This is a genomic window from Pseudoalteromonas sp. SR43-3, assembly GCF_014163875.1.
GTDB lineage: Bacteria > Pseudomonadota > Gammaproteobacteria > Enterobacterales > Alteromonadaceae > Pseudoalteromonas > Pseudoalteromonas distincta.
This window is the reverse complement of the sequence record NZ_JACJEC010000007.1, coordinates 1-115,343: the sequence shown is the minus strand read 5'-3', so window position 1 is coordinate 115,343 and position 115,343 is coordinate 1. Positions and strand designations below refer to the sequence as shown.

Below are 115,343 nucleotides of genomic sequence, written 5' to 3'. Positions count from 1 at the left end.
AAGTAAAATGGGATTAAAAATCAGTTACGACATTAAACTTGAGCAAAGTAAGTTAACCCTTTCAACTGGCATATTTACCTCACAAGATGATGGTGATTTATTTGTAACAGGCGCAGAGGGCGGTGATTTAGATGATGAGGATGCACCTGATGCTTTAACAGGTTTAACTAAAAGTGAAAACGATGGATTTGCCTATTACTTAGATGCTGATTGGAAAAAAGATATTTGGAGTGTAGGTGCGGCATTTACTAAGGTAAGTGATGCTTGGATTGAAGATAACTTTAGTGGCGATCATGGTACAAACCCATTTCCAACTCGCTCATTGATTGGTGCCGATTTAACAAATCAAAACGAGGCAACGTGGCAGGCACGTTTTGGCATTGATTTAAAAGCAGTATCGCCAGGTTTAACAACAAAGTTTTACTACACAAGCGGTAGCGATGCTGAAAACTCTGCGCTGGGTAAGTTAGCTGGCACAGCTGATGAAAAATATTGGGCTGTAGATACGCGCTATAAAGTTGAGAAAATAAAAGGCTTAAGTTTGCGCTGGTTATTTGTAGATTATACAACCGAAAAATCAGGCAGCGTTGATGGTGTTAAAGGCGACAGAGCCGACCACCGAGTTTATGTAGATTACACTATCAAATTTTAAAATAACGTTTAATAAGCCAATGCAAATTTATACATTGGTTTTATTTCCTTTATTAATTACCACTATGATAAAACTAACAAATAGATAATAAAAATAAAGCTAATATATGTTTTCTCTTCAACAGTGGCAATCGCAGGGCCAATTCACTCATATTTCTGGCCATCAAATATTTACAAAAATAGCTGGTGATATAACTAAGCCTGCGCTGCTTTTAATACATGGCTTTCCAAGTGCTAGCTGGGATTGGGAAGGTATGTGGCAAACACTTAGTGAACATTATTTTGTAATTACGCTCGATATGCTAGGTTTTGGTTTGTCAGATAAACCAATAAACGCTACTTATAAAATTACCGAACAAGCCGACTTATATACCCAATTTTTAAAAACGTTAAATATTAATGACGTACATATTTTAGCTCATGACTATGGCGATACAGTGGCTCAAGAGTTATTAGCAAGGCAAGTAGTTAGCCAAAGTGACTTTAAGATAAACAGCGTGTGTTTTTTAAATGGTGGGTTATTTCCTGAGGTGCATAAACCATTATTTATACAAAAGCTTTTACTTTCAAAGCTAGGTTGGATAGTGCCAAAATTAATGAATAAACAAAAATTTGCCAATAATTTAGTGACTATTTTTAGTAAAAGTACACCGCCCTCAAAACAAGTGGTAGACACACTTTGGGAGTTGCTAATTTATAAAGATGGTTTAGCCGTTATGCCTAAACTCATTAGCTATATAAAGCAGAGGCAGCAAAACCGAGAACGCTGGGTGGGTGCCATCATAAATAGCAATATACCACTTACGTTTATAGCAGGCGCAGAAGATCCTATCTCTGGTAAGCACATGATTGAACATTATAAAAAGCTTATTCCCAATGCGCGCGTACAAGAGTTTGTAGAGCTTGGGCATTATCCGCAAGTAGAAAGTCCAGATGCTATTACGCAGGCTTATTTGGATTTTAGAAATTGCCAATAAAAACGCGGCACTAAATTAAGTGCCGCGTTTATAAATTAATAACTCTGAGTATTTAGGCTTTGAACCTTAATATTTTTTCTTCGGTGCTCTTAATTGTTTTTCAAACTCGTCTGAAAACAATATCGTGCCGTCGTCTTCCTCAGTAGGAAAGGCAGCAATAAGTAAATCATCCTCTTCAAGGCCTGGTGTCCAGCGACTAAACCAATCAGCAAGTGGAATTGCTTTAGCGCTGCAGCCAGCCCATTCGCCAGTTGCCCATGCTTCTGCAAATTCGCGAGTTGGCCAAACTGGTACGCAGTCGTCATCTTCGTTGGCAAGCATAACGCAGCCATCATCGTCGTTTAAAATCCATACTTGTTTAAATTGTTGTACGGTTTCGAACATATAGGCTAGGCGTTTTTTTGCCCCAAGCCCTAAAATTACTGCTTGTTCTTCGCTTAAATTTGGCGTTGTCATAATTAGCTCACTCTTAATTACTATATCTCAATTATATGCACACAAGTATATCGAGTTATATGACAGAGTGTTGAAAAGTTGCTATTTAATTTCAGCAATGCAGATCTAATTTGTATATTGAGCAGTATAAATCACAACTAATTTGAGCGATCATTCAAAATAAGCTTGAATGTTTGTAAAAAGGCCACATTGTAGTAAGCATATACTTAATGAAGGATTGAAAAATGACTACTGATTTACTTGCTCCGTTTAAACTAAATAATACGATTGAGCTTAAAAACCGCGTACTTATGGCGCCATTAACGCGTTGTATGGCTGACGATAACTTAGTGCCAACACAAGATATGGTTGAATATTATGCTCGCCGTGCCGAAACCGGTTTAATTATTAGCGAAGCAACTATTATTCGTCCAGACGCGCAAGGTTACCCAAATACACCAGGTTTATTTACCAGTGAGCAAATTCAAGGTTGGAAAAAAGTAACTGATGCAGTGCACGCTAATGGCGGCAAAATGTTTGCACAGCTTTGGCATGTTGGCCGTGTTGCACATCCTCACTTTTTTGATGGCGATGTACTGGCACCATCGGCAATTGGCGTTGAAGGCTCTGTACCTCGTATGCGTGAGCTTACATATATCACACCAAAAGCAGCGACTATAGATGACATTAAGGGCCTAGTAGCTGATTACGCAAAAGCGGCAGAAAATGCGATTGAAGCGGGTTTTGACGGGGTAGAAATTCACGGTGCTAACGGGTATTTGATTGACCAGTTTTTACATTACGCTGCAAATACGCGCAGCGACGAATACGGTCAAACGCCTGAAAATATGTCGCGTTTTGCATTAGAAGTAACCGATGCAGTTATTGCCGCTGTAGGTAATGAGCGTACTGCTTTACGTGTTACACCGGGTGCTTATTTTAATATGAGCGAAGATAACCGTGATAAAGCGGTATTTGATTACTTATTACCAGAGCTTGAGAAGAGAGATTTAGCATATTTACACGGCGGTATTTTTGACGACAGTTCAACGTTTGATTCGCTTGAAGGTAAAACGACGTCTGAATTTTTACGTGCAGGCTACAAAGGTACATTAGTAGGCGTAGGCAGCTATACTTTTGAGTCAGCAAAAGAGGCAATTAACGATGCTAAGTTTGATTTAATCGCTATTGGTCGCCCACTTATCGCAAACCCAGATTACATTAGCAAAATTGCAAACGGTGAAGAGTTAGTACCTTACAGCGATGAAATGCTAGCTGAATTAAAGTAACAGCTAAGTATTATATTTAGTGATTAAGGCACCTTAAGCTAAACCTTTGGGTGTCTTTTTTTGTACATATTCTCGCCATAAATCTTCCATATTTGTTTAACCTTTATGTAAATAAAGTTCATCCTCGTTGTCATATTTAAAATTCATACTGTCCGCGTTTTCATATTTCATAATTAAAACTAAACGGGACAACAATGTACGCTTTAAAAAACAAATCGCTATTGAGCATGGCAGTTGCTATGGCGGTATCAACATCTACTTATGCTAACGACAACACCATAGAAGAAGTAACCGTGGTTGCTAAACCAACTAGCTACGCTAACAATGTTATTGAGCCTGCAATGCTTGAGCAACAAAGTTCGGTATCGAGCATATTATCGGTTATTGATAATTTACCAGGGATTAGCATAAACGAAGGTGATGCATTTGGTGGCGACGATTGGTCTACTACAATCACTATGCGTGGTTTTAGTATTGATGGAAACCAACAACAATTAGGTATGACCGTTGATGGCATTCCCAATGGTGGCTCTAATTACGGCGGTGGTGCTAAAGCTAACCGTTACTTGGAGAGCGAAAATTTAGCAACAGTAGAAGTAGGTCAAGGTACGTCTGATATTAAGTCGGCTTCACTTGAAGCACTAGGCGGGACATTTAACTTTGTAAGTAAAGACCCAAGCCTTGAAAAAGGCACTACCTTTGCTTATACATCAGGCAGCCACGATGCCACGCGTTATTATATTAAACACGAAACAGGCACTGTTTTTAATAACACACAAGCGTACGTAAGTTACTCGCAAACAGATACAAGCCGCTGGATTGGTTCAGGCAGTAATGGGGGCAAAGACAACCAACACGCTGAGCTTAAGTTTGTATCTAATTTTGACGATTTAACGCTCACTGGTCGTTTATCTTACGATGATGTAAGCGAGACAAACTATAACAGCGTAAGCCTTGAGCAGTTTGAACAAACACCCGATTGGGATCAGCTAACATGGAATTGGACGGGAGTTCCGCACTTTGACCAAATGTTTGCAGAAGGTTGGGGAACGCTTCGTGAAAATACCTTAGGCTATTTAAAATTTGAATACGCGATTTCAGCAACTTCATTATTAACTGTTAGCCCTTATTATCATAAAAATTCAGGTCGCGGCGATTGGATCCCACCTTATTTAACAACGCCTGTTGATGAAAATGGCGACCCAACAACTGAGGGTGGCACTAATGCAGGCTCTTATGGTTTTGCTGATAGTGAAGGCAACCCGCTTGCACCCAATGCCGATTGTACGCAAAGTTTGAGCTGGCCATGGGAGTCGGGTCCTGGTTTAAATCCTGCGTGTTACGATGCAACAGCAACGCCGGTTATGTCTTACCGCCATACGCATTACAACAAAGATCGTTTAGGTGTAACGGCAAATTACCAAGCTACATTTGGTGATCACGATATAGAAGCGGGCTTTTGGTATGAGCAAAGTGAGCGTGATGAATCGCGTGATTGGCACAAAGTAATTGACGCGCGTATTTATCATCACTTTGATAGCACGCCTTACTGGACACAATACAAAAACACTTTTGATACCGATACATTCAAATGGTACTTACAAGACTCGATTAATTTTGGTGACTTAACATTAAATATTGGTGCAAAACAGTATTTAGTTGAATTACAAAAGTATGACCACTTTGCTAACGAAAGATCAGATAAAGTAGATAGCGACTCAGACGTGTTATTTAGCGGTGGCGTATTGTATCAACTAAATAACAGCACAGAATTATTTGCTAGTTACAGCGAGAATTTTTCAGCAATAAAAGACGGTGTGCTTGAGCGAGATAGCTCAACACTTACAAACATAGAGCCAGAAACTGCCGACAACATCGACTTTGGTGTACGTTACCAAGCCGACAGATTAACCCTTACAGCAACGGCTTACAGTGTTAAGTTTGATAACCGCATTACCTTTATTGCCCCTGGTAGTGGCACAGACGGCATTGATTACACCATTGGTACGAATGGCTCGTACGTAAATGTAGGGGGTATTGACTCAAATGGGCTTGAGCTTGCAGCAAGCTATATGTTAACACCAAGCTGGAGCGTGTACTCGTCGTATACTAATAGCAGTTCTGAGTATTCATCCGATGATCCAAATGCATACGATTCACAGGGTGTAATATTAAGAGATGAAAGTGGTAATGAGGTAGCACCGAGCTTTAGAAAAGGCGACAGCATAATAGATTCATCAGAAGATTTATTTGTGGTATCTACCGATTACTTTAGCGATGGCTTTCGTGTTGGTTTATCCGCTAAATACACCGGTGAGCGCTTAGGTGCATGGCAAGACGAAGACAATCGCACGCGTAATAAAGTAGACGGCTACACCGTACTTGATTTTAATGCAGGTTATTCAACTGACGTAGATGCAGGTCCGTTTAAAGCCATTGACGTATCGTTTGTTGTTTATAACGTTACTGACAAAAGCTACTTAGCAGGTGGTACTGGTAACGGCGCTACTTATTACATTGGCGCGCCACGCACCGCAGCAGTTACATTTACCGCTGACTTTTAATTAAGTTTTAGTAATTGAATTAAAATAAAGCCCATCATTGATGGGCTTTATTATATGAAAAGGCGCAAACGCGATGAAAACAATTATAAAAGTAACACTATTTAGCTTAAGTGTATTAGCGAGTAACTTTGCAACAGCAGCGCAAAATGTAGTGCTGGTAACGCTTGATGGAGTACGCTGGCAAGAAGTATTTTATGGGGCTGATAATAGCTTAATTAATAATACTGATTTTGTTAAAAAGCCAGAGCAATTAAAGACCCAGTTTTGGGCAAAAACAGCAAATGAGCGCCAGCAATTACTAATGCCTTTTTTAACGCAAGTAGTGGCTAAAAAAGGGATTATAATTGGCGATAGAGCTAACGGCTCTACTATGTCGGTAAGTAACCCGTGGTATTTTTCATACCCTGGTTATAACGAAATACTCACCGGTGAAGTTGACGAAAATATAAATAGTAATAACAAAGTGCTCAACCCAAATAAAACTATTTTAGAGCGTTTAGATAAGTTACCTGAGTTTAAAGATAGCATAGCCTTATTTGGTAGTTGGGATGTATTCCCATACATTGTAAATACTAAGCGCAGTAACGTGTATGTAAATGCAGGTTTTATGTCAATTGAAGAGAATTTATTCACAGATGCGCCACTGTTAAATGCGCTACAAAACGAAATCCCCAGTCCTTGGTATAACGTACGACTAGACAGTTTTACATATCGCTTTGCTAAAGCGTATATGTTGGCTAAAAAGCCTAAGTTGTTAGTGATAAGTTTAGGTGAAACCGATGACTTTGCGCATGATGGTCATTACGATCAATACCTTAAATCGGCAAGGCAAAGTGACGCGTTTATAAAAGACTTATGGGCAACCATTCAAACTACAGCGGGTTATAAAAATAACACCACACTAATTATTACTACTGATCACGGCCGTGGCAATAATGCCAACGATTGGCAACATCACAGCTCTAAACGTGCACTTGCTGAGCTAGAGTTAGGTGAAAATACCTACCCAGAAGGAATTGTCGGCTCTGAACATATTTGGCTTGCGGCCATTGGTCCTGCAATAAAAGGTAGTGGCTTAATTAAAACTAAAAATGAGCTTAAACAAGCGCAAATAGCGGCGACCGTTTTAAAGGCGCTTGGGCAGAACCCAAATGAAATAAATTCAAATATGGCGCCTGCTATTAGCGAGATTTTAAAATGAAGAACCTATTAAAACCATTAACCCTATTTGCCTTGGTGTTGAGTTTGGTTATTAGTACAGGTGTTACTGCCGCGCCATCTAAAATTCTATTTGGTTCGTGTGGGCATCAAGATAAAAAGATACCCATATTTAATGCAATTAACAAAGAGAAAGGCGATTTGTTTATATTTTTGGGTGACAATATCTACGGCGATACCAACGATATGGATGTACTTGCCGATAAGTACCAACGTTTAGGGGCAAAGCCTGGTTTTAAAACGTTAAAAGCGCAAACGCCTATTATTGCTATGTGGGATGACCACGATTATGGCCAAAACGATGCAGGTAAAGAGTATCCGCATAAAGAGCAATCACGCCAAATTATGCTTAATTTTTGGGATGAACCTGTAAACTCAGCGCGTCGCACTCGCCCTGATGGAATTTATACCTCGTACATATATGGTGAAAATGAGCAAACCATACAAGTAATAATGCCTGATTTACGTTGGAACCGTGATGCGCTAAACCATGTAGGTGAGCTTGAATACTACACTAAGCGCAAACTTAATAACCAAGGCCCGTATAGTCCCAGTGAAGTGAAGGGCGCATCAATGCTAGGTGAAGCGCAGTGGCAATGGCTTGAGCAAGAGCTTAAAAAGCCCGCAGCAGTAAAGCTAATTGCCTCAAGCTTACAGCTTTTACCCGATTTTACAGGTTGGGAGTCATGGGCAAACTTTCCTGATGATAGAAACCGTTTATTTGCATTGATTAAAAAGCATAAAGTAAATGGGGTAGTGATTATAAGCGGTGACACACACTGGGGTGAAATATCTAAGTATCAGCAAAACCTTGATTACCCATTAATTGAGATGACCAGCTCTGGCTTAACTGAAAAGTGGAAAGACGTAAGCCCTAACAAACACCGAGTAGGGAATTTTACCCATAACGTAAATTATGGTGATTTAAGCATAGACTGGCAGCAAATTGATCCCACTATTTCACTTAAATTAAAAGGCATTGATGGCGAAGTAATAATGCAAAGTGACTTTAGTTTATCAAGTATTAGCCCTTATAAATAACATTACTCTATAAACAAAAACGCGCAGTGATCAAAATTAATGCTGTGCGTTTAAATTACTTGCTAACTCTCTGATTTATTAATATCAATTACTTGTTTGCGCTACCCCTAATATTGAAAATATCTTACACTGGTTTTATCTCAAGCAAGGTCAGTGTTATATGCTAAATATTATTCAATCAAACCGGATGGAAGCCCTGCAAGCGCAGTTCCACCAGCTGTTAAAAATAAACCCATTGCAAAGCCCGTTCGACAAAGAAGTGGTGCTAGTGCAATCGCCGGGTATGTCGCAGTGGTTAAAAATAGGTTTGAGCGAAAACTTAGGGGTTGCAGCGCAGGTAGATTTTCCGCTGCCGTCGAGTTTTATTTGGCAGTTGTATCAGCAATTACTGCCAAATGTTCCTAAAGAGTCGGCATTTAATAAGCCCAACCTTGCTTGGAAACTGTTTGCAATTTTACCAACCTGCATTGATGAACCGCTTTATTTGCCGCTAAAAACCTATTTAGAGGGCGATATTGACGGGCAAAAAACCTTTGCGCTGTGCGAAAAAATAGCCGATGTGTACGACCAATATTTAATGTACCGACCGCACTGGATAGCCACATGGGATAGCGGCAAAGATGAGCTTGATGACGTAGATGTAGCCATTGCCCCATGGCAACCTGACTTATGGCGACGCATTGTAAAACTAAGCCAAGACCTTGGGCAAAGCCAATTTCATCGCGCTAATATGCAAGGGCAGTTACTTGCAGCCCTTGAGACTATGGATAATAGCATACTGCCCCAACGCATTAGCTTATTTGGTATATCGGCGATTGCCAGCTCCCAGCTAGACGTATTTGAAGCGCTGAGTAAAAAAACAGAGGTTATATTATTCTTTTTTAACCCAAGTGAGCACTACTGGGGCGATATCATAGATGAAAAAACAGCAGCTAAAATAAGCGCTAAATACGCTAAAATGCCGCTGGTGGAAGCGCAACAAAAAAAACAAACCAATCCAGATGAAGAATACTACTTTATTGGTAATCCGTTGTTATCGTCGTGGGGTAAATTAGGCCGCGACTATTTTGAACAACTTGTACAGTTAGATGCCCGTTGGATTGATGGTTTTATTGATGTGTTTGACGACACCTTACTAGGGCAAGTACAAAGCGAGATTTATCAGCTTGCGTTTAAAGGTGAATCACTGACCGATAACAAAGAGTGGTTCATAAACGACGAAGGTAAATTACCAATCAGCGCAACCGACACCAGTATTACGCTCAGCGATTGCCATACACCGCTCAGAGAAGTTGAGCGCTTGCACGACTACTTACTTAACTTATTTAATCAAAACCCAACGCTTACTCCCAAAGACATAATTGTCATGATGCCCGATGTAGGCACTTACAGCCCCTACATTGAAGCCGTTTTTGGCGGGGCACAAGGCAGCCGTTTTATTCCGTACGCATTGGCCGATTTAGCCATAGAGCAAGAAAAGCCTGTCCTTAGTTCATTTGCGAGTTTAGCTAACTTACCGTTTTCGCGCTTTGGTGTGTCGGATATTCTCGATTTATTACAAGTGACGCAAATAGCCGAAAAGTTTGGGCTTGAAGCGCACGAATACGAGCAAATTCAATATTGGCTTGAACGTGTAGGGGTAAAATGGGGTATAAACGCAGCGCATAAAAGCAGCTTTGATTTACCCGCTATCGATTTAAATACCTGGCAACATGGGCTCAACCGTTTACTGCTTGGTATAGCCATGCGCGACGAACAATGCCCGTTTAACGGTATTTACAGCGCTGATGAAGTAGAAGGCATGGCGCTTGATACACTTAACAAGCTCGTGCATTTTATTGATGTACTGCAAAGCTTTAAAGAGCAGCTAACGCCCGATGATACGCTCACTAATAAAGCGCATATTTTAAGCGAGCTATTAAACGCCATATACGAAAGTGAAAGCGACGACAGCTGGGATTTATTAGTACTTCAAAACGTGCTCGAAGAGTTACAAAAACACCACGACAACGGCGATTACAGTAAAGCAGTTTCGCAGCGTATTGTTAGTTACTTAGTTAAACAAGGCATTCAAGAAAAAGGCGTAGGGCAGCGGTTTTTGGTTGGGCAAGTAAACTTTTGTACGCTTATGCCCATGCGCGCCGTACCATTTAAAGTGGTATGCATGCTGGGCTTAAACGATGCTGACTACCCGCGTAACGTACAGCCTATTGGTTTTGACTTAGTGCCTTATTCTAAAAAGCAAAAAGGTGACCGATCACGTAAATTAGATGACCGCTACTTATTTTTAGAAGCGCTACTGAGTGCCCGCGACAACTTATACATGAGTTACATTGGTCGCTCGTGTTTTGATAACCAACCGCGCATGCCATCAACCCTTGTAAGCGAGCTGTTAGAATATATTGGGCGTAGTTTTGTATTAAGCGAAAAGAGTGAAAAAACGCTGCCCGCATATCTAATTAATCAGCAGCATTTACAGCCCTTTAATAGCCATTACTATTTAGCCGATGAGCAAGCAAATACTGTGCTGAGCAACCACAGTTACAATCCAATTTGGCTGCCAAGTGAGTCAATTAAAGCAGAGCCAGTTATTGCGCTTGATGTGACTGTGCCAGATCAGCTAGATCTTGATGTGTTTATTAGAAGTGTGTGCAGCGCACAAGAGAGCTTTTATCAACAAACATTGGGCTTACGCCTGCCACAATTTAACGAAGTAGCAAAAGACGAAGAACCCTTTAGCCTAGATGCGCTGCGCCGTTATTTTTACCTTGATGAAATACTTAAAGCCAATATAAACGAGCAACCCCTAAGTACCGAGCAAATACTGCAGCGGGGTGAGTTACCTCAAGCCAATGTAGGCAGTCTCATATTTGAGAGTATGGAGCACCGAGTTGACGCGCTTGCAGGGCAAGTAAAAGAGCACATTAAAGGCGGGAAAAGTGAGCCAATAGAAGTTTTGCTTACCATTGAAGGCACTAAAATAGAGGGCTGGCTCAATCATGTGTATTTGCAAAAACAAGTGTTTTACCGCAGTGCGAGTATTAAAGCGAAAGATTTAATTAAAGGCTTTATTTATCACCTCGCAGCGCAAAGTATGGATCAACAAGTAGAAACATTGTTACTTGGGCTTGATAAGCAAATTACCTTTGCGCCAATAAATAAAGCTGATGCCGATGCATTGTTACTTGATTGGTTTGAGTTATACAAAGCGCTGCGCGCGGAGCCTGTGCCGTTCTTTCCGGTAAGTGGTTATGAATACGTTAAAAGCGGCGGCGATATAACAAAAGCAATGAGCAAATTTAGCCCGCAATACATAGGGCGAGGCGAGGGCGAAAACCCGTATATTCGCTTAACGGTGCAATCGCTAAACGACTGCCAAGAAGAATTTATAAAATGGAGTGATAAATTGCTCACGCCTTTATTTGAACACGCAAAGGAGAGTGGCCATGCAAGCGCTTAATCCTCTTACTATGCCGCTCATTGGTCAAAGTTTAATAGAAGCCAGTGCGGGTACTGGTAAAACTTATACAATTACGGGGCTGTATTTACGTTACTTACTAGGTATGCAAATAGAAGGTGAGTTAAATACGCCGCTCAGTGTTGAGCAAATTTTGGTAGTAACCTTTACCGACGCTGCCACTCAAGAAATTAAAGACCGCGTACGTAGCCGAATTATTGCTGCGCGCGACGCATTGCTTGGGCAAGACCCAAACGACGAACTCATTGAAGGCGTAATTGCCAAAATTGATGATAAGCACCGCGCGTTTGATTTGCTCGATGCAGCTGCTAAATCAATGGACGAAGCCGCTATTTTTACTATTCATGGCTTTTGTCAGCGGATGCTAAAACAACATGCGTTTGAGTCGGGAGTGGCGTTTAATCTCGAATTTATTTTAGATGAGCGCGACATACTGCTCGAAACCATTAAAGATTTTTGGCGTGCGTTTGTATACCCACTTAATAAAGAACGCACCGATGCTATTTTAGATGTATTTGCCGCACCAGAGTCTTTATTCGCTCAAGTGGCGAGCATTTTAAACAAAGCTAATGCGCACATTACGCCACAAATAAATTTAGATGATGTATGGAAAGCCCGTGACGAGTACATAACCCTTGTGCCTGCATTTAAAAAAGCGGTGTTAGAGCAAGAGTTTATCGGTGCTATTAAAAGCTCGGGTTTAAGCGGGTCTAAAACGCCAGCACGAAAAGGCAGCCTTGGTGCGCTTGAAGCATTTTGTTTAGGCGGCGATTTGTTTTTTGAATTTGGCACTAGCAAGTATTCGTTTGAAGTGTGGAGTACAGAAAACTTAAGCGATGTGAACAATTATAAAAAAAATCAGCCATTATTTGTGCATCCATTACTGAGTCAGTTTGACGAGCTTGCCGCCCTTAATAACACCATAAACCAAGGGCTCAAAATAGCCGTTGTACAACATGCAGCACGCTGGGTAAAAGCCGCAATAGTGAAGCGCAAGCAAGAGCAAAGCGTTATCACCCCAGATGACTTATTGACTAATTTACACAGTGCGCTTAATAACGAGCAAGGCGACGTACTAGCGCAAAAAATTGCGCAGTTGTTTCCGGTTGCCATGATTGATGAATTCCAAGATACCGATCCGATTCAGTACGGTATTTTTAGTAAAATTTATGGGCAACAAAATACCACGCTTGCCATGATAGGTGACCCCAAGCAGGCTATTTATGGCTTTAGGGGCGCAGATATTTTTACATACATTGGCGCAAAAGAAGCTGTACAGATTGATCAGCAATTTACGCTGGGTACTAACTTTCGCTCAAGCACCGATATAGTAAATAGCGTTAATAGTTTATTTGGCAAACACGCTAATAGCTTTATTTATAACGACGCCATACCGTTTAACGCAGTGGCTGCTAAAGGTAAAAAAGCGGATGACTCTTTTTTAATTGATGGCAAACCCGCTACCGCATTCGAATTTAATGTATTTGTAGATGAAGCCGCCGATGAAAAAAACAAACCAACTAACAAAGGTGTAGGGCAAGCGCATTTAGCCACTCACTTTGCGAATAAAATAGTGACCCTGCTTGAAAAAGCAAAACAGGGGGACGCGTGTATTGGCAATAACCCTGTAAGCGCTGCCGATATTTGTATATTAGTGCGCGACCGTGTTGAAGCGCAAATAATGAAAAAAGCGCTAGATGATGCCAAAATTTCCAGCGTGTATTTATCGCGCGAGAGCGTTTTTAGCCAAGAGCTTAGCCATCACCTACTTAACTTTTTAACAGCGCTGCATGGTCAATATGACGAGTCATTGCTGCGCGGTGTTTTAGCTGGCCCGTTATTTTGTTTAAGTTATAACGAAATACATGCACTCGCTGATGATGAAAATAAATGGCAAGACTACTTAAACTTTTTTGCACAACTTAGCCACATTTGGAACAAGCAAGGCGCTATGGCAATGCTTGAGCGCTTAATGAGCCATAACCAGCTTAGCGCTAAATGGCAAGGGTTAGGATATAACGTTGAGCGTTGGCTGACGGACTTTAGGCACTTGGGCGAAATACTTCAGCAAAAACAAATAGAGCTTGAAGGCACGCTGCGTTTACTGCGATGGTTTGCACAAAAGGTAAGCCAACAAGACGGTGAAACAGTACAGGTACGCCTAGAAAGTGACGCCAACTTAGTTAAAATTGTCACTATGCATGCCTCAAAAGGGCTTGAATACCCTTTGGTATTTATGCCGTTTGCCAGTGGCTATCGCGAAACAAAAGAAGCGCTTTATCATAATAATGGCAAGCTAGTTTACGATTTAAGTAAAGACGAAGATGCCCTTCAAAAAGCAGAACAAGAACGCCTAGCTGAAGATTTACGCCTGCTTTATGTAGCACTTACTCGCGCCGTACATTTTTGTGCGCTTGGTGTTTATAACATAGGGCAAGGACAAAGTAGCCGCTTGGCTATGCAAAGTAGTGCACTTGGGCATGTTTTATTTGCAGGGCTTGAACTTGCCAGTAGCCAAACATGGCGCAAGCATTTAAGTGAGTTTTGCGACGCTAACAGCGCGATGAGCTATCAGCAATTTACCTCACAAACATTATTAGAGCAGGGAACACTTTGTTTTAATAACAGTGAAAGTGCGCAGCAAACGTTAAGTGTTAATAAAGTAACAGCAAATATTGAACGTAACTGGCGAGCAACCAGCTTTAGTGCGTTGAGCTTTAAAAAGCACAGCGACCAATTAGCCCCAGGGCGAAGTGATGAAGATCACGAAAAAGACGAGTTTGCAGTGCAAGAGGACGAACTACCATCACCTTATAGTTTTCCTAAAGGGGCAAAGCCTGGTAGCTGTTTACACGAAATATTTGAACAAATAGATTTTACTAGCCCAATAGTTCACCCAACTAATACCGAGCAAAACTTATCTGAAGTAGTTAAGCGCAGCCTTGAAAAGTACCACATAGGTGATCAATGGCGAGAAGTGGCTGAAAAGTGGGTACTTGATGTTCTTGCGTGCCCCCTAGATAACAGTTCTTTAGAAAAAAGCCTTCTTTCATTGGGTGTGCTTACACCCAAAGATTGCCTAGTCGAAATGGAATTTAATTTACCTCTTGAGAGCTTAAGTGCACCAAAGCTAAACGAAATGCTGGTTAAACATTTTGGTTTTACACAAAGTAAGCTTGAGTTTTCGCACGTAAAGGGCTTGTTAAAAGGCTTTGTCGATTTAATATTTTGCTACCAAGGCAAATATTATATTTTAGATTATAAGTCTAATTATTTAGGTAGCACGCCAGCTGATTACGAGAGCGATATGCTTGAGCAAGCGATGAGCAGTCATCAGTATCATTTACAGTATTTAATCTACACGGTAGCGCTGCATCGTTTATTAAAACAACGTATAGCTGATTACTCAATAGAAACTCATTTAGGCGGCGTGTATTACACGTTTTTACGTGGGATGCCGGCAGGGCAAGGCGTGTACTTTAAAAAGCTAACTGAAGAACAAGTGATTATTTTAGATGGCTTATTTAGCCAAGGAGCCATGCTATGAGCGATTTAAATGAGCAACCTGGCTTGTTTGACGATATAGACGAGACACTTAATAATGAAGCCGTAGAGCCTCTTACTTCAAAAAATGTAGCACAAGATGTCCCATTAGAGGACATTGTGTTAAATAATACTATTATCGAAGTCCCGTTACTTGAGTATTTATTAGCACAAAACCGACTACGTGTGGTTGATGTTAAACTCGCTGAATTACTGTGTGCTAATGACATTGAGCAACCTCATAATGAACTGTTTTATATTATTTTATTACTGTGCTTATCGCAGCAAAGTCAGCATAGCTGCCTAACTTTAAATGAGGTTGACTGGAGCAATCCTTTTAACTTGCGCAACAGTGACTTTAATAAACTAGATGGCAATGTACCCAGTACGCTAAGCCCGTTTAGTGATGACTTTAATGTACATACAGCGCTCAGTTATTTGCAAAACCATGAAAGCGTGGGCGAAAATAAACCACTGCAACTGTTTAAAGAGCGACTTTATTTTGCGCGCCTTGCCGGTTATGAGCAAACACTCGCAGATAGACTATTAAGCATGAGCGAGCGAAAGCTCAATATTAATAATGAAATATTGGCAGAACTTTTAAATACCTATTTTCCTGCTGATTCTGCAATTGAAACTGATTGGCAAAAAGTGGCGTGTGCGATTGCTGCCTCCAAAGGCTTTAGCGTGATCACGGGTGGTCCAGGTACCGGTAAAACTACCACAGTGACTAAGTTGTTGGCTATTTTGCAGTCACTTTATAAAACCGCGCCGCTTAGCATTAAGCTGGTGGCCCCTACAGGTAAAGCCGCTACACGTTTAAGTGAGTCTATTTTAGGCGCTAAAAATAAGCTCACAACGATTCCTGATGATATAAAAACGCTGATACCGCAAAACGCTCAAACTATTCATCGCTTATTAGGCGTAAAACCGTTTACTAATAAATTCAGACATAACAAAAGCAATCCACTGCATTTAGATGTGCTGATTATTGACGAAGCCAGTATGGTCGATTTATCGCTGATGGCTAAATTAATAGAAGCACTGCCTGCGCATGCGAGATTAATACTCCTAGGTGACAAAGACCAGCTGGCCTCGGTAGATACTGGCAGCGTAATGAGCGATTTATGCCAAGGTTTAACACTTGGGCAAACGCCACGCTACTCGCAAGCACGTTGTGATGAGCTAAATAGCTTATGTTTTAATAATGAGCCTAAGCTCGTAGCGCCAAGCGTGAGTGAATTTAAACTCGCAGATTGCGTTGCCTTTTTACAGCACAGTTATCGATTTGATGCACAAAGCGGCATTGGTCAACTCGCACTTGCGGTAAACACAAATAACACCGGTATTTTAAATTACGTTGAGCAAGAAAGTACCGAAGGGCGTTTTAACGATGTAATTTTAGATTACGACTTTGTAGCGAAACCAATTGAAAAGCTTGTTAAAAGTGCAGCAAGTCATTATGCAAAATACCTTAACTTAATTGCCCAAGGTGCAGATGTTGCACAGGTGCATGCTGCTTTTGCTAGTTATCAGCTTTTAGCTGCGGTACGAGAGGGCGATTACGGCGTGCATAGCTTAAATCAGCGAATAGAGCGCGTATTGCAACAGCAAGGTTTAATAACAGTTAGCCCTAATACTCATCATTATACAGGCATGCCCATTATGGTGAGCCAAAACGATTACCAGCTTAAGTTATTTAACGGCGATATTGGTATTTTAATGCCCGATGAAAGCAATCAGCTCAAAGCCATATTTATTGACGAGCAAGGTAATCAACGAGCATTTTCGCCAGCACGACTCCCTGCACACGATAAAGTATACGTAATGACTATTCATAAATCACAAGGTTCAGAGTTTAGTTACACCGCTATGGTACTGCCACCGCTAAAACAAGCGCGCATGGGTATTAACAGGCAATTAGTGTATACGGGAATAACCCGCGCTAAAAATAAGTTTGAGCTGGTGGCTGACAAAAAAGTACTGCAACTAGCAATGAATAAAAGCGTATCAAGAGCATCTGGTTTATATGAAAGGTTACAATTTTAAGCTTAATTTGAATTTTTTATTAATAATTTAGCTTCAAACTGCTTGTTATTTATCGCGTTATTATAAATGTCTTCTATACTAAAGTTAATTTTATATTGAATGTATTCGGGCGTGTTGATCTTTGGTGGGTGAATTTGCAGTAGTGTGTTTGGTTTTTAGCCAAGGCAGAGCCTATGTAGTGTGGTATTCCCCATAAATAGGCGATAACGTAGTATAAATACCAAACATACGCTGCCCTTTGGGTTCTTTCTAGGGACGATTAAATCTTTGTTGCCTACATGGATGTAGGTAAGGGGCGTGAGCAGGACGCGGAAGCTTTGCTCGGTTTTTACTTATTCTTACATGGATGTAAGCCATTAGAATAACGCAGGAGCAGTTATCGAGCCCACTAGGTTACAAACCTCGCGCCGTGATTTAATCGCCCCTAGATTGAACAAATTTCAATCCACAAAGGTCAACACGCCCTAGTAAGGATATTAATGTTTTTTTCTAAAAATAAGCAAAATGAAATAGCCTCTTTAAAAGCAGAACTCTATCCGTTACAACAAGTGTGGGAAGGGCTTTACCGAGAGATGTTAGTACTGAACATTCTCTATGATGGCAGAATTTCGCACGCCAATGATAGGTTTTTAGAAAACTTAGGCTACAACGAAGACGATCTTACTAATAACTCTTTTGATGATTTTATTACTGAGTCATCTCGTCAATCTTCAGAATTTAAAAGCCTACAGCAAGCTATAAAAAAAGAAGGACATTGGGGCGGTGCATTACAAATTGCGCGCGGTGATGGTAAAGCTGAATGGTTACGTTTAATAGTACATCCTGTAAAAGGGGAGCAAGATCAGTTGCTCTATTTTTCTATATTCGGGAGTGTGCTTACAAAAACAATTACGGCTTCCCGCGAGCAAAGCGACACTATCAAAGCGATATATCGCTCTATGGCAGTAATTGAATTTGATTTAGAAGGCCATGTTTTAAAAGCAAATGAGCAGTTTTTATCAGCAATGGGTTATCAAGAAAGTGAATTAATAGGAAAACACCATCGCACATTTTGTGAAGCTTCAGAGTATAATTCCCAAGAGTATCAACAGTTTTGGGCTAAATTAAGAGAAGGACAGTTTATAGCGGAGCGCTTTAAGCGTGTTGATAAATATGGCAATGTTGTATGGTTAGAAGCGTCATATAACCCAATCTCAAATGACGCGAATGAACTTTATAAAGTAATGAAGTTTGCAACAGTTATTACAGAGCAAGTAAATCAAGAAATTGCGATATCTCAGGCTGCCGAAATTGCTTATAGCACCTCAACCCAAACGGATAAAAAAGCAGAGCAAGGCGCGAGCGTTATACAAGATACGGTTGCAGTAATGACCGAGCTGGCTATTAACATGGAGCAAGCGGCAAGTGAAATTTCAGCGCTTGATCAGCAGTCGCAACAAATATCGAGTATTGTACAAAGTATTAGTAGTATTGCAGAGCAAACCAATTTGTTAGCATTAAATGCCGCAATTGAAGCGGCTAGGGCTGGAGAGCAAGGTCGAGGTTTTGCTGTGGTTGCAGACGAGGTTCGATTGCTTGCATCGCGTACATCAAAAGCAACAGAAGAAATTGTAGAAGTAGTACAGCGTAACCAATCACAAACCCAAAATACGGTGGCTGTAATAGAAAAAGGTAAAGAAAAAGCAGAGCAAGGTTTAGCACTATCTAAAGAGTCGGGTGATGTGATGCAGGAAATTCAGCAAGGCGCACAAGAAGTTGTAAATGCGATTGGGCAATTTACCAGTGAACTCAAAGCTAACGGCTAGATTAGTTACGTCCTTATTCTAAAGCGGGCACCTTTACCGGTACCCGCTCAACCTAACCCCCCTCAATATTACTCTCGAAACATCCCTGATAATTTTAAATTTAACAACTATTCTTTATTAACCCATTAAATAACAAGTAATAAGTTTCTTCATCCCTATAAATGATAATAAATTGTTGCATTTTTGTTCTTTGTTCCTAATACTGATGAACGCCAAGGCTGACAAGCCCTAGTATGAATACCTTAAATGATAATAAAATATTACGTACACAACATTAAGGAATTGTATGAACAACACTAAGCGCACACACACATTAATTAAACCAAGTCACCTAATTGGTGCTGGGCTTGCTATGCTAATGAGCTTTTCTGCTGCGAGTAAAGACTACAAAATTATATTAATTCACGGGTTACAAACTTCGCAAATAACCAATAAGTCGGGTAGTGATGTAATTAATGACGGTGAAACATATTGGCAATCGTACTGGAATAATCGTGCAGATGAGCGAATTGATTGGCCTGCTTATGAGCGAATTGAAGGTAAAATTGCTACCGATTGGGTGTGGCCAAAGTTAAAGCAAATTTCACGCTCTAATTTATGCAGTGATGGCTGTGTATTTGTAACACATTCAACAGGCGACTTAGTTGCACGCCATATTATTGATAACCAAGAAAACTGGTTAGAAAACGCAGGCTTACAGCCGCTTAATATTGTTGCGACGTTTGATTTAGCAGGCGCGGGTGGTGGAAGTGAGCTTGCAGATGTAGCCGTTAGTGCTTTAACTGGCGCATCATGGAACTTTGCGGTCGATGCAGCACTCAAATGGTGGCTAGGGAGCGATGTAACCGAAGCTGTTGGTGTATTACACGATTTAAAAGTGAATAATGCCCGTAAAATATCGCCATTTCCTGATGCACGTACACCTAGATTACGCTTTGTGGCAGATGGTAATGCGTATTTAGGTTTAACAGGTGGATTTTTAAAAGGTAATGATGATTCGGTTGTAGCATCGCACTCTTCATGTGGTGCAAGTTCGGCTGGCTCGTTTGGAAGTTGTAGCAGCAGTATTGATACAGATGGCCATTTAAAATCGCAAGGTGATGCTGTTAGTAGCTTTATGCCAAATCATTATCCAATGATGATGAGTGACAGTTATAGCCATAACGAAATACATAACGCGCAGCGTAAAGGTAATGTCACAATAGCCATGAATAACGTAAATGTTGAAGGTAATAACGTAGGGTTTAATACGTTTGATAAAACTACAGGTAGTTGGTTTTGGAAAAAACAATATCGTTATATTAGGGATTCAAATAATTTAAGTGCATCAGCACTTATTTATAATGTGATTCCATAACATAGAAGGCGTGTAGTTATACCAATCTGCATAAATCTTTGATCAATTTAACGAATTAAATTCCACTATAACGTCGTTAAAAATTTTTTATTTACGACTGCATGGATGCAGGAGGTAGAGCAATGCAGGGAGCAATTGCCGAGAACAACTAGATACAAAAATTTTTGCCTAGTTCTAGCGTAATTTTCTTAACGTTAAATAGACCCATATATAAGCAGATTGGTATTAAAAACTATACGCCTTATAAAAGATTGAAATATAAAAATGAAAAAATTTTATGTCGTTGCTTTAATTATTAGCACTATTTTATTCTCGCTATGGTTTACTGGTAAAAATGATGCTCATAAAGTTGCTGAGCCAATAAAACCACAGATTAAACACAGCGCGAACGCACCTGACTTATCGCCTGTAAAAGTGATCCCTATAGATGTGCCTAAAGCTAAAAAACCACAATCAAAAAAGCAAATTGCGTTTAATGAAGACCTAACAAAAGCAGCGCAGCAAGTGGTGATGCAATACGAAAGTGCACTTAAGTTTCCTCCTTATTCCCAACCTTTGAGTCCTTTAGATGAAGATCGATTAAAGCCAAATCAGTTTTATCCTGTGTCGAGCCCCATAGGTGAAAGCGGCGATGCTTTAACGGTAAGCCTCAAACAATATCGTTTTGTATATCCAGAAGAAATAACAATAAAGGTAAGCGCTCAAGGGCTTGGTAAAGTGGTCGTAGAACTTGCAAATACTGATACAAAGGAAGTACTAAATACCCATACGGGCAATGCGCGTGAAGGTGAGGCAATTATTACATTTAAAGAAGATGAAGATTACCCTCGTAGTTTGCAAGTGTATGTGCAGGGCGATGTTGACGGCAAAAAAGTACCCGTAGTTGCGCAAATTCAATATATGCCGCCAAGTGCTACTTTGACAGGTTTTGAAATTGCTTATGCTCAAAATGAAAACATGATTATGCCAGCTAATTTAACGGTGATAAAAAGTGGTTTGTATCGTGTTAGGGCGAATTTATATAGTGGTGATACACCACTTGCTCATTTGGTATCTAAGGAACGCTTAACACAAGGGAGCCAAACCGTAGACTTAAAAGCTCATTGGTCAGTATTACCTAAGGGCGTTACCGATATGCGCTTAAGTGACTTTGTAATAGAAAGAATGTCGCCAAGCCCAGGTGAGCGTAACAGCTTTGGGAATAGTGAAATAAGCCATTTTGATATAAACGATTTCTCGTACGACAGTTTACAGCAGTTGCCGTATCAGACTAATGCACAAGAAAAGTTAAGTTTAGAGTTTTTACAAGGCCTAGCTGAGAGTTAAAAATAGAACGTAAGGCTGAATTGGTAAATTTAAGGGGGTTGTACATAAATACAACCCCCTTAAATTTGTTAGCCTAGATATGTTAGCTTAGATTTATAGTAACTACACTTGGAGCTTCTTGTTCATCAAGCTCATTAGTAACAGGCACTTTAGGAATGTCTGGCTTATCAAGAGCTATATCGCCACCATCAATGACTTCACCGGTTTGTAAGTTTTTAAAATCAAACAAATCAGCATCAGCTAAGTGTGAAGGCACGACGTTTTGCATTGCTGTAAAAATACTCTCAATACGGCCTGGGTGCTCAGCATCCCATTTAGCGAGCATTGCTTTTGTATGTTTACGCTGTAGGTTTTCTTGCGAACCACATAGGTTACATGGAATAATTGGATAACCTTGTGCAAATGCGTATTGGCTTATATCGCTTTCTTTGCAGTATGCAAGTGGGCGAATAACCATATGCTCGCCGTTATCACTCATTAATTTAGCCGGCATACTTTTTAGTTTTCCACCGTAAAACATATTTAAAAACAACGTTTCAATCATGTCGTCACGATGGTGGCCAAGGGCTATTTTAGTTGCGCCTAACTCATTTGCTGTGCGGTATAAAATACCACGACGCAGTCGTGAGCAAAGTGAACAGGTTGTTTTACCTTCAGGAATAATGTCAGTAACAATGCTGTAGGTATCTTCTTCTACAATTTTGTATTCTACATTTAATTTATCAAGATACTGGGGTAAAACGTGCTCAGGAAACCCTGGTTGTTTTTGATCTAGGTTTACAACAACGAGATCAAACTTTATAGGTGCTACACGTTTTAAATGTTGAAGCATTTCAAGCATTGTGTAGCTGTCTTTGCCACCTGATAAACACACCATTATACGGTCACCTTCTTCAATCATATTGAAGTCCATAACGGCTTGACCAGTTTGGCGACGTAAACGCTTTTGTAGCTTATTTAAGTTAAATTGAGCTTTAGCTTGATCTGAGTGTGACAATTACGCCCCCTAGTAAAACAATACAGCAAAGTTATTTGCTAAAAATAAAGGGGCGTATTATACCCAAACCACCTGAATATGCGAGTTTAGGATGTAATTAAACACGGTATTTTTAGCAAGTAACAAACTGGATGTTACTTGCTAAATTTTTAATTAATCTAGTTTCTTTGCCATCGGGCTTACGTAACCATCGGGCTTAAGTGCTAGTACATCGCAGTCAAGGCTATCAATTACATGCTCTGCTGTATTACCTACTAAAGCGGCACTTAAGCCTGTACGACCAACGGTACCAATAACAACTAATTCGCTATTTAACCGCTTAGCTACATCAGGGATTACATCCTCAGGTAGGCCTTCTTCAATAAAACATTGCTCTTGGCTTAAATTAAACTCAGCAGCAAGTGCATTGGTTGATTCAATGTGGTGTTTTTTAACTGATTCGTTATAAAGTCCAGGGTTAAACTCAGGAATTTCGATTGCTATATTTATGGGCGTTGCAGGATAAGCATTAACTAAATTAAGTTTTGCGTTGGCAAGTTCACATAAAAATTGTGCGTCTTTAATTACCCGTTTATTAAGTGCTACATGTTCTTCGTTTTCACTAACCGCATTCACAGCAGCTAAAATATTACCGTTTTCTGGCCATGCCATTTCTTTAACAAACAACACCGGGGCAGGGCATTTTCGTACTAAATGCCAGTCGGTAGGGGTGAAAATAACGGATTTAAGTGCACCATGTTGATGTGTGCCTTTAATTACTAAATCGTACTTTTGATCAATTACAGTATCGATTATGGCTTCATAAGGACGGTTATGCCAAACCACTTGGGTGTCAATATCTATATCTTTGTAAGGTGAAACCAAATCTTTAAGCCATAGCTGGCGATCTTTTAGTACGGCATCACGCATTGCTTCGCGTTCATCGCCAGATAGCATCGTTGTCATTTCATAAGAGAAGTCGTAAACCGTCATAAAGGCGGTAATACTTGCGCCAGATTTTTTGGCTAAGTCTATTGAACGTGATAAACCGTGTTGATCGTCTTTGGTAGGGTCAATAACCGCAATAATGCGTTTAATAGTGTTCATATGCTACTCCATTTGCCTAACGGGTGTACAATTAGTGTAACGCAAATATAAAACAGTTAAAGGGGTAGCATATAAATTGTTGTTCTAAATCAAACTATTTAATTTAGCGAGGCTTAACGATTGCTGCCGTTTTAGCTAAGGCATCATTATCTAAAATTGTAATAAATTTACCTTCTACTTTTATTAAGTCGGCTTTTTGAAAACGGCTTAATAAACGGCTAATGGTCTCTACGGTAAGGCCTAAGTAGTTACCTATTTCACCGCGAGTCATGGTAAATCTAAATTCTTTGCGTGAAAAACCACGTTCACCAAAACGCTCTGATAAGTTATAAATAAAACTAGCTAAGCGTTCTTCTGCTGATTTTTTATTGAGTAATAACAGCATTTCTTGATCGTATGTAATTTCGCTGCTCATCAAGCGCATTATTTGTTGACGAAGTTTTGGTAATTTACCAGCAAGTTCGTCAAGGGTATCGAATGGTATTTCGCACACCATTGACGTTTCAAGTGCTTGTGAAAAACTCTGGTGCGCCATTTTACTTATCGCGTCAAAGCCTACTAAGTCACCCGCTAAATGAAACCCGGTTATTTGCTCATCACCTTGCTCTGATAATGTGTACGATTTAAATGAGCCAGAGCGTACAGCATAAATAGCCTGTAAAGGTGCGCCTGATTCAAATAGATAATCGCCTTTATGGAGTGGTTTTTTTCGCTCAATAATTTCGTCTAGCTTATCCATTTCTTGGCCATTGAGAGAAAATGGCAAGCACAATTGACTAATACTGCAGTTATTACAGCTAATAGCACAATTACCTTTAGCGCGACTTTGAGAGAAATCCATAATTTAATCCGTTTAAATTTTTATACACAGGACTGCAAAATAACCATAAAAGGTTAATACTGCGAATAGGTTATTGTATCAGCTTGTCAGTTGCAATCATCAATAAGTAGATACCATACCAGATTATAACACTGCCCAGTACAATTCGGGTCCAAGGGTGGTTAATAATACTATTTAGTTTTTGTGCGGTAACGCCTAACGTGATCATTGCGGGGAAAGTACCCAAAGCAAAACATAGCATCACTAAAGCACCGTCTAGGGCACTTGGGCTAGTCATCGCCCATGTAAGTGCTGAGTAAACAAGTCCACATGGAAGCCATCCCCACAAAGCACCGTAACCTAGGGCTTTAAATGGTGAGTTAATAGGCATTAAGTATTTATTTAGCTTAACAATGTGTTGCCACACTAAGGTTTTACCAATTTTTTCTAACCATTGCAACGTAGGGCCTAAGCGCATTATATACACGCCGACTAGGAGCATAAAAATAGCTGCAATGAATGAAAGTGCTAAAGAAAAAGATGTGTTTTGCCTAGCAAATTGGCTGCTAATACCAGCAACAAGTGCACCTGCTGCCATGTAGCTCAGTGCACGCCCGGTATTATAGGCAAATGAATAGGTGAATGTTTTGCGTTTATCACTTGCCAGTTGTAATGAGCTTGCAATACCGCCGCACATGGCAATGCAATGACCGCTACCTATTAGCCCCATTAAAAATGCGCTGGTGTAAAGAGGGTCAATCATTACTTTTATTATGTTGCTCTTTGTCGTCTTCAAACAAAATACTATGACCTTGCTTATTTAAATCAGAAAACTGCTCACTTTTTACGGCCCAAAAGAAAACGCCTATAGCAATAATGACAAACAAAATGGCAATAGGGATCAAAATGTAAATTATGCTCATAACTTTAATAGCCTTAGTGAATTACTAATCACAATAATTGAGCTGGCAGACATGCCAATAACAGCCATCCACGGAGCGACTAAGCCCAGCGCTGCCAATGGTAATATGGATGCATTATACAATAAAGACAGCGCAAGGTTTTGCTTAATAATTCGTCTGGTTTGTTTTGCCACATTGAGTAAATGATCAATTGAAGCTAAATCGCTATTAAGGAGCACTACATCGGCGCTATTTTTTGATATGTCAGCACCGGTTTCCATTGCAATGGATAAATGCGCGCTGGCAAATACAGGGCTGTCGTTTACGCCATCGCCGACCATTGCTACAACTTCGTTTTGTGACGCCCATTTTTCAACGGCTGTTTGTTTATCTTGTGGCGAACACCCAGATTGCACACTTTCAAGGTTGAGTTGCTTAGCTACTTTTTGCCCAGCATCTGATGCGTCACCGGTTAACATATGACACGTTAAATTTTGCGATTGAAGTGAGCCTATAAGCTTTTGAGCATCGTTTTTTACTTTATCAATAAAGTAAAAACGTGCAACAACCTGCTTATTTATATACAAGCTTGCTTGTGCATTTGATTTTTTGCTATCAAACCAACCACTTTTACCAATTGCATAATGATTGTTTGCATCTTGTGCGCTAATTCCCAGACCTGGATGCACTTCAACGTTATTAAGATTGTGGTGAGCAGGAGTAATTTCATCAAATGCGCTGGCTATAGGGTGTTCAGAATAACGCTCTAACATAGCTGCTATATCTAGCACTTGCGCTTTTGTGTATTGCTTATCGAGTATATCTACTTCATCTAGGCTAAATTTACCTTGGGTGAGTGTGCCTGTTTTATCAAAGGCAAATAGCGTAATTTGTGAGAGTGTTTCGAGCACATGCGCTTGTTTTATTAATACGCCTTTACGGGTCAAGGTTGCAACCGCGCATGTAAGTGCGGTTGGTATGGCTAAACTCAGGGCACATGGGCAGGTAGCAACTAAAACCGAAATGGTGATCCAAAATGCGTGTTCAGGGTCAATTTGGTACCAGCCAATAGCTGTAAGTGAAGCAAATATAAGCAGGCACGCTATAAACCATTGCGCAACTTTATCTGTAATTTCAACCAGTTTAGGGCGTTTAGTTAATGCGTTGTGTTGCAAGCGGATAATTTGATTTAAAAGGGTATTTTGGCCAATTTTATTAATTTTTATTTCAATAACGCCGTCGTGGTTAACGCAACCGGCGTAGACATTGTGACCGATAAATTTTGTAACGGGTTGGTGTTCGCCCGTCATCATTGATTCATCAACCGTAGTTTTACCCTTTATAAGCTCGCCGTCGGCAGGAATTGTTTCACCCGCTTTAATGAGTACTACGTCATTAAGTTTTAGTTTTTTGGCTGCAATTATAAGTTCTTCACCACTGTCGTTAATGGTACGGGCTGTTAATGGCAATAATTTTTGTAAGTTGGCAGTAAATTCGCTCGCTTTTAAACGCGCTCTAAATTCAAGGTACTTACCTAATAAAAGTAAAAAGGTGAACATGCACACAGATTCAAAATATACTTCGCCGACTTGCATAAATGTGGCGTAACAACTTGCGCCAAACGCACCAAAAATGGCCAGCGATACGGGTAAATCCATATTGAGCTGTTTTGCTTTTAAGCCATTTATGGCGTTGGTTAAAAAGGGCAGTGCGCTATATAAAATAACCGGAGAGGCAAGTACTAAGCTGATCCATCTAAAATACTGCTCAAAATTGCTGTCCATCCCTGAGAACATGCCAAAGTACATGGCAAACGCAAACATCATAACTTGCATGGTCATTAAGCCTGCAACACCTAAGCGGCGAATATAGGCTTTGGCAGTTTGTTGCTTTTGTTGAGCTTCAATATCTGATTGAAATGGGTAGGCTTTATAACCTATTTTGGCTAAGGAAGTAATAATTTCGCTCAATGGGGTGCTGGTTTTATCCCATTGGATCATCGCGCGGTTGGTGGATGTATTTACATCAACCCGTTTTACAGTCTTTAAGTTTAAGAGTTGTTTTTCGATAAGCCATGCACACGCTGCGCAGGTTATACCGTCAACACTCAACAATACCTCTGAGATATTGTCGTTAGTAGCTATAAATTCGTCTTGAATATCTTCGTTGTCATAACTTTTTATAAATGCGAGTTGCTCAGGTACCAGTTGCTCAACCTTGCCTGCGCGAACAGTTCGGTATTTATAATAATCAGTCATACCTTGAACAACAATATTTTGCGCAACTGCTTGGCAGCCAATGCAACACATTGGCTGGGCTATATCGTCAATTATAACGTTTGCGCTAAATCCGTTTGGCACACTTTCAAGGCAATGAAAGCAAGAGTGAGACATAGTGATGATTACTTATAGTTAGGAGTAACTAAAACGGTTTCAGCCGTCGGTAGAACAATGTTTTCTTTGAGTTTCCAGCTGCCATCAATTGGCTCAATAAATACAGAGTATGCACCTGGTGTATACTTATCAAGTAATGCAGTAAATTCTTGATTGGCATTAGGTGTAAGTGTGGCCTCAAAGTCATGCGCTTTAATAGTACGGTGGTAAAACGAAAGTTTTAAAACATGCACGTTGCTACTGTCACCTTTTGTAAACTTAAAGCTTACACGCTCGTTGGTTACATTTAATTCGCCATGTAAGTAAAGTGCTTTTGCTTTTTCAAACTTAGTCAGTTCTAAGTTTATTGCTTTGCCTTTTTTGTAGTAGTCGTCAACAACCATATCTGGGCCGTTACCTATTGCCGTAATAAATAAGCTAATACAGCCAATAATGGCAACTAACGGAAAAAAGATTAAAAACCAAGGCCAAAAATTTTTATACCACGGAGTAGGTTGCATAGTGTCTCTAAAATTAGTTTAGGAAGCGTTATTTTATAGGAATTATACGTAAAAGACTAAAAAAAAGCCTCCGACTGGAGGCTTTTTTGATCTGGATTAATCTATTGAATTAAATAAATTAATTTATAAACATTTTATTAACCGTGTGCTTATTTATCTTGCGATAAACTGTAAACGTAGGCTGTTAATAAGTGAATCTTATCTTCACCTAAAATGTCTTTCCAAGCAGGCATTACACCAGCACGGCCGTGGTTAAGTGTTTCTTCAACAGCACGTTGAGAACCACCGTATAACCAAATGTTATCAGTCAGGTTAGGCGCGCCAAATGGTAGGTTATGTGCAGCCGACCCTTTACCGTCAGCACCGTGACATGCTGCACACATTGCAAACTTAGCTTTACCTGCGGCAGCATCTTTTTGGTTAACAGTACGACCAGAAAGGCTCAGCACATGTGCAGTCATTTCTTTAACGCCTTGCTCACCAAGAGCATCGCCCCAAGCTGGCATTGCAGCTATACGACCATTAAGCAGTGTTTCTCTAATTTTGTCTGGTGTACCGCCATATAACCAATCTTTATCAGTTAGGTTAGGGAAGCCTGTTCCACCACGTGCATCAGAGCCGTGACATTGCGCACAGTTTTGTGAGAATAAACGCTGACCAATTTCGATGGCTAATTGACCATCTGTTTGTTCATGTTTGTCACCATTTTCAAGAGCAACTTGCTGCGCTGCGTCGCCTTCAAACTTAGAATTAACTAAATCTAAAACCGGCACTTGTGCAAGTCGATTAAAAATAGGACCAAAGCGTTCTTCTGCAGCTTCATACTCTTTATCAAGTTTAACAAAACGACCTTCTGCTTTAGCCTCTGCAACTGCTTTTTTAGATTCAGCTAAAGACGTAATACCTTGATTAGAGCTAGTCCATTTACCTAAACCTTCCCAGTTGCCTAAACCTGGGTAAGCTGCAAGGTAATATACTGACCAAATAAAAGTTGCGAAAAACATGTAAGTCCACCATTTTGGTAGTGGATTATTTAGCTCTTCAATGCCGTCAAATTCATGTCCACAGCTTTCACCTTCTTTTACGCCAGCATAGTTTTTTAAGTTCCAAACTAATAGGCCAAAGATGATGCATAAGCATGCAAGGGTTAATACAATAACCCAAATACTCCAAAAGCTAGTCATTTTTCAGACTCCTTTTCCTCGTTAGAGAGTGTGTTGTTATGTTTTTTTTCATCCTCGAAAATGGCATTAGCAGCGCTATCAAAACGATTTTTGCTACGCTTGCTGTATGCCCATACAACAATCACAATAAACAATACTAAAATTACCAGAGTCAAAATGCCTCTGTATGTTCCGTAATCCATAATAATTTACTTCAAGTGGGTACCAAGTTGCTGTAAATACGCGATTAGAGCTTGGATTTCTGTTGCGCCTTCGCCGTTATTCATAGCGTTAACTTTTTCAACATCAGCTTTAAGTTCTTCGTCGCTGCCATAACCTAGGCCCGGGTGTTTAGGGTTTTCTGGGTTAATAGCAAAAGTATCACGGAAAATTTGTAGTTTTTTCAGAGTCAGGCTTGTATCTACCTTATCCTCTGCTAACCAAGGAAAACCTGGCATATTCGACTCAGGAACCACAGCACGTGGGTCAACTAAGTGAGCATAATGCCAATCGTCCGAGTAACGTTTACCAACGCGAGCAAGGTCAGGACCAGTACGTTTTGAACCCCATTGGAAAGGGTGATCCCATACTGATTCGCCTGCTACAGAGTAGTGACCGTAACGCTCAACTTCATCACGAAAAGGGCGGATCATTTGTGAGTGACAGTTATAACAACCTTCACGTACATATATGTCACGGCCTTCCATTTCTAAAGCATTAAGAGGGCGTAGGCCTTCTACTGGTTTAGTTGTGTCGTCTTGGAACATTAGCGGAGTAATTTCAACTAATGCACCAAAGCTGATAGCAAAAACAGTCAGAATAGCCATAAGGCCAACGTTCTTTTCTACTATTTCATGTTTGTTTTGTGAATTTTTATTGCTCATCATCTCACTCCGTTATGCTAATTGTGCTTGCGCGTCTAACTTCAGAGATTCTTTCTCAGCTGAAATTGTACGGAAAACGTTATAAGCCATAACTAACATGCCTGTTACGATGAATACACCGCCTACAAAACGCATAATGTAGAAAGGATGCGACGCTTCTAAAGACTGCACAAAGCTGTACATTAATGTACCGTCGGCATTTACCGCACGCCACATAAGACCTTGCATTACACCAGAGATCCACATTGCAACAATGTATAAAACAACACCTACAGTGTGTAACCAGAAGTGGGTATTAACTAATTTAACGCTATACATACGACCTTGCGCAAATAACGCAGGAATTAAGTGGTAAATAGCACCAATTGAAATCATAGCAACCCAACCTAGTGCACCTGAGTGTACGTGGCCGATTGTCCAATCTGTGTAGTGAGATAACGCATTTACAGATTTAATTGCCATCATAGGGCCTTCGAACGTAGACATACCGTAGAAAGACAATGAAACAACTAAGAAGCGTAGTACTGGATCAGTACGCAGTTTATGCCATGCGCCTGATAGGGTCATAATACCGTTAATCATACCACCCCAAGACGGTACGAATAGGATAATAGACATAACCATACCTAAACTTTGCGTCCAATCAGGAAGCGCAGTGTAGTGAAGGTGGTGAGGACCTGCCCAAATATATAATGAAATTAATGCCCAAAAGTGAACTACCGATAAACGGTATGAGTAAACTGGGCGACCTGCTTGTTTTGGTACAAAGTAATACATCATACCCAAGAAACCAGCAGTTAATAGGAAACCTACAGCGTTATGACCGTACCACCACTGAACCATAGCATCTACCGCACCTGCGTAGATTGAGTATGATTTAGTTAACGACACAGGCACTGCCATGCTGTTTACAATGTGTAGTACTGCAACAGTAATAATAAAGCCAGCATAGAACCAGTTAGCAACATAAATGTGCGACACTTTACGCTTGATTAAAGTACCAAAGAATACAATAGCGTAAACAATCCAAACCACAGCGATTAAAATATCGATTGGCCATTCAAGTTCTGCGTATTCTTTTGAGCTAGTAATACCAAGTGGTAATGTAATTACTGCTAATACAATAACTAGCTGCCAGCCCCAAAATGAAAAGGCGGCGAGTTTGTCTGAGAAAAGACGCGTTTGGCAAGTACGTTGTACGACGTAATAAGACGTCGCAAACAGTGCACTAGTACCAAATGCGAAAATTACTGCGTTCGTGTGTAACGGACGTAGTCGAGAGTAAGTTAACCATGGTGTATCAAAGTTAAGTGCTGGCCAAGCTAATTGGGCAGCAATCAGAACCCCAATACTCATGCCAACGATGCCCCAAATCACTGTCATAATAGCGAATTGGCGTACAACCTTATAGTTATACTCAGTTTGTGATGCTACTGTTTGGCTCATTTTCTGGCTTCCGCTGCAATAAATGCGTTTAGAAATGAATTACCCACTATTAAAAGTGGGGCCTACTATTTTTCTCAAGCGTGTTACCTAAAACTTTCAATACATGAAAACTTCAGAAAAAAACTTGAGAAACCCTTATTTTTTGCGGGTGAAATGATAAATTTTTTGGCCTAAAAAAGATAGGTCAATTACATAAAATTATGACATCAATCAAACTTTGTGAGCTTGTTGTTTATTTTTTGATACAGTTTGTGCCTAATTTGGCCTAATAGTAACACTCGCACTTGTTATTTACAGTCACGATTATTAGTATTTGCTTTTCTTTAGTGCGAAATTGTTATGCTTATATATAGGTTAAGTTTATTCACTGTGGTGTTTTTTTTATTAACAGCGTGTGATTTTTCTAAAAATACAGATAAAAAATTTCTTAAAAATGCCCAGTGCGAAGCCAATTTGCCTTGTACTTTTTCAAATGATGTTAAAGTATGGTTAAGCGAGAAAACCCTTTCCCCCGAAACCCCATTTACTATCTTTAGTGACTTACCTGCAAACGTTACAATTGAAGATGCCAAGCTTAAAGGCATCACTATGTACATGGGTTACATTCCCCAAAAATTTAAAAAACATAATGATCTTTGGCAAAGTAATACTATGGTTGGTATTTGTTCAGAGCAAAATATGCTTTGGAATTTAGAACTAACCGTTAAAGATAATGCCACCTCTGTAATACAAACACTCAGTTACTCTTTTTACGTTACGTATTAAAGTTGCGACTACAAACTCTTGTATACAGCTTACATTTTTGATGTGAGTTCGTTTTCTTATACATACGATTATTTGAGTGACAAGATCAATAAAATTGCCTTTTTAAGTTTTAATACTGACAAAACTTCAATAGTGAATAAGTGCTCTCAAAAAGTTCAACTTTAATTACGACTGAATAAAAAAATCTAATCAAAAAACCTTCCAAAGAGGCTAAATAAGACTATTTAAGCATCAAGTATGCATAAATATGGTTATTAATTAACATTTAGTTTTGCGGTTTTAATAATGTGCTGTGATTAAGTTGTTAACTTGTCTGTTTTTGGTACTTAGCTCAGTTAATTACATTTGATTACAAAGTGAATCACTTTGGTTTCAGGTGTGTTTCTAATGTTTCACTGTTTTTTCAAGCCGCTGTTTTTAAAGTTTATTTATTAATTAACACTGAAACATAATGTAACCTATGTACCTGCTATGGTTATTCCATTTTATTTCTTGATATAAATTGAGCTGCCGTTAAGTTTTCGTTCAGTTAAAAGCGCCTAAGTTGCCCACCTGACTCACTATTCTAATAAAAAGTGAGCATTACCAATAAAGGTAAATTTCCAACAAGTAGGGTTCTTTCATGAAAAAATCAACTCTTGGTTTAGCTGTAATCGCAGCAATACCAATGTTCTCAAGTGTGCAAGTTTTAGCGGCTGACGAAGCAGCTACATCAATTGAAAAAATTCAGGTAACTGGCTCTCGCATTAATCGTACTGATATGGAAACATCAAGCCCAATCACAGTTATCGGTGATGACTTCATTGCAAAAAGTGGTTTCACATCGGTTGCTGACATACTTTCTACTCAGCCATCAGCTGCTGGTATTAGCTTAGGCGCTTCAAGTAATAATGGTTCAGGTGGTTCTGCGACAGTCAACCTACGTGGTATGGGCTCGCAACGTACACTGGTATTATTAAATGGTCGTCGTATGGTTTCTTCAGGAACCGGCGCAGATTCTTCTGTTGATTTAAATACCATTCCTGTAGCAATGATCAAATCTATAGAAATCTTAAAAGACGGCGCGTCTGCAGTATATGGCTCTGATGCTATTGCTGGTGTTGTTAACATCATAACAAAGAAAGATTTTGAAGGTTCAGAGCTTAACGTTGAAGGCAGCCGCACTACAAAAGGTGATGGCAATAATTACGGTGTTAGTTTATTACACGGAATGAATATTGCCGATGGCAACTTAGTTGTTGGTGCTCAATACTCAAACCGTGGTGAAGTAATTCAGTCGGATCGTCGTTTTGTAGAGCCTGGCGAGTCTTCATTTATCCCTGAAGGAACACTGGGCGGCAGAACTTACCAGGGTAATGGTGTTTTTGCAGATAGAACTACTTCATACGATTTCACAACATCAAGCTATGCTCAAACACCTAATGAGCTATACAGCTTATTTACTAGTTTTGACAAAGAGCTAGACTCAGACACTACATTTAATGTTGATTTGATGTATACACGTCGTGAATCTAACCAACAACTTGCACCACAACCAGCAAGTATTGATTTAAGTACTTCTAGCTTGGATTCAACTTACACAGATAGCTTCCGTGACGCAGATACAGGCGATCTTGCTGACTCTTTAGAGTACAGAAGAAGAATGGTTGATGCTGGTCCTCGTATTTATGAGCAAGAAACTGACACTTACCGTGTATCTGTTGCATTACAAGGTTTATTAGATAACGATGCAAGCTGGGATGTAAGTGCAACTTACGGTCGTAATGACTCAAAAGATAAAGTTCAAAACTCAATTAATGCAAGTCGAGTTGAAGAAAGCATTTATGCAAACCAAGCTCTTTGGTTTAGCGGTGATTCTTTAGATCGTAGCTTATTAACATCTAACGATTCAATTTATACTGAGTCAAACGAAGGTGGTAACGAGCAATTTATTCTTTCAGCTGGTTATAGTGCAGTAACAGAAAGTGATATTGGTTACGCAATCGGTGTAGAAAACCGCTTTGAAAGTGGTTACTACACACCAGATCTAATTACTCAGCTTGGTGAGAGCACAGCTGCACAACAAGATCCAACTGAAGGTGATTTCTCAGTACAGTCTATCTACTTTGAAACATCTATGCCGGTATTAGAGACTGTTACCCTTGAAGGTGCTGCTCGCTACGATAACTACTCTACCTTTGGTGGCGAAACAACGTGGAAACTTGGTGCAACGTGGAATGTAACTGAAGAGTTTATGGTTCGTTCTGTATTAGCTACTGGCTTTAGAGCACCAAACGTATCAGAACTGTTTGGTGGTAACTCAGGTTCGTACGATTACCTAGCTGATCCATGGGGCAACGAACAAGATGCTCAAATACTTGTAAACTACACAAGTGATAACGATCTTAAAGCCGAAGAAAGTCGCTCTTTCACTTTTGGTATGGTTTGGGAAGTAGCTGACGGCTTATCAACAACTCTAGATTACTGGAAGTTTGATATTACTAATGCGATTACTCGCTTAGATGTTCAAAACGAAATGAATAGCTGTTTTGCAGGTGACTCAGAATCATGTTCATCAGTAAACATCACACAATCTGGTGACTTATCTAACCTAAGTTCAGCACTAACTAACGTAGGTTCTCAAGAAACATCAGGTGTTGATTGGAATATTAGCTACTCTGCAGATAACTATCGTATAAACCTTGATACAACTTATTTAATCAAGTTTGAAGAAGATGACATTAATTACACTGGCACTATTGATGGCAACATCGGTGGATACTCTAAAATTAAATCTAATCTATCTGTAAGCTACGATATAACTGATGCATTTAATGTGCTTTATAATGCACGTTTTCTCCGTGGTATGGACGGCGATTACTACGGTGAGTCGTTTAGCACAGATAACGTTATTTACCATGATATTTCTATGAGCTATAACATCAATGATGCACTTCGTGTTACCGGTGGTATGAACAATATCTTTGATAAAGAGCCAGAAGAAGTTCTAGGCGGCAATGATATGGGCACTGTTCCAGAAATTTACGATGTAGTTGGTTCTCGCGTGTTTGCAAGTGTAAACTACAAGTTTTAACTAGCACATTAATCTTATTAAGGCTCAGTATTTACTGAGCCTTTTTTATTGAACAAAATAAAGGAGACAAGTACACTAAAACGATATCTTAGAAGGAGAACTGATTGTTAAAACAAGATGAAAACTTATCTTTTGTCATTGAACCAGAACTAACTCCTCGTTCTGAACAGCGCATAGATCTGTATTTTTCTATCCCTAATGAAATGGGGATCAATCCGCAAACACTTACCGAAGAATCTTACTTTAATAACCACTTTAAATCGCACTTAGCGTATAACGCTAACAATATACACTTGCCTTTAGTGCGAAGTCGTTTTGTTAGTAAAAACAAAGGTGAGCAACAAGATTACCGGCAAAATCTTAATTTATTTTGTTACCAAGTACGTTTAGCCCTTGATGCCGATATAAAAGACGCGTTAAAAATTGATGAAGCCGAAGACTTTTATAAACGGGCTAACGAGGTATATGAGCAAAGCGAAGGGCTTTTAAAAAAGCTGCGTCGCTACACACCAGATGACGAAAAACTACTGCCGTTTTTTACCAATGCTGATAACTATTTAAGTTGGCATGTTGAGCAATCTTTTTTAAAGCTTTTAGATGAAGGCCCACGTAGTAGCGATTATGCAAAAGAGCGTAACGATTTACTGCAGTTTTGTAAAAGCGAAAATACGTATCGAGCAGAGAAAAGCTACAACTCTGAAACAACCATGCAAGACGCAAATCGAATAACAAATAAAATGCGCTTGTTACAACGCTTAATTGAGCACGGCGTAATATTACAGCGTCAAACGCGGTTTCTTAACAGCTACCTTAAGCGATTAGTTAAAGGCACTGTTACAGCCGTTATCATGGCATTTGTGATGGTTGTAATACTCAATGCTCGCTCAACGTTTACGGAAGTCACCGCGACGCTTATTTTAATTTTAGGTGTTATTTACGGGCTACGTGAAATATTTAAAGAGGATATTACACGTATGATTTGGCGAGCCATTGTACAAGGGCGACCTAAGTGGCGATTTAGTTTTAAAAATAGTATTACCAAAGACAAAGTAGCGAGTCAGTTAATTTGGCTTGAATACATGCGCTTTAAAAAAATACCTAAAGAAGTGAAATCTATTTTTTCAAAACGTCGCCAACAAAATAAACAAGCTGCGCAGTGGTTACACTTTGCAAGTGAGACACGTGTTAGTGCGAAAGAATTTTTGCCCGGCTACGATACACTACAGCACACGCTACAATTTAATCTTGCACCATTTGCACGTTATTTAAAACGTGGTGAAGGGAAGCTATATCATTTAGACAGTAATAAAATTTCTAAGCAGGCTGTAGAAAGGCGTTATCAATTAAACATGGTACTTGTTCTAACTGAGGAAGATAAAACACTTTATCAACGCTATAAAATAACGTTAAATCGCAGTAAAATCGTTAATATTGAGCTTATCTACTCCAAAAAATGAGTTTAATTAATTTTAAAAGGGGCTGATACAATAAGCCCCTAATATTTGGTCACTTTATTTATTAGCTAAGCCATGTTTGCTATATAAAGTTACTTTGTCTGATACTAGCGTGATCTCGATATTTTTTGCTTCATCGCCCCATACACAGTTAGTATGTAGTGTCTTTTCAACACAGTTATCAGCACTGCCTAAAATAGTTTCAACTTCAGTCTTATCCATGCCTACTTTAATTTTTTCATAATTTTCAAGACTTACCTTAGAACAAGCCGCAAGGCTTAATGTAGCTGCGATGATAAGGAGTTTTTTCATTGTTATATCCTACTTAATATTAATGTTTGAATTTTCTGATCTGGACAATCATGCCCATTCGTGGATGGTCAAAGTAATGTACTTCACCACTAATTACACGTCTAAACTGAGAAAAACGGGCTGACTCTATATCGCCGTTTTCTAGCTTTTGGCTAATATCAAAATTAGCTGTAATGTATAAATAATGTCGTAAATGTATTTTAAATAAACCGTCTAGTTCCCACTCTGCTTTTGGTTGATCTGGGTCGTTAAATAGTGCCGGTTGTGAATTTAATAAACTTACAAAATCAGGGTTTGAATAGCTAGGTGTTACATTGGGTTCATTTTTAAGATGCTTACCCGCTATTAAATGCATGCTTGGGGCGCGTGACTTGCTTGCACCTTCAAAGCGCCAGCCAGTATGTAGAATAGGTGTTAAGCCTTTGCGGTCTAGTTGCCTATATTGCGCTTTAAATTGCAGCTGTTGCGGCGCTAATAAATAGGTTTGCTGCATATCATCTTTAGCGGGTGCTAAAGGCGTTACAGGTAGCTCATCGTAGCTTTGTAGGTAGTCAATACTGTTGTCACATACACCTGATTGCGGGTTTGAATTAACTAATGAATCAGTAAAAGTGCGTTTTTGAAAACGCTCATCGCCATCTATGCAGGCCTGCATTGCTTGTTCAGTGTAAAGAGGGGTCAGTAAGTCTAGCGTATTTTTATCTTCAATAGCTTTGTGCTTAAGGCTAAAGTCTTCTTGTAAATACGGGGCAGGGCGCTGTTTAAATACAAGCACCTCAACCTCAAACCAGCGTTCTGCAAGTGCAGTGCTGCTAAATAAGCAGCATAAAACAATAAGCGATTTTTTTAGCAACATTAATGGCTAACCTTTTTTTCGAAATCTGCAATCATTGCAGTGACCATTTTTAAGCGTTCGCGGGCATTTGCCTCACTAATTGCAAAGCGCAGTTTATTTGCGCCATCCATTTTGTACACCTTAGGTGCACTTTGTATCAAGCCAATGATGAAGCTAGGGTTAACCTTGGTATCTTGGCTAAACTCAAAGTAACCACCTTTTGGGTTTGCCTCAATTTTAGTTATACCTAAACTACTAGCTTTCATTTTTAATAATTGTAGGCTGAATAGGTTTTTAGCAGCATCAGGTAGTAAACCAAAGCGGTCTATTAGTTCCACCTGTAGTTCATCCATATCATCAAGGTTAGCACAACTTGCAATTCGCTTATACATACCCAAGCGTGCATTAACATCGTGTATGTAGTCATCAGGTAATAATGCAGCCAGCTTTAAATCTACTTCGGTTTGTTTTTGAAGTAGGTTTTCAAGCGTTGGCTCTTTACCCTCGCGCAGCGCATTTACGGCTTGTTCGAGCATTTCCATATACAAACTAAAGCCGATGGTTTGCATTTGGCCTGATTGATCATCGCCAAGTAGCTCACCCGCACCACGAATTTCTAAGTCGTGTGTAGCGAGGGCAAAACCTGCACCTAAGTCCTCTAATGATTCAATTGCTTGTAAGCGTTTACTCGCATCTTTAGAAAGGGCTTTAGGGTCACCTGTTAGTAAATAGGCATACGCTTGATGGTGGCTTCGACCAACTCGTCCACGTAATTGGTGTAACTGGGCAAGGCCGAGTTTATCTGCTCTGTCCATGATAATGGTATTAGCCGTAGGCACATCAATACCGGTTTCTATAATCGTGGTACATACCAGCACGTTGTATTTTTGATGATAAAAGTCAGTCATTATTTGCTCAAGCTCTTGCTCGCGCATTTGGCCATGGGCTGTTGTCACACTGGCTTCAGGTACCCATTCACTAATTTCTTGTGCAACACGCTCGATAGTTTCTACGTTGTTATGTAAAAAGTAAACTTGGCCACCGCGTTTAATTTCTCGCAGTACCGCTTCGCGTATTAGTTCTACATCGCGTTGGCGTACAAAGGTTTTTACCGCTAAACGTTTAGCCGGTGGCGTTGCGATTATCGATAAATCGCGCATGCCGCTCATGGCCATGTTGAGTGTACGAGGTATTGGCGTTGCAGTCAGTGTGAGTATGTCTACATCGGCGCGCAGTGCTTTAATTTTCTCTTTTTGGCGAACACCAAAGCGATGCTCTTCATCAACAATTAACAAGCCTAAATCGTTAAATTTAATGTCTTGTTGAATAAGTTTATGTGTGCCAATAACTATATCGAGCTTACCATTGGCCATTTTTTCAAGTGTGTCTTTTTGCTCTTTAGTGGAGTTAAAGCGCGAAAGCACACCTACTTCAATAGGAAAATCAGCAAAACGGTCTTTAAAGTTTTCATAGTGTTGTTGAGCGAGCAAGGTGGTGGGCACTAAAATAGCTACCTGCTTATCATCGTTAACTGCTACAAAAGCAGCGCGCATGGCCACTTCTGTTTTACCAAAGCCTACGTCACCACACACTAAACGATCCATCGCTTGTTTTGATTGCATATCACCTAATACGGCTTCTATGGCGTTGCGCTGATCGTCAGTTTCTTCAAACGGAAAGCTATCGCTAAATTGACGATATGCAGGGGCGTCTAGGGTAAATTTATTACCAGGTTTTGCTTGGCGCTGAGCATAAATGTCGAGTAATTCTGCGGCTACATCGCGAACTTTTTCAGCCGCACGTTTTTTTGCTTTTTCCCACGCATCTGAGCCAAGCTTATGCAGCGGGGCGCTGGCTTCTTCACCGCCAGAGTAACGACTAAGCATATGCAATGCAGATACTGGCACGTACAATTTAGCTTCACTTGCGTAAGTAATTGTTACAAATTCAGTAACTACACCTGCAGCATCAATTGTTTGCAACCCCTGATAACGGCCAACACCGTGATCAAGATGCACAACAGGTTGACCTTCTTTAAGCTCGGCTAAATTACGAATTAGCGCATCTTGGCTGGCTTCGTACTTGTGCTTGCGGCGTCTGCGCTGAGATACTTTTATGCCAAGCAGTTCTTGCTCGGTAATAATAGAAAGGCTTGGTTTAGTGCCAAGTACTACACTTTGCTCGAGCGGACTTACTATTAAGCCTACGTCACTTGCACTTTTTATAAATTGTTCGAGTGTTTCAAATTCTTTAAATTTTAAACCGCTTGGTTTTAAAATGCTCAGCAATGATTCGCGACGACCGTCCGATTCAACACTGAGTAATATGCGGCCTTTTTTCTTTTTTTGCTCTGCTACATAATTTATAAACGCGCCATAAGGTTCATGCTGTTTATGATCAATACGAATGGCCGGCAGCTCGCTAACGCTTAAGTTTTTATTACCTGCTTTAGTGCCAAGCTTTGCAAGGGATAATCTAATACGTGCAAAATTGCCTAAATTAGAAAACAGCTCTTCAATTGGCTGATAAAGCGCATTGGGTTCAAGTAATGGACGAAGTGGGTCAACTCTGCGGTTTTCATAGCGTACATTTACATCGTGCCAAAAGTTATCTGCCGCATGCTCTAAATCACCCAGCTGCATAACGGTTGTTGTATCTGGCAGGTAGTCAAAAATAGTCGCGAGCTTTTCAAAAAACAACGGCATGTAGTATTCAATACCTGCAGGCCAGTTACCTTTGCTTACTTGCATGTATACTGAATCTTGCTGCGAGCTTGCGCCAAATTTTTCACGGTAGCTTATTCTAAAGCGTTCAATATCAGCGTCGTTAGTAGGAAATTCATGCGCTGGAAGTAGCTCAATTTTATCTACTTTTTCATCAGAGCGCTGTGTTTCTACATCAAATAAGCGAATGGTATCGAGTTCGTTATCAAAAAAGTCGAGTCTAAATGGGTGCGGGCTACCCATTGGGTATAAGTCAACGATAGAGCCGCGTATAGCGTATTCGCCGTGCTCCATTACTTGTTGAACATTTAAATAACCGGCTTGCTCTAAATTGTCACGAAAGTTATGAGTGTCTAGTTTGTCGCCTACTTTAAAGTTTATTGTTGAACCGTAAATAAATGAGGCCGGGGCTGTGCGCAACATTAAAGTAGATACAGGCACAATTAACACACTTTGTTGTTCTTTTTTTAAGGTGTTTAAAGTGGCCAAACGGGCTGAAATAATATCTTGATGGGGAGAAAAATGATCGTATGGCAGAGTTTCCCAATCAGGAAATACCATGACTGGGTTATCGGGTAATAAATATTCTAATTCTGTTTCAAGGCGCAGTGCACTTGGTGTATCAGGCGTAACAATTAAGACTAAGTTATCTTGTTGTTTAACGCCTTCAGCAATAGCAATACTTAAACCACTTCCGCTTAGCTGGCCCCATTGAATTTTATCTTTATGAGATTTTACCCAAGGCAAGGCTGCCCATTGCTCAAACGCCATTTATTACTCCATTTATAGTTGGCTCTTAGCAAGTAAGAGCCATCTTGAGTTAAGGTTACTTAGTCTCGGTATATTTTTGTTAGGTCTTTATAGTGATCAATTCGTCTATCACGTAAGAAAGGCCAAATACGTCTTACGTTTTCTGAGCGTTTTTGATCAATTTCTACTACTAAAATTTGCTCATCAGTATTATTAGCCTCTGCTAATAGTTCACCTTGTGGGCCTGCAATAAACGAATTGCCCCAAAACGAAATACCATCGCTTTGCGCACTAGGGTCACTTTCATGGCCAACGCGGTTACAGCTAATTACCGGCACGCCATTGGCAACAGCATGGGCACGCTGGCTAATAACCCACGCATCTTTTTGACGAGTTTGCTCAGCAATGTCGTCGTTAGGATCCCAACCGATAGCGGTTGGGTAAATTAATACCTCAGCGCCAGCCATTGCCATCAAACGTGCAGCTTCAGGAAACCATTGATCCCAACATACTAGCACGCCTAATTTACCCACCGAGGTTTGAATAGGCTCAAAACCGATATCACCTGGGGTAAAGTAAAATTTTTCGTAAAAACCTGGATCATCAGGAATATGCATTTTGCGGTATTTACCTGCAATACTGCCGTCTTGCTCTAATACAACTGCAGTATTGTGATAAAGGCCCGTAGCGCGTTTTTCAAATAAAGACGCGACAATAACAATGCTTAGCTCTTTAGCAAGCTCACCTAAGGCATTACTGCTAGGGCCTGGAATGGTTTCGGCTAAATCAAATACGTCAACATTTTCGGTTTGGCAAAAATAGAGGCTTCGGTGTAGCTCTTGGAGTACAACCAGTTTTGCACCTTTTTGAGCGGCTTCACGAATGGCACTTATTGATTTTGCCATATTGTCCTTTGCGTTATCGGTATTGCTTTGTTGCACTAACGCAACGGTTAATTTTGCAGGGCTTGTCATTGTGCTGCTCCAGCTAAAAATCCACGAGGTAATTGCATTGTAATACAGTGCAGGCTGCCAAATTGTTCAATAATTGGTTGGCAATTTACGCCAATAATAGTGTGTTGTGGGTATGCTTTTTGAACTTGTGCAAGAGCACGTTCATCATTGGCATCATTATACGTTGGCACAAGCACAGCATTATTAATAATTAAGTAGTTAGCGTAGGTAGCCGGTAAGCGTGTTTGCTCACCGTCATAAGCGGCTTTTGGCCACGGTAACTCAATTAAGTTATATGGGGTGTTATCGGCAGTTTTAAAGGTTTTTAGTTGTTTTTCCATCGCATCAAGTGCGCTAAAATGCTCATCAGTTTTATCGTCACACTGCACATATACAAGGGTATTATTTGGTGCAAAACGCACTAAGGTATCAATGTGGCTGTCGGTGTCATCGCCCGCTAAATAGCCATGTTCAACCCATAAAAAACTCGTCGCGCCTAAGTGCTCTTTCAAAAGTGCTTCAATATCATTTGGGTTTAAATCAGGGTTACGGTTTTTATTAAGCAAACACTCACTGGTTGTTAGCAACACACCGTGCTCGTTTATTTCAATACCGCCACCTTCAAGTACCATATCGAGCGCTTGATATTGGTTGTTTGTGCTACTTAGCTCTTTTACCAAAGTACGATTAATTTGATTGTCTAATGTGCTTTCAAACTTATTGCCCCAACCATTAAAAGTAAAATCATATACTTTTAATGGTTCTGTTGAATCAATAGCGGCGCAAGTAAGCGGACCATGATCGCGCGCCCAGGTATCGTTAGTAGGCGTTACTACAAAATGAACACGATTAAGAGAGACGTTAGCACTATTTAGTAATGCTGTAATATGCACTTTTAAGGCACTGTTATGCGCCACAATAACAAGCTGTTGCTGCGTTGTTATGTGTTTAGCAAGTTCAATATATACAGGTTCTACACGCGTTAAGTTGTCGGCCCAATCGGTGTCTTTGTGAGGCCATGTAAGCATAACAGCGTCTTGCTCGGCCCATTCTGGTAAAAGTCTAAAGTTCATGAATTTTATATACTAATTAAGATGGCGCTAGTTTAGCATTTTACATAAAGATGTCAGCTAATTATCACTGTTTAGGTCGCCTTGGTTTTGATCAAGTTCTTGACGTTTTTTAAGTTGGCGGGTTTGAGCATGTAAACTCGCTCTAACAATAAGTTCTTGGTCAGTGGTTCTAATTGCGGTAAAGAGCATAGTGTATTGGTAGTGTTCGCTATCTTGTTTTTCTACTGCCACAACTTCGGTGTAACAATAAACCGCAGAGGCCTCGTGGTGCAAAAACAGTTTGGTTCTAAATGCTTGGCCAATTGAGTGTACTTCAGGTGATGTAAAACGAATACCGCCACCGCCGTAGCTATCACATTGTATTGCGTTATCTTGGGCTTGTTCTGAGGCCAAAATATGGCTCATTATTAAATCTATTTTACGTGACTGCGCTTGTAAAAAAGTAGCTAGCTCTTGTGCTATATCGCCTAAGTTACGCAGTGGGCGTAACGAGCTTTGTTCAAGCTCACTTACTTCATTTGCTAATCTAAATAGTGGGGGAATGTCGTCTTCAAGCTCAAGCTGCGATTTAGGAACTTGTCCGTTTGATACGGGGAATAAATTTACTCTTATACTTTCATTAATTTGAAAGTACTGCTCAAACTCACCTAATCTTTCACTATTCATTATGTTCTCCACCACGTATTTATTTAATAGTAGCGTTGTGAGTACTAAATTGCTAGCAGATAAAATAACGCATAGCGGTCTAAATGCTTTGTTTAAATTCGATTTTTAGCATACTGATTATGAAAATAAATACACTAAGACATATTTAGGGTTAGTTATAAAAAAGCGGCCAATGTCATCCTAACATTGGCCGCTTGGGTATTGATTCATCAGCGTGTACTTATTTAAGTAGAGCGGCTAATTCATGTAAATCTTTCACAACGTGATCTGGTTTTTTAGCTAATGGGTAAAGTGCTTTACCTGGGCGTGCTATAAAAGTGGTTTGTAAGCCAGCTTCTTTTGCACCAGCAACATCCCAACCATGGGCTGCAACCATCATTGCTTCATTTGGTGCTACGTTTAGCTTTTTAAGTACCCACTCATACGCACGTAAGTCTGGTTTGTAAATTTTAATATCTTCAATGCTGTAACGCGCATCAAAGTAAGACATTAAACCAGCGCTTTCAAACTGTGCCTTTACACCTTTGTTTGAAGAGTTTGTAAGGCTTACTAACTTATAGCCCTGTGCTTTGAGTTTTGCCAGTCCTTCTTTAACATCGCTGTGTGGAGGAAGCGTTAAAAGAGGCGTAACAATAGCTGTTTTAGCTTGTTCACTTGTAATATCAATGTTGTTGTTTTGAGCAACCATAAGAAGTGACGCCACACCGATTTGCCCAAAGTCGTGATAACTACCGCTTACTGTATCTACTAATGAATGATGCAGCATGGTTGAAAACCACAGTGGTAATAAATCTTCACGTCCGCCTAGCGCTTTACCAATAGAGGTACGCATTGACGTTAAATCAAGTAGGGTTTCGTTTACATCAAAAATAAGCACTTTAGGTTTTGCTTGTTCATTTGGTTCATCAGCGACTGCATAACCAGATACAAGGCTTGTGCCCACAAGTAGTGAAAGAGTAAGTGTTTTTAACGATTTTAAAATAGACATTAATTATTCTCCGATTCAAGTGCTGTCATAACATCAATAGGTTCTGCGCGTAGGGTGTAATCTTCGCTTAAAAATGCGTATGTAATAACACCTTTTTGGTTTATCACATAGGTGGCCGGTAGCGGTAATTTAAAGCTTTTATCGCCGTAGTAGTGTTCAAAATCAATACCAAATTGTGTATATAACGCTTGAATACGCTCATCAAGTGTAAACAATAAACCAAATTGCTCAGCTACTTTATTGCTCACATCGCAAAGCACGTCAAATTCAAGGTCGTTTTTTTGTGCAGTTGAGAGAGTTTCATCAGGTAGTTGTGGTGATATTGCGATTAACTGAGCACTTTGAGTTTTAAATTGTGGTAAGTAGTCGTTAAGTGCTTTTAGTTCTAAATTACAATATGGACACCAGCCACCACGATAAAAGCTAATAATTACCGGGCCTTTTTTTAGTAAATCTGCAAGCTCAATGTTTTCGCCGTTATGGTTGGCTAAGCTAAAGTTTTCTACTTTTTGACCAATTTGCAATGCATTGTCTTTAATATGCTGTGCAATTAGCTCTTCGTTTGTAGTGTTCATTAGTGCCAAAACGTCAGCTGGCAATTTGGCATCCTTTTGTACGTTATAGGCATCTATTTGCGCTTTTAAACTCATGATTGAACCTCAATAATTAGACTATTTGCAATTATAGTGTTTTATATATTTAAATAAACATTGCAATACTGAAAGCTTCATTCGAAAATATTAAACATTGAAAAGTGCACAATGGCATCTTTATGTATAATTTAAGCGACCTAGAAACATTTATAGCTGTAGTTGAAAATAAGGGCGTGCTTGCTGCTGCCCGCGAGCAGCGTTTATCGCCTGCAACGGTGAGCCATCGCTTAAGTAAACTAGAGCGTGAGCTTGCTACAGTACTTGTTTTTAGAGATAGCAGGCGAGTACGGTTATCTCCCGCAGGTGAAATATTTTATACGCGTGTGGGGGCTATAATAGAAGCTCTACACGATGCTGAACATAGTATTGGCGCGCGTAGCTCATCGGTGAGTGGTTTACTACGCGTGACCATGCCGCCTTGGGTTTTTTCAAAATACGTAATGCCTAAACTCAATGAGTTTGAGCAAGCTTACCCTGAACTAAAGCTTGATTTTTTAATAACGGATCATTTTGTAAATGTAGTTGATGACGCGCAAGATGTTGCAATTAGGGTGGGAAAGTTAAATGACTCAGGATTACTTTCTCGTAAAATCGTAAACAATAGTCGCATACTTTGTGCAGCCCCTAGCTATATAGAAAAGTACGGCATGCCTGAAAATTTAACGCAATTGAGTGAGCATTATTGGGTTTGCCTGCCGTGGCAACGCCAGTTAAAGCTTTATGACGAACACAAAAAAATACATACCTTTAATGCTAAAACCCGTTTTACTATTTCAAACTCCGATAATATGACACAAGCTGCTATTGCAGGTCATGGTATTGCTATTAAATCAAAAATAGCGATTAATGAAGATCTTAAAAACGGTATTTTGGTTGAAGTTATGCCAGGGGTAATGGCACAAGATGATGCACCGGTTTGGTTTTTACGTCCGCAAAATAGTTTAACAACCCGCAAAACCGATGTATTTTATGATTTTATGAAATCACTATTTTTGAGCTGCGAATAAGCGTTTAAATGAGCGTTTTACTCCAATTAAAAACAAATAACCAGTAAGCTCTGCAAGCAAGGCAACAATTATGGCTGCAACAATGGCGGCTATAATAGAGTCTTTTTTCAAAATGATTTGACCTTCAAAGCGTTGCCATACTTGTTGCTTTATATCGCTCATGCCACTGATCATAGTAAATATATACGGAGATTTCTCAAACCTATTTACGGCTATCTGTAAATCTTGCTGTCGCTCGTAAAGAGTACTGATATTACTTGCCCCTTTGTTCACAATTTCATCATCAATATTTTGATAGTGTTTTATTAGCTTAGTTAAATCATTATTGAAATACTTAGCTGCATCGCTTTTAAAAGGCGCAACGGCATTATTAGCTTCAATTAACTGGGCTGATAATGCTTGGCCAAAGTCACTTACAAATGCAGGTATTTGCACTCCAAGTAGTAAACCGAATGCAAAGAAACTAAGTCGTATATAATCTAAAAGTTTACTCATTTATCTTCCTATGCATTTAAATAACCCAGAATTAACATTTGAGCTTGTTTTTATGTCAAAAACTCGTAATCTATTGGGGCGTGTTAACCTTTGTGGATTGAACCCAAAGGGCAGCGCATGTTTGGCATTTATGCTGCGTTATCACTTATTTATGGGGAGTAACCACACTACATAGGCTCTGCCTTGCCTAAATACCAAACGTACTGCTGCAAATTCAACCACGAAAGGCCAACACGCCCTAATAATAAAAATAACAACAGGTGGATGTTAAGGATGACGAAAAAAGTAAAGTTCACGTCAACATTTGTTGATATTTCTAAACAGCTCAAACGTTTTGTATCGCGCATTGTTCAACCCGACGATGTAGAAGACATTGTGCAAGAAACTTTTGTAAAAAGCTATGAAGCTGATTTAAAACAAGACATCCAGTTTACCCGCAGTTATATGCTAAAAACAGCAAAACATCTAGCACTCAACCATATAGCTAAGTGGGACAATAAATTTAATGATTCGTTAGAAAACGATAACGAATTGCCCGTATTACTCAAATCAATGAAGCTCGAAGACGAATACACATCTAAAGAGCGTTTTTTACTTTTTTGTAGAGCTACTGAGCAACTAAGCTCATCGATTCGTAAATGCTTTATATTAAAAAAAGTTTACGGTATGAGCCAAAAAGAGATAGCAGACCAAATGCAGTTAAGCCAAAGCACTGTTGAAAAACACATTGCCAAAGGATTGTTACAAACCATGTTATACATGCGTGAACATGAGCAAAGCCCTCAAACGAACCTTAAAGCTCAAGCACATCCTATATCAGTTAAGAGGGTCGCAGAATGAGTAATGTTCATCAATTTAATTCAAAAGATTTAATCTTAGAAAAGTCATGTGATTGGATAAGCGCGATTGATCGTGGTTTAACTGATGATGAAAAAGAGCAATTTAAATTATGGATGATGCAAAGCACCGCACATCAAGACTCTATATACGAGCTTGCTCAGCTTTGGGATGAGCTTTCAGTATTAAACGAATTAAGTCATTTATTTCCTCAGCGCAACAATACTAAAACATCAAAAAACAAGTGGATGTTTTCTTACTCAATTGCAGCGAGTTTGTTTGCAGCGTTAATGGTATGCAGCTACTTATTAATTAACTTAGAAAATGGCTACAACCAAGAGCTTGCTAAAGTTAATTACACTAAAATTTACAAAACAAAAGTAGGCGAGCAAGCAACGTATGTATTGCCAGACGGCACCATAGTGCAGCTTAATACTAATAGCTTACTAGAAGTTGCTTATAGTAAAGGCCGCAGGCAGTTATTACTTAGTCGTGGAGAAGGGCGCTTTAATGTAGCAAAAGATGCCACGCGTCCGTTTAGTGTTATGGCTGGTGATAAAAGTTTTACCGCGTTAGGCACGGTATTTAATGTACAACGCAATACTTCATCAGATTTAGAACTGGTGGTTACTGAAGGCAAAGTGATGATCACCGATCCAAGTGTAGCGGTTGATGCAAATGACTTTAAAGATTATCAACTTGCAGATAATAGCACGAAAAAAATTCGTCAAATTAATGCCAATATTGTTACCTCAGGCGAAAAAGCAGTTATTGAGCAAAGTGTTACAAAACCAATTACGCAGCTTTCAATGAACGACGTACAACGCGATTTGGCATGGCAAAACGGGATGCTTATTTTTAATGGAGAAGAGCTAAGCGATGCTTTAAATGAAGTAAGCCGCTATACAGCCACACGTTTTGAGCTTTCATCAGCTGAGCTTGCCAGTATTAAAGTCGCTGGAGTATTTAAAGCCGGTGACGTTGAAGGTTTACTAGAAAGTTTACAAACTAACTTTTCGATTGATCATGAGCGTTTAGGTGAGCATGTAGTAACGCTAAAACACCATACAGAATCATAAGTAGACGTTATGCAAATCAAACTAATGTTAGGTAAAGTTACATCAATAAAGATTGAACGTAAAAAAAACATTAAAAAAAAGAAACAAACCCATAGAGGATTTTTGTTTGTCAGCTGTTTATATAAGTTGCGCAGTAACCAAACGCATTTATTGAGTGGATTTAGTGTGCTTGCACCGGCTATTTTTAGTTTAAGTGTACAAGCAGCAACACAAACCACTGGGCAAATGGTGCAATTTGATATAAAAGCGCAGCGAGCAGACAAAGCCTTAATTGAATATGCTAAACAAACAGAGCAAACCGTGGTGTTTTCTTATGAGTTGGCAAAGCAGTATGACGCAAATTCAGTTTATGGATTTTACACTCAGCTAGATGCTCTAGAGGCATTATTAGGTGGGACTGAGCTCGATGCGGTTGTTGATCAAAATGGTTTACTGAGTATAAAACTCAAACAAATCAACAGGAATGATAACAACATGATGAAGCTTTCAGCGGTCAGTGCAGCAGTATTACCAGCTTTACTTGCAGTAAATTCGCAAGGTGTAAACGCAGCAGAAGAAGTCGCTCAAGAAAAAATTGAAAAAATTGCTATTGTCGGTAGCCGTGTAGCAGGACGTTCAGTTGAAGATTTACCCGTTCCAGTAGATATCTTAAGTGCAGAAGCGCTTGAAAATACAGGCCAAACAGAAGTTGGTCGTATGCTACAGTCTATCGCCCCTTCATTTAACTTTTCAAGCTCTGCAATTAGTGACGGTACTGATGCTTTAAGACCTGCGACACTTCGCGGTTTGGGCCCCGATCAAACATTGGTGTTAATTAACGGCAAACGTCGTCATCAAGCAAGTATTATTCATATTAATGGCTCTGTTGGGCGTGGTACCGCAGGTACTGACATGAATGCAATTCCAGCTTCTGCAATTAAACGCATTGAAGTATTACGTGATGGCGCTGCTGCTCAGTATGGTTCTGATGCAATTGCAGGTGTTATTAATATTGTGCTCAAAGATGGTAGCGAAGGTGGTAAAGCGGCTATTAACTACGGTCAATATTCTGAAGGCGATGGCGAAACCATTAACCTTGATTTTAATAAAGGCTTTGCGCTAGGTGATGACGGTTATTTAAATACAACTATCAATTACCGTGACCGTGCACCGACTAACCGTGCCGGTTTACATGGCTCTTGTCAGTTTTATGGTTGTACAGAACTAAGTGACGGCACTTTACTTGCTGGCGATCCGCGTGAGCTGACAGCCGATCGTGATACCTTTAGAATTGGTGATGCTGACTCTCAGCAGTTTGGTTTAACAATTAATACCGGTTACGAGTTAGGTGATGGCGAGCTTTACGGCTTTATTACTTACTCAACACGTGAAAATGAGTCGGCTGCATTTTTCCGTCATAATGCAAATGCAGGTGGTAACCCAGTACTACAAGATAACGATGCGACGATTCCGCTAGGTTTCTTACCAAAAATCAACACAACTATCGATGATATCTCGTACAACTTTGGTTATAAAACTGAATTTGATAACGATGCAAGCCTTGATTTATCTTACACCTATGGTGAGAACAGCATTGATTACACTACAAGTGACACTATCAATGCCTCATACGCTAACTTTTTACGTTATGACCAAGGCTTAAGTGCAGCTGATATTCGTACAACTATTCCACGTGAAGCGTACGCTTACGGCATGGAATTATCACTGCAAACAATCAATATTGATTTTACACAAAACTTTGATGATTATTCGTTAGCGATGGGTGCTGAAATACGTACTGACGAATACCGTATTTTAGAAGGTAATGAATATGCGTACCGCGATTACGACACATTAAATGGTGTAAGTATTTACAGCGGTTTAAGTGGCGGTGTTGGCTCTGAAGATGCATCGGGTGGTTCACAAGGTTTTGGTGGTTCATCACCTGCGTCTTCAGTGGATGAGTCACGTGATGTAATTTCATTTTACGTAGATGCAGAATCTTATGTAATTGAAGATGTGATTTTATCTGGAGCACTTCGCTACGATAACTACAAAGGTTTTGGCGATACAGTAAACTTTAAACTTGCTGGTAACTGGTCTATTACCGACGATATTTCATTACGTGGTGCATTAAGCTCAGGATTTAGAGCGCCTTCAATGCAGCAGCTTTACTTTAATAACGTAAGCACACAATTTGTTGTTGATACTAATGGGAATTTAGTTGCAGAAGAAGTTGGTACATTTAGAAATGATTCAACACTTGCGCAAAGTTTAGGTATTCCAAAACTTAAAGAAGAAAAATCACAAAACCGTAGTTTAGGTATTGTGTATAACGTTACCGATAATATTAATGTAACCGTTGATTACTACTCGATTGATATTGACGACCGTATTGTAATTAGTGATCGCTTAGGTAAAGGGTTATCTACAAGCCTTGATGCAGCACTAAATAGTGCAGGTGCTGGCGTAGGGCAGTTTTTCTTAAATGGTGCTGATACAGAAACTCGTGGTGTTGATTTTGTAGCAACGTGGAACACTGAAGGTTTAGGCGGCACGCTTGATTTTACACTTGCAGCTAACTTTACCAAAACAGATGTTGTATCGTTATTTTCTCCTGCTGGCTCAAGCCTTGAGACAGTAAAAGTAGAAGATATATTCTCAGCTGAAGACATCTCTATTATAGAAGAGTGGCAACCAGAGGACCGTATTAACTTAAGTGCGCTTTATCAACGTGATGATTGGACTGTTAACCTGTCACTTAATCGTTTTGGTGAATACACAGTAGAAGATGGCGGTCGTCAAACGTATGGCGCAGAAATTTTAACTGACGTTAAAGTTAACTACTTCGTTACTGAAGATTTATCAGTAAATATTGGTGCAAATAACTTGTTCGATGTTTACCCAGATAAAAATGAAATAGGTAACTCTCGCTCAGGTACTATTGTGGATGCTAGTGGCAACACAGTAATAAGTAGCTCAGGTGTGTTTGACTACTCACGTCGTTCGGCTCCATTTGGATTTAACGGTGCTTACTACTACGTAGGTGCAGAATACCGTTTTTAATTAATAACCTCCCTTTTGTTATTTAACTCAAAGGGCCGTAAGGCCCTTTTTTTGGTTTTAACTTGGGCTGATTTTATTTAGAAATCAAACTTATTGGATAATCATCGTATTGCTTAATATTATTCATTACATTCATTAAAGTATTATGTGTACTGTTTTCGTCTGCAGTTATAAGTACCGAACTTATTTCATATTCAGCCGCGAACATAGCTAAATTAGTCGCAACTTGCTCTAAATCAATTAACCTCCCAGAAAAATATACTCCGTTACTTTCATCAATTCTAAATAAAGCATTTTTAACAGGCTTATCTATTTGAGGGCTGTCGAGTGGTCGGTTTAATTCAATAGCCACAGGTTTTACAAAAGATGTAGTTACAATAAAGAAAATTAGTAATATGAACACTATGTCTAACATCGGGGTCATATCTACATCAGCATCATTTTGCAGTTTGGTTAGTTTGCTTTTCATATTGGACCTTATTTTTAATTAAATGCTGCGGCGCCACAGCAAGGTTTTAGGTACCTATTAACAAAATTAGCACAGCAAAAATAAAGCGTGGTTAAATAAATATTCTAATAACATTAAATATTTGTACTAATTATGTATTTAAAATGTGGTGAAATAAGGCGGTGTTAATACCGTTCTGCTTATATATGGGGTCTATTTAGCATCGTTATAATGTAATGCAATTTGTTAAATTGCTTAAAAAACTATGTAGATTGGTATTAGAGGCAATAAAAAACCCAGCTCGAGGCTGGGTTCTAGTTATGCGCTATGTCAGCTTAATGCTTTTGCATACGGCTCATTTCTGCATGGCAGCTTTGCATTGTTAATAATGTTTTAGCCAGTGCAGCTTCGCAGTCAGCTGGTTGCGGTTTATCCATTGCTGCTTTAATTTCTTCAAGGGTTTTATCTTCTACCTCTTCAAGCTCTTTTACATACGTGCTGTCGTTGTGTGAGGTGAAAGTAGTCAATAGGGCTGTGTACGCACGTCGTGCTTCAACCGCGAAAGATGAGCCATCTTCGCGTTCGCCTTTTTCATTAATTGCATATGGCTGCAAGCGCTCAACACTCACTTTTCGGGCATCTATCATACGCTGAAAAAGTGCACCAATAGCAGGGTCTTCAACTTTTTCCTGTGCTTTTTGATAAAAATCGATACCGCTGTTCATAACTTGAATGATGTCAGTAATATGATTTACTTCTGATCCTTGATGGGTGTTCATAATGACCTCTTTAATTAAATGAATGTATAGTTCAATTTAATAACAGCAATGTATGTTCCACGTTTTAATAGTTATGTAGTTATTTGATTTTATTGGTTTAATTTTGTTTCAGTAGGATGCTAAGTTAACAGGCAAAAAATTAACCTAGCAATTTTTACATTATATTGTGTAATAAAGTTATTTTAGCTCTTCAGCTACTTCAGCTACTTTTTGACGTAACCAAATGTGACTCGCATCGCGATGTAACAGTGGACTCCAAATCATATCAAGCTCAAAAGGGGGAATTGGAAATGGTGGCTCTAAAATTTTAAGCCCCGGATCATCTAAATATATATTTGCGGCTTTTGAAGGAAGGGTCGCAATCAAATTTTTCTCTTTAGCTAAATGAATAGCTACATGGTAGTTACGCGTAAAAGTGGCAATATTACGATGCTTACCAAAGTGAGCAAGTGCTTCGTCAACCCAGCCAAGTTTTTGCACATCTTTAGGGTCCATGCCTACACCTACACCAAAACCTGTTTTGCTTACCCATATATGGCGCGCTTTTAAATAGCTGTCGAGACTAAAGTTTTCAATTATAGGATTATCGGCTTTTACTAAGCAGCAAAAACTATCTTTCCAAATACGTTTATGATGAAAAGACTGAGGTAAGTTTTCAAAACGGTTGATTGCCATATCTACTTTACCGTTTTCTACATCATGAAAGGTGACATCACTTGGTGTGAGTATATCTAAAGTAGTATCAGGGGCTTCTTCGTGCAATTTACTTAAAAGCTTTGGTGCTAATGTACTTGCAGCGTAATCACTGGCCATTATTCTAAACACACGCTTACTTTGGCTTGCCTCAAATTCTCGATTAGGTGCTAGAGTTTCTTCAAGCGTCATTAATATGCCACGAATAACGGGTTGTAACTCCAAAGCACGCTCGGTAGGCACCATACCATCGCTGGTACGAACTAAAATAGGGTCGTTAAATAAGTTACGAAGACGTTTAAGGCCATTACTCATTGCAGGTTGCGTTATACTCAATTGATTAGCAGCGCGTGTTACGTTGCATTCTCGAAGCAATGTATCGAGGTAAACGAGTAAATTTAAATCTATTTTACTTATATTCATTGTGTGTGTCCTTTAGCGCTTACCAGTGGTGAATAAAGCGCTGTGCTGTCGGGTATGGGTAAATATGACTTACCTGACCATTTTTTATATTTTGTTGTGCGTGCTTCCAAAAGCTAACATCTATAAGCTCAGGATGAGTGCTGAGTAAAAACTTTTTATACATAGGGTTTGGCATTACAAATGTACAAAGTTGCTCAGGAAATACATCCTGTGGTGCAACAGAGTAACTTTGTTCATCCATTAAATAGTCGTCATAGCTCTTTGCTTTTGGTAATGATCTAAAGTTCATATCGGTTAGATATTGGACTTCATCGTAATCGTAAAAAATAATACGTTTGTGCTTACTTACACCAAAGTTTTTTAATAGCATATCACCAGGAAATATATTAACAGCAATCATTTCTTTTAGGGCTTGCCCATATTCTTCAATCGCGTCGGCAGCACTTTCTTCATCAGCATTTTCTAAAAACAAGTTAAGAGGTGTCATTCGCCGTTCAATATACAAGTGCTTGATGATCAACCAATCGCCCTCAATTACCATTGATGAGCCAATTGTTTTATGTAATTGCGCAAGTAAATTACTATCAAAACGCGCTAAAGGAAATACGACGTTAGAATACTCTATGGTATCGGCCATTCTGCCAACGCGATCATGGTTTTTTACCAGTTGATAACGCTTTAATACGGTATCACGGCCAAAGGGTTTACTCTCACCAAATTTGTCTTTTATTATTTTAAAAACATAGCCAAATGAGGGGAGGGTAAATACCATCATCACCATACCGGGAGTCCCCGGTGCAATTGTAAACTCATCACTAGAGTGAGATAAATGATTTAAAAACTCTCGGTAAAACTCAGTTTTACCCTGCTTATGAAAACCCACTGCGTTATAGAGCTCAGCAAGTGTTTTGTTTGGCATAAGTTGATTTAAAAACCGAACAAGTGCTGAAGGTGCGTGAGTCTCTACCATAAAGTAGGCGCGGGCAAAGCCAAAAATAACACGCATTTGAGATGACTTAGTTAAAAGTGCATCTAAATATAATCCGTTATCTTCATCGTGTAATACAGCGATTATAAAGGGCTGAACCCCACTTTTTGAAACAACACGACCAACAATATAGGCTGCTTTATTACGATAAAAAGGTGTGTGTAAAATATCAAAGCGCATTTGCCAAGGTTGGTGATGTGTATCGGGGGCTTGTTTATAAAAAGCTTTAACAAGGAGGCGGATATCACGCTCTAAATTTACAAATGGGGCTTTAAAATCAAAATGATTAATAATGCGTTTTATTGTTGGTTTGAGGCCATCAACTACAGGAAAGTAAGTTCTATATTCTGCTTCTACAGGCACTGAAGGAGCATCTTTTAAGGTTGCTTCTACAAATATAAAGTCATTATGAAAATAGCGCCTATGGTACAGCCGGCAAAATACAGAGTTATAAAAAGTTTCGGCGAGCTCTGCTTGGGGATGAAAACATAAAAAATGCTGGTATATCTTTTTAACTTCAAGCCATAGGCTTTCATCGAGTTGTTCGGTTGGGGTTTCTTTTTTTAGCGCTTGCGTGGTTTCGTTAACACGATCATCATAATAGCTGATACGCAAACGGCTGATATCATTAATTGCTTGCCAATCTTTTTTTGCAAAGGCAAGAGGGGCTTTGGCTGTTGTTTTTTGAAATAACTGATAGTGCCTTTTAAAACCCGTTAAAATTAATTCAGCAATATGGCGAGGTTGCATTTGCACTCCTTAAAAGTCCCTAGAGTTTATACTCTATTGTGTTAAGGGTATGTTATTTTAAGTTTAAAACCAAGATAAATGTTACTTACTAACTAAGAGTAACTTATTGGAATTGAGCTATCTTTTTTTCGAGAATTTTAATTTGTTTAGTCACAGCCGATACGTTTTTCTTATATGTTTTATTAATTATTTTTAGTTTTTTAGTAATGTCTTTAGTAATACGCTTTTTATCATCAATGGCTAAGATATGATTTAACCGCTCTTGTTGTTTGTATTCAGCACGCTCTTTATTACGATCAAGTATTGTTAGTTTATGGTTATTACTGCGAAGCTCTGCCTGTAAGCCAGATAGAAGCCTTTCACGCTCAAGTTCGTTTAGTTGTTTAGTGTAGTCAACCTTAGGACCAGAATACTGATTACCCGTTGTGTTAACTTTATAAGTCGTTGCTTCGTCGTCACAGGGGAGTTGAGAAAAGACAGTGCCTTTTTCTGTTACACATTTGTAGTAAGTGGTATCGCTAAAGCTAAAAAAACTGATAAGTAAAAAGCTAGAATGGAGAATATAACGAGAAGTTTTAAACATACATGTCATCCTTGGTTTTTATATCTAACAACAATATAAAACTATAACCTAGCTTGGTGGTATATCAAGCTAGGTTAGGATAACTGTTATTGGGTAAAGGTTTTGAGCTTTTTAATACTCTGTACTAAAAATGGTATATCTAAACCTTGTTCAATAGAAAAACCTTCAGCGGCGGAAATGTTTTTAAAGTTACCATCTGAATCTATTAAGGTAATCCTATCTTTTTTATAGGCTATAACAACACCCTGAGAGTAGTTCACGCCCATATCGTCTTTTTTCTTGTATAGATTAACGCCTAGCATTGTTTGCTTGGCAATAGCTTTGCAATTTAAATATTGCCCAACGCTTGTTGCAATTAAATCGCTAGGTTGAATTAGCCCATCTACCTTAGAAATACGTTTGTCAGAGCTGTATAAAGTTGAGGTGGTTACTACTTCTTGCTTGTTATTGGCAAGACTAAAAGCAAAAACCTGTGTTTCATCATCTCGAACAGTAGGGGTATCACTCGCTTTAATTACTCGAATAGCACTAGAGCTATGTGCTTGATCATTAATAAAGCTTAGTTCTTCAATGCCAGTTACTTCAATGCTACGGCGCTGACTTTGCCAAACTGGGAGTGTCTGCTCGGTTAAAATTGCTGCTTTATAAAAAGCGGGTAAACCATACACTAAGCTAAATAACGTATCGTCATGATTTGTTGGCTGTAAAAACTGCTCTGTTTTGTGCATGTTTTTATTCTCGGCAACAAACTTTTCGAGTTGTTGTTGAGTTTCAAATACAAATATATCTACATTGGCTTGTGTGTAGTCCTCGCATTTTTCAAGCTGGCTTGGCATTTGATAACTAATATTTTGGTTATTAATTTTTACGTTGTGTGCTTGCTCGTAGCTTTCTATATCTAGCAGATCATTTTTAGCTAACAAGCTTTTAGCAGTAGTAGGGTATGAAAGTGGCAAAACATTATCTTGTTTTGTTACGTCAAAGTTTAAATTGGCGTCAGCCCAAATATGAATACTGTGGCTAAGCGAAAAACACACGATTAAAAAAGAAATTGCGTAACGTGCAAATTTATATTGCTTTAAACGCTCAAGGTGGTGCCATGTGTAATTACTAACAAGTAGCTGAAAGCCTAAAATAACAACAACAATACCACTGGCTAAAATGGTTGTTAAAGCAGGAGAGCTTGTTAAACGATGCCACAACAATGAAATGATCTCAGGTAAGGCAGATATACTTAGGTGATAACCTAAATTAACATACACATAAGCATCAAGAGTAAGCAATGATGCGCCTACAGTGGCTATTACAGCGGCCATGCCACGAATGTGTCGTGGGTAGGGGAATATTAAACTAAGCGGAAATACCGTCAGCACAAACGCTAAAAAGGCTATAAAACTAGTGTGGCTTAGCCAAGTAACTAGCATATAGGTAATGCCTAAAAAGCTTGTAGGTGGCGAGTCTGCAAATAAATAGCTTAAGCTAATAAGTAGGGCTAAGCCGATATTGGCAAAGGTAAACCAATGCCCCCAACTTAGCAGCTGACTCGCTTTTGATGAAAATTGATTGTGCTGCGATAAATTCATAAATTTTATTTAACCGACTGCGCGAGCGCTTTTGCAAAGTTCTCGGTTACAGCTTGTCTTTTCCCTGTTGGTACATGCTCTTTTAAGATATGCGTGATAGAATTTCCTAAACACATAAGACTTAAATCAACCGGCGCATTGTGTTTAGTTAGCACATCAATAAGCTGATCGACGATTTGTTCTACTTCTTCATTAGAGTATTTTGATAAGATTGGCATTAGTTGGTTCAATAAAATAGTTATATTCTCGTATTTTAACACTAGAGGCGTGAAAAACAAAGATGACAACAGACGTTAAAAAATTAGTCGTTCACTATGTAGACAAAAAAGACGACGATACGCAAATTCACCTTCGAAATGATGAGATGGTAATTAACGATAAAGTAGCCGTTTTTATCGAACAATTACATCATGCATACAATGGTAAACCTGGTAAAGGTTATTGTGCTTTCAGTGGTGACAAAAACAGTGTTGTAGCATCTGCAATGCAAAGTTACCGTAATGATGAGTTAGGCTTTTGGCATATGACCGAGCAAGCCTCAACGGTTTTAAAAGAAGAGCTTGATAAGTATGCATTTAGTGAAACAGGCTATTTAGTATTTTGTCATTACCAGTACGTTGCAACTGATTACATGCTAATTGCGATGATTAACATCAAAGAGCATTATTCTATGACCTCAGAGCTTGATTTAGCCGCTTCTCGTCATTTAGACATATCACGCATGCAACTTGCTGCTCGTATCGATTTAACAGCGTGGGATACACAAGCTGACGACAACCGTTATATTTCATTTATCAAAGGGCGAGCTGGACGTAAAGTTGCTGACTTTTTCTTAGACTTTTTAGGTTGTGAAGAGGGTATTGATTCAAAACAGCAAAGCCAAGTAATGCTTAGCGCAGTAGAGGATTATTTATCTGAGCAACAATTTGATAAATCAGAAAAAGACGATTTACGTAAACAAGTTTTTGATTACTGTAATGACTGTGTGACAACTGGTGAAGATGCCAGCGTAAGCGAGCTATCTGCAACGCTTACAAAAGGCGATGACAGCCCGTTTGATAGTTTTTGTAAAGAACAAAGCTATGACTTAGAAGAAACTTTCCCTGTTGATAAGAAAACCGTAACCAGCATGGTTAAGTTCTCAGGTCTTGGTGGTGGTGTGAGTGTAAGCTTTGAACGTAAACACTTAGGTGAGCGCGTAACTTACAACGAGGCAACTGACACGCTTGTAATTAAAGGTATTCCGCCAAACTTAAAAGATCAGTTACAACGTTTTATGGAAAGTGAAAGCGAGTAAATTTCACAAGTAAAAAGCTGATTTAAGAGCGCGGTATTTATATCGCGCTTTTTTGTATCGGTATATAAATTCGTTGCATCGGAAAAAAACCTTAAAGGTTTATTTCACAAAGAGAAGTAAATGAGAAAACACAAGTCGTGCTTTATTAACAAGACTTAGCCTTTTTACTACCTCTAAAAGCGCAGCGTCTCTTAACCTCTTTGTGAAAAAATTACTTTTTACGGGCTTTGTGCCCGTCACGCCAACAAGTTGTGTGTCTACAGGTTAATTTTATTCAAGGTGTTAAATTTCGGCTGTAGTCGTGAAGCTTGCTTACGCGAGAAGCACCGCTTCTGTTTATTTAATTAAAACCTCTAAAAGATCTATTTCACAAAGAGAAGTGAAAGAGGAGTAAATGAGAAACACAAGCGATGGTTTGCTAGCGGGGCTTATTTAAGTTAGCAAGACTTAGACTTATTACTACCTCTAAAAGCGCAGCGTCTCTTTACCTCTTTGTGAAAAAATTACTTTTTACGGGCGTGAAGTCATTTTTCTGATTATTCAAATCATATAAACAAAAAAGCCCCGCTATTTATTAAATAGCGGGGCTTTTAAATGAATGTTAGTTATTAATCAACACTCATTGTTTTAGTCATTGCAGAGCTTGCACGACCAGCAGGTTTGATTGAACCTGCACGTAAACCACTGTCTGGAACTAGTTCACGTTTATCGTGAGCCATTGCTACAGACGTATGTTTCACTTCGCTATCAGCTACAGGAGTCGGTTGTGCCATTGGCGCACTTGCTGACCCTTGAGTAACCGCTGTTTTAACATGTGGTGCTGATTTTTCAGTTTTCACTTTTGCTTCAACTTTAGCAGGCTCTTCAGTGGCTACTGGTGTTTCAACTTTAGCTGGTTCTTCAGTGGCTACTGGCGTTTCAACTTTAGCAGGCTCTTCAGTGGCTACTGGCGTTTCAACTTTAGCAGGCTCTTCAGTTGCTGCTGGTGTTTCAGCTTTAGCTGGCTCTTCAGTTGCTACTGGTGTTTCAACTTTAGCAGGCTCTTCAGTTGCTGCTGGTGTTTCAACTTTAGCAGGCTCTTCAGTTGCTACTGGCGTTTCAGCTTTAGCAGGCTCTTCAGTGGCTACTGGTGTTTCAAATTTAGCAGGCTCTTCAGTTGCTACTGGTGTTTCAATTTTAGCAGGCTCTTCAGTTACTACTGGCGTTTCAGCTTTAGCCGGTTCTTTAGCTTTTACTGGCTCTTCTACAGCTTCCACCTTTGCTAAGTCTTCAACCGCAACTGCTTGCTCAACTTGTTGCGACGCATCTACCGGTGTTTCTTCTGATTTAGCTTTAAGTTCTGCTTCGTATTCTGCAGCAGCTTGATCAGCAACTGGAATAAATGCAGGGGCTTCATCAGATTTAACTTCTGCTTCACCTTCAGGGCGACGACGACGTTGACCAGATGCACGAAGATGACGAGGAGAACGACGTGAACGTGTACGTGTTTGCTCTTGTTCGTCTTCAGTAGTTGCTGTTTCATCGTTAGAATCAACAACATCAACTTTCTCTTCTTTAATGTGAGCTGTTTTTTCTGCCGGAGCTTGCTTTTGCTTTTCTACAGCAGGAGCTTGCTCTTGAACTTGTGAAGTTTCAGTTACAGCCGTTTGCTCAGGTGCTTGCTCTGTTGAGTTAGCTTGCTCAGCTTTTTCATCTTGCAGACGTACTTTTTTACGTATGTTACGACGTTGACGGCGAACTTTAGGCTTCTGTTCTTTAGGCTCTGCAGCTTGTGCTGGCTTAGAATCAGTTTCTACTTCCGCCTTTGCAGGGGCTTCAGTTTTAACTTGATCTTTTTCTTGATTTTTATGCTCTGGGCGCTTACGAGAGTTAGGGTTACGACGGCGCTTGTTGCGGTTCTCGCTTCTCTCTTGAGTCTCGGTGCTTGCTGCTGAGTCAGTTTTAGCTTCCTCTTCAGCGGCTGGACGCTCATTGCGCGGCTTGTTAGTGCGTGGGTTATTATTACGACGACGTTGATTGTTATTACGACGACGATTATCGTTACCACGACGCGCATTATTGCGCGTTTCTTGCTGCTCTTTTTCTACAGCTTCTTTTTTCTCTTCTTCAGATTCACTTGCAAATAACGACTTAAACCAATTACCAATAGCAGCTAGTAAGCCACCTTCAGTTTTAGTTTGTGCTACCGCAGCAAGCTCTACGGCTTTAGCTGGCGCTGCTTGTGGAGCAGGAGTAGAAGGCATTACCACGCCTTTTAGCATCGGCTCTTCACGGACTGGCGTACTTGGAGATTTTGACATCTCGAATACTTCAGGCTCTGGTGCAACAACTTGTCCGTAACTTACAGTTTCAAGTGTTTCGTCTTTACGTAAGCGCATAACTTCATAATGTGGTGTTTCCATATGTTGATTTGGAATGATCACTACGTCACATTTATGATGTTTTTCAATGCGATGAACACTACGACGTTGCTCATTTAATAAATAAGCAGCAACAGCAACAGGCACTTGTGCATTTACTTGTGCTGTATTGTCTTTAATTGCTTCTTCTTCAATTAAGCGAAGAATTGAAAGTGCTATTGATTCGTTTGAACGAATAGTACCTTGGCCACTACAACGTGGACATGGGCCTTGGCTTGCTTCACCTAATGAAGGACGCAAACGCTGGCGCGACATTTCAAGCAAACCAAAGCGTGAGATTTTACCAATTTGAACGCGAGCACGGTCTGGGCGCGCTGCATCTTTTAAACGATTCTCTACTTCACGTTGATGGCGTGGAGGAGTCATATCAATAAAGTCGATTACAATTAAACCACCTAGGTCACGAAGACGTAATTGACGTGCAATTTCATCGGCCGCTTCTAAGTTTGTATTAAGTGCTGTCTCTTCAATATCGCCGCCTTTAGTTGCCTTAGACGAGTTGATATCAATAGATGTCAGTGCTTCAGTAGGGTCAATTACAATTGAACCACCAGAAGGAAGACGTACTTCACGCTGGAATGCAGACTCAATTTGGCTTTCAATTTGGTAATGTGTAAATAAAGGCGTGTCACCTTGATAAAGCTTAACACGGCTCATAAAGTCAGGACGAAAACGCTCAATGTGCGCTTTAGCTTCTTCAAAAACACGTGGTTTATCAATTAAAATTTCGCCAATGTCACGACGTAAATAATCGCGTATTGCGCGGAAAATCACGTTGCTTTCTTGGTGAATCAAAAACGGTGCTTTAGCACTATCGGCTGCTTGTTTAATTGCATCCCAATGTACTAATAGTGCTTTTAAATCGTAGTTAAGTTCTTCAAATGACTTGCCAACACCCGCTGTACGAACAATTAAGCCCATACCTTTAGGTAGTTCTAAACGACCTAATGCTTCTTTAAGTTCAGTTCGCTCATCACCTTCAATACGACGAGAAATACCGCCAGCACGAGGGTTATTAGGCATAAGAACTAAATAGCTACCAGCAACACTGATAAAAGTAGTTAACGCTGCGCCTTTTTGGCCGCGTTCTTCTTTATCAACTTGTACTATTACTTCTTGACCTTCTTTTATTACGTCGCGAATGTTAGGGCGACCATGAAAAGTGTAACCTGCAGGGAAGTAAGTACGTGCAATTTCTTTTAAAGGAAGGAAACCATGGCGGTCAGCACCGTAATCAACAAATGCTGCTTCAAGAGATGGTTCAATGCGAGTGATTTTGCCTTTATAAATATTGGCTTTTTTCTGTTCGTGACCTGGGCTTTCGATATCTAAATCATAAAGGCGCTGGCCATCAACCAGTGCTACGCGCATTTCTTCTTGCTGCGTTGCATTGATTAGCATACGTTTCATATTGTTACTCTACTTATTTATGTCGCTGACATGACGATGTTTTTCTCGCCTGTTCAGTTGTCCCTATTTTTAGAATGTGCAGCCTCACGACTGGGTCTTTAACGGAACGGCTCTGTATCTCGTATGCAGTATTTTAAATGCTGGCAAACAATAGCGATTATTACCGCTATTAAATTCTTAATGGTGCTAAAACTGTCGGCTTTTCAGCTACGTTTACAAGTTTTACCCAGAAGTCGGCCTGTCATATTAATCTTACTAAATATCATTCATATTAGGCGCGTAGGGCTCATTAAGTTGGTGAGCAATACATACTGATGTATCGCTAATATCCGTTTTAAGAGCAAAAATCGCTGCCGATGTTAATGAACGCTTATTTATTAGATTTTTTTAATTCTAAATAAGCTGCTGTACGGTACTACAATAATTGAGCTAGTGCTGAACGACGTTTTTTACGTCGTCACTATCAGACAAATTATCTGTTCATTGCTTTCTCTAGCACATTAAAAATCGCTTCATGTTCAAACTTAACCAGCAATATATTACGCGCATTGCCGTTAATTGATCGCACGTGTTAACTGAGGAGGCATAAAAGCTTTGGAAAACTTAACTCGGATCTGTATGATCGGCTACCCAGAATGTGCATCACGAATGTTTTAATGTGTTAAAAAGCACCGTTGTTATTTGCAAATACTAAATATTTGCGCTGCTGATTATCCCACTATTATTACAGTGTTAGCAACTAAATTATTTTACTTAAATTAGTGATTAGGCAATGTCAGAAAAAAACGACTTACAAGTAACTTATGTCACGATCAATGAAGACCATTTAGGTCAGCGTATTGATAACTTTCTTATTACCCATTTAAAAGGGGTGCCTAAAAGCGCTATTTATAAACTTTTGCGCAAAGGTGAGGTACGCGTTAATAAAAAGCGTATTAAACCTGTATATAAACTACAGCTTGACGATGTACTGCGTATTGCACCTATCAGAGTTGCTGAGCGTGAAGAGTTTGTACCATCAAAGTTAGACAAAGTAACTCGCCTAGAAAACGATATTTTATTTGAAGATAAATACCTTATCGTCATAAATAAACCTTCAGGTATGGCTGTTCATGGTGGCAGTGGTTTAAGTTATGGTTTAATTGAAGCGCTGCGCGCGCTTCGCCCAGAAGAGCGCAATCTTGAGCTAGTACACAGGCTTGACCGTGATACATCGGGCTGTTTACTTATTGCAAAGCGCCGTTCGGTGTTAACAGCATTGCATGAACAGCTTCGTGAAAAAACCATGGAAAAAAATTACTGGGCACTTGTAGAAGGGCAGTGGGACTCTAAAACTAAAAACGTTACCGAAGGGCTGCGTAAAAATACACTTAAATCGGGTGAACGCGTAGTACGTGTAGATAACACTGAAGGCAAGCCTTCGCATACGCGTTTTAAAGTACTTGAACGTTTTAACGATTGCTCACTCGTACAAGCGTCGCCTGTTACAGGACGTACGCACCAAATTCGTGTTCATACACAATGTAAAGGTCATCCTATCGCCTGCGATGATAAATACGGTGACCAGGGGTTTGATGAATCTATGCGTAAAGTTGGGTTAAACCGATTATTTTTACATGCACACGATTTAAGTTTTTATCATCCTAAAAACGAAACAACGATGCGTATTGAAGCGCCCCTTGATAAAACGCTTAAAAATACATTACTAAAATTACGAGACGCAAAACAGTGATTGCAGTGACGCCGATTAAAAAATATAAGCTCGTCATTTTTGATTGGGATGGCACCGTTATGGATTCAGTCACTAAAATAGTTAACTGTATTCGTAGTAGTGCTGAGTCACTTAATTTAGTGTCACCAAGTGATTTAGCAATTAAAAATATTATTGGTATGTCGCTTGAAAAAGCAATTGATGTTTTATTTCCCGATAATGTCGCGCAGCATCAAGCGCTAATTAAAGGGTATAAACACCAATATAGTGTTAATACCACGCCAACTCCTGTATTTGATAATGTTGTTAGCGTTTTAGGTGCCTTAAAAGAGCAGGGCATTGTTTTAGCGGTTGCAACAGGTAAAGGTCGAGATGGATTAGAGCGCTTGCTTGATCAAAGCCAACTTAGATCTTTCTTTAGTGCAACACGTACAAGCGACGAAGCGCAATCAAAGCCCTCTCCAGATATGCTGTATCAATTACTTGAAGAACTTGGCATAAGCGCTCAAGACGCTGTAATGATTGGTGACACTCAAATAGACATGACAATGGCAAAAGCTGCAGGCATGGATAGAATTGGCGTAACAATGGGTGTACATAACGCACAGCAGCTAAATAAGCTTAGCCCTGTTGCAACAGTAGATAATTATCTGCAATTGCAACAGGTTTTGCTTGGCTAATTTATTTAATTAGAACTTGTTTTGAGCGGTAAGCACATCAATACCAAACTCAGCCAGTAATTGGCTGAGTTTAATTAATGGTAATCCAATTAAGCTATTAGGATCGTCTCCGCTTAGTTTTTCAAATAAACAGATACCCAACCCTTCACTTTTGAAGCTGCCAGCACAGTTATAAGGCTGCTCTGCGTCGCAATAAGCACTAATTTGTGCATCACTTAGGGTTTTAAACGTCACATTAAAAGGTTCTACGCAGGTTTTTTTTGTTCCAGTTACAATATCGTAAACACAAAGCCCAGTTAAAAATGTTACAGTATTACCGCTAAATAAATTTAGTTGTTTTAGAGCATTTTGTTTATTGTGCGGTTTACCTAAAATTTGATTGTTAAACACAGCGACTTGGTCTGATCCAATTGCTAACCCTTTTTTAAAGTGTTTATTAGCTGCTGAGGCTTTTAACTCACTTAAACGCTTAACCAGTTCAGTAGGTGTTTCGCATTCAAGTGCTGATTCGTCAACGTCGGGTGAAAACGTATCAAAGGGTAAATTAAATTTTTGTAATAAAGACTGCCTAAAAGGCGAGCTTGACGCTAAAATGAGTGGAAGCTTCATGGACTGTTTTCCTACGATAATTCAGATTGAGTTAGGATAAATCAGATCCGAGAGTAAAACACGTTAAAAACCAAGTAAAAATGTTTTTTTACTTTGACTAACAAACTAACTATCTATATGATGCAGCCCCTATGCAAAAGGTGAAAATTCCCATCACTCTTCATCCAGGCAAAGCAGCGCAGCACCGTTTAAAGTATGACGGAATTGTACCGCTTGAAAAACTTACTCGTTTAGAGAAAGTTGTGCAGGAAGAAGTAGGTGAAATAGCGGTAAAAATACATTGCAAAAACGATGATCAAGGTTTCGCTGTGATTAGAGGCAATTTGTCCACACATGTTACTGTCATTTGTCAACGTTGTAATGGTGATTTAGGGTTGGATTTGGTTCAAGACTTTGCATATTCACCAGTAGGTGAAGATACAGAGTTAGATATTTTTCCTGAAGACTACGACGAAGTAGCACTTGATGAAAATGGTGAAGTTAACGTTTTTGATTTAATTGAAGACGAACTAATTTTAGCAATTCCATTAGTGGCTACCCACAACGAAGCTTCATGCAGTTATTCAGCAAAGCCTGCCAGCTTTGGTGTATTAAAGGCGGAAGATGATAAACCTAATCCATTTGATATTTTGAAACAACTTAAGAAAGATTCTTAGGAGAAGACTATGGCTGTACAAAAAAGCAAAAAGTCTCGTGCAAGACGCGGCATGCGCCGTTCACACGATGCGATCAGTGGTCCAACTTTAACTGTAGATCAAACATCTGGTGAGACTCATCGTCGTCACCATGTGACTGCAGATGGTTACTACAAAGGCGTTCAAGTAATTTCTAAATAAGAGATTACTTATATGCTGAAAGATCTAACCATAGCGTTAGATATGATGGGGGGCGATTACGGCCCCCGTTCATCTATTCCTGCTGCCGTTCATGCGGTGAATGCTCATGCCAATTTAAGTCTCATTTTATGTGGCAATGAAGACGTTATATCTAAAGAACTCGAATCCCTCGATTCTTTATCTCATCCAAGACTCATAATTCGTCACTGTAGTGAAATAGTCACTAACGCCTGCGAACCTGCAATTGCTGTACGTTCAAAAAAAGATTCATCTATGCGTGTTGCCCTTGATTTAGTTAAATCGGGCGAAGCTCAAGCGTGTGTTAGCTCAGGTAATACCGGCGCTTTATTTTTTATGGCTCACTACGTATTAAAAATGCTGCCAGGTGTTAAACGTGCTGCACTCATTTCATCTGTTCCTACAGAAAGCCAAAACCCAGTATATTTACTCGACTTAGGTGCTAATGTGCACTGCGATGCGCAAATGCTCTATCAGTTTGGCATTATGGGCTCTGTAGTTGCTGGTCAAGCACTTGGCTGCGATAACCCTCGCGTTAGCTTATTAAATATTGGCGCTGAGGACATTAAAGGCCACGACGACATTAAACAAGCTGCACAATTAATGCAGCAAAGCCCACATATTAATTACATTGGTTACAGCGAAGGAAGTGATATTTTTTCTGGCAAGGCTGATGTTATTGTATGCGAAGGGTTTGTGGGTAACGTGGCGCTTAAAACATGCGAAGGCATTGCCAAGCTTATTATGAATAAGTTTACAGCTGCGCTCGAAAAGCACCTTTTGTATAAATGTATGGCGTTTATATTGCGTCCAATAATAAAAAAACTCTATAAAAGGGTGAACCCCGACCAGTATAACGGTGCTTCTCTGGTAGGATTGCGCGGTATTGTCGTTAAAAGTCATGGAAATGCGTCAGCTAAAGCATTTCAAGCAGCAATTGATGAAGCGGTAAAAGAGGTTGAACGTCAACTTCCTGATAAAATAGCCGCTATTTTCGAAAAAACACATTCTAAAGACACGGCGGTTAATCAATAATTGATGTGCCGTGTATTTCATTATTTATTTGTTTAATTAAAAAGAGCAAAGTATGGCACAAAAAATTGCACTTCTATTCCCAGGTCAAGGCTCGCAAAGCGTTGGTATGTTACAAGAGCTACTAGAGAGTTCTGACATTGTTAAAGCAACATTTGCAGAAGCATCAGATGCACTGGGTTACGACTTAGCAGAGCTAGTTCTTAATGGCCCAGAAGAAAAATTAAATCAAACTCATCGTACACAACCTGCATTATTAACTGCAAGTGTTGCTATTTACCGTGATTGGCTTGCAGCAAACCCAGATGCAGACGTTGTTATGGCCGGTCACAGCTTAGGTGAATATTCAGCACTAGTATGTAGCGACGTACTAAGCTTGAGCGAAGCTGTTAAGCTTGTTGAAAACCGTGGTTTATACATGCAAGAAGCTGTACCTGCAGGCGTAGGTTCAATGGCTGCGATTATTGGCTTAGGCGATGAAGAAATAAAAGCGGCATGTGCTGCCTCAGCGCAAGGTGAGGTTGTATCTCCAGTTAACTACAATTCTCCTGGTCAAGTTGTTATTGCAGGCCATAAAGCGGCAGTAGATAGAGCATCACAAGCATGTAAAGATGCTGGTGCTAAACGCGCATTACCACTTTCGGTTAGCGTACCTTCACATTGTGAACTAATGAAGCCAGCAGCTGATAAGCTAGCGGTAGACTTGGCCGCTTTAACATTTAATACACCTAAGTGTGATGTAATTAATAATGTTGATGTAAAAGCTGAATCGACCGCTGATGCAATTAAAGATGCACTAGTACGTCAACTATACAGCCCAGTTCGCTGGACAGAAACAGTACAAGCCTTGGTTGCACAAGATGTAACGCAAAGCTACGAATTTGGTCCTGGTAAAGTATTAACAGGGCTTGCGAAACGAATTGATAAAGCAATGGTTTGTGGCTCAGTAAACGATGCCGCTTCAATCGCTGCAGCTAAATAAGAGTATATAAAATGTCTAATTTATTTTCTTTAGAGGGCAAAATTGTCCTAATTACTGGCGCTAGCCGTGGTATTGGTAAAGCAATTGCAACAACATTAGTTGCGCAAGGTGCAAAAGTTGCAGGCACTGCAACAAGTGAGTCAGGCGCTGCTAAAATCAGCGAGTACTTAGGTGACAATGGTAAAGGTTATGCATTAAACGTAACGGATCCTGCATCTATTGAAGCGACACTTGCCGCAATAAAAGCTGATTTTGGCGATATTGACGTACTTGTTAATAACGCAGGTATCACACGTGACAACCTATTAATGCGTATGAAAGAGACTGAGTGGGACGATATAATCGACACTAACTTAAGCTCGATTTTCCGTTTATCTAAAGCGGTACTTCGTCCAATGATGAAGAAAAAGAAAGGTCGTATTATCAATATTGGCTCAGTAGTGGGCACTATGGGTAATGCAGGGCAAGCAAATTATGCAGCGGCTAAAGCAGGCGTAATTGGTTTTTCTAAGTCACTTGCACGCGAAGTGGCATCACGTGGTATTACAGTAAACGTAGTAGCACCTGGTTTTATTCAAACTGATATGACTGATGATTTAACTGACGAGCAAAAAGCAGCAACACTTGCAAATGTTCCAGCAGGGCGTTTAGGTCAACCAGACGAAATTGCAGCTGCGGTATGTTATTTAGCATCTGACGCGGCTGCGTACGTATCAGGTGAAACTTTGCATGTAAATGGCGCGATGTACATGGTTTAATAACCATTGTACCCACATTGTTACCTAATAAAGTTAAGTAAGTTACCTCAAAAACATTGAATTATTTGTGAACTTGCTTTAAACATACTTGAAATCGCTGCGAAAATAAGCGATAAAAGACAAAACACACACTCAGAGGTTTGACCAGACAATTATTTATGGTCAAATCATTGAATCAGAGAATTATGCCGCGTAAACTACGCGGCAATCTGAAAATAACGCATCGGCGTTTTTAATAAAGGAAAGAAGAATGAGCGATATCCAAGAACGCGTAAAGAAAATTATCATTGAACAACTAGGTGTTAAAGAAGAAGAAGTTAAAAATGAATCTTCTTTCGTAGATGACCTAGGTGCAGATTCTCTTGATACTGTTGAACTAGTAATGGCTCTTGAAGAAGAGTTTGATACTGAGATCCCAGATGAAGAAGCTGAGAAGATCACTACAGTACAAACTGCTATCGATTACGTAACAGCACACGCTGAGTAATTAATCGCACGTTAAAGGCAGCATCCGCTGCCTTTAATTTTTTATATCCAAACCACCTCAAAGTTCGTGATTCAAAACTTAAGCCTCAATGCTCAATTTTAGCTAAAAATTAATTTTGATTGTGTTATGCGTTTTTAATCTATTTTGGGACTAGCACTTTGAGGTAGCTTGGGTATGATCATCCCCTTGTAAATATCCCTTATTGGAGGCAAACCGTGGCTAAACGTCGAGTCGTCGTAACTGGCTTAGGAATGTTGACGCCGCTAGGTAATGATGTTCAATCAACCTGGCAAGGCTTATTAGATGGCAAAAGTGGCATTCAAACAATAACTCACTTTGATACATCAAAATTTGGTACTAAATTCGCTGGTTTAATAAATGACTTTGATGCAACTGCATACATGTCAGCGAAAGATACTAAAAAAATGGACTTGTTTATTCAGTACGGCATTGCAGCGGGTGTTCAAGCCTTTAAAGATTCAGGCCTTGAAATTACTGAGCAAAACGCAACACGTATAGGTGTAGCTGTAGGCTCTGGTATTGGTGGCTTAACGCTTATCGAAGAAAACCACATTAAGCTATTAAATAGTGGTCCGCGCAAGTTATCGCCATTTTATGTGCCGTCTACCATTATTAATATGATCTCAGGTCACTTATCAATGATGCATGGACTTCGTGGTCCAAATATTTCAATTGTAACTGCCTGTACTACTGGTTTGCATAATATAGGCCATGCCGCGCGCATGATTGCCTACGGTGATGCAGATGCAATGGTTGCTGGCGGTGCAGAAAAAGCCTGTACCCCAATTGGTATGGGTGGCTTTAATGCTGCACGTGCACTTTCAACCCGCAATGACGACCCACAAGCGGCTTCTCGCCCTTGGGATAAAGACCGCGATGGCTTTGTGCTTTCTGACGGTGCAGGTGTTGTTGTAGTTGAAGAGTACGAACATGCAAAAGCGCGTGGCGCTAAAATTTATGCTGAGCTAGTAGGCTTTGGTATGAGCGGCGATGCGTACCACATGACGTCACCACCAGAAGATGGAGCCGGTGCTGCCCTTGCAATGCAAAACGCACTAAATGATGCGCAAGTAAACGCTGAGCAAATTGGTTACATTAACGCACACGGTACATCTACAAATGCAGGCGATAAAGCAGAAACTGCCGCTGTTAAGTCTATTTTTGGTAATGCAGCCAAAGATGTAATGGTAGGCTCGTCTAAATCGATGATGGGTCACTTGTTAGGTGCTGCTGGCTCGGTTGAATCGATTATTTCGATTTTATCACTGACAGATCAAAAAGTGTCGCCAACTATTAACCTTGATAACCCAGACGAAGGGTGTGACTTAGATTATATTGCTCACACTGCACGTGATGCAAAGTTAGACTTTGCACTGTGTAACTCGTTCGGTTTTGGTGGTACTAATGGCTCGTTGCTATTTAAAAAGGTATAATCTTTTTTAACAACGAATCAAATTATAAGAGCTCAGTTGTTTAACTGGGCTTTTTTTATATGCCAAATAAAATGCAAACAATAATAGCAGTAGATCAAAACAGCACTTTAAGCACGCGTGACAGAGGCTTAAATTACGGTGACGGCTTTTTTACAACGGCTAAAGTTGTTAATGGGCAAGTACAGTATTGGGCTCATCATAAAGCGCGTTTGATTGAATGCGCACAGCGTTTGGGTTTTCCTGAGTTAGATTTTAATCGCCTTGAAAATCAAATTGCTTTGCATATAAAAGCTGCACCACTCAACGTGCTTAAAATACTTGTAACGCGAGGCGAAGGCGGGCGTGGTTATGGGCTGCCAAGTGAGTGTAATATTACTATTTTATTGAGCATATTAGATTACCCTAGTAATTACGAAGCGCTTGTTAAAAAGGGTGTAAATCTAGAAATAAGCCCAATCAAATTAGCAGCACAGCCTTATTTAGCGGGTCTTAAAACACTAAACCGGCTTGAGCAAGTACTAGTTAAAAAAGCAATGCAAACGCAAAACTGCGACGATGTGTTAGTGCTTGATTACAATAATAATGTAATTGAAGCTTCAGCAGCTAATATTTTTGCGATTAAAAATAAGCGTTTGTTTACGCCATTGCTTGATGAGTGCGGAATTAAGGGCGTTTATCTACAATCGTTATGTGATAAATTGCCTGTTGAATTTAAACGCGTGAAAGTAGAAGACTTAACCCAAGCAGACGCCGTATTTGTGTGTAATAGCTTAATGGGAGCAGTACCTGTAAAACGTATTGAGCAACAGGTATTTAATACAGACGAAAGCCACACATTACTAACTAAATTATTAGCCAAGGAGGCTGAGTGTTAAAAGTTATTTTATCGGTACTTTTTTTAGCTGTTATAACCACTGCTGTTGGTTACCAGCAATTACAAGCAACAATAAATAGCCCGTTAAAGGTAGCACAAAGCACACAATTTGAAGTTAAGCATGGCACTGGCTTTAATAAGTTATGCCAACAATGGCAAGCTAATAACTGGGTAGAAAGTTGTTGGCGTTATCAGGTAATTGCCAAATTAGATCCCACACTTACCGACTTAAAAGCGGGGCTTTACGAGCTAACAGCCGATAGCGTTATTAACAACGTAAAAAAAATTAACCAAGGTCAGCAAATTAGTTTTAGTTTTACCATAATTGAAGGTCAAAACTTACGTGAAGTACTAAGTGCTATTAAAAAAGCTGATAATTTACAAAACGATTTAAAAACTGACGAACTAAGTACTCAAATACTGGGTAATGACACGCACTTAGAAGGCTGGTTATTCCCCGACACTTACCATTATCATAATAACGATACTGCAAGCAGTGTATTAAAACGTGCAGCACAAAAAATGCAGCAAACATTAGATGATGCTTGGCAGCAGCGCGCCGCTAATTTACCCTATAAAACAGCATACGAAGCACTAATAATGGCTTCAATCATTGAAAAAGAAACAGGCCTTGCCAGCGAGCGTCCGTTAATTGCATCAGCGTTTGTTAACCGATTAAACACTAATATGCGCCTACAAACCGATCCTACCGTAATATACGGGCTAGGCGCTGACTTTGATGGCGATATTAAATACAAAGATTTACGCGATTATACGCCTTACAATACGTATCGTATTAATGGCTTACCGCCAACACCGATTGCTATGCCATCTAAAGCCGCTATTTTAGCTGCAGTTAATCCGCCGCAAAGTGAATACGTTTACTTTGTATCAAAAGGCGATGGTAGCCACCAATTTTCAACCACGTTAAAGCAGCATAACGCGGCAGTTAAAACGTATATATTAAATAAAAAGAATTAAGTTTTTATGAAATCAAAATTTATAGTAATAGAAGGGCTAGAAGGCGCGGGTAAATCAACCGCTATTTCGTTATGCCAAGACTTTTTAAACAAACAAAAAATAGACTTTATTAATGTCCGCGAACCTGGCGGCACGCCACTGGCTGAATCGCTTCGTACGCTTGTAAAAGCAGAGCACGCAGAAGAGATTGCCTTTGAAACCGAGTTGCTTATTATGTACGCAGCTCGCTCGCAGCTAATGCACAATGTTATTACCCCAGCGCTTGATAAAGGCCAATGGGTACTTGCCGATCGTCATGATTTATCGTCTCAGGCGTATCAAGGTGGCGGGCGTGGTATTAGCTCAAATACATTAGCTTCACTTTCGTCAATGGTGTTAAAAGGCTTAAAGCCTGATTTAACTATTTACCTTGATATTGACCCAGTGATAGGCCTTGAACGTGCAAAAGGGCGTGGCGAGCTTGACCGTATTGAACAAGAAGCCATTGAGTTTTTTCAGCGTACACGTATGCGTTATGTTGAACTTGCTAATGACGACAACACAATTAAAACAGTTGATGCAAACCAAAGTATTGATAAAGTACATCGCGATATAACCAATGTACTGCATTCATTTTTTGAAGGCCTAAAATAATATGCCATTGCCTTGGCTACATGATACTCAAGCACGTTTAGCGAAAAGTTATCGCGCAGAGCGTTTTCATCATGCGCAATTATTTTGTGGGCCTGTTGGCGTAGGTAAGTTTGAGTTAAGTGATGAGCTTGGGAATGCTTTGTTATGCCAAAATATAGCTAAGCAGATAGCTGCGCAAAACAGTATGCTAAAACCTTGCGGACAGTGTAAAAGCTGTTTACTTAACCTGGCTGGCACTCACCCCGACAAACGTTTAACGCAAGTTGATGGGCAAAGTATTGGTGTAGATGATATTCGTGGTATTAGTGATTTTATGAATCACTCAGCAGCGCAAAATGGCAATAAAGTCGCGATAATCGAAAATTGCGAAAAAATGACCACAGCAGCAGCTAACGCATTATTAAAAACACTTGAAGAGCCAACTAATAGCCGCTTTTTAATATTAACCACAAGTCAACCAGCACAGCTCCCTGCAACTATTTTAAGTCGATGCGCTAAAAGTGACGTAAAAATAGCTAATACAGCACTTGCTCAGCAATGGCTAGAGACATTAGACATTCCTAACTATAGTTGGTTAGCACTTTTTTATAACCAACCGCTGCAAGTAAAGCATTGGCAACAGCAAGACCAGCTGAAAAATATTGATACACTGTATAAGTTTGCAACTGAGTTTAAACAAAGTCATAATTTTAAAGCGTTAGTCGATATAATAAATAAACAGCCTGAACTTGTTCGTATATTTACTTTGTTTTTAAGCGTGCAACTAAAGCAGCAATTACTGCAAGGCATGAGTTTTGACGCTTATCAAAGTGCGCAAAATGCATTAGGCGAGTTTTTACAAAATAACACACAAGTACTTGGCCTTAATTTACCGCTTGCTGTATCACGATTAGCATACACATTGCGAAATTCTTAAAAGGATTAATCATGCAAGAACTACTAGTAGACATAGACGATTTAGACGAGTTATACCGTTGTTATATGCCTTACTTAAAAAAAGGTGGCTTATTTGTACGCACTAATATGCGTTACGAAGCAGGGCATTCATTAGCGCTTAGAGTTACTTTGCCCGATGCCTTAGAAGATGACGTAGTGACAGGTAAAGTGTCGTGGATCACGCCACAAGGAGCACAAAGCTCTAATCCTCCAGGTATTGGTATTAGTTTTTTAGACGATAAAACAAACCTAAACGCTAAAATCGAAAAACTGCTTGGGACTATGTTAAACTCAGGCGATCAAACATATACCATGTAGTTATAGGTCGGTTTTTCATTGAGATTAACGCCGCCCTATATTGGGTTCTTTTAATTACTAACATAATAAATTAAACGAACAAATTTAAACCCTGAACATAATACAGGCCTTATAGTGATTGTAGATTCTCATTGCCATTTAGACCGTCTTGATTTTGATAAACTAGACTTAAACCTTGACCAAGTTCTTGATAAAGCGCGTGCAAAGCAAATAGAGCACTTTTTATGTGTAAGCGTAACGCTTGATCAGTTTCCAAGCATGCTTGATAAAATTAAGCATTACGACGATGTTTCAGCCTCATGCGGTGTACATCCACTTGATCAAAAAGACGCCCTTAATAAACAGCAACTAATCGACTTAGCTTCACACGACAAAGTCGTTGCTATTGGTGAAACGGGTCTTGATTACTATTATTCAAAAGATACTCACGCAGTGCAGCAAGCCAGCTTTGTTGGGCATATTGAAGTGGCAAACGAATTACAAAAGCCGTTAATTATTCATACTCGTGATGCCCGTGCCGACACAATTAACTTAATGCGTGAGCACAAAGCCGAAAACTGCGGTGGCGTACTACATTGCTTTACTGAAGACTGGGATATGGCTAAAAAAGCCATAGACATGGGCTTTTATATATCTATTTCGGGCATTGTTACCTTTAAAAATGCTATTGAGCTAAAAGAAGTAGTAAAGCAAATACCGCTAGATAGATTACTAATAGAAACCGACTCGCCTTATTTAGCACCGGTGCCGTACCGTGGGCAAACAAACCAGCCAGCATACGTAGAAGATGTAGCTTATTACATTAGCGAACTTAAAGGCATTAGCTTTAATGAACTTGCTAAAGCGACTACAGAGAACTTTTATTCTTTATTTAAATTAGCAGCTAAAGGCTAAATACATGATTACTCACACGGCAAACCTTCCTATTTTACTAATGGGGCCAATGGTGCGCCGTGCAGAGCAAACTGGAGTCTGTATTCAGTTTGCTACCTCCAAGCCTGCAAACTGCCAAATAAACTTATTAAATGTTGAGTGTTATAGCGATCAACATACTGTTTCTTTGGGTGAACATTTATACCTGCATTTCGTTATTATAAAGCCAATAGACAACAAACTTCCTGTCGATAGCTTATTAAGCTATGAGCTTGTAATTGATGATGCAGCAATCGATTTATCGCCCTGGTGCTATAGCAATCAAACAACGCCTGCATTTGTAATCCCCGATAAACTGAGTGATATTTTGCATGGCTCGTGCCGTAATGCACATCACCCAGCAAAAGACAGCTTAGTGTCTGCAAGTCACTGGCAAAATACTCAGCGCGGTAATAATAATCAAGGCGCACAGTTGCTATTACTGAGCGGTGACCAGGTTTATGCCGATGATGTAGCAGGCCCCATGTTATTAGCTATTCATCAGTTAATTAAAGCGTTAGGTATTTATAAAGAGCAACCACTTGCCATTGAGCTACCGGGCGATATAAATGAGCAACTTTATAATCGCCATTTGTTTTTACCAAAAACACCTTGGCAAAAACGCTCAAAGTTAGGTGTTGGTTACTGGCTAAAAAAAGACGAACCTCACTTTTCAAGTGTAAAAGCCTACAATCACCTTATCCATTTTGAAGAATACATTGCACTTTATTTATTAAATTTTAGTGCTGCTGTTTGGCAATGCGTTGATATACAAAACACAACGTATTCAGGTCAAAACAAGCAAAACAAAACTATTTTTGACGCTGAAAAAACAGCACTGATTGATTATGCAAAAGGCTTAAGTGAAGTAGAGCGATTGTTTGCCAATGTATCTACATTAATGATGTTTGACGATCACGATGTAACCGATGATTGGAACCTCACCGCTGGGTGGGAGCAAGCTATAAATGAAAATCCAAGTAGTAAACGGATCATCAATAACGGCTTAATTAGTTATTGGCTTTTTCAAGGAATGGGGAACGATGCACTAAATAAAACAGGCGAGTTACTAACACCTTTTAAGCAAAGCCGTACTGTTAATAATTTATGGCAGTTTAAAGCATTTGATAAACCACTAAACGATTTTAGTTTTTGGCATTATGAGTTAACAACAACCCCAAAAGTAGTGGTGCTAGATACACGTACGCACCGTTGGCGAAATGAGCAAAACTTTAACGAGCCTTCAGGCCTACTTGATTGGGAGCGTTTAACAGAGCTTGAAGAAAGCCTATTAAGCCACGATCAGGTTATTATTGTATCGCCAGCCCCTGTATTTGGTGTTAAATCAATAGAAGCCATTCAAGCCATGTTTAACATATGTGGCCAACCGCTCATGGTTGACGTAGAAAACTGGATGGCGCACGAAGGCTCAGCCAAAAAGCTACTCGATACTTTTAGACGCACCGACACCCCAAACGAAACCCTTATTTTATCGGGTGATGTACATTACTCATTTTGCTTTTCGGTGCAAAAGCGTTTTGGCGATCATCCCAATCGAATTTGGCAACTTACCGCCAGCGGTATTAAAAACGAGTTCCCGCGTAAATTAATAAACATACTCGATAAGCTCGACTCAATTTTATACGGCCCAAAAAGTCCCTTAAACTTTTTTACCAAACGTTGGCATATAGAAGTAGATAAGCACCAAACCATAGGTGAAGGGCAAAAATACTTATTAAGCGACTCAGCTATTAGTTTAATAACACTAGAGCAGGGGAATTTAGCCCGATATCAACTTATACACGGTGAAGGGCATTTAACTGAGTTTGATTTAGAGAAACAGTAAGTTGCTCATCTACAAGTTAATTGTAGATAAGGACCCTTGGTAAAGCGTTTGAAAAAAGTAAAACGTAGTACTGTTTAGATAAGAACCTACAAATAAAAACGCTCAGAGGCTTATAAAAAGCCTCTGGGCTATAAAGTGACTCTAAATTGAGCCTAGCGTTAACTAAAAACTTTCTGGTTCGTTAGGGAGAAGAAGAAAGTACTTAAAACTATAGTAAAGCTGTTCAATAAAGCATAACTAATTTTGCCATCTGGTTACATTTGATAACAAAGGATTAGATTAATTATGCGTAATTTGTACTTTAGTTTAACCCCAGCTTATTAACTGCGTATTTTGCACTAGATCTCGTGGTAATGAGTTTTTAATCTTATTTTTTTGCCATTTGCCCAGCCCAATAGGGCAACCACACAGCTTTAATACTACTTCACCTATTGTTTGAGTTGCCTCAGCTAAGCGTATATCTTTACCTTGAAAATAATCATTTGCTTGCTCGTTATTTAAAGCAAATATATTGGTTTTACACTCATTGCCAAACACGGTTGCAAACTCGTGCGTTAGTCTTACGCCGTTTTTATGAATAATGCCAATTTGAATACCTAAGCGTGCGTACTTAATTTTATTTTGCACGGCTTCAAACCCCTCAGGAAATAACCACAGTTCTTTGTCACGCTGCATTAGGCTGCCAGGCAGGTTAGTTAACCCAAAATGCTTTTTAAGCGATTGCATAAACGCGACGCTTTGCTTTTTATCAAACTCGTTAAACGGAAACGCGCCTTTTTTAACTGTTTGATTTGGGTTATTGCAACTTGCGTGCTTTTTAAATTTAGCAATAAAAAAGCCTTCGCTGTCGAATGTTTGCGGCCATACATGCAAATAACCTTCACTGGTGGTGGCTTTGCTTGCACCTTCAAATAAATCACTTAGTGACTCAGGCGCTATATAGTCGCCAAATTCACTGAGTAAATAATCGCATACTTGCTGGTTTTCGAGCGGAGTAAGTGTACAGGTTGAATACACTAACGTGCCACCTGGCTTTAATGCGTAAAATGCGCTTTTAATTAAGTCTTTTTGTACCTGGGCTATTTGTATGTTTGATTCTATGGACCAATTTTTTAGTGCGTCGGCGTCTTTACGTACCGTGCCTTCGCCAGAGCATGGCGCGTCTAGTAATATGCTATCAAAGCATTCAAACATGTAGTTGCCAAATATAACGCCATCAAAATGCGAGAGCGCACAGTTGCCTACTCCCATGCGTTTGAGCGTTGCGCTAAGTACTTTTAGGCGCGATGACGAAAGCTCGTTTGCAACAAGCACGCCTTGGTTATCCATAAGTGCTGCAAGTTGCGATGTTTTAGAACCCGGTGCTGATGCCATATCAAGCACGAAATTATTTTGAGAGTCTGCGAGGTTAATACTTTGCTTTAATGCGATAGGCGGCAGCATTGAGCTTGCCTCTTGTACGTACATCGCACCACTTAGGTGTAAGTCGGTATTACCTAGGGCTAGGTTCTGCTCTTCATCTTCGGGGCGTTCTAACCAAAAGCCTTCATTGCACCAAGGGATGGGGGTTAGCAGCCAATTTTTTTCAGTTGCACGTTTTACAAATTCTTCAATGCTAATTTTTAATGTATTAACGCGGATAGATTTTCTGAGCGGCTTGCGACACGCATTTAAAAAGTCATCTAAGTTTAGATGCGCTGGTAAATAGGTTTTTACGTCATCAATAAAGTGCTCAGGGATAAAAGTGTTGGCGTTCACGCGTTAGCTCATACTATAAAAATAAAGCGCGATAATAGCATTTATATAATGCATTTTCAGCGCTTAAAGACGTAACATCTGATTTATTGCCCTGTCGACACTTCATTGTTTTAGTCCATTTTAAAGCGTATTTTATACGACTTTAGATTAATAGTGTCGACAATGAGTGTGTTTTTTAGCCGTTTTGATAGGTTTAAGGGTTGACATGATTTTTTAATAAGCCCATAGTAACCACATTAATTGTCGACAATCTAAAAAATAACTTATGACACACACATTTATAAACGAAGCGCCTATAACTACCGCATCAGATCAAGTATTTGTAGATATGCGCCGTGAGATTGTTGAAGGAAGCATAGTTCAAGGCAGTAAAATATCAGAGCCTGAGCTTGCCAAACGTTATGGTGTAAGCCGTGCAACGCTTAGAGAGGCGTTAAATCGCCTAGAAAGTTGCTACCTTGTTGAGCGTAAAGCTAACGTAGGTTGCCGAGTAGTTGCTCTTACCGCTGAGCGCTTGATTGAAGTGTACCAAGTTCGCAGCTCACTTGAAGGCTTAGCATGTAGGCTTGCTGCCGACAATATGGAACCCGAAGAAGTAAAAGGCTTAAAGCAATTACTTAATCAGCACCTACAAACACAACGTGTTAAAGAGGGCGAATCTTATTATCAAGAAGCCGGCGATTTAGATTTTCATTACCGTATTATTCAAGGCAGTAAAAACGCGCATTTAATTCATTTACTGTGTAATGAGCTCTATCAATTAATACGCATGTACCGTGTACAAATGGGCATGGTGGGGCCGCGTGTATCAAAAGCGTTTGATGAGCATTTAGCGATTATTAACGCCATTGAAAACCACGACGGTGAACTGGCCGAAATGCTCATGAAGCGCCATATCAGTGCATCGCAAGCAAATATTCAAACCAAATTTGATTTATACCAATCAATATGAGTATTCGAACAATTTAACGGATTAAATCGCTCCGTAACGTCGTTAAAAATTTTTTATTTAGAACCACTAAACATAAAAATTATTGCCTAGTTACAGAACGATTTTCTTATCGTTAAATAGACCTCATACCCATAATGATTGGTATGAGCTTCTAAAAGTTAAGTAGAGCAGTTAAACAGTCACAATTACATATTAAAACTATAAGTTACTCCACGTAGCAACCGTTCAAAGTGAGGAGAAAGTAATGTCAGCAGGATTAAAATTTAAACACGCTATTGCCAATAACCGCCCGTTACAAGTGGTAGGTACTATTAACGCCTACACAGCGATGATGGCTGAAAAAATGGGTCACCAAGCTATTTACCTCTCAGGTGCCGGTGTTGCAAACGCCTCGTTTGGTATGCCTGACTTAGGTATGACGAGCCTTGATAACGTGCTTGAAGATATTCGCCGTATTACTGGTGCTAGCGATTTACCACTACTTGTTGATGCCGATACCGGTTGGGGTGGGGCGTTTAACATTGCACGCACAGTAAAAGAAATGACTAAAGCGGGTGCGGCGGGTTTTCATATAGAAGACCAAGTAGCGCAAAAACGCTGTGGTCATCGCCCTAATAAAGAAATTGTAAGCCAAGGTGAAATGGTTGACCGCATTAAAGCGGCGGTGGATGCAAAAACCGATAGCGATTTTTATATTATGGCTCGTACCGATGCATTTCAAAAAGAAGGTCTAAACGCCGCGATAGACCGTGCAGCTGCCTGTGTTGAAGCAGGTGCTGACGCTATTTTTGCAGAAGCCGTACACGACCTTGCTGATTACCAAGCATTTGCAAAAGCGATTAACGTTCCAATTTTGGCAAACATTACTGAGTTTGGCCAAACACCAATTTACACAAAAGAGCAGTTAAGCGATGTAGGCGTTGAAATGGTGCTTTACCCACTAAGTGCATTTAGAGCGATGAACAAAGCGGCATTAAACGTGTATTCAGCAATTTTGAATGAAGGCTCGCAACAAAGCCAAATCGAAAATATGCAAACGCGTTCTGAGCTTTACGACTTTTTAGATTACCACACGTACGAGAACACACTCGACACACTTTTTTCATCAAAATCTGACAAATAATAATTATTAAAATCACACACAAATTTAAGATAGGAGAAGATCATGGTAGATAAAGCATTAGGCGGCGCGGGTTTACGCGGACAAGTGGCTGGTCAAACAGCATTGTGTACTGTTGGACAAAGTGGTTCTGGTTTAACGTATTGTGGTTATGATATTAGCGAACTTGCCGAAAAAGCGCAGTTTGAAGAAGTGTCTTTTTTACTTTCACGCGGTGAGTTACCAACCACAAGCGAATTGGCAGAATATAAAGCTAAACTTAAAAGTTTACGCGGCTTACCAGATGCACTTAAAACCGTGCTTGAAAATATTCCTAAAGACGCGCATCCAATGGATGTAATGCGCACGGGCTGCTCAATGTTGGGTAACCTTGAAATGGAAAATGATTTTAGCGAAGCCAATGATGCAATCGACCGTATGGTTGCTGTGTTCCCAAGTATTATTTGTTACTGGTACCGCTTTACACACGACGGCGTACGCATTGAAACACAAACAGATGACAACTCTGTTGGCGCACATTTTTTAACGCTGTTACACGACAAAGCACCTAGTGAGTTATTTGCACAAGTGATGAACGTATCACTAATTTTATACGCAGAGCACGAGTTTAACGCTTCTACCTTTACGGGACGTGTGTGTGCATCAACGCTTTCTGATATTCACTCTTGTGTAACAGGTGCAATTGGTACGTTACGTGGGCCATTACATGGCGGCGCCAACGAAGCGGCTATGGATATGATTCAAGGTTTTACAAGCGCTGAACATGCTGAGAAAGAAATTATGGGCATGCTCGAACGTAAAGACAAAATAATGGGCTTTGGTCATGCTATTTATCGCGAGTCTGATCCGCGTAATGTAATTATTAAAAAGTGGTCTGAAAAACTAGCGGCAGAGGTGGGCGATACCGTACTTTACCCTGTGTCTGTTCGTTGTGAAGAAATTATGTGGCGCGAGAAAAAACTGTTTTGTAATGCCGATTTTTTCCATGCATCTGCTTATCACTTTATGGATATTCCAACTAAATTATTTACGCCAATATTTGTAATGAGCCGTGTTACGGGCTGGACTGCCCATGTAAAAGAGCAGCGCGCTAACAACCGTATTATTCGCCCAAGTGCCGATTACACAGGGCCTGATGCACGCAGTTACACACCAATAGAGTCACGTTAAAAAATGGGTGAGCACGCATGTGCTCACTTTTTTATTGCACATAGCCATTAGCGAGTAGTTTTTCTCAAACTTTTTATTAAACACGCTAGCTGTGAGCAAACACCGTCACCAAATTAGCGACCCCTTACCATGACCATAATTAATAATACCCAATACCGTAAACCTTTACCGGGCTCAAATATCGACTATTACGATACGCAAGAAGCCGTAGATGCAATTAAGCCAGGTGCATACGCCACACTACCTTATACATCGCGTGTATTTGCCGAAAACCTAGTACGCCGATGCGATCCTGCCATGTTAACCGATGCACTTAACCAGCTAATTGAGCGAAAGCAAGATTTAGATTTTCCGTGGTATCCGGCGCGCGTGGTCTGCCACGATATTTTAGGGCAAACAGCACTTGTTGATTTAGCTGGGCTTCGTGATGCAATTGCAGCAAAAGGCGGCGACCCGGCAAAAGTGAACCCAGTGGTACCCACACAGTTAATAGTGGATCATTCACTAGCGGTAGAGCATGCCGGTTTTGATCCTGACGCATTTGAAAAAAACCGCGCGATTGAAGACAGACGAAATGATGACCGTTTTCACTTTATAAACTGGACTAAAACTGCGTTTAAAAATATTGACGTTATTCCACCGGGTAACGGCATTATGCATCAAATTAATCTTGAAAAAATGTCGCCGGTTATTCAAAACCGAGATGGCATTGCATTCCCCGATACACTAGTAGGTACCGACAGCCACACGCCACATGTTGATGCGCTGGGCGTTATTGCTGTGGGCGTAGGCGGGCTTGAAGCTGAAAGCGTAATGCTTGGTCGTGCTTCTTATATTCGTTTACCCGATATCGTAGGTGTTGAGCTAACAGGCAAGCGCCAACCAGGTATTACCGCAACCGATATTGTGCTGGCTATTACTGAATTTTTACGTGAGCAACGTGTTGTATCTACTTATTTAGAGTTTTACGGTGAAGGTGCAGACGCGCTTACACTTGGCGACAGAGCAACCATTTCAAACATGACACCTGAATTTGGCGCAACTGCAGCCATGTTTTATATCGACGATAAAACAATAGATTATTTGCGTTTAACAGGGCGTGAAGAAGAACAAATTGCCCTTGTAGAAAACTACGCAAAAACAGCAGGCCTTTGGAGCGATAGCTTAAAAACCGCAAAATACGAACGTGTACTTAAGTTTGATTTATCAAGCGTGGGGCGCAATATTGCGGGTCCATCTAATCCACACCGCCGTGTATCGACAAGCGATTTAGCCAAAGAAGGTATTTCGGGTGTTGTTGAAAATAAAGAAGGCTTAATGCCAGACGGCGCATGTATTATTGCCGCTATTACTAGTTGTACCAATACCAGTAATCCACGCAATGTAATTGCTGCAGCACTCCTTGCCCGTAATGCAAATGCTAAGGGTTTAATGCGCAAACCTTGGGTTAAAACTTCATTAGCACCAGGCTCAAAAGCAGTGCAATCATACCTTGAAGATGCAAACTTACTAACAGAGCTTGAGCAACTTGGCTTTGGTATTGTTGGTTTTGCGTGTACAACGTGTAACGGTATGAGCGGTGCCCTTGACCCTGTTATTCAAAAAGAAGTGATCGATCGCGATTTATACACTACCGCGGTGCTTTCGGGCAATCGTAACTTTGATGGACGAATTCACCCTTATGCTAAGCAAGCATTTTTAGCGTCACCTCCTTTAGTTGTTGCGTATGCCATTGCAGGTACTATTCGCTTTGATATTGAAAAAGGAATACTTGGGCAAGATCAACAAGGCAACGATATTACGCTTAAAGATTTATGGCCATCTGATGAGGAGATTGATGCAGTAATTAAGCAAAGTGTTAAGCCTGAGCAATTTAGAAAAGTATACGAGCCTATGTTTAATTTAACTGTAGATTACGGTGAAGATAACGACCCACTTTACGACTGGCGCCCAGAAAGCACCTACATACGTCGCCCTCCTTATTGGGAAGGTGCACTTGCGGGTGAGCGCACTATGACCGGTATGCGCGCGCTTGCAGTACTTGGCGATAACATTACAACGGATCATTTATCGCCATCAAACGCAATTATGGCAAGTAGTGCTGCTGGCGAATACCTGACCAAAATGAACGTCCCAGAGGAAGACTATAACTCGTACGCAACGCATCGGGGCGATCATTTAACAGCGCAGCGTGCAACCTTTGCCAATCCAAAGCTGCTAAACGAAATGGTACTTGACGAAAACGGCGAAGTTAAGCAAGGTTCGTACGCACGATTAGAGCCACAAGGTACTAATACCCGTATGTGGGAAGCAATCGAAGCTTACATGGAGCGTAAACAACCGCTTATTATTGTAGCCGGTGCAGATTACGGGCAAGGTTCGTCGCGCGATTGGGCTGCAAAAGGCGTAAGACTTGCAGGCGTTGAAGTAATAGCAGCAGAGGGCTTTGAGCGTATTCACCGTACTAACTTAATTGGTATGGGGGTTTTACCGCTTGAGTTTAAAGCAGGCACAACGCGTAAAACTCTAAAGCTGGATGGCAGTGAAACGTACGATGTAACGGGTGATTTAAAACCAGGCGCCACAGTGAATTTAAGCATTACCCGTAAAGACGGTGAAGTGCTTACTGTGCCTATGAAGTGCCGTATCGATACCCAAGAAGAGCTTTCTATTTACGCGGCTGGTGGTGTGTTACAACGCTTTGCTCAAGACTTTTTAGAAGCAACGCAATCTGCATAAGGGCAAACACTATGTTTAAACCGCAAATTAAAGTGCCTGCAACCTATATGCGTGGCGGCACCAGTAAAGGTGTGTTTTTTAATTTAACTGATTTGCCAAAGCCTGCTCAAGTAGCAGGCGAGGCGCGCGATAATTTATTACTGCGTGTTATTGGCAGCCCAGATCCGTACGGCAAACAAACGGATGGCATGGGCGGCGCTACATCAAGTACCAGTAAAACCGTAATCTTAAGTAAAAGTGAGCAAACTGACTACGATGTTGATTACTTGTTTGGTCAAGTGGCGATAGATAAACCTTTTGTGGATTGGAGCGGTAACTGTGGCAACTTAACGTCAGCAGTGGGTGCTTTTGCCATTAGTAATGGTTTGGTCGATAAAAGCAGATTACCTAATAACGGTGTTGCTATTGTGCGTGTGTGGCAGGCTAATATTAAAAAAAGCATATTAGTGCATGTCCCTATGACCAATGGCGAAGTACAAGAAACCGGCGACTTTGAGCTCGATGGTGTTACTTTTGCTGCAGCTGAAGTAAAACTTGAATTTATGGCCCCCGCTGATGGCGATGGCGCGTTATTTCCAACAGGTAACGTAGTTGATGACTTAGAGGTTCCAGGTGTTGGTACTTTAAAAGCCACGATGATAAATGCAGGTATTCCTACTGTATTTATTAACGCCACTGATATTGGTTATACCGGCACAGAGCTGCAAGACGATATAAATAACGATATTGCAGCGCTTGAAAAGCTCGAAACCATTCGTGCTTATGGCGCTGTTAAAATGGGCTTAATCACTAACATTAGTGAAGCGCAAGTTCGCCAACATACGCCAAAGGTTGCGTTTGTTGCATCGCCTTTAGATTACAAAGCATCTAGCGGAAAGCTTATTGAAGCTGCAAATATCAACTTGTTAGTACGCGCTATGTCGATGGGTAAACTGCACCATGCCATGATGGGCACAGCTGCGGTTGCTATTGGCACTGCTGCAGCAATTGAAGGCACACTCGTAAATATAGCTGCTGGTGGCGGCGCATTGAGTGAAGTTAACTTTGGTCATCCGTCGGGCACCCTAAAAGTAGGTGCTGAGGCTAAAAATACTGCAGGTAACTGGCTAGTTACCAAAGCAAGTATGAGCCGAAGTGCACGTGTATTAATGGAAGGGATTGTAAGAGTCCCTTACTAATCAATGGTGAAGTTAAGCGCAACTAAACATTTATTTTAGTTAAGCAAACAAATTTTATAAACGTTTGCTTAGCTAAAGTAAAACCTACTCACACTCGTTATAAATAATCCTTTTTCATTAATTTTTCGAATTATCGTCTTTTTTCGCTCTCATCCACCGCATTTACTTGAAGAATATAATTAACAAACTAGATTATATGTAATATTCATTTAATAAAGTGAATATATTGTATCAATATGTGCTGGTTCTTTATGAGTGTCTATAGGTTATTGAATAATAGAGATGCTGATAAAGAAGTAGCTCATAGAATAAAGATAAATACTTCTATAAAACGTATAAATATGTAGCATAACTATATAGCTTAATGGTATTTTTAATGTTCTAGTAACAAAAGTTATGATTGTGTACTTTTTTGGTGCTTTTTAAATGTAAAAGCTTACATAAATCACTATCAACTAAACTAATTTATGATACTCATTCTAGGCTATCAAGGAGAAATAAATGTTAAAGCGTACGATCAAATTTACACCTATCGCAGCTTCAGTTGCACTTACATTAGGCTTAACAGCATGTGGCTCAGACAATGATGGAAATGTCTATGTGCCACCAGTTGAGTCTGTTACCTCATCAGATGATGCGCAGTTCAATGTAGAAGTAACAGGTAAAGCTGTTAAAGGAGCTATGAAAGGTGCAGTTGTTAGTGTAATGACATTAAACGCAACAGGTGAAAGCGTGCCTGTTGCATTTAGATTAGAAGCTTCTGCTGAAGCTGAAACATTTACGGGTGAAGCAACATCACAAGATGCCGCCGACGCAGCCGTTGAAGCAAGCAAGCTTGCAGGTAACCCTGATGCGCTAATTACTAATGACAGTGGTCGTTACAGCATTTACTTGGAAGATAATTTTTCTGGACCTGTATATATTACAGTAACTACTTCAGAAGAAGGCGACGATAGCTTCTTAAGATGTGATGCATATGTTGGTTGTGGTACTTACGACACAGCGCCAGAAGAAGATAACGTTAATGATGGCGACATGAACATTGAATTTGGCGAATGGTATAAAGCAGACCTAGAGCTTTCAGTTGTTAAATTCATTCCAGTTGTTGAAGCTGATCCATCAGGAGCGAGTGGTTCTGCAGGCGACGCTAATGTAGCACGTTCGTTTAGAGCTAATGTAACTTTTTTAACTACGTTAGTCGCTCAAGCTCTGCTTGAAGCCGAGGGTGATATTGATGCTGATTCTATTGCAGCAACCAGCCTAAATACTATTGTTCAAATAATGGGGCCTGACGCAGTTATTTTATTGTCAGCACTTATTGGTGACTTATCTAATGGTGGAGCCGTAGATTTAAGTGAAGTAGACGGTGAAGAAAGCCTTTCTCAAGGTGTATTGATGATTGCACAGCTATCTTCATCAATACAAGGTTTACCATCAATTACTGATGCGATGGCTAGTATTAAAGCAGGTATCGCATCCGGTACATTAAGCACGACTGATATTGCTAAAACGTTGCAAATTGCAGTTTCGAGCACTGCGAGTGTATTTACGGCAATTGCAACTGGTGATGAAGTTGCAATTAAAAACGCATTAGAAGCAGCTTTTTTAGCAAATAATCCAGATGCAACTGCTGATGAGATTGCTGAATTTGCACAAAACTCTGCTGGTATTGCAAGTAAAGCTAAAGCAGCGAAAGATCAGGCAGTTAAAAATGGTGCAGTTACAGATGAGGAGCTAGCTAAATTAGCAATAGTTGTTCAAGCAGCTTTAGAAAAGCTTGGTTGTTCTGACGATGAGTGTGTAATTGAGGGCGATTTTTTTGCTGAACTTGCGGTAGAACTATCAGCTCAAATTGACGCATCTTCTGTAGAACTTACATCTCTACAAGCATCTGTAGAGTCGGCTGAAGCAACACTTGTTGACGTTGAAGAGCTTGCTAGTACGGTTACAGACCTGGAGACAGCAATTGAATTTGTTGCTGCTGTAGCTGCGCTAAAAAATGAAGCAGAAGCTTCTAATTTAGCGGCTTCAATAGATACCCTACATGTGAAAGCTCAAGGCTATGTTAACACTGCAACTTTACTGGTATCTCAAAATTCTGATTATCAGAGTATACTTAGTACAGCAGCTACCCTTGAGGAATTAGCTTTAATAGAGGTGAATAAAGTAGAAACTTATGATTCCGCTCTTGCACAGTTAGTAATCGATGCAGAATCTATTATCACTGAATACGAAATTGAAGTCGAAGCTGCTAAAGAAATCGCTTTAAACACAGCTGATATTGCTGACGAAAAGAAAACAGCTGCAAACACTTCAGAAGCTGCATCTACTAGTGCATTGGCAGCCGCTCAGTCTGCGGTTAATTCTGCTGCTATGGATGTAGAGATAAAAGTAGAAGCAGCAATAAATGCAGCTTCTGAGTTTTCTGCTGCGGTTGATGTACTAGAACTTGCAGTTCAACAATCTATTAAGGCCGCACAAGATTACCTAGATGCTTCTGTTGCTGAGTCTGATGAAGAGCTTGAAGCAGAAACGCTTCTTGAACAAGCTGAAATAATGGCGAGTGAAGCAGCTGTACAAGCAGAGCTTGCAAATGAACAACTATTAACGGCGTTAAATCTACAAGAAGAAGCTCAACTAGTCGTTGCTACAGCTTCAGTCAAAGCTACCTCTGAATCGCTTTCAGCAATGACTGTACTTACTAATACAGGTGGTCAATCGGTTATTTATGCAGCCGATATCCTAGTTGACGTTATCGATGAGCTTGGTGGTATGGGGAACTCAGGAGATGGCAGCTCAACACGTCAGCCTGATTGGTCATATAACTATGATTTAGATGCCTTAACCTTGGCATTAGAGAATGAAAGCACCGGTGAAATGATCAGTGCTTCTGCTTCTTACCAAGGAGACAAACTTGTTGTTGCTTGGGGCGCTACATTAATGGGAGATGAAGGTGTATCTATTAAACTTGTTACAGGCGAAAGTCGTACTGCAGCTCTAGAAGAGTGTGAACAGTTTGCTGCCGGTACAATTACAGATCCTACTCAAATAGATTCATGTTTAATTTTCACCTTTGATGGTGAAGTAGATGCTGACACAGTTGATGATGCAGAAATCGTCAACACTGAAACTTGGAATCACGTTGAAATTATGGACGGTGAGTCTGGTTTTGTAGGCATGTTAAATTTAACTGCTGATGATGCTACTGACATGGGTACAGTTACACTTGAAGGTATGTCTGGCGACTTAGACTTTAAAGTAATGGGTATGGTTGACAGCAGTGGTGATGAAGATGAAAGTACATTAGAAGTTATGGTTAAAGGTGACACAGCAATGGGCTACACATTATCTCTAACTGGTATGGAATCTACAGGTTACACTGGTGATGTTAAAGCTATGTACAATGGCGAAATGATGTCATTTGGTACTGCTTCTAAAGTTACTAACGGTGTATCTATCACTTACATTGATGGTGATGTAGTGTCTTACACTGATGTTGATTTAATTGATTCATCTAAGTAATTTAAAACTATAAAAGGGGAAAGCATCGCTTTTCCCTTTTTTTATAGAAAGCGATTTTATTATGAAAAAAAAAATTCTCTTGTTAGGATTTTCAACAGCTCTTATTTCTCCTCTTGCTTCCGCAGATAACCAATTTCAGATATTTACTCATTTTGACGCAGAAATTTATACTGAAGCACAACCAGTACAAGCCTTTGTAGATGATTTTGATGCACCATTAAAATCGGGTGACAGTGCATTTACCTATAATATTTTTGAAGTGGGTGTTGGCTACGGTAATTTTAAGGTAGGTTTACAAAGTCGTTATGACTATGTTCTTAACTTTGATCCTGATACAGCTAAATATACTCATACCGAAAAGAATGACTTAGAGTTTGAAGATAGATTTTATACCTATTACCTCGATGCTGAACAAGCAACGTCTAATGGTGTATTCGTATCTTACGATTTTAAGTTTTTAGATAAAAATTCATTAACAATTACACCTAAATTATCCGTTTTTTCGAGTACGCATTTTCAAGATGCTACTGTAAATGGCGAAATTTATAGCGATGAAGTTGAAGGTGCTGTAACTGTTGATTACAATTTTTCAAAAGATATTTTATTTAAAAAATTCACACCAGACCAGAAACCTGAAGGCCTAGGCTATAGCCTAGATATTTTTGCTGATTGGCAAGTAAATGATGAACTACAACTTGGTTTTAGTGTAAAAGATTTACTCTATAAAACAGATTACGACGATAGTGGCTTTGTTAAAGGCCAAACTACAGAAGTTCCATTTAGTGAAAATGACAACGGCGACATTACTACCCAGCCAACAGTATCATTAAAAACGTCTGCATTTGGAAATACCGAATCGCATGATTTTGAGATGGAAATGCGACTACAAGCATTTGCCGATTACAGAATAAACGAGCGTTTTTCAACCCAACTAACTTTAAAACGTTACGATAAAGACACGTTTAGCCAATTAAAAGGCCGCATTCACTTTTGGGATCATTGGAAAGTACAAGCAGGCTACGAAACAAAAAGTGAAGCGTTTTTGGTTGGTATAGAAAGTGAATATTTTGGTCTTAATTTACAAACAGATAGCTTAGATTTAGATAAAGCCTATTATGCGAATGTGAATTGGTACGTGAACATTAAGTTTTAAGGAATGAAGATGTTAAAACAAATTATACCTTTAGGGGTCGCTATTGCATTGGTAGGTTGTGGTTCTTCATCAGACAGTGACAGTTCAGAATCTGTTGCAGTGAGTGAAGTTTCAACATCTTCTTCTGTAAATTTTTATGTATCTAATTGGCAATCACCACAGGGCACGCTTAATGTTTTAGATAGTGATGGGGTGGTGAAAGAATCAATTGAAGTCGAAAACATCAATACTGCGAGTGTAAGTGTAACTCCACTTACTTTTAATAGTTTTGAGTTTATACCTAGCGATACAGCTCTACCTTGTCCGCGATTTACAGGGTGTGGCAGAACTGTGCGTGGTGATGTAAATGACTTAAACGCAAACCGGTTAATCGACTACCAAGAATTGACAGCCGTTACTCTTAATTACAAAGCGGATGCATTTAGTGCACCGGGTGTAAATAAGGTTTATTTATCACCATTGAGTAAAGCAATTACAGATGAAGGCTTTAGTGCTACACAGGCGAGTTTATCAGCCACGCCTTTTTATCATTTAACGCACAGTAATTTAAATGCAAGTGTTGAAGCAGAAATGGTTACAAATGCCTTCACCTACGCGGCAATTTTAGCTGGTGTTGCTGATAGTTCGTTTAGTGTTGAAAGTGCTTTTAATGTATTTACTAACTTGGAGACTGACCAGCAAGCATGGCAAGATTACAGCGATTTAGCAGCGCAGTATGTTACAGACAACTTATTTAGCGACCAAGGTAATGCTTTGCTGAAAAATGTAGCTGGTCAAGTTAAGCAAACGATTGCAAGTGTAACTACATTTGCAAATTGGCAGGCTCGCTCAGCAGAAGTGCAAAGCTTAGACTCAAGAGAGTTACTTGTTGATACGCGAAATATAATTGGTGTTGCAAGACTTCAAGAAAAAAGTTATTCAGATGAATTAGACGCAAAATTTACTGAGCTTGAAGGTGCGTTTGATGAAGATACACAAAGAACCCTTGATGCACTTAGTAATGCTTTAAACGAAGTTATCACAAATTATTCACCACTAGCTGATGGCTCTACACCATCAGGGCAATATAAGCTTCGTGATTTAGATATTGATTACAACCAATCACCTTATACTTGGGCTATTACTGGCACATATGATGAGTTACCTATAACCATTGATTTATCAATTCCAACTTTCAGAGTAAGTGGTGTATTAGGTAATAAAATCGAAGGTGTAATGAGCGCAACGGTCACAAATGGTACTACGGTATTAAGTGTGGATGTAAGTGAGTTGCTGATTGAGTTTGATGGCATAGATGCTCAAAGCGAATTAAACCCAGAAGCCGATACGGGTATTACACAGGTAACCACCAACGTAATTATCAATAAAGCCGCGGGTAAACTCGAAGGTGATTTATCAGTAAACCTAAATCGTTTTGTTAATTCAATAGGTGAGGAGTCAACCACGTTATCTACTTTTGATTTTAATGGTGGTTACGTAAGCGACATTCAAAACACTGCATTTCATATCACAGCAGTAGAGGCTTCGCCTTTTGTTGGTGAAGATAATGACGATTTAGCATTTACTTTTGAATTAGATTTTCCATTGAGTGGTGCAAGCGATTTTAAATTTGCGTACGTAGGCGATGTGGAAAACTTATCAGAACTTACTTCTACAGATATATTTGTTAGCATACAAAATCGCGCGTTAGATTTACGTATTCGTGATGTTAGTGGCAACATTAATCTAATAGCGAAAGGCGAAAATGGACGTTGGTTAGATGTAAAGCAAAAGGGCCGTAATTACAGTGGCGGTTTATATTTTGGTGATACTAAACTAGCTGATGTTACTGCGGTACGTGGTATTCCTGGTGTTTTATTTCCAAATGGTGAGTTTGAGTCGTTATTTTAACCATTATATTAAATAATTAAAAACTCAGCATATGCCTTACAGCTCAGCGCTTTTTACGATGAGTGAAGTGTTTTTATAACTATTCGAAATCCGATATTAGTTTCTGATATCGGATTTTTTAATGTTTGTTATATTAGTTAAATGCGCCTGAATCGAGGTAGCTGCCAATCCCAAGTGTAAACATCCATAGCCCCCATAAGCTGTGTTCAATAACACACACGACCGTTGAGCGGCTTTGTGCGTAGGTATACGCAAACAGTAAACCGCCCAAAAAGGCTAAGGCTACTGCAATCCAATTTGCATACACTATATGCGCCAACGCAAATACACTCGCACTGACTATAATACGCACTGCTTTTTTTGGCATGATGCGTTTATAACGATGAAAAAAATACGTTCGGAATATTAATTCTTGAGGAATAACCGACAGTATTGGATACAGCACCAATAGTAAAAGCCAATCATTAAATGAGTTACGGGGAAGGGTAAACCAGTTGTCTTGATGAATAATCCCGTAAAACATGCCTGAGAACAGCGCACCTAAAAAAAAGAAGCTAAACACACGCCTTTTAACAGCAGAAAATTGCCCAAGGCTTGTGAGTCTAAACCGTTTAAAATGGGGATCGCCTAGTAGCAACATACAACACACACTCATAAGTATAATAAGCGCAGGGATAAGCCAGTTAGCTAAATGATCGCGTAATACAAAGCCCAACAAAGGCAGCAATACAAAAATGAGGGTAAATTCAAACCAGCGGTATTGATTGGCGTTCAAGGTCGTCTCAACTTGTTTTTTTTACAAACTAACAAGCAAAGACGACATTTTTATGACGATATTAGTTATCTATAAATTACTTTACTGGTTCTTCTTCATTAGGGAGGTATTTGTACAGGGCAATAATAGTGGCAAAAATACTCACAAAGGTAATGCCCATTAAACCAAATACTTTGAAGTTGACCCAAAAGTCGAGCGAAAAATTATACGCAATATAAATGTTCAACGCTGCGATGCCAGCAGTAATTACAACCCACATCAGGTTAAGCTTATCCCATAACGGTTCTGGGACTACAATGGCTTGCTTTGTATCATTAGCATTTTCGAGTATTGAGCTAAGCGCTTTTTTAACGAGATTTTTTTTAAGTACATAACGGCTAACAAGTAACGTTAAACTTAAACCTGCGTAAATCAGCGTTGCTTTCCATTTTATGTATTGCTCATCATGAAGTACCAGCGTTAACGTACCAAACACAGCAGCAATGCCGAAAAATATCCACTGACGAGTAGGCACAGAGCCATGTTTAAAGTAGCTATAAGCAACTTGAATAAGCGTAGTGGCCATCAATAAACCGGTAGCCCAATAAATATCGACTAGCTTAAAAACTGCAAAAAACAGTATGAGTGGGATGTATTCAATTAATGCGTGCATAGTCTACCTAAATTATACGAAAAAGAGTCAAAGGCTTTTTACCACATAAAGCTTAGCAACTACAAGGTTGACTTGTTGCCCTGTAACCCTTAGCCTGCGTGGCTTTATTGCCAATTTGGTTTGGTACTTTTTATATCATCATATTCCCACGCTTAACCAACACTGATTTGGCGTGTATTTAGGAGCCTAAAATGAATAAAGCAGAACTCGTTGCTGCCATTGCACACAAAAGTGAATTAACAAAAAAAGATTCTCAAGCAGCACTTTCAAGCTTGCAAAAAGTAATTACTAAGTCGCTTTCTGAGGGGGATCAGGTTCAAATTAATGGCTTTGGTACCTTTGCGCTAAGTTATTACCCAGCGCGTACTGGGCGTAACCCACAAACAGGGGCTGCAATTGAAATAGAAGGCGCAAATAAAGCGGTTTTTAAACCAGCTAAGGCGTTAAAAGATCTGCTTTAAATAGCATTACTTAGCTTGGTCGTTGATTGAGCTTTGCGTGGAGTTATTAAACATAAAATTATGGGCTTTGCCCATCACGCCAACAAGTTGTGCGTCTACAAAATAAACATAATGCCGAGCGTTAGTTGTAGGCGTTGAGCTTGCTCACGCGAGAAGCGAAGCTTCTGTATTTAAATCACCGAGTATCAAAGCCGTGTTTATATCTCCTCTATGTACATTATTCATAATCTCTAAATAATTTACATGGCATTATAAATCCTACTTAAATTAAATCCTTTATTTTCAATTGCTTGTTATCGGCACGCATCGTGCTTTTTTGATTGTGTATTTTAAATATACCTTTTAAGAAAATAAGGAGATCTCAATGAGTACATTACAAACAAGCACACGTTTACAAGGCAAAAAAATCGCAATTTTAGCCACTGATGGGTTTGAGCAAAGTGAGCTTTTATCTCCACGCAGCGCATTACTTGATGCTGGTGCGAACATCGAAATAGTATCAATTAAAGAAGGCCAAATTACTGGCTGGGATGAAGACAAGTGGGGCGATAAAGTAACAGTAGATAAACTAGTTACAAACGCGGATCCTGCTGATTACGACGCGCTTATGCTTCCTGGTGGTTTATTTAATCCAGATAGTTTACGCCAAGATAAAGATGCTAAAGCATTTATTGATGGATTTTTTGGTGCAGAAAAAAACAAACCCGTTGCTGCAATTTGCCACGCACCGTGGTTATTAGCTGAAATTAATAAATTGCGCGACCGTACTATTACTTCTTTTCCTAGTATTAAAAGCGATTTAATTAATGCAGGTGCTAATTGGGTCGACCAAGAAGTATGTGTAGATAAAGGTCTAGTAACAAGTCGAAGCCCAGCTGATTTAGAAGCATTTAATGCTAAATTTATTGAAGAGATTTTAGAGGGTAAACACCAAGCTCACTAATTTGCTTTTAAAAAACAAAAAAGGGCATTTAATTGCCCTTTTTTAATGCGTAAATTTACACTTTTTATAATGCGGTTGCGGCTTTCATTTCACTAACAAATGCTTTTAACTGCGTTGTCATTGCGTCTAAATCGTTAAGGTTAGCTTCAATAATTTTAACTACAGCAGAGCCTGAAATAGCACCTGCTGCGCCTGCATTAAGTGCCGCTTTTACATCATCTGGCGTTGAAATACCAAATCCTAAAAGAGCAGGAGCTGCATGGTATTCTTTTAATTTAGTAACAATATTACCCGCTGGCATTTGTGCTTTTGTATCGGTACCGGTAACACCTGCGCGCGATAGTAAATACGTATAACCACGACCGTAAGAGGCGCATTGGCGAAGTGTGTCGTCATCCGCATTAGGTGTGGCAATAAAAATTGGGTCTACACCGTTATCCATTGCTGACTTTCTAAATATTTTAGATTCATGCAGAGGCACGTCAGCCACTAAAATAGAGTCTACACCTACCGCTTTTGCATCTTTATAAAATGCTTCTATGCCGCGCTTAAAAACTAGGTTTGAGTAAAGCAATAATCCAATTGGAATATCGGCGTTATACTCGCGTATCTCTTTAATAACATCAAAGCAATCTTGCGTGTTAATGTGCACATCAAGTGCGCGAATATTAGCTTTTTGAATTACAGGGCCATCCGCAATCGGATCAGAAAACGGAATACCAAGCTCAAGTGCATCAGCGCCGCCGTCAATTAGGCTTTTTATAATCGCAACACTTTGCTCTTTACCTGGGTCGCCAATTGTTACAAATGGTACAAACGCACCTTGTTTTTTCTCGTTAAGCGCTGCAAACATTTTGCCGTAACGATCCGTTTTTACTTGGCTCATAGCTGACCTCTTTCAGATAGTACATTGTGAACGTGTGCTAAATCTTTATCGCCACGACCACTTAAATTAATAACTAAAACGCTTTCCTCGGTTTGCTCTTCTGCATACTTAAGTGCATAAGCAAGCGCATGGCTTGATTCAAGCGCCGGAATGATCCCTTCGTTTTTAGCAAGTGATTGAAACGCATCAAGCGCTTCTGTATCTGTGATACCCACGTATTGCGCTCGACCGGTTTCGTGTAAAAATGCGTGCTGAGGACCGACCGCAGGGTAATCAAGACCCGCTGATACAGAGTAAGACTCTTCAATTTGGCCATCGTCGTTTTGCATAATGTACGTGTAAGTACCGTGTAATATACCTTTAGTGCCCTTACAAATTGTTGCACCGTGCTCATTTGTATCAAGCCCTTTACCTGCAGGCTCAACACCAATTAATTTAACGCCTGGCTCGTCAATAAAGTCGGTGAACATACCAATTGCGTTTGAACCACCACCAACACAGGCAATAACAGCGTCAGGTAAACGACCTTCGGCTTTAAGTACTTGTTGTTTAGCTTCTTCACCAATAACTTTTTGATACTCACGTACAATTGTTGGGAATGGGTGAGGACCCGCAGCTGTACCTAGTAGGTAGTGCGCGTCTTGATAATTAGCTGACCAGTCACGCAGGGCTTCATTTACTGCATCTTTTAATGTTCCAGAACCCGCTGTTACCGGAATAACCTCTGCGCCCATTAACTTCATTCTAAATACGTTTGGTTGCTGACGTTCAACGTCTTTTGCGCCCATATAAATTCGACATTTTAAACCCAGTAATGCACATGCAAGCGCGGTTGCAACGCCGTGTTGGCCTGCGCCTGTTTCAGCAATTACTTGTTTTTTACCCATGCGCTTAGTAAGTAACGCTTGGCCAAGTACTTGGTTGGTTTTATGTGCGCCGCCGTGTAATAAGTCTTCACGCTTTAGATACAGTTTTACTTTTGGGTTTTTAACTAAATTGCGCGTTAAAGTAAGTGGGGTAGGACGACCCGCATACTCGTTTAATAATTTACTTAGCTCAGCCTGAAACTCAGGATCTTTTTGTGCTTTGTTAAATTCGTTTTCTAACTGCTTAAGCGCAGGGACAAGTAACTCGGGTACAAACATACCGCCAAACTCGCCAAAATAAGCTGGATTTTGCATTTTAACCTCAATAATTTCTGATGCTTGTAAAAGCATTATGTAATTTGTTAGGGCACTTTTTACCCGCAGATTCTTCAACGCCTGAGTTTAAATCAAGGCCTAAGGCACCTTTAAAAAGCGCATCTTTAATATTGTCTGGATTTAAGCCTCCAGCGAGCATAAACGGAGTGGTTGCATCATGAAGCACCGACCAATCAAATGCTTTACCTGTACCGCCAGCTTGTGTATCGCTGTGTGTATCGTAAAGGTGTCGGTCAACGCCATTTACAGGCGTTGGCAATGCATCTTTTATTGCTTGGGCTTTCCAAATCTCGCAGCCGGAAGGTAACTGTGTACGCAACTGAGCGATGTAATCGTCACTTTCTTGACCATGTAATTGAACTGCCGCCAATTTTAGCACACTTGCGTATTGAGCAACTTGATCAATTGGGGCATCTACAAACACACCCACAAAATTAAGCGGGGCACTTTGGCTAAGCTCTTTTGCGCAATCTAAATCAACATAGCGTGACGATTTAGGATGAAAAATTAAACCCCCGTAAATAGCACCGTTTTGATATGCCGCTTGTGCATCTTTGGTACGTGTTAAACCACATACTTTAGTGTCACCTAAAATAACACGGCGACATGCTTGCTCTAAATCACGCTCGCCCATAAGTGAGCTGCCAATTAAAAAACCATCGCATAATGGAGCTAAACGTTTTACGTCTTGATGGGTGTAAATACCCGATTCCGAAATAACCACTTTATCAGCCGGAATAAGTTTGCGTAGCTTTTCGGTAGTGGCTAAATCGGTGCTTAAATCGCGTAAATCACGGTTATTAATACCAATAATTTGTGCATCAAGCGCAAGTGCACGGTGTACTTCTTCTTCATTACTTACTTCGGTTAATACCGACATATTCAGAGAATCGGCAACTGCGTGCAGTGCTTTATAGCTTTCGTCATCGAGTACTGAAAGCATCAGTAATATAGCGTCACCGCCATAAATACGCGCCATATACACTTGGTACTCATCTATAAAAAAGTCTTTACAGATAAGCGGTTGTTCTACTTGGCTGCGCACAAATTCAAGATAGTCAAAACTGCCTTGAAAATATTTAGCATCAGTTAACACGCTCATGCAGGTAGCGTATTTTTTATAAACCGATGTGATTTCGGTTAAATCAAATGGCTCTCTAATTAGCCCTTTTGAAGGCGATGCTTTTTTACACTCTAAAATAAACTGTGTGCCTGGGGCGGCTAATGCTTTGTAAAAACTACGGCTTGTAGGCACTGCAAGGTGTTTAAAGCTTTCAAGCGGGCGTGCGGCTTTACGCTCAATTAGTTCTAATTTTTTATCAGCAACAATTTTGTCTAATACATTAGCCATTACTTACCTCAATAATTGCATTTAGTGTGTTCATGGCTTGCCCTGAACTTAATAATGTTTGTACTTGCTTTGCCCCTTCTTTTAACGTTTCTGCTTTACCTGTTAGGTATAAAAGGGCAGCTACGTTAACCACAATGGCAGCATTATGTGCATCTGTGCCTTTGCCTTGTAAGATTTCAAGGCTAGCATTTGCGTTGTATTGTGGGCCTTCACCAGCGAGTTGTTCAAGTGAATAGTTTGCAAGGTCAAAGTCGCTTGGGTTTAGTGTGTACTGTGTAAGCTCGCCATTATTCAGCTCAACTACCGTTGTTGGACCGTGTAGAGCTATTTCGTCAGTGCCCGAGCCGTGAACAATCATAGCGCGCTTTGTGCCAAGGGTTTTAAGTGTTTGTGCCATTGGCATACATAACGCTTCATTGTACACACCTAACAATTGCACATCAGGTGCTGCTGGGTTAGCAAGCGGGCCTAAAATATTAAAAATAGTGCGTGTTTTAAGCGCTGTACGCACGCCCATCGCATGGCGTACGCCACTGTGATAGTGCGGTGCAAACAAAAAGGTAAAATTGGTTTGCTCAAGGCATTTTGCTGCCTGCTCTGGGCTCATATCTATATTAATGCCCAACGCTTTTAGTAAGTCGGCAGAGCCTGAATTACTCGATACACTGCGATTACCATGTTTTACCATGTTGATGCCGGCAGCAGCGGCAACTATGGCTGCTGTTGTGCTTATATTAATTGTGTTTGAGCCATCGCCGCCAGTGCCACAGCTATCAGCAAGTTGTGTACTGCTGGTAGTAAAAGCAACAGCGTTTTCGCGCATTGAGGCTGCAGCACCTGCTATTTCATCGCTTACTTCGCCTTTAATTTTAAGGCTTATTAGTAGGGCGGTTAGCTCAATCTCGCTCATGTTACCTTGCATTATTTCATCAAACAGTGCTTTGGCGTCTGCGTAGCTTAATGATTGCCCTGTAATTAGTTGTTCAATAGCGTGTTGAACATTTATGGGTTGTTCTGGTTGTGTACTCATAATGTCCTCTATTATTTGGCACGTGTTAAGTAAGCGACACTTTGCTGAAGTAGCATTGCGCCGTTTGGCGTCAGTATTGATTCTGGATGAAATTGATAACCCAATGCGTTGTCATCATGATGATAAATAGCCATTGGGATATCTTCGTACTGGGCAATAACCTTTATATTATCAGGCACTTTTGTTGCCATTAATGAATGGTAACGTGCTACAGGCATTGTATTGCCCATACCATCAAATACAGGATGTTCGCCTAAATTAATAATTGAAGACTTACCATGTACGGTTTCACCCGCGTGACCGATTACTCCGCCATAGCTTTGTGTTAATGCTTGTTGGCCTAAACAAATGCCTAGCATTGGGAAGTGGCCTTTAGAGAGCTCAATAAGCTCCATTAAACAGCCTGCATCGCTTGGTGTTCCAGGGCCAGGCGAAAGTACTAATAGTACTTGGCCTTGCTCTTGGCGCATTTTATTAAAAATAACCTCAGCGCTAATGTTGTTTCTGTATACAACAAGTTCGCAGCCAAGCATCGTAAGCTCATCAACTAAGTTATATGTAAATGAGTCAAAGTTATCTAAAAAATAGATTTTAATAGGATTCGCTTTACTCATTTTATACCGCCTTATACGTAGATTTTATGGCGGTGATAACCGCTTGTGCTTTAGCGCGAGTTTCGTTTGCTTCTGAAATAGGATCTGAGTCAAACACTACACCTGCACCTGCTTGCACGTAGGCTATGTTATTTTTAACAAAAGCAGAGCGAATAACAATACAACTATCCATTGCGCCATCACCGGTTAAGTAACCTACAGCGCCGCCATAACTGCCACGGCGCTTACCTTCTGTTTGACGTACAAGCTCAGCAGCACGTACTTTTGGTGCACCAACAAGGGTGCCCATGTTCATACACGCTTGGTAAGCATGCAGTGCATCAAGTTCTGGTTTTAGTGTGCCAACAACGCGTGAAACTAAATGCATTACCTGTGAATAGCGGTCTACTTTTAATAACTCTTTGGCAAAACGAGTACCTGCAACACTAATGCGGGCTACGTCGTTACGGGCTAAATCGACAAGCATTAAATGCTCGGCGCGCTCTTTTTGATCGTTTCTTAGTTCCAGCTCAATGCGGCTGTCTAAGTCGGGGTTTATTTGCCCATTAGCAAATTTGCCACGTGGGCGAGTGCCAGCAATTGGGTAAACTTCTACTTGCTGATTACTTACGTCGTACTTAAGGGCCGACTCAGGAGACGCGCCAAATAATGCAAAGTCTTCATCGCGCATATAAAACATGTAAGGGCTTGGGTTTTGCTTTTTAAGCTGGCTATACGCATGTAAAGAATCAGGGCAAGGTAGTGAAAATGTACGCGACGGCACTACCTGAAAAATATCACCATCAACAATATTCTTTTTAAGCTTAACAACTTGCTCGCAATACGTTTCGTCGCTTATATCAACGCTTACTTCACATTTGCCACTTTGCATATCCGCACTAAATTCTGCAGCGTTATCGCAAAGCGTATTTAAGCGCTCAAGCTCTTTACCTACTTCAAAACAGTTAGCGTGTACGTCTGGGCCGTTAAATACATTACCAATGAGCTCAGTTGTTTGTTTTTGATGATCAATAACAACTAAGGTTTCGGCTAAGTAAAATACGTAATCTGGGCAGGTGTTTTCGCCATCAGGTACATCACTTAATTGCTCAAAGTTTGCCACCATATCGTAGGCAAACACACCGCCTAAAAATACCGAAAACGGATTTTCGGTAGTGCTTTGAATGCTGTTAATACAGGTACGAAGAGCGCTGAAGGCGTTATCGGCAACAAGCTTACTTGCTTCGTCTATATCGCTGCTGGTGTCTTGGTAGTTAAGTGTAAGCGTTGTGTCGTTTAATTGTGAATCACAGCTCTTAACATTTGCTTGTAAGTAGCTTAATAATTGCTTGCCGTTATTAGATTGTGCGCTAACAGTTACCGTTTTACCCTTACATACAATGCGCAGGGCGCTATCAACTAAAATTAAACTTTTTACACTGTCTTTAGAATCAATCTCAGCCGATTCAAGCAGTAGTGAGTTAGGCTTATCAAGTGCCGCGTATAATGCAAGAGGGCTACTAATATAGTCGCGTACTTGCGTAATGCTTGTTACTTCGCCTGGTGTGGTAGTTATATGACTAAAAATCAAACCTCATTCCCTCAAAAAATTAAACCCCGCAGTGCTTTTGCAATGCGGGGTTTGAATAACGATATCTAAATTACAAACAGATCATTACCGTCCCGCTATATCAGGCGCCACCACCAACGATGTGTAAGAGTAAGACCGTTATTCATGTTTTTCTGCCTCAAAATTTATTAAATATTTTTAACGTATATGTTTCGTAAAATTTAGTTATAAAAAAACCCGCATAGTTGCGGGTTTTGAATTTTTGCTAGACACGACAATTCATCACCCGAAAATTACGAGTGCCACCACCAAATAGTGTTTAAGTTTGAATTGATCATTATTGTTAATTCTTAATGTGTCTGAAAGTGGCTACAGTAAAACGTATCTTATGCTTTTGTGTCAAGTGTTTATTTAAAACAATTTAGTCAAAAAAGTTGTTATACTTACATAAACACCAGTAACCCTTAATTTTAAGCAGTTTTCTTTTGATAAAATACGATTTACATAGCCATACTACACATTCAGACGGGCGTTTAACGGTTGAAGAATTATTGCATCGCGCTGTTGATAAAAATATTGATGTGTTTGCTATTACCGATCATGACACTGTGGCGGCTATTAAGCCTGCTCAGCAATTTATTGAAGCAGAAAACTTACCGCTTTCATTAATAACGGGTACCGAAGTGTCTACCAAATGGGAAAGCTTCGAAATTCATATTGTAGGTTTAAATATTGATATTAATAATATTGACCTTACCTCTTTATTATCGGCTCAGCAGCAAAAGCGAGAAGAGCGTGCACTAGAAATTGGCGCACGCCTTGCAAAAAATGGTTTTGATGGCATTTACGAGCAAGCTAAAGAGCTGGCAAAAGACGCGCAAATTACGCGCGCACATTTTGCACGTGCCCTTATTGAGCGCGGTGTAGCTAAAAATTTCCCGGGTGTTTTTAAAAAGTACTTAGGGCGCGGCAAAACAGGCTATGTACCTAGTTGCTGGTGCACCATGCAAACCGCTGTAGAGGCAATACATGCTGCTGGTGGTGTTGCTGTACTTGCTCACCCAAGTAGCTATCAAATGTCAAACAAGTGGCTACGCAAATTATTAGTAGAATTTAAAAGTGTAGGAGGAGACGCAATGGAAGTTGCACAACCTCAACAGGCGCCAAGCGAACGTCAATTTTTAGGTGAACTCAGCCGTGAGTACGAACTACTTTGCTCGCAAGGGTCTGATTTTCATTTTCCGACAAGCTATTTAGAGCTTGGCAAAAATTTATACTTACCGAAAGACTGCCAAGGTGTATGGCAAGTTTGGGAAGGACAAGAAGGGGCATTAACATGAGTCAATTATTCCATATTCATCCTGATAACCCGCAACCAAGACTAATTAGTCAAGCCGTTGATATTATTAAACAAGGCGGTGTTGTTGTTTACCCAACAGATTCGGGCTATGCCATTGGCTGTAACATTGGTAATAAGCAAGCCAAAGAGCGCATAGAGCGTATTCGTGGTATTGAAAAAAACGATAATTTTACGCTAGTTTGCCGTGATTTATCGGAGCTATCTACTTATGCACGTGTAGATAACCAGCTATTTAGATTAATTAAAAATAATACGCCAGGGCCTTATACCTTTATTTTTAAAGGCACAAAAGAAGTCCCTAAGCGTTTATTAAACGACAAGAAAAAAACAATTGGTATGCGTGTAATTGAACACCCAATTGCTTGTGCGTTACTTGCCGAACTTGGCGAGCCATTAATGTCGTGTTCTTTAATTTTACCCGGGCAGCAGTTTACTGAATCTGATCCGGATGAAATATTAGAGCGATTAGATAAACACGTTGATTTAATTATTCACGGTGGCCATTTAGCCGAGCAAGCAACCACAGTAATCGACTTGTCGGAAGATGAAGTTAAAATATTGCGTGTTGGCTGTGGTGATACAAGCCCGTTTGAGTAATAACAAGTGAGCGAAAGTACTGCTGATACAAAAAGTAGTGAAAAGCCAGTGCAGCAGAAGCTGCCACTGGCTTTTTTGCATGGTAAAGCGGTTGTAGATAAACCAGAAGACTTATATATTCCGCCCGATGCGCTCGAAATAATATTAGAAACCTTTGAAGGCCCGCTCGATTTACTGCTTTATTTAATTAAAAAGCATAAGCTTGATGTGCTCGATCTTTCTATTTTTAGTATTACAGAGCAGTATGTAAGTTATGTTGAAATGATGACCGAGTTTCAACTCGAACTTGCCGGTGAATATTTAGTAATGGCTGCGTTACTTGCACAAATTAAGTCGCGCTTATTACTCCCTGTTCACGAAGAACTTGAAGAGGAAGAAGACCCTCGCGCTGAGCTTATTAAACGCCTGCAAGAATATGAGTTATTTAAAAAAGCCGCCGAAAACCTCGATTATATCCCCCGTGTTGGGCGTGATATTTTTATAGCGCATGCCGCTATGCCAATAAATGAAGACACAAGTCATAACCTCCCTGATATTGAACTGAAAGACTTAATGCTGGCGTTGAGTGATGTTATGGCGCGAGCAAAAACGTTTGAACATCATCAAATTACTGCTGAAGTACTCTCAACCCGAGAGAGAATGAGCCAAATATTACAACAGCTATCGAAAGCGAATTCAGCAGTGGTATTTAATGCGCTTTTTACGCCTGATGAAGGGCGTAGTGGTGTGGTGGTTAGTTTTATAGCCATGCTTGAGCTCATTAAAGAAGGACTTGTTACTTGTTTGCAAGTAAGCCCAGAGAGCTTAATTTATGTCAGCTTGAGCGAGCAATTCACCCTATAAACTTATCTGTTTAATCCTCAACTTTTAAAAACTGACTTTAATTATCAAAGTTCTGTGCGTATACGCACGTAAAGTGTTTGTAAATGTTATTTTCATTTACGGCTATGCACTATATTGTAACTTCATAGCATTATAGGACGTTACACATGTTTAAAAATACACCTTCATCTTACGGACTTGTCGCCATTATTTTACATTGGCTCATGGCGTTGACTATTTTTGGCCTGTTTGGTTTAGGTTTATATATGGTTGAGCTTACTTATTATGATAGCTGGTATAAAGGCTCGCTCGATTTACATAAAAGCATTGGTATTACACTTGTGGCCGTATTTTTATTTAGAACTTTATGGCGTGCTTTATCTACACAACCTAAACCATTAGGTGAAAGTAAAGGCATGAACCAATTAGCACATACTGCGCATATTGCTATGTATATTATTTTGGCAGTTATAGTTGTTGCAGGGTATTTAATATCAACCGCAGACGGACGTCCAATAGAAGTGTTTACCTTATTTAACGTATCAGCGCTTGATTTTGCATTTGATGACCAAGCCGATATTGCAGGAAAAGTACATTATTATGGCGCGTGCACATTAATCGGGTTTGCAGTATTGCATGCACTAGGGGCGTTAAAACATCACTTTATCGATAAAGATAAAACCTTAATCAGAATGATCAAACCATTAAAGGATGATTAAAATGAAAAAATTATTAGTAAGCACAGCCGTTTCGGCTGCAATGATGTTATCGGCAACAGCCGCTAATGCAGCTGATTATGTAATTGATACGAAAGGCGGGCACGCATCTGTTAACTTTAAAATTAAACACTTAGGTTACAGCTGGTTATATGGTCGTTTTAATACTTTTGACGGCACATTTAGTTACGATGCTAAAAATCCTGATGCATCAAAAATTATGGTAAATATTGACACCACAAGCCTTGATTCTAACCATGCAGAGCGTGATAAGCACCTACATGGTAAAGATTTTTTAAATGTGGATAAATACCCAAAAGCGACATTTAAAAGCACCAGCATTAAATTTGATGAAGATGGTGAAGAGGCCGACGTAACCGGCGAATTTACGCTGCATGGCGTAACTAAAACTATTACCTTTGAAATAGATAAAGTGGGTGAAGGTAAAGATCCGTGGGGTGGATACCGCGTAGGTTTTGAAGGCGAAACCAGCCTTAAACTTACAGATTATGGTATTGATTACAACTTAGGGCCTGCATCTACTCATGTTGATATTATTTTATCAATAGAAGGCGTTCGTAAGTAATACAGTTATTGAATATAAAAACGCCACTTACTGTGGCGTTTTTTTTGCTTAACAGAAACTCAAATTAAGCGACTTTGAATTTGTTTATTTTGTGCTATTAATACGTGACTTTAATAGAGGCCTTAAATCCTCAGGCAACCAGCGCATAAGTAAATCGTTATAAGCCTGCGTTTTTTTAATAACTTTAAGCTGCTCATTAAGAATAGCGATGTCTTTTGCGCCTTGCTCGTTTTTAGTACAACCAATAAAGCCATAACTGAGCGCTGGAGATTCGGTTAATGGACGCTGCGTTAAGTTTTCTTCAAAGTGCATTGATTTAGCTAAATAGTAATGCTCGCTTGGGTAACCCAGCAAAATATCAATTCGTTTTAGGTTAAGCATATATGTAAGGCTCGCTAGGCTATCGCGTGTGGGTCTAATTACTAAATCAATGTTGGGTGTACTGTTTATTAAAGTATCTATCTCTTGGCCGTAAGAGCGGCTCATAGAAACTCCAAGAGTTAGTTTTTTATCTTGTATTAAATTGAGTAGTGATACTTCTTTTGATTCCGCTATATTTAGCGCTTTGGCCAGCTTTTTATGCATTGCTATTGAAGGCGAGAGGCCCGTTGTTGAGCTTTCGTCTGTGAAATAAATATGCTCTTTTCTGTAATCATTTTTATAAAGCGATAACGCACAAACATTATTTGAAGTATTAGACAGCTCTTGAATTACTTTACCTGAGGGGATAAGCATGCGGTTAAAGGTAATATTAGGAAGTTGTTTTTCAAGTAAAGAAATTATGCTTTCGTCACGGCCTTGGTGTTGATATTGACCATTTAAAATATAATAGGGTGCAAAATCGTGCGCTAGCCAGTTTATGGTTCTAGCATTGCTTATTGAGCTCAGACAGAAAAAAAGTAAGAAAGTTAAAAATATACGGAGCATTACAACAGCTACCAGTAATTATTATTGTAAAACTATTGTAACCAATAAAGGGCTAAAAAGTAAAATGCCAGCAACAAGGCTGGCATAATATCTTATCAATAATTGCAATAATAGAATGGCAATTAAAGTTATATGTTGCTTAGTTAGCTTTTAGCCACTTAACAAACTGGCGTGCATCACTCGCTTTTTGAAATAATGCATTTTTTAAACCTTGTGTATCACTGAAGATTACACGATGTTTGTTTACTGAAATTGATTGCACTGGATGTGCTATTTGGATCATAGACCCGTTATATTTATAAGACATAATAAAACTCACTTTATTCTTGTTATTTATTCTGCGCTATATTTGTATAGCAAATTGCAGTCAATAAATTAACGATGTTGTGTTTAGCTTCATTACAGTGTTGACGATCTTTATGACACTTTTGCGATGATAGTAAAAAATCATCTCGGTATTATTCAAGGGGTTCTCGCCGTACAATAACTTAGCTTTCAAATATACGTTTTGCGGGGCTTACTGGATCAGGGTAAATGGTTAACCGCGGCGGTTTCTTTAAACCAGAGAGGGAAGGTAACTTATATATAAATTGTGTGCAAGCTATTTATTATAAAAATATTTATAATAAATCTTATCAACTGCTTACAAAGCCCATTTTTAGTTACCAAAGGATAAGTATGAATTACCTAATAGTGAGTGATATTTATGGTTTAACCCCTGCTTTAAGTAAGTTATCACAGGCAATTAGTTCAAATTTAGTGATTGTTGACCCATACAATAACAAGATTCAAGCTATTGAAAGTGAACAAGATAGTTATAATAATTTTATACAGCAGTGTGGCCATGACAAATACACGGACAAACTTCTAGAATGCTTTGAGAGTTTAAAAGTGCCGACCACATGTATTGCGTTTAGCGCAGGGGCAAGTGCAGCATGGCGGGCACAGTTATTAACAGGCAATACACACCTTAAAAAGTTAATTGGCTTTTATCCGTCGCAAATTCGTAATCATTTAGCGTTAGATGCAAATGTACCCTGTGAATTCATATTCCCAGAAAGTGAGAGTCACTTTAATGTTGATGAAGTTATTAAAGCTTTAAGCACCAAAGCGGGTGTTAAGTGCCATAAAACCAATTTTTTGCATGGTTTTATGAACGAGTACTCAACCAATTTTAATGCGCAAGGGCTGGTTGAATATAGTAGCTATATAAAACAGAGCAGCCGTTAAAGCGTGTTTAGCTGCTTTTTATTAATATCAGGAAAATCAGTACGGGTATTATATTTTGCATACAGCGTTGTAAAAATGCTGCTGCCGGATAACTTATCTAACTCTTTTATAAAGGTTTTAGCACTAGAACGAGCGGGTCTACAGCATGTTTGATACTGTTTTATTATACCCGCGACAGATAAACCTTGTTTTTGTAGCTTAAGGTCGGCCTGTGCAAAAAAAGCCGCACCCGTCCAATAAACACGTTGCTGGGCGCGTTGTTTCCACATATCGGCAGAGAGCTTATTAAGTGGCTGTGTTTTAGTTTTGGTTTGCAGGCGGGCACGATCAAATCCTGCATTTAAACGTTGTACAAACTGTGGCTGGGTGATTATACCGCTGTCACGCATTATTACGTTTTGCATATAACTGGCAAAACCCTCGCTTAGCCAAAAACCGGAGTAGGGAAGTAGCGGCAAATATAAATGCGAAAGTTCATGGTATAGCGTCCAATCTTTAGTGAATGCATTTAAACTGGCGTAGCGATCTATATGTAGTTCAATCCCATCGGGGTTATTGCGCTTAACTGTAGCCCAAGGTACAGGCTCAAAAGCAAAGTATTGCGGTTTTAAATAAATAGGCAAAGTGGTTTGCTTTAAAGGCCCCAGTGTATTTTGTGTTTTTTCAACACTTTGATTAACCCATGTAGACACCGTATTTTGAGCATTACTTGAGAGCGAGCTAAGGTTATGTATGACTACTTCAGCGGCTAATACATTAAAAGAGCTGATTGATAGTAGCAGTACAAAAAAGTATTTCATTAAAATGCTCCACTGTAATTTAATAACTGGTACGCCAGGCTTAATATACAAGACCAACTAAATGGATAAATAATCACGCCTAATTCTTTATTTTTTAAAATGATAGTAACTATAAAAGTACAAATACAGACACCTCTAGCTAAGCATGGTTTAATCAATTAATCGTTATTTTAAGTTAGGTTTTAGCCATGACGTATCAGCATATTCAAGTTCCTGAGCACGGCCAAAATATCACTATTGATGCACAAGGACATTGGCAAATACCGTTAGAACCTATCATTGCTTTTATTGATGGCGATGGCGTGGGGCTGGATGTTATGCCGGTGATGCGCCACGTTGTTGATAGTGCAATTGAGCATTGTTATAAAAGTGCACGGAAAATTCATTGGATGCAAGTTTATAATGGCGAGCAGGCCGCAAAGCTGTATGACGGTGACTGGTTTCCACAAGAAACAATTAACGCGGTACGTGCCTGCAAAATTGCCATAAAAGGGCCGTTAACCACACCACTGGGTGGTGGCTTTAGATCGCTTAATGTTGCACTCAGGCAAGAAATGGATTTGTTTGTAAATATGCGAACTATAAAAGGCTTTAGCGCACTTCCTTCTCCTTTAAAAAATCCTTTTTTAACAAACATAACAGTGCTTCGTGATAGCAGCGAAGACGTGTACTCAGGTATTGAGTGGCAAGCAGGGAGTGTAGAAAGCGAAAAAATGCTCGATTTTTTATGTGAGGAAATGGGCGTAACCCGCTTAAGGTTTTCACAAGAATGCGGTATTGGTATTAAAAATATATCTAAAGAAGGCTCTGAGCGACTAATGCGCTTTGCCATTAACTATGCACTTAAAAACGATAGTGAATCATTAACGCTAGTGCATAAAGGCAATGTACTTAAATTTACCGATGGGGCATTTAAGCGTTGGGGGTATGCACTTGCACAAAGCGAATTTAATGCCACTGCACATGAAAATGGGCGTTGGCTGCAAATAGAGCGAGTAAATCAAGCACCTCTAATTATTAAAGAAGTTATAGCCGACAACATGCTGCAGCAATGTTTAATGCACCCAGAGCAATTTGATGTAGTGGTGACGACTAATCAAAATGGTGACTTTTTAGCGGATATGCTGAGCGCACAAGTTGGCGGTGTTGGCATAATGCCTGCTGCAAATTTAAATAACGATGTCGCATTTTTTGAGCCTACACACGGCACGTTTGAACGTATAGCAGGGCAAAATAAAGCAAACCCCAGCAGTAGTATTTTAAGTGCGGTGTTAATGCTTAAATTTATGGGATGGGACGAGGCCGCATTACTAATAGAAAATGCGTTAGAGCAAACATTTAAAAGCGGTGAAGTAACCTTTGATTTAGCGCAAGAGCAGAGCGATAACTCAAGTATTCATAACTCGACAACCTTAACTTGTACTGGCTTTGCAAAGAAGGTTATCGAGCACTTTTAAACACATTCATTATTAAGCTGCTGAGGCAGTTTTTACTCTGTGCATGCAAGGGCGGTTGGTTAACTGCGCTGCACGATGGTAAATCTCATGTGCTTGAGGTTCATCGCACTGCGTACCACTAAGCGTATCCATTAACGCAACAACAATAATTGCAGGAACCTGGCAGCAATATTCGTCTAAAACGGCTTCTGTCGTTTGTGCATCAACATGGCAAAGTGGGTGGTTTTTAAGTTGGTATGCGTTTAGCAATGTATCCACTTCTAATACATCATTTGGTTGGTGCTTTGTTTTACGGCATTTACAACCAAACTCATCAACTAAAGTAGCTAATGCTTGGTAAGTTTCAGTGGTGTTAGTTTTTACGCATAACTGCTCTTCAATAAACTGATGTAAGTTAGCATCAATAAATAACCCGTCTTGTTGTGTGAAGCTTGATGTTGTCATAATTATTACTCTTAGTTTGTTGGCTTAACTTCACTCTAGCGCTAAGTGTATTATTAATGAAATTGTTGTTTTCAATAACTGACATTGATTTCATCAATAGTAAGTTTTAAAACTAAATAAAAAATAGAAAACATACCTAAATTATACTAATTAATTTGGTGCAGAGCGGTAAAAACGTGCACAAAACTGGAACAAGGGGATTAGTTGATGAGTTAAGGTGGATGCTTAGTTAATTGTTTTTATTGAATTTTAATTGTTTTATGAAGTTGGTACTAAGCTTGCTAATCTTACACTGTAGGTAGACTCCTATATCGACGATTTCCAAAAGCGCCATGGTATTTTCCCAAAGTTGAATACCACGGCGCTTTTTTATTTTCTCGTGTATTTTATTTAGCCGTAACAATAGTAATATTAAATTTTAATAAAGTAGGGAATAGCCACTAAAATAGCGCCTACAATCAACAGCATGCTAACACTGCTCATAAAATACGGAAATACCAATAGCGACAAACCAATACAAAGCGGTACTACGGCTTTTTTTCTTCGCCCGTAAGTAAGGTAGCCAATACCTATGCCTCCAAACAAAACACTCAACGCAATTATTGATGCACTATCCATTTGTAAATTACCTATTTTGAAATACTGATTTAAATTACGACCGACATAGCCAGCTTTTCAATACCATGTGAAGGGATCCATCTTTTAAATTCCACGAAGCCATGCTTTTTATATAAATTTATTGCAGGAGTATTAGCAACCGCAGTCTCCACTATTGCATGAGAAAAATCATCCATCGCTAAAACATAACTTATTAGCTTACTTGCGATACCTTTTTTAAAATGACTAGGATCAACGGTTAAACTACAAATATCTAAACACTCGTTGTTTGTATCTACTTCAATAACGGCTGCTAAACATTCATTTTCGCTGTAGCCATAAAAGGTTGTTTCTGATTTTTTTATACCTCTAATATTACGCGCTAAAGGAGGAAAGTTATGCGCGCCGATCAGTTTAGCCTCTATAGCATAGGACTTTTGAAAGACAGCAAAAATTATATTTGCAATATCGTTATTCTTATTATTAAGTTTGTTTATCATTATATTCTTCTAATGAAAGTAAAGCTTGGACAGTATGCGCGATAGTAAAATACCTGGTGCTTGATGTGATGAAAATAATAATTTATCTATCTGCAATCGTTTTAGCAAACGCTAATAACTCACGCCTTAACCATTGGTGCGCTGGCGCATGGTGTAGCAGTGGGCTCCATATCATTTTTACTTCAATAGGCACTATTTGGAATGGCACCGGGCTGATTACCAAATCAGTATGAGAGGTTAATAATTTAGCTTGCCTGCGCGGTAGGGTGGCAATAAGTTGCTCTGATTGGCAAAGCAGACTTGCGACCATGTAGTGGCGAGTAAAAACACGTATTTTACGGGTTTGTTCTAGTTGCCAAAGCGCTTCATCTACCCAGCCTAATTTTTGCTTTCCTGATTTATTAGTAACAGCGGCTTCAGGCCCCCAGCCGGCACGATTTACCCAAATATGCTCTTTTTTTAAGTAGTCGTCTAACCCTGATTGTTGTAAAAATGTATTTTTAGGATGGGTTAAACAACAGTAATTATCGCGCCAAACACTGGCTTGATGAAACGAGCGTGGCAGGCCATTAAAGCGGTTTATTGCTAAATCTATAGTGCCTTTTTCCATGTCTTGCAGGTTTATGTCGCTTGGACTTAATACATCAAAATTAATACCGGGATTTTTACTAAGCTGCGCAGTTATAAAAGGGGCTATTAAGGTCGACTCTATGTAGTCATTTGCCATTATTCTAAAGGTAACTTCAGCGGTTGCAGGGTTAAATTGCTCACTAGGCTGCGTAATAGCTTCGGCCATTTTTAAGAGCGCCTCAACTTCAGGCTTTAACGCAAGTGCCTTTGCCGTTGGCGTCATAGAGCCTGCGGCACGCACAAGTAGCGGGTCGTCAAATAAATCGCGCAAACGTTTTAATGCGTTACTCATAGCCGGTTGCGTAAGCGCGAGTTTATTTGCAGCTTTCGACACACTTTTTTCATCTATTAACACATTTAAATAAACGAGAAGGTTAAGATCGACATTTCTTATATTCATATGGGCGTGTTGGCCTTTCAGGGTTGAAATTTGTTCAATCTAGGGGCGATTTAATCGCGGCGCGAGGTTTGCCACCTAGTGGGCTAAGTAAAAATCGAGCAACAAAGAGTTAATCGTCCCTAGAAAGAACCCTATGGGCTGACGAATCCCCAAAACGTGACAGGCACAGCAATTTATGATCTTATGTAAATCACCACAACCCACATAAGTCACAACTGCTATGCCTGAGACATCAGTTTGCCATAAGTACTTTAAACAT

At 39.7% G+C, this 115,343-nt stretch carries 99 protein-coding genes (1 of these 99 running past the window's edge); 53 read left to right on the top strand and 46 right to left on the bottom strand.

Features of this window, described 5'->3' with window-relative positions; all coding sequences use genetic code 11:
* Both H5088_RS10855 and H5088_RS10850 read left to right on the top strand, forming a co-directional pair.
* On the top strand, positions 1 to 652 hold the end of the coding sequence (locus H5088_RS10855; RefSeq protein ID WP_182752849.1) for an OprD family outer membrane porin. Its footprint begins 674 nt before the window's first position; 652 of the gene's 1,326 nt are visible here — the last part of the coding sequence; its start codon lies off the left edge, out of view; it ends in the stop codon at positions 650 to 652.
* A 106-nt stretch (positions 653 to 758) separates the two neighbouring features.
* Positions 759 to 1,628 carry an alpha/beta fold hydrolase gene (locus H5088_RS10850; protein WP_182752848.1) on the top strand — a complete coding sequence of 290 codons (870 nt, stop codon included), beginning with the start codon at positions 759 to 761 and terminating at the stop codon, positions 1,626 to 1,628.
* A gap of 66 nt (positions 1,629 to 1,694) precedes the next feature.
* On the opposite strand, the gene H5088_RS10845 is transcribed toward H5088_RS10850, so the two are convergent.
* Positions 1,695 to 2,084, bottom strand: coding sequence for a DUF2750 domain-containing protein (locus tag H5088_RS10845; protein ID WP_024595957.1), 390 nt, complete (start codon positions 2,082 to 2,084; stop codon positions 1,695 to 1,697).
* A 224-nt stretch (positions 2,085 to 2,308) separates the two neighbouring features.
* On the opposite strand from H5088_RS10845, the gene H5088_RS10840 reads away from it, so the two are divergent.
* The 10 genes from H5088_RS10840 to H5088_RS10795 all read left to right on the top strand — a co-directional run bounded on the left by H5088_RS10840 (position 2,309) and on the right by H5088_RS10795 (position 21,733).
* On the top strand, positions 2,309 to 3,352 hold the full coding sequence (locus H5088_RS10840) for an alkene reductase (protein ID WP_182752847.1): 1,044 nt from the start codon (positions 2,309 to 2,311) through the stop codon (positions 3,350 to 3,352).
* Between the two features lie 194 nt (positions 3,353 to 3,546).
* On the top strand, positions 3,547 to 5,916 hold the full coding sequence (locus H5088_RS10835; RefSeq protein ID WP_182752846.1) for a TonB-dependent receptor domain-containing protein: 2,370 nt from the start codon (positions 3,547 to 3,549) through the stop codon (positions 5,914 to 5,916).
* Positions 5,917 to 5,989: 73 nt separating this feature from the next.
* Positions 5,990 to 7,117 (top strand): alkaline phosphatase family protein, encoded by a 1,128-nt coding sequence (locus H5088_RS10830; RefSeq protein WP_182752845.1) that lies wholly within the window; start codon positions 5,990 to 5,992, stop codon positions 7,115 to 7,117.
* On the top strand, positions 7,114 to 8,175 hold the full coding sequence (locus tag H5088_RS10825) for an alkaline phosphatase D family protein (protein ID WP_182752844.1): 1,062 nt from the start codon (positions 7,114 to 7,116) through the stop codon (positions 8,173 to 8,175). The genes H5088_RS10830 and H5088_RS10825 overlap by 4 nt, the downstream gene beginning before the upstream one ends.
* 160 nt (positions 8,176 to 8,335) lie before the next feature.
* Positions 8,336 to 11,635, top strand: a complete 3,300-nt coding sequence (recC, locus tag H5088_RS10820) for an exodeoxyribonuclease V subunit gamma (RefSeq protein ID WP_182752843.1) — start codon at positions 8,336 to 8,338, stop codon at positions 11,633 to 11,635.
* A complete protein-coding gene (recB, locus tag H5088_RS10815; RefSeq protein WP_182752842.1) occupies positions 11,622 to 15,200 on the top strand; it encodes an exodeoxyribonuclease V subunit beta in 3,579 nt (1,192 codons plus the stop codon). Before recC ends, recB begins: the two co-directional genes overlap by 14 nt.
* Positions 15,197 to 17,245 (top strand): exodeoxyribonuclease V subunit alpha, encoded by a 2,049-nt coding sequence (gene recD / locus H5088_RS10810; protein WP_182752841.1) that lies wholly within the window; start codon positions 15,197 to 15,199, stop codon positions 17,243 to 17,245. Before recB ends, recD begins: the two co-directional genes overlap by 4 nt.
* Positions 17,246 to 17,724: 479 nt before the next feature.
* On the top strand, positions 17,725 to 19,050 hold the full coding sequence (locus H5088_RS20455) for a PAS domain-containing methyl-accepting chemotaxis protein (protein ID WP_182752840.1): 1,326 nt from the start codon (positions 17,725 to 17,727) through the stop codon (positions 19,048 to 19,050).
* Positions 19,051 to 19,336: 286 nt separating this feature from the next.
* Positions 19,337 to 20,407 (top strand): hypothetical protein, encoded by a 1,071-nt coding sequence (locus H5088_RS10800; RefSeq protein WP_182671759.1) that lies wholly within the window; start codon positions 19,337 to 19,339, stop codon positions 20,405 to 20,407.
* A gap of 264 nt (positions 20,408 to 20,671) precedes the next feature.
* On the top strand, positions 20,672 to 21,733 hold the full coding sequence (locus H5088_RS10795) for a hypothetical protein (protein WP_165723935.1): 1,062 nt from the start codon (positions 20,672 to 20,674) through the stop codon (positions 21,731 to 21,733).
* An 82-nt stretch (positions 21,734 to 21,815) separates the two neighbouring features.
* Here the strand turns inward: H5088_RS10795 and ttcA are convergent, their stop codons facing one another.
* The 11 genes from ttcA to ccoN all read right to left on the bottom strand — a co-directional run bounded on the left by ttcA (position 21,816) and on the right by ccoN (position 31,924).
* On the bottom strand, positions 21,816 to 22,730 hold the full coding sequence (gene ttcA, locus H5088_RS10790; RefSeq protein WP_002963067.1) for a tRNA 2-thiocytidine(32) synthetase TtcA: 915 nt from the start codon (positions 22,728 to 22,730) through the stop codon (positions 21,816 to 21,818).
* Positions 22,731 to 22,883: 153 nt separating this feature from the next.
* The gene (gene uspE / locus H5088_RS10785) at positions 22,884 to 23,816 is read right to left on the bottom strand and encodes a universal stress protein UspE (protein WP_165723936.1); all 933 of its coding nucleotides are present in this window, start codon (positions 23,814 to 23,816) and stop codon (positions 22,884 to 22,886) included.
* Between the two features lie 103 nt (positions 23,817 to 23,919).
* Complete coding sequence (locus tag H5088_RS10780) at positions 23,920 to 24,657, bottom strand: FNR family transcription factor (RefSeq protein WP_002963069.1); 738 nt, start codon at positions 24,655 to 24,657, stop codon at positions 23,920 to 23,922.
* 70 nt (positions 24,658 to 24,727) lie between these two features.
* A complete protein-coding gene (locus H5088_RS10775; protein WP_182752839.1) occupies positions 24,728 to 25,399 on the bottom strand; it encodes a sulfite exporter TauE/SafE family protein in 672 nt (223 codons plus the stop codon).
* Positions 25,392 to 25,559: a cbb3-type cytochrome oxidase assembly protein CcoS gene (ccoS, locus tag H5088_RS10770; protein WP_002963071.1), complete on the bottom strand. Its 168-nt coding sequence runs from the start codon at positions 25,557 to 25,559 to the stop codon at positions 25,392 to 25,394. The genes H5088_RS10775 and ccoS overlap by 8 nt, the downstream gene beginning before the upstream one ends.
* The gene (locus H5088_RS10765; RefSeq protein WP_182733251.1) at positions 25,556 to 27,931 is read right to left on the bottom strand and encodes a heavy metal translocating P-type ATPase; all 2,376 of its coding nucleotides are present in this window, start codon (positions 27,929 to 27,931) and stop codon (positions 25,556 to 25,558) included. The genes ccoS and H5088_RS10765 overlap by 4 nt, the downstream gene beginning before the upstream one ends.
* Before the next feature lie 8 nt (positions 27,932 to 27,939).
* On the bottom strand, positions 27,940 to 28,431 hold the full coding sequence (locus tag H5088_RS10760) for a FixH family protein (protein WP_002963075.1): 492 nt from the start codon (positions 28,429 to 28,431) through the stop codon (positions 27,940 to 27,942).
* Positions 28,432 to 28,580: 149 nt separating this feature from the next.
* Positions 28,581 to 29,615, bottom strand: coding sequence for a cytochrome-c oxidase, cbb3-type subunit III (gene ccoP / locus H5088_RS10755; RefSeq protein ID WP_182752838.1), 1,035 nt, complete (start codon positions 29,613 to 29,615; stop codon positions 28,581 to 28,583).
* Complete coding sequence (locus tag H5088_RS10750; RefSeq protein WP_024597380.1) at positions 29,612 to 29,797, bottom strand: CcoQ/FixQ family Cbb3-type cytochrome c oxidase assembly chaperone; 186 nt, start codon at positions 29,795 to 29,797, stop codon at positions 29,612 to 29,614. The genes ccoP and H5088_RS10750 overlap by 4 nt, the downstream gene beginning before the upstream one ends.
* A 6-nt stretch (positions 29,798 to 29,803) precedes the next feature.
* Complete coding sequence (ccoO, locus tag H5088_RS10745) at positions 29,804 to 30,478, bottom strand: cytochrome-c oxidase, cbb3-type subunit II (protein ID WP_024597379.1); 675 nt, start codon at positions 30,476 to 30,478, stop codon at positions 29,804 to 29,806.
* 12 nt (positions 30,479 to 30,490) lie between these two features.
* Positions 30,491 to 31,924, bottom strand: a complete 1,434-nt coding sequence (gene ccoN / locus H5088_RS10740; RefSeq protein WP_002961515.1) for a cytochrome-c oxidase, cbb3-type subunit I — start codon at positions 31,922 to 31,924, stop codon at positions 30,491 to 30,493.
* A gap of 339 nt (positions 31,925 to 32,263) precedes the next feature.
* Here ccoN and H5088_RS10735 point away from each other — a divergent pair, with 339 nt between their 5' ends.
* The 3 genes from H5088_RS10735 (at position 32,264) to H5088_RS10725 (ending at position 37,219) form a co-directional block, all read left to right on the top strand.
* Positions 32,264 to 32,689, top strand: coding sequence for a hypothetical protein (locus H5088_RS10735; RefSeq protein ID WP_182752837.1), 426 nt, complete (start codon positions 32,264 to 32,266; stop codon positions 32,687 to 32,689).
* Between the two features lie 622 nt (positions 32,690 to 33,311).
* Positions 33,312 to 35,762: a TonB-dependent receptor gene (locus tag H5088_RS10730; protein WP_138488891.1), complete on the top strand. Its 2,451-nt coding sequence runs from the start codon at positions 33,312 to 33,314 to the stop codon at positions 35,760 to 35,762.
* A 104-nt stretch (positions 35,763 to 35,866) separates the two neighbouring features.
* Positions 35,867 to 37,219 (top strand): hypothetical protein, encoded by a 1,353-nt coding sequence (locus H5088_RS10725; RefSeq protein ID WP_024597376.1) that lies wholly within the window; start codon positions 35,867 to 35,869, stop codon positions 37,217 to 37,219.
* Between the two features lie 54 nt (positions 37,220 to 37,273).
* Here the strand turns inward: H5088_RS10725 and H5088_RS10720 are convergent, their stop codons facing one another.
* From H5088_RS10720 to H5088_RS10685, 8 genes are all read right to left on the bottom strand, one after another.
* A complete protein-coding gene (locus H5088_RS10720) occupies positions 37,274 to 37,528 on the bottom strand; it encodes a lipoprotein (RefSeq protein ID WP_024597375.1) in 255 nt (84 codons plus the stop codon).
* A gap of 19 nt (positions 37,529 to 37,547) precedes the next feature.
* A complete protein-coding gene (locus H5088_RS10715; RefSeq protein ID WP_182752836.1) occupies positions 37,548 to 38,384 on the bottom strand; it encodes a peptidoglycan binding protein CsiV in 837 nt (278 codons plus the stop codon).
* Entirely contained in the window at positions 38,384 to 41,857 is a 3,474-nt protein-coding gene (mfd, locus tag H5088_RS10710; RefSeq protein WP_165723940.1) for a transcription-repair coupling factor, read from the bottom strand. The genes H5088_RS10715 and mfd overlap by 1 nt, the downstream gene beginning before the upstream one ends.
* Before the next feature lie 59 nt (positions 41,858 to 41,916).
* A complete protein-coding gene (locus H5088_RS10705) occupies positions 41,917 to 42,810 on the bottom strand; it encodes a carbon-nitrogen hydrolase (protein ID WP_024597239.1) in 894 nt (297 codons plus the stop codon).
* Positions 42,807 to 43,862: an agmatine/peptidylarginine deiminase gene (locus H5088_RS10700; protein ID WP_182752835.1), complete on the bottom strand. Its 1,056-nt coding sequence runs from the start codon at positions 43,860 to 43,862 to the stop codon at positions 42,807 to 42,809. Before H5088_RS10700 ends, H5088_RS10705 begins: the two co-directional genes overlap by 4 nt.
* A gap of 57 nt (positions 43,863 to 43,919) precedes the next feature.
* Positions 43,920 to 44,528, bottom strand: coding sequence for a PilZ domain-containing protein (locus H5088_RS10695; RefSeq protein WP_002961502.1), 609 nt, complete (start codon positions 44,526 to 44,528; stop codon positions 43,920 to 43,922).
* Positions 44,529 to 44,748: 220 nt separating this feature from the next.
* A complete protein-coding gene (locus H5088_RS10690) occupies positions 44,749 to 45,516 on the bottom strand; it encodes a haloacid dehalogenase type II (RefSeq protein ID WP_182725170.1) in 768 nt (255 codons plus the stop codon).
* Positions 45,516 to 46,166 carry a peroxiredoxin-like family protein gene (locus tag H5088_RS10685; protein ID WP_182752834.1) on the bottom strand — a complete coding sequence of 217 codons (651 nt, stop codon included), beginning with the start codon at positions 46,164 to 46,166 and terminating at the stop codon, positions 45,516 to 45,518. The genes H5088_RS10690 and H5088_RS10685 overlap by 1 nt, the downstream gene beginning before the upstream one ends.
* A gap of 122 nt (positions 46,167 to 46,288) precedes the next feature.
* Between H5088_RS10685 and H5088_RS10680 the strand changes: the two genes are divergently transcribed.
* Positions 46,289 to 47,176 carry a LysR family transcriptional regulator gene (locus tag H5088_RS10680; RefSeq protein ID WP_165723944.1) on the top strand — a complete coding sequence of 296 codons (888 nt, stop codon included), beginning with the start codon at positions 46,289 to 46,291 and terminating at the stop codon, positions 47,174 to 47,176.
* On the opposite strand, the gene H5088_RS10675 is transcribed toward H5088_RS10680, so the two are convergent.
* A complete protein-coding gene (locus H5088_RS10675; RefSeq protein ID WP_165723945.1) occupies positions 47,156 to 47,671 on the bottom strand; it encodes a DUF2937 family protein in 516 nt (171 codons plus the stop codon). The two genes, H5088_RS10680 and H5088_RS10675, sit on opposite strands and share 21 nt — an antisense overlap.
* 273 nt (positions 47,672 to 47,944) lie before the next feature.
* Between H5088_RS10675 and H5088_RS10670 the strand changes: the two genes are divergently transcribed.
* Genes H5088_RS10670 through H5088_RS10660 form a run of 3 tightly spaced genes read left to right on the top strand, consistent with a single transcriptional unit; the run spans position 47,945 to position 52,632 of the window.
* Complete coding sequence (locus H5088_RS10670) at positions 47,945 to 48,511, top strand: RNA polymerase sigma factor (protein ID WP_024597233.1); 567 nt, start codon at positions 47,945 to 47,947, stop codon at positions 48,509 to 48,511.
* The gene (locus H5088_RS10665) at positions 48,508 to 49,587 is read left to right on the top strand and encodes a FecR family protein (RefSeq protein WP_024603563.1); all 1,080 of its coding nucleotides are present in this window, start codon (positions 48,508 to 48,510) and stop codon (positions 49,585 to 49,587) included. Before H5088_RS10670 ends, H5088_RS10665 begins: the two co-directional genes overlap by 4 nt.
* A 9-nt stretch (positions 49,588 to 49,596) precedes the next feature.
* Complete coding sequence (locus tag H5088_RS10660; RefSeq protein ID WP_182695105.1) at positions 49,597 to 52,632, top strand: TonB-dependent siderophore receptor; 3,036 nt, start codon at positions 49,597 to 49,599, stop codon at positions 52,630 to 52,632.
* A gap of 73 nt (positions 52,633 to 52,705) precedes the next feature.
* Here the strand turns inward: H5088_RS10660 and H5088_RS10655 are convergent, their stop codons facing one another.
* The 7 genes from H5088_RS10655 to H5088_RS10625 form a co-directional block, all read right to left on the bottom strand.
* Positions 52,706 to 53,101, bottom strand: a complete 396-nt coding sequence (locus H5088_RS10655; protein WP_182725166.1) for a biopolymer transporter ExbD — start codon at positions 53,099 to 53,101, stop codon at positions 52,706 to 52,708.
* Between the two features lie 314 nt (positions 53,102 to 53,415).
* Positions 53,416 to 53,859, bottom strand: coding sequence for a PA2169 family four-helix-bundle protein (locus H5088_RS10650; protein ID WP_002961486.1), 444 nt, complete (start codon positions 53,857 to 53,859; stop codon positions 53,416 to 53,418).
* 177 nt (positions 53,860 to 54,036) lie between these two features.
* Positions 54,037 to 54,975 carry a LysR family transcriptional regulator gene (locus H5088_RS10645; protein WP_002961484.1) on the bottom strand — a complete coding sequence of 313 codons (939 nt, stop codon included), beginning with the start codon at positions 54,973 to 54,975 and terminating at the stop codon, positions 54,037 to 54,039.
* Positions 54,976 to 54,994: 19 nt separating this feature from the next.
* Positions 54,995 to 56,713: a bifunctional isocitrate dehydrogenase kinase/phosphatase gene (aceK, locus tag H5088_RS10640; protein WP_182752833.1), complete on the bottom strand. Its 1,719-nt coding sequence runs from the start codon at positions 56,711 to 56,713 to the stop codon at positions 54,995 to 54,997.
* Positions 56,714 to 56,816: 103 nt separating this feature from the next.
* Positions 56,817 to 57,296, bottom strand: coding sequence for a DUF4124 domain-containing protein (locus H5088_RS10635; protein ID WP_024596961.1), 480 nt, complete (start codon positions 57,294 to 57,296; stop codon positions 56,817 to 56,819).
* Positions 57,297 to 57,382: 86 nt separating this feature from the next.
* Complete coding sequence (locus tag H5088_RS10630; protein WP_182738151.1) at positions 57,383 to 58,879, bottom strand: DUF3413 domain-containing protein; 1,497 nt, start codon at positions 58,877 to 58,879, stop codon at positions 57,383 to 57,385.
* Positions 58,880 to 58,884: 5 nt separating this feature from the next.
* A complete protein-coding gene (locus H5088_RS10625) occupies positions 58,885 to 59,097 on the bottom strand; it encodes a DUF1414 domain-containing protein (protein ID WP_002961475.1) in 213 nt (70 codons plus the stop codon).
* A 62-nt stretch (positions 59,098 to 59,159) separates the two neighbouring features.
* On the opposite strand from H5088_RS10625, the gene yejK reads away from it, so the two are divergent.
* The gene (gene yejK, locus H5088_RS10620) at positions 59,160 to 60,176 is read left to right on the top strand and encodes a nucleoid-associated protein YejK (RefSeq protein ID WP_002961473.1); all 1,017 of its coding nucleotides are present in this window, start codon (positions 59,160 to 59,162) and stop codon (positions 60,174 to 60,176) included.
* A 608-nt stretch (positions 60,177 to 60,784) separates the two neighbouring features.
* On the opposite strand, the gene rne is transcribed toward yejK, so the two are convergent.
* Positions 60,785 to 64,006, bottom strand: a complete 3,222-nt coding sequence (gene rne, locus H5088_RS10615) for a ribonuclease E (RefSeq protein ID WP_182752832.1) — start codon at positions 64,004 to 64,006, stop codon at positions 60,785 to 60,787.
* 772 nt (positions 64,007 to 64,778) lie between these two features.
* Between rne and rluC the strand changes: the two genes are divergently transcribed.
* Together rluC and H5088_RS10605 are read left to right on the top strand one after the other, a co-directional pair.
* A complete protein-coding gene (gene rluC, locus H5088_RS10610; RefSeq protein ID WP_024596136.1) occupies positions 64,779 to 65,738 on the top strand; it encodes a 23S rRNA pseudouridine(955/2504/2580) synthase RluC in 960 nt (319 codons plus the stop codon).
* On the top strand, positions 65,735 to 66,397 hold the full coding sequence (locus H5088_RS10605) for an HAD-IA family hydrolase (protein WP_182752831.1): 663 nt from the start codon (positions 65,735 to 65,737) through the stop codon (positions 66,395 to 66,397). Before rluC ends, H5088_RS10605 begins: the two co-directional genes overlap by 4 nt.
* A gap of 9 nt (positions 66,398 to 66,406) precedes the next feature.
* On the opposite strand, the gene H5088_RS10600 is transcribed toward H5088_RS10605, so the two are convergent.
* Positions 66,407 to 67,006, bottom strand: coding sequence for a nucleoside triphosphate pyrophosphatase (locus H5088_RS10600; protein ID WP_182694138.1), 600 nt, complete (start codon positions 67,004 to 67,006; stop codon positions 66,407 to 66,409).
* 131 nt (positions 67,007 to 67,137) lie between these two features.
* Here H5088_RS10600 and yceD point away from each other — a divergent pair, with 131 nt between their 5' ends.
* The 14 genes from yceD (at position 67,138) to H5088_RS10530 (ending at position 79,073) form a co-directional block, all read left to right on the top strand.
* Positions 67,138 to 67,662 (top strand): 23S rRNA accumulation protein YceD, encoded by a 525-nt coding sequence (yceD, locus tag H5088_RS10595; protein WP_007375269.1) that lies wholly within the window; start codon positions 67,138 to 67,140, stop codon positions 67,660 to 67,662.
* Positions 67,663 to 67,671: 9 nt separating this feature from the next.
* Complete coding sequence (rpmF, locus tag H5088_RS10590) at positions 67,672 to 67,842, top strand: 50S ribosomal protein L32 (RefSeq protein WP_002962381.1); 171 nt, start codon at positions 67,672 to 67,674, stop codon at positions 67,840 to 67,842.
* Positions 67,843 to 67,854: 12 nt separating this feature from the next.
* Positions 67,855 to 68,895 carry a phosphate acyltransferase PlsX gene (gene plsX / locus H5088_RS10585; RefSeq protein ID WP_002962380.1) on the top strand — a complete coding sequence of 347 codons (1,041 nt, stop codon included), beginning with the start codon at positions 67,855 to 67,857 and terminating at the stop codon, positions 68,893 to 68,895.
* A 52-nt stretch (positions 68,896 to 68,947) separates the two neighbouring features.
* On the top strand, positions 68,948 to 69,874 hold the full coding sequence (gene fabD / locus H5088_RS10580) for an ACP S-malonyltransferase (RefSeq protein ID WP_039490050.1): 927 nt from the start codon (positions 68,948 to 68,950) through the stop codon (positions 69,872 to 69,874).
* A gap of 11 nt (positions 69,875 to 69,885) precedes the next feature.
* A complete protein-coding gene (fabG, locus tag H5088_RS10575) occupies positions 69,886 to 70,632 on the top strand; it encodes a 3-oxoacyl-ACP reductase FabG (RefSeq protein ID WP_002962378.1) in 747 nt (248 codons plus the stop codon).
* Positions 70,633 to 70,882: 250 nt separating this feature from the next.
* A complete protein-coding gene (acpP, locus tag H5088_RS10570) occupies positions 70,883 to 71,119 on the top strand; it encodes an acyl carrier protein (protein ID WP_002962377.1) in 237 nt (78 codons plus the stop codon).
* Positions 71,120 to 71,334: 215 nt separating this feature from the next.
* Positions 71,335 to 72,573 (top strand): beta-ketoacyl-ACP synthase II, encoded by a 1,239-nt coding sequence (fabF, locus tag H5088_RS10565; protein WP_002962376.1) that lies wholly within the window; start codon positions 71,335 to 71,337, stop codon positions 72,571 to 72,573.
* 59 nt (positions 72,574 to 72,632) lie between these two features.
* Positions 72,633 to 73,448 (top strand): aminodeoxychorismate lyase, encoded by an 816-nt coding sequence (gene pabC, locus H5088_RS10560; RefSeq protein ID WP_182752830.1) that lies wholly within the window; start codon positions 72,633 to 72,635, stop codon positions 73,446 to 73,448.
* The gene (mltG, locus tag H5088_RS10555) at positions 73,442 to 74,428 is read left to right on the top strand and encodes an endolytic transglycosylase MltG (RefSeq protein ID WP_182752829.1); all 987 of its coding nucleotides are present in this window, start codon (positions 73,442 to 73,444) and stop codon (positions 74,426 to 74,428) included. Before pabC ends, mltG begins: the two co-directional genes overlap by 7 nt.
* Positions 74,429 to 74,434: 6 nt before the next feature.
* Positions 74,435 to 75,061, top strand: coding sequence for a dTMP kinase (gene tmk / locus H5088_RS10550; RefSeq protein ID WP_182752828.1), 627 nt, complete (start codon positions 74,435 to 74,437; stop codon positions 75,059 to 75,061).
* A gap of 1 nt (position 75,062) precedes the next feature.
* Positions 75,063 to 75,977, top strand: coding sequence for a DNA polymerase III subunit delta' (locus H5088_RS10545; RefSeq protein WP_182752827.1), 915 nt, complete (start codon positions 75,063 to 75,065; stop codon positions 75,975 to 75,977).
* An 11-nt stretch (positions 75,978 to 75,988) separates the two neighbouring features.
* Entirely contained in the window at positions 75,989 to 76,315 is a 327-nt protein-coding gene (locus H5088_RS10540; RefSeq protein ID WP_002962367.1) for a PilZ domain-containing protein, read from the top strand.
* 114 nt (positions 76,316 to 76,429) lie between these two features.
* Positions 76,430 to 77,209, top strand: a complete 780-nt coding sequence (locus H5088_RS10535; protein WP_182720754.1) for a YchF/TatD family DNA exonuclease — start codon at positions 76,430 to 76,432, stop codon at positions 77,207 to 77,209.
* A gap of 4 nt (positions 77,210 to 77,213) precedes the next feature.
* Complete coding sequence (locus H5088_RS10530; protein WP_182752826.1) at positions 77,214 to 79,073, top strand: alkaline phosphatase D family protein; 1,860 nt, start codon at positions 77,214 to 77,216, stop codon at positions 79,071 to 79,073.
* A 306-nt stretch (positions 79,074 to 79,379) separates the two neighbouring features.
* Here H5088_RS10530 and rsmF read toward each other — a convergent pair whose 3' ends face one another.
* Positions 79,380 to 80,831 (bottom strand): 16S rRNA (cytosine(1407)-C(5))-methyltransferase RsmF, encoded by a 1,452-nt coding sequence (rsmF, locus tag H5088_RS10525; protein ID WP_182752825.1) that lies wholly within the window; start codon positions 80,829 to 80,831, stop codon positions 79,380 to 79,382.
* A 265-nt stretch (positions 80,832 to 81,096) separates the two neighbouring features.
* Between rsmF and H5088_RS10520 the strand changes: the two genes are divergently transcribed.
* The 8 genes from H5088_RS10520 (at position 81,097) to H5088_RS10485 (ending at position 94,555) form a co-directional block, all read left to right on the top strand.
* Complete coding sequence (locus H5088_RS10520) at positions 81,097 to 81,783, top strand: GntR family transcriptional regulator (RefSeq protein WP_182752824.1); 687 nt, start codon at positions 81,097 to 81,099, stop codon at positions 81,781 to 81,783.
* Between the two features lie 244 nt (positions 81,784 to 82,027).
* Positions 82,028 to 82,906 carry a methylisocitrate lyase gene (prpB, locus tag H5088_RS10515; protein WP_002962361.1) on the top strand — a complete coding sequence of 293 codons (879 nt, stop codon included), beginning with the start codon at positions 82,028 to 82,030 and terminating at the stop codon, positions 82,904 to 82,906.
* Positions 82,907 to 82,948: 42 nt separating this feature from the next.
* Positions 82,949 to 84,073, top strand: coding sequence for a 2-methylcitrate synthase (gene prpC / locus H5088_RS10510; protein ID WP_182752823.1), 1,125 nt, complete (start codon positions 82,949 to 82,951; stop codon positions 84,071 to 84,073).
* A gap of 129 nt (positions 84,074 to 84,202) precedes the next feature.
* On the top strand, positions 84,203 to 86,812 hold the full coding sequence (acnD, locus tag H5088_RS10505; RefSeq protein WP_182752822.1) for a Fe/S-dependent 2-methylisocitrate dehydratase AcnD: 2,610 nt from the start codon (positions 84,203 to 84,205) through the stop codon (positions 86,810 to 86,812).
* A gap of 11 nt (positions 86,813 to 86,823) precedes the next feature.
* Positions 86,824 to 87,990: a 2-methylaconitate cis-trans isomerase PrpF gene (prpF, locus tag H5088_RS10500; protein ID WP_182752821.1), complete on the top strand. Its 1,167-nt coding sequence runs from the start codon at positions 86,824 to 86,826 to the stop codon at positions 87,988 to 87,990.
* Between the two features lie 501 nt (positions 87,991 to 88,491).
* Positions 88,492 to 91,512: a hypothetical protein gene (locus tag H5088_RS10495; protein ID WP_182752820.1), complete on the top strand. Its 3,021-nt coding sequence runs from the start codon at positions 88,492 to 88,494 to the stop codon at positions 91,510 to 91,512.
* Between the two features lie 61 nt (positions 91,513 to 91,573).
* Positions 91,574 to 92,665: a hypothetical protein gene (locus tag H5088_RS10490; protein WP_182752819.1), complete on the top strand. Its 1,092-nt coding sequence runs from the start codon at positions 91,574 to 91,576 to the stop codon at positions 92,663 to 92,665.
* A 9-nt stretch (positions 92,666 to 92,674) separates the two neighbouring features.
* Entirely contained in the window at positions 92,675 to 94,555 is a 1,881-nt protein-coding gene (locus H5088_RS10485) for a hypothetical protein (RefSeq protein ID WP_182752818.1), read from the top strand.
* A 133-nt stretch (positions 94,556 to 94,688) separates the two neighbouring features.
* Here H5088_RS10485 and H5088_RS10480 read toward each other — a convergent pair whose 3' ends face one another.
* Both H5088_RS10480 and H5088_RS10475 read right to left on the bottom strand, forming a co-directional pair.
* Positions 94,689 to 95,330: a CPBP family intramembrane glutamic endopeptidase gene (locus H5088_RS10480; RefSeq protein ID WP_182752817.1), complete on the bottom strand. Its 642-nt coding sequence runs from the start codon at positions 95,328 to 95,330 to the stop codon at positions 94,689 to 94,691.
* Between the two features lie 76 nt (positions 95,331 to 95,406).
* Positions 95,407 to 95,982, bottom strand: a complete 576-nt coding sequence (locus H5088_RS10475; RefSeq protein WP_024599345.1) for an inner membrane-spanning protein YciB — start codon at positions 95,980 to 95,982, stop codon at positions 95,407 to 95,409.
* 191 nt (positions 95,983 to 96,173) lie between these two features.
* Between H5088_RS10475 and H5088_RS10470 the strand changes: the two genes are divergently transcribed.
* Both H5088_RS10470 and H5088_RS10465 read left to right on the top strand, forming a co-directional pair.
* Complete coding sequence (locus tag H5088_RS10470) at positions 96,174 to 96,443, top strand: HU family DNA-binding protein (RefSeq protein ID WP_007375441.1); 270 nt, start codon at positions 96,174 to 96,176, stop codon at positions 96,441 to 96,443.
* A 364-nt stretch (positions 96,444 to 96,807) separates the two neighbouring features.
* The gene (locus tag H5088_RS10465; protein ID WP_007582489.1) at positions 96,808 to 97,386 is read left to right on the top strand and encodes a type 1 glutamine amidotransferase domain-containing protein; all 579 of its coding nucleotides are present in this window, start codon (positions 96,808 to 96,810) and stop codon (positions 97,384 to 97,386) included.
* Between the two features lie 64 nt (positions 97,387 to 97,450).
* On the opposite strand, the gene trpA is transcribed toward H5088_RS10465, so the two are convergent.
* Genes trpA through H5088_RS10435 form a run of 6 tightly spaced genes read right to left on the bottom strand, consistent with a single transcriptional unit; the run spans position 97,451 to position 104,039 of the window.
* A complete protein-coding gene (gene trpA, locus H5088_RS10460; RefSeq protein ID WP_024595006.1) occupies positions 97,451 to 98,272 on the bottom strand; it encodes a tryptophan synthase subunit alpha in 822 nt (273 codons plus the stop codon).
* The gene (gene trpB, locus H5088_RS10455; RefSeq protein ID WP_002961582.1) at positions 98,269 to 99,453 is read right to left on the bottom strand and encodes a tryptophan synthase subunit beta; all 1,185 of its coding nucleotides are present in this window, start codon (positions 99,451 to 99,453) and stop codon (positions 98,269 to 98,271) included. Before trpB ends, trpA begins: the two co-directional genes overlap by 4 nt.
* A gap of 7 nt (positions 99,454 to 99,460) precedes the next feature.
* The gene (trpCF, locus tag H5088_RS10450) at positions 99,461 to 100,825 is read right to left on the bottom strand and encodes a bifunctional indole-3-glycerol-phosphate synthase TrpC/phosphoribosylanthranilate isomerase TrpF (RefSeq protein WP_182752816.1); all 1,365 of its coding nucleotides are present in this window, start codon (positions 100,823 to 100,825) and stop codon (positions 99,461 to 99,463) included.
* Positions 100,818 to 101,855 (bottom strand): anthranilate phosphoribosyltransferase, encoded by a 1,038-nt coding sequence (gene trpD, locus H5088_RS10445; RefSeq protein ID WP_154903287.1) that lies wholly within the window; start codon positions 101,853 to 101,855, stop codon positions 100,818 to 100,820. The genes trpCF and trpD overlap by 8 nt, the downstream gene beginning before the upstream one ends.
* An 11-nt stretch (positions 101,856 to 101,866) precedes the next feature.
* Positions 101,867 to 102,469, bottom strand: coding sequence for an aminodeoxychorismate/anthranilate synthase component II (locus tag H5088_RS10440; protein ID WP_149592564.1), 603 nt, complete (start codon positions 102,467 to 102,469; stop codon positions 101,867 to 101,869).
* Between the two features lies 1 nt (position 102,470).
* Positions 102,471 to 104,039 (bottom strand): anthranilate synthase component 1, encoded by a 1,569-nt coding sequence (locus H5088_RS10435; RefSeq protein ID WP_182752815.1) that lies wholly within the window; start codon positions 104,037 to 104,039, stop codon positions 102,471 to 102,473.
* A gap of 464 nt (positions 104,040 to 104,503) precedes the next feature.
* Between H5088_RS10435 and H5088_RS10430 the strand changes: the two genes are divergently transcribed.
* From H5088_RS10430 to H5088_RS10410, 5 genes are all read left to right on the top strand, one after another.
* A complete protein-coding gene (locus H5088_RS10430) occupies positions 104,504 to 105,358 on the top strand; it encodes an RNase RNM (RefSeq protein WP_002961577.1) in 855 nt (284 codons plus the stop codon).
* Complete coding sequence (locus tag H5088_RS10425; protein WP_002961576.1) at positions 105,355 to 105,975, top strand: L-threonylcarbamoyladenylate synthase; 621 nt, start codon at positions 105,355 to 105,357, stop codon at positions 105,973 to 105,975. The genes H5088_RS10430 and H5088_RS10425 overlap by 4 nt, the downstream gene beginning before the upstream one ends.
* A 6-nt stretch (positions 105,976 to 105,981) precedes the next feature.
* On the top strand, positions 105,982 to 106,818 hold the full coding sequence (locus tag H5088_RS10420) for a ScpA family protein (RefSeq protein WP_182752814.1): 837 nt from the start codon (positions 105,982 to 105,984) through the stop codon (positions 106,816 to 106,818).
* Positions 106,819 to 106,964: 146 nt separating this feature from the next.
* Positions 106,965 to 107,516, top strand: a complete 552-nt coding sequence (locus tag H5088_RS10415; RefSeq protein WP_182733213.1) for a cytochrome b — start codon at positions 106,965 to 106,967, stop codon at positions 107,514 to 107,516.
* Between the two features lies 1 nt (position 107,517).
* Entirely contained in the window at positions 107,518 to 108,099 is a 582-nt protein-coding gene (locus H5088_RS10410) for a YceI family protein (protein ID WP_039489966.1), read from the top strand.
* An 84-nt stretch (positions 108,100 to 108,183) separates the two neighbouring features.
* On the opposite strand, the gene H5088_RS10405 is transcribed toward H5088_RS10410, so the two are convergent.
* Complete coding sequence (locus H5088_RS10405; RefSeq protein WP_154903278.1) at positions 108,184 to 109,026, bottom strand: transporter substrate-binding domain-containing protein; 843 nt, start codon at positions 109,024 to 109,026, stop codon at positions 108,184 to 108,186.
* A gap of 139 nt (positions 109,027 to 109,165) precedes the next feature.
* The gene (locus tag H5088_RS10400; RefSeq protein WP_002961566.1) at positions 109,166 to 109,333 is read right to left on the bottom strand and encodes a hypothetical protein; all 168 of its coding nucleotides are present in this window, start codon (positions 109,331 to 109,333) and stop codon (positions 109,166 to 109,168) included.
* Positions 109,334 to 109,704: 371 nt separating this feature from the next.
* Between H5088_RS10400 and H5088_RS10395 the strand changes: the two genes are divergently transcribed.
* Positions 109,705 to 110,256, top strand: coding sequence for a hypothetical protein (locus H5088_RS10395; protein ID WP_182752813.1), 552 nt, complete (start codon positions 109,705 to 109,707; stop codon positions 110,254 to 110,256).
* Here the strand turns inward: H5088_RS10395 and H5088_RS10390 are convergent.
* Positions 110,253 to 111,056: a hypothetical protein gene (locus H5088_RS10390; protein WP_039490175.1), complete on the bottom strand. Its 804-nt coding sequence runs from the start codon at positions 111,054 to 111,056 to the stop codon at positions 110,253 to 110,255. The genes H5088_RS10395 and H5088_RS10390 overlap by 4 nt on opposite strands.
* Positions 111,057 to 111,244: 188 nt before the next feature.
* Here H5088_RS10390 and icd point away from each other — a divergent pair, with 188 nt between their 5' ends.
* Positions 111,245 to 112,513: an NADP-dependent isocitrate dehydrogenase gene (icd, locus tag H5088_RS10385; protein ID WP_138488944.1), complete on the top strand. Its 1,269-nt coding sequence runs from the start codon at positions 111,245 to 111,247 to the stop codon at positions 112,511 to 112,513.
* A 12-nt stretch (positions 112,514 to 112,525) separates the two neighbouring features.
* Here icd and H5088_RS10380 read toward each other — a convergent pair whose 3' ends face one another.
* The 4 genes from H5088_RS10380 to H5088_RS10365 all read right to left on the bottom strand — a co-directional run bounded on the left by H5088_RS10380 (position 112,526) and on the right by H5088_RS10365 (position 115,084).
* Positions 112,526 to 112,957: a hypothetical protein gene (locus tag H5088_RS10380; RefSeq protein ID WP_154903273.1), complete on the bottom strand. Its 432-nt coding sequence runs from the start codon at positions 112,955 to 112,957 to the stop codon at positions 112,526 to 112,528.
* A 411-nt stretch (positions 112,958 to 113,368) separates the two neighbouring features.
* Complete coding sequence (locus tag H5088_RS10375; protein WP_182752812.1) at positions 113,369 to 113,575, bottom strand: hypothetical protein; 207 nt, start codon at positions 113,573 to 113,575, stop codon at positions 113,369 to 113,371.
* 29 nt (positions 113,576 to 113,604) lie between these two features.
* Positions 113,605 to 114,054: an N-acetyltransferase gene (locus H5088_RS10370; RefSeq protein WP_182752811.1), complete on the bottom strand. Its 450-nt coding sequence runs from the start codon at positions 114,052 to 114,054 to the stop codon at positions 113,605 to 113,607.
* 82 nt (positions 114,055 to 114,136) lie between these two features.
* Positions 114,137 to 115,084 carry a LysR family transcriptional regulator gene (locus H5088_RS10365; RefSeq protein WP_182711345.1) on the bottom strand — a complete coding sequence of 316 codons (948 nt, stop codon included), beginning with the start codon at positions 115,082 to 115,084 and terminating at the stop codon, positions 114,137 to 114,139.
* Between the last annotated feature and the right edge of the window lie 259 nt (positions 115,085 to 115,343).

Excerpts from the sequence above, each read along its gene's own strand:
- H5088_RS10850 (WP_182752848.1), top strand. The coding sequence starts at position 759 with ATGTTTTCTCTTCAACAGTGGCAATCGCAGGGCCAATTCACTCATATT.
- H5088_RS10845 (WP_024595957.1), bottom strand. The coding sequence starts at position 2,084 with ATGACAACGCCAAATTTAAGCGAAGAACAAGCAGTAATTTTAGGGCTT.
- H5088_RS10840 (WP_182752847.1), top strand. The coding sequence starts at position 2,309 with ATGACTACTGATTTACTTGCTCCGTTTAAACTAAATAATACGATTGAG.
- H5088_RS10835 (WP_182752846.1), top strand. The coding sequence starts at position 3,547 with ATGTACGCTTTAAAAAACAAATCGCTATTGAGCATGGCAGTTGCTATG.
- H5088_RS10830 (WP_182752845.1), top strand. The coding sequence starts at position 5,990 with ATGAAAACAATTATAAAAGTAACACTATTTAGCTTAAGTGTATTAGCG.
- H5088_RS10825 (WP_182752844.1), top strand. The coding sequence starts at position 7,114 with ATGAAGAACCTATTAAAACCATTAACCCTATTTGCCTTGGTGTTGAGT.
- recC (WP_182752843.1), top strand. The coding sequence starts at position 8,336 with ATGCTAAATATTATTCAATCAAACCGGATGGAAGCCCTGCAAGCGCAG.
- recB (WP_182752842.1), top strand. The coding sequence starts at position 11,622 with ATGCAAGCGCTTAATCCTCTTACTATGCCGCTCATTGGTCAAAGTTTA.
- recD (WP_182752841.1), top strand. The coding sequence starts at position 15,197 with ATGAGCGATTTAAATGAGCAACCTGGCTTGTTTGACGATATAGACGAG.
- H5088_RS20455 (WP_182752840.1), top strand. The coding sequence starts at position 17,725 with ATGTTTTTTTCTAAAAATAAGCAAAATGAAATAGCCTCTTTAAAAGCA.
- H5088_RS10800 (WP_182671759.1), top strand. The coding sequence starts at position 19,337 with ATGAACAACACTAAGCGCACACACACATTAATTAAACCAAGTCACCTA.
- H5088_RS10795 (WP_165723935.1), top strand. The coding sequence starts at position 20,672 with ATGAAAAAATTTTATGTCGTTGCTTTAATTATTAGCACTATTTTATTC.
- uspE (WP_165723936.1), bottom strand. The coding sequence starts at position 23,816 with ATGAACACTATTAAACGCATTATTGCGGTTATTGACCCTACCAAAGAC.
- H5088_RS10780 (WP_002963069.1), bottom strand. The coding sequence starts at position 24,657 with ATGGATTTCTCTCAAAGTCGCGCTAAAGGTAATTGTGCTATTAGCTGT.
- H5088_RS10775 (WP_182752839.1), bottom strand. The coding sequence starts at position 25,399 with ATGATTGACCCTCTTTACACCAGCGCATTTTTAATGGGGCTAATAGGT.
- ccoS (WP_002963071.1), bottom strand. The coding sequence starts at position 25,559 with ATGAGCATAATTTACATTTTGATCCCTATTGCCATTTTGTTTGTCATT.
- H5088_RS10765 (WP_182733251.1), bottom strand. The coding sequence starts at position 27,931 with ATGTCTCACTCTTGCTTTCATTGCCTTGAAAGTGTGCCAAACGGATTT.
- H5088_RS10760 (WP_002963075.1), bottom strand. The coding sequence starts at position 28,431 with ATGCAACCTACTCCGTGGTATAAAAATTTTTGGCCTTGGTTTTTAATC.
- ccoP (WP_182752838.1), bottom strand. The coding sequence starts at position 29,615 with ATGACTAGCTTTTGGAGTATTTGGGTTATTGTATTAACCCTTGCATGC.
- H5088_RS10750 (WP_024597380.1), bottom strand. The coding sequence starts at position 29,797 with ATGGATTACGGAACATACAGAGGCATTTTGACTCTGGTAATTTTAGTA.
- ccoO (WP_024597379.1), bottom strand. The coding sequence starts at position 30,478 with ATGAGCAATAAAAATTCACAAAACAAACATGAAATAGTAGAAAAGAAC.
- ccoN (WP_002961515.1), bottom strand. The coding sequence starts at position 31,924 with ATGAGCCAAACAGTAGCATCACAAACTGAGTATAACTATAAGGTTGTA.
- H5088_RS10735 (WP_182752837.1), top strand. The coding sequence starts at position 32,264 with ATGCTTATATATAGGTTAAGTTTATTCACTGTGGTGTTTTTTTTATTA.
- H5088_RS10730 (WP_138488891.1), top strand. The coding sequence starts at position 33,312 with ATGAAAAAATCAACTCTTGGTTTAGCTGTAATCGCAGCAATACCAATG.
- H5088_RS10720 (WP_024597375.1), bottom strand. The coding sequence starts at position 37,528 with ATGAAAAAACTCCTTATCATCGCAGCTACATTAAGCCTTGCGGCTTGT.
- H5088_RS10715 (WP_182752836.1), bottom strand. The coding sequence starts at position 38,384 with ATGTTGCTAAAAAAATCGCTTATTGTTTTATGCTGCTTATTTAGCAGC.
- mfd (WP_165723940.1), bottom strand. The coding sequence starts at position 41,857 with ATGGCGTTTGAGCAATGGGCAGCCTTGCCTTGGGTAAAATCTCATAAA.
- H5088_RS10705 (WP_024597239.1), bottom strand. The coding sequence starts at position 42,810 with ATGACAAGCCCTGCAAAATTAACCGTTGCGTTAGTGCAACAAAGCAAT.
- H5088_RS10700 (WP_182752835.1), bottom strand. The coding sequence starts at position 43,862 with ATGAACTTTAGACTTTTACCAGAATGGGCCGAGCAAGACGCTGTTATG.
- H5088_RS10695 (WP_002961502.1), bottom strand. The coding sequence starts at position 44,528 with ATGAATAGTGAAAGATTAGGTGAGTTTGAGCAGTACTTTCAAATTAAT.
- H5088_RS10690 (WP_182725170.1), bottom strand. The coding sequence starts at position 45,516 with ATGTCTATTTTAAAATCGTTAAAAACACTTACTCTTTCACTACTTGTG.
- H5088_RS10685 (WP_182752834.1), bottom strand. The coding sequence starts at position 46,166 with ATGAGTTTAAAAGCGCAAATAGATGCCTATAACGTACAAAAGGATGCC.
- H5088_RS10680 (WP_165723944.1), top strand. The coding sequence starts at position 46,289 with ATGTATAATTTAAGCGACCTAGAAACATTTATAGCTGTAGTTGAAAAT.
- H5088_RS10675 (WP_165723945.1), bottom strand. The coding sequence starts at position 47,671 with ATGAGTAAACTTTTAGATTATATACGACTTAGTTTCTTTGCATTCGGT.
- H5088_RS10670 (WP_024597233.1), top strand. The coding sequence starts at position 47,945 with ATGACGAAAAAAGTAAAGTTCACGTCAACATTTGTTGATATTTCTAAA.
- H5088_RS10665 (WP_024603563.1), top strand. The coding sequence starts at position 48,508 with ATGAGTAATGTTCATCAATTTAATTCAAAAGATTTAATCTTAGAAAAG.
- H5088_RS10660 (WP_182695105.1), top strand. The coding sequence starts at position 49,597 with ATGCAAATCAAACTAATGTTAGGTAAAGTTACATCAATAAAGATTGAA.
- H5088_RS10655 (WP_182725166.1), bottom strand. The coding sequence starts at position 53,101 with ATGAAAAGCAAACTAACCAAACTGCAAAATGATGCTGATGTAGATATG.
- H5088_RS10650 (WP_002961486.1), bottom strand. The coding sequence starts at position 53,859 with ATGAACACCCATCAAGGATCAGAAGTAAATCATATTACTGACATCATT.
- H5088_RS10645 (WP_002961484.1), bottom strand. The coding sequence starts at position 54,975 with ATGAATATAAGTAAAATAGATTTAAATTTACTCGTTTACCTCGATACA.
- aceK (WP_182752833.1), bottom strand. The coding sequence starts at position 56,713 with ATGCAACCTCGCCATATTGCTGAATTAATTTTAACGGGTTTTAAAAGG.
- H5088_RS10635 (WP_024596961.1), bottom strand. The coding sequence starts at position 57,296 with ATGTTTAAAACTTCTCGTTATATTCTCCATTCTAGCTTTTTACTTATC.
- H5088_RS10630 (WP_182738151.1), bottom strand. The coding sequence starts at position 58,879 with ATGAATTTATCGCAGCACAATCAATTTTCATCAAAAGCGAGTCAGCTG.
- H5088_RS10625 (WP_002961475.1), bottom strand. The coding sequence starts at position 59,097 with ATGCCAATCTTATCAAAATACTCTAATGAAGAAGTAGAACAAATCGTC.
- yejK (WP_002961473.1), top strand. The coding sequence starts at position 59,160 with ATGACAACAGACGTTAAAAAATTAGTCGTTCACTATGTAGACAAAAAA.
- rne (WP_182752832.1), bottom strand. The coding sequence starts at position 64,006 with ATGAAACGTATGCTAATCAATGCAACGCAGCAAGAAGAAATGCGCGTA.
- rluC (WP_024596136.1), top strand. The coding sequence starts at position 64,779 with ATGTCAGAAAAAAACGACTTACAAGTAACTTATGTCACGATCAATGAA.
- H5088_RS10600 (WP_182694138.1), bottom strand. The coding sequence starts at position 67,006 with ATGAAGCTTCCACTCATTTTAGCGTCAAGCTCGCCTTTTAGGCAGTCT.
- yceD (WP_007375269.1), top strand. The coding sequence starts at position 67,138 with ATGCAAAAGGTGAAAATTCCCATCACTCTTCATCCAGGCAAAGCAGCG.
- rpmF (WP_002962381.1), top strand. The coding sequence starts at position 67,672 with ATGGCTGTACAAAAAAGCAAAAAGTCTCGTGCAAGACGCGGCATGCGC.
- plsX (WP_002962380.1), top strand. The coding sequence starts at position 67,855 with ATGCTGAAAGATCTAACCATAGCGTTAGATATGATGGGGGGCGATTAC.
- fabD (WP_039490050.1), top strand. The coding sequence starts at position 68,948 with ATGGCACAAAAAATTGCACTTCTATTCCCAGGTCAAGGCTCGCAAAGC.
- fabG (WP_002962378.1), top strand. The coding sequence starts at position 69,886 with ATGTCTAATTTATTTTCTTTAGAGGGCAAAATTGTCCTAATTACTGGC.
- acpP (WP_002962377.1), top strand. The coding sequence starts at position 70,883 with ATGAGCGATATCCAAGAACGCGTAAAGAAAATTATCATTGAACAACTA.
- pabC (WP_182752830.1), top strand. The coding sequence starts at position 72,633 with ATGCCAAATAAAATGCAAACAATAATAGCAGTAGATCAAAACAGCACT.
- tmk (WP_182752828.1), top strand. The coding sequence starts at position 74,435 with ATGAAATCAAAATTTATAGTAATAGAAGGGCTAGAAGGCGCGGGTAAA.
- H5088_RS10545 (WP_182752827.1), top strand. The coding sequence starts at position 75,063 with ATGCCATTGCCTTGGCTACATGATACTCAAGCACGTTTAGCGAAAAGT.
- H5088_RS10540 (WP_002962367.1), top strand. The coding sequence starts at position 75,989 with ATGCAAGAACTACTAGTAGACATAGACGATTTAGACGAGTTATACCGT.
- H5088_RS10530 (WP_182752826.1), top strand. The coding sequence starts at position 77,214 with ATGATTACTCACACGGCAAACCTTCCTATTTTACTAATGGGGCCAATG.
- H5088_RS10520 (WP_182752824.1), top strand. The coding sequence starts at position 81,097 with ATGACACACACATTTATAAACGAAGCGCCTATAACTACCGCATCAGAT.
- prpB (WP_002962361.1), top strand. The coding sequence starts at position 82,028 with ATGTCAGCAGGATTAAAATTTAAACACGCTATTGCCAATAACCGCCCG.
- prpC (WP_182752823.1), top strand. The coding sequence starts at position 82,949 with ATGGTAGATAAAGCATTAGGCGGCGCGGGTTTACGCGGACAAGTGGCT.
- acnD (WP_182752822.1), top strand. The coding sequence starts at position 84,203 with ATGACCATAATTAATAATACCCAATACCGTAAACCTTTACCGGGCTCA.
- prpF (WP_182752821.1), top strand. The coding sequence starts at position 86,824 with ATGTTTAAACCGCAAATTAAAGTGCCTGCAACCTATATGCGTGGCGGC.
- H5088_RS10495 (WP_182752820.1), top strand. The coding sequence starts at position 88,492 with ATGTTAAAGCGTACGATCAAATTTACACCTATCGCAGCTTCAGTTGCA.
- H5088_RS10490 (WP_182752819.1), top strand. The coding sequence starts at position 91,574 with ATGAAAAAAAAAATTCTCTTGTTAGGATTTTCAACAGCTCTTATTTCT.
- H5088_RS10485 (WP_182752818.1), top strand. The coding sequence starts at position 92,675 with ATGTTAAAACAAATTATACCTTTAGGGGTCGCTATTGCATTGGTAGGT.
- H5088_RS10475 (WP_024599345.1), bottom strand. The coding sequence starts at position 95,982 with ATGCACGCATTAATTGAATACATCCCACTCATACTGTTTTTTGCAGTT.
- H5088_RS10470 (WP_007375441.1), top strand. The coding sequence starts at position 96,174 with ATGAATAAAGCAGAACTCGTTGCTGCCATTGCACACAAAAGTGAATTA.
- H5088_RS10465 (WP_007582489.1), top strand. The coding sequence starts at position 96,808 with ATGAGTACATTACAAACAAGCACACGTTTACAAGGCAAAAAAATCGCA.
- trpA (WP_024595006.1), bottom strand. The coding sequence starts at position 98,272 with ATGAGCCAAGTAAAAACGGATCGTTACGGCAAAATGTTTGCAGCGCTT.
- trpB (WP_002961582.1), bottom strand. The coding sequence starts at position 99,453 with ATGCAAAATCCAGCTTATTTTGGCGAGTTTGGCGGTATGTTTGTACCC.
- trpCF (WP_182752816.1), bottom strand. The coding sequence starts at position 100,825 with ATGGCTAATGTATTAGACAAAATTGTTGCTGATAAAAAATTAGAACTA.
- trpD (WP_154903287.1), bottom strand. The coding sequence starts at position 101,855 with ATGAGTACACAACCAGAACAACCCATAAATGTTCAACACGCTATTGAA.
- H5088_RS10440 (WP_149592564.1), bottom strand. The coding sequence starts at position 102,469 with ATGAGTAAAGCGAATCCTATTAAAATCTATTTTTTAGATAACTTTGAC.
- H5088_RS10425 (WP_002961576.1), top strand. The coding sequence starts at position 105,355 with ATGAGTCAATTATTCCATATTCATCCTGATAACCCGCAACCAAGACTA.
- H5088_RS10415 (WP_182733213.1), top strand. The coding sequence starts at position 106,965 with ATGTTTAAAAATACACCTTCATCTTACGGACTTGTCGCCATTATTTTA.
- H5088_RS10410 (WP_039489966.1), top strand. The coding sequence starts at position 107,518 with ATGAAAAAATTATTAGTAAGCACAGCCGTTTCGGCTGCAATGATGTTA.
- H5088_RS10405 (WP_154903278.1), bottom strand. The coding sequence starts at position 109,026 with ATGCTCCGTATATTTTTAACTTTCTTACTTTTTTTCTGTCTGAGCTCA.
- H5088_RS10400 (WP_002961566.1), bottom strand. The coding sequence starts at position 109,333 with ATGTCTTATAAATATAACGGGTCTATGATCCAAATAGCACATCCAGTG.
- H5088_RS10395 (WP_182752813.1), top strand. The coding sequence starts at position 109,705 with ATGAATTACCTAATAGTGAGTGATATTTATGGTTTAACCCCTGCTTTA.
- H5088_RS10390 (WP_039490175.1), bottom strand. The coding sequence starts at position 111,056 with ATGAAATACTTTTTTGTACTGCTACTATCAATCAGCTCTTTTAATGTA.
- icd (WP_138488944.1), top strand. The coding sequence starts at position 111,245 with ATGACGTATCAGCATATTCAAGTTCCTGAGCACGGCCAAAATATCACT.
- H5088_RS10380 (WP_154903273.1), bottom strand. The coding sequence starts at position 112,957 with ATGACAACATCAAGCTTCACACAACAAGACGGGTTATTTATTGATGCT.
- H5088_RS10375 (WP_182752812.1), bottom strand. The coding sequence starts at position 113,575 with ATGGATAGTGCATCAATAATTGCGTTGAGTGTTTTGTTTGGAGGCATA.
- H5088_RS10370 (WP_182752811.1), bottom strand. The coding sequence starts at position 114,054 with ATGATAAACAAACTTAATAATAAGAATAACGATATTGCAAATATAATT.
- H5088_RS10365 (WP_182711345.1), bottom strand. The coding sequence starts at position 115,084 with ATGAATATAAGAAATGTCGATCTTAACCTTCTCGTTTATTTAAATGTG.